Raw genomic sequence first — 95,626 nt, 5'->3', positions numbered from 1 at the left:
TTAACGCCATTTGATTACATTACTCATTGCCTTGAACAACTTAGCTATAATGAGGTTGATGTGGAAAAGTTACTACCTTGGAATGTAAAACTGCAACTTAACTAGGTGTGGTTCAGCAGACGCTTACGCACAAAGCCCTTACATTAACGAAAACAACCTGGGTATTAATCAAAATCGTGCTGAGCAGGAATAAATAAAGCTGTTTGCTATTAAATTAAAAGATTAGGTGTTTTCAAATACAGCAAAATGGGGAAATGCGAGCAGTATCGAGCAGTATGTTGTATCGGTAATTGAAGCCGCTATGGTGCATTATTTAATGCTGTCTGTTTTGATTGCCGCATTTTCTAAAAAATTCAGTTCAGATAGAGTAATTGTGCTATAGCAATGCTAATTTTTGTAGAAGTAAGGCAAACAGGGGGAAATCATCCATGACCAACACTCCCTGTTTCTCATACCCACTGCTGCATCCAAGCGACAGCGCTTTTATCCTTAAAGCTTGTTAACAAAACATCCTGTTTTGATTGACTAACGTCATCCAAATAATAGACGCTTTAATCAATAGTGCAAGTAATCTATTAAAAAAATTTTATATATGGTTGAGCAGAAGCATATAATTGGCTTAACTCCACGCTGCTTTTATCTCTTAATCTCTTCAGTAACGTCTAATGCAGTGAAGGGCTTGCTTTGAGTTTTTCCTGTTAGCATCAGTTTCACTCGGTTAGTATGCATTTTATGAATTTAGAACAAAGTAGCCTATGCTCTAAGGTAAGTAGCCTTTAGGGAATTATCTTACCTAGCTTTATGGTAACAGGTTATGATAATTTTATAATTCTAGTGGTAAGGCGTATCAAAAGTTGCAGCGTGTTTCTGCGAACTTATACAACCGTGGTTAAGGTACATATGCACATTAATGAAGAAACTAAATTAAGAATTGACCAGCATAGGCTTTTTTACCAGCAAATGCGAACTACAACCCCATTACAAGCCGTGGTTGCAACTTGTTGGTTTGGTGTGTTAATGCATCAAAACACTGCATTCTTTCCCAAATTTTGGCTTGGGCTTTTTTTAACGTTTTTAGCTTTTCGTTACTCAGTTTATTTGAAGATTAAAGCTTGGGATGATGACAAGGTAGCAAGACGGATCAGCGTGGTTAATCGGAATAGTTTGGTTGCTGCTGCCATGAATGGACTACTGTGGTCCGTTTTCTATGTTTATTCGTTTTATCATCTTTCTGAGCAATGGATGTTGCTTTTCGCTGCTTTTGTTGTTGTTCTCATGGCGTCTGGTTTTATTACGCTTGCGATTCATAAGCAATCATTTTACGCATTTTTTTGTTGCTTTATTATTCCAATAATAGTTTTTACATTGATGCATTACGAAGAGGAAAGTACATTATCTTTTATGGCTTTTATGTACGTTTTCTTCGGGTTTAATATCTTGCTACTATACAAAAATATCAACCGAATTATCATTAATAGCTTGAAGAACGCGATAGAAAATAAATACTTGGCAAGTCGTCTTGAAGAGCTCAGTAATACAGATAGCCTAACAAACTTGTCGAATCGTCGACATTTTGAGCAACAAAGTCAAAACATCTTAAAAGCAGCAGTTGAATTAGAGCAAAAAATTGCCATTTTGATGATAGATATCGACTTCTTTAAATTATATAACGATAACTATGGCCATTTACAAGGTGACAATGTGATTGAACAAGTTGCAAGCGGGTTAAAAGGCGCATTGTTCAAGAACTCTGATCTTATTGCTAGGTTTGGTGGGGAAGAGTTTATCGTGATGTTAACAAACACTGATGAAGTTGGTGCTGAAAGGGTAGCGAAGAAGCTGCTGAGGATTGTTGATGCGCTTGGGATCGAACATAAGTATTCAAACGTAAGTGATGTTGTGACCGTGAGTATCGGTGTTGCAATAGTTGTCCCAACAGCTAACCTTAAACTTATAGAAGTTATTGATAAAGCGGACCATGCGCTTTATCAAGCAAAATCTGATGGAAGAAACCGCTACTGTATTCACGCTTAAAAATTGAATAATTTGTTATTAATAGCAAATAATAAATAACACAAAGCATACATAGCTTCTTAGTAAGATTATGAAAGAGCCAGCTAGTTCCCATTTTTGAGTAATACAGGATATAACAAATCGTTTAGTTCACCAGTATTGTATATATAAATTGATATTTTATATCTGGAGTGTTAGGTTTTGTTAACGTTGTTATATCACAATAATATACAATTGGGATTTAAATAAGATGAAATTAAGAGCAGGTTGCTTATCCTTTATATTCTTTCTGATGGGGTGTGTAACACCTCAAATAAGTGAGGTTCAAAGTACTGAAAAAGAAAGTGGTCTAATAGTAGATGCAACGTCTTTTTTAAGCGCTACTACAGTATTAGATGGTGTTCGTGCAGACATGGCAGCGTTAGCAAATAGAGTTGCCCCTCCTAAAGTTTATGATGTTGTTACAAGAGCTAGTGGCATTACCGAATTATTCTTTGAAGGGCAACCCTATCAAGGTAAACCTACTAGGGTTTTTGCACTTTATGCCGCACCTAAAAAGCCATTTTTTACTAATAATGGAAAAATACCTGGTGTTGTATTGGTTCATGGTGGTGGTGGTAGTGTGTTTGAAAGCTGGGTTACTCATTGGAATGAAGCAGGTTTTGCAGCAATTAGTATTGCAGTAGAAGGACAAATAGACAAAAAAGATGCGAATAACAAATGGCAGAAACATGCGTTTTCGGGACCATCTCGAAGTGCAATTTACCAAGATAGCAATAAGCCTATAGCTGAGCAATGGATGTATCATGCCGTAAGTGCCACTATTCTAGCGCGTAAGTTTTTAGCATCTCAGGCTAGTATTAGTAAAAGTGATATTGGCCTCACAGGTATTTCATGGGGAGGGGTTATAACCTCTACCGTAATGGGTTTTGACCCATCGTTTAAATTTGCTATTCCAATTTATGGTAATGGCTTTCTCGATACAATGGCAAACCAATATGGGAAGAGCTTGATTAAAAATGAGTCTTATAAAAAGGTTTGGGAGCCTGGTTTAATTATTGAAAAATTCAAACAGCCTTCATTATGGCTAACATGGCGAGATGACAATCATTTTGCATTAGATGCGCAAGCAAAAACATATGGTTTATTAAGATCAGATGTCGCTAATTCAATTAAAGTAGGTATGAAACATAGTCACGTGGCCGGTTGGAAACAACCAGAGTCGTATTTTTTTGCTCAACAAGTGATTAGGAATAACGTTAGCTGGGTAGAAAGCAATCATGTTACGCTAAATGATAATATTGCTTCTGCTACTTTTCAAATAAAGCTCAGTCCTCAAATGTATACTGTGAAAAGTGCAAAGATTAATTTTGCTCAAGGGCAAGGGCATACAGGGGAAATGGACTGGCAAAGTATGCCAGCTAAATGGTATGTAAATGAAAATGGTAACGTTACTGCAGAGTTTAAAGGTTTACCTAAGGGAGTAGTACATTGGTTTCTGAATATGGAAGTAGTGGTGAATAGTGATACTGAAAAAGCTAAGGAACTTGTCATTGTAAGTAGTAACACATATTCTCTTAAACCTAGCTTAGATCAGATATCTACGTATTTCTGATAAACTTTTAGACAGCAAGCGCTATTGTCCGCCAGTTGATACTTGGCAGGTTTTTAGTATTGGAGTGCAGCAGCGTAAAAGGGGGCATATTCATGAGTAAATGTGTACGGCGATTGCTACTGATAAGTGTATTGTGCTTGTCGAGTCAATTACAAGCTAAAGATGTTATTGTTGAAATATATAAAAAGCAATTTATACCTCGCGAGGTTATTGTTGAAGTTGGTGATACGGTTATTTGGAAAAATATTGAAAAACGCCAATATCACAATGTTTGGTTTAAAAGCGATAGCGAGCTTGAGCCAGGATATTTTTTCCCGAGTGAAAGCTATCAACGTAAGTTTGATTTAGTTGGTGATTTTTCTTATGAGTGTGGACCACACCCTAAAATGAAAGGTAAGGTAATTGTGAAATCTAAAACTGATAAGCTTTAAGTTAATCTTGATGAATAATAAACACTGTATTACTTGAAAGTATGCAATTTTTTTAACTGGCTAGTGGTAATGGCACTGCTCTGTATCAAGGGCTGTAATATCTTTTCTCTAGGGAAGTAAGTTTAGATTACTACACTATGGGCTAAGATTAATAAAGGCTTAGATAAACAGTGCTAAAATTGAAATGTAGGTCGTAGAAAAGCTTTCTACCAGACAAAAAACACCAGCAATTAGCTGGTGTTTTTCCATAAGGTGAAGTTTACCCAGAGCTTGAAGCTAACGCTTTATGTTAACGAGTTGCTGCTTTCATCTCTGACACAAAAGTGCTTAACTCATCTAGCATATTACTAGTATTTTTTAAGTTACTTTCTATAATTTTTACTACTGCAGAGCCGCTAATAGCACCACTTGCACCGGCCGTTAAAGCATCTTTTACTTGCTGTGGGTTTGATATGCCAAAGCCTAGTACCGGTGGCGCAGCGTTATATTCATGTAACTTACTCACTAGGTCATGAGCGGGGGATTTTGCCTGATGTGTTGTATCAACGGCTGTGTCGACACCGGTTACGCCTGCACGGCTTAGTACATAGGTGTAACCTTTACTATAAGTGGATACGTCACGTAATGTATTATCATCGGCATTAGGTGGGGCGATAAAGATTGGTGCAATATTATATTTTAGTGCTACTTCTTGAAAAGGAAAGCTTTCACGAATAGGTATGTCGGCAATTAAAACAGAGTCAACACCCACTGCAGCAACATCATGGTAAAAACTATCAATGCCACGGGCAAATATTAGGTTACCATAAAGCAGTAATCCTATAGGAATATTAGGAGCATATTCTCGAATTTTAGCTAGTATCTCTAGACATACATCGGTATTAACACCAGATTTTAATGCGCGTAGTGCTGCCATCTGAATAGTAACACCGTCAGCACTAGGATCTGAAAAAGGTATACCTAATTCTAGTGCGTCAGCGCCAGCGTCAATTAATGTTTTTATTAATTCAAACGACTGTTCAGCATTAGGGTCACCAATCATAACAAAAGGGATAAAGGCTTTTTCATTTTTAGCTGATAATGCAGCAAAAGCTTGTTGGTAGCGATAGCCAACTTGTTGTTCTTGTACTTGTGTCATTATGCTTCTCCTCTGTGCTTAACGCTGCCAGTTTCACTTTGTTGCTCGTTAGGGTGTAAAACGGCATGAACATGGGCAAGATCTTTATCTCCACGGCCTGATAAGTTCACTAAGTAAATAGTTTCCGTGGTAGCGGTTTCTGCCATTTTAAGTGCTTGTGCTAAAGCATGTGACGATTCAAGGGCAGGAATAATACCTTCACTTTTCGCTAATGCTTGAAAGGCGTTTAGTGCTTCGTCATCGTTAATTGGCACGTATTGCGCTCGTCCAGTCTCTTTTAAAAAGGCATGTTGTGGTCCTACTGCAGGGTAATCAAGCCCTGCTGAAATAGAGTAAGACTCTTTTATTTGCCCGTGTGTATCTTGCATGATGTAAGTATAATTACCGTGTAACATACCTTTAGTGCCAGCGGCAAGGGTTGCGCCATGCTGGTTCGTTTCTATTCCTTTACCGCCAGCTTCAACACCAATTAATTTAACTTCTTCATGTTGAATAAAATCATTAAACATGCCGATAGCATTGGAGCCACCACCAACACAAGCAATAACATAATCAGGTAGGCGACCTTCTTCGGCTAAAAATTGCGCTTTAGCTTCTTCACCAATCATTTTTTGAAACTCTCTAACGATGGTTGGAAAAGGGTGCGGGCCTGCGGCTGTTCCTAATAAATAATGTGCATTGTCATAATTTGCAGACCAATCACGTAATGCTTCATTAACAGCATCTTTTAATGTGCCAGATCCTGCTGTAACAGGAATAACTTCCGCACCCATCAGTTTCATTCTAAAAACATTCGGTTGTTGACGTTGACAATCAACAGCACCCATATAAATCTTGCATTTAAGACCTAATAATGAACAAGCGATTGCCGTTGCTACGCCATGTTGTCCTGCGCCAGTTTCAGCAATGATTTCTGTTTTACCCATGCGTTTGGCCAATAATGCTTGCCCTAATACTTGATTGGTTTTATGCGCACCGCCGTGTAATAAGTCTTCACGTTTTAGATAAATTTTTGCTAATGGATTTTTAACGATATTTCGGCAACAGGTAAGTGGCGTTGGACGGCCAGCGTACTTAGTGAGTAAGTTATTAAATTCGTTTAAAAATGTTTCATCAGTTTGTGATTCTATAAAAGCTTGCTCTAATTGCTCTAAGGCTGGCACCAGTAATTCGCCAACGAACATACCACCAAATTCACCAAAATAGGCTGGTAAGGTTTCTTTAATAGTGCTTTTGTCGGTGTTTTCTATTGTGTTATGCATTTTTAATAATTCCTTATTTGCGTAAAAACTTGGTTAAGCTTTTCGCTCGATTTTATACCTGGGCTTGTCTCAACGCCTGAGTTGAGATCTAAGCCAAATAAATCTAAATCAGTTAACTTTGTTAGTGCTGAATGAATATTATCGGCATTGAGTCCACCGGCTAATAAACAGCTTGATAAGTCTTGTTCGCAGTTTGTTAGTATTTGCCAGTCAAAGGCTTCACCTGAACCAGGAGATTTACCATCGAGTATGTGTTGGGTTACGCTAGTGCTTAATGCGGGTACTTTATCGGTGACAGCGCTAGCTTGCCAAATTTGGCAGGTGGTATCACTTAACTGCGCTTTAAGTGAAGCAATATAGGTTTCATCTTCATTACCATGTAATTGTACCGCCGTTAACTTAAGGCTATTAACTAAATCAACTATCTCTTCTTTTTTATGGTCAACGAATACGCCAACATACTCTAATTGTGGCTGTGTTTTGATAATGTTTAAGGCGAGTTCTTTTGTGATTGACCGAGGTGATTTTTTAGCAAATATTAAGCCGCCAAATTGAGCACCAGATTTAGCCGCAGCAATGGCATGTTCAGGAGCGGTTAAACCACAGACTTTATTACTGCCAAAAATGAGTTTGCGACAGGCTAAATCTATGTCGTTATAGGCATTGTTATCCATGGCCATTAACGAGCTGCCCACAAGAAAGCCATCAACAGCCGGTGCTAGTTCACGCACTTGGGCATTATTGTATATGCCCGACTCAGAAATAATAATACTGTCATCAGGTAAAGTGGGGGCGAAATCAAAGGTACGGGAAATATCGGTACTTAAGTCGCGTAAATTACGATTGTTTATACCGATCATTTTCGCATTCAGTTGTATTGCGCGATCACGTTCTTCGGCTGTCGATATCTCAGTTAATATGGCTAAGTTGTATTGCTCTGCCACGGCAGCTAGTTCGAGATATTCGTCATCAGACAAAACACTGAGCATTAATAAAATAGCATCTGCGCCGTAATGTCTTGCTAAATATACTTGGTAGGTATCAATGAAGAAGTCTTTATTCAGTACAGGGCACTTCACTGTTTCTGTTACTACCTTTAAGTATTCAAACGTACCTTGAAAGTATTTATCATCGGTTAACACTGAAATAGCAGCGGCATACTTATCATAAATTTGGCAAATAGCTTTAACATTAAAGTCAGGGCGTATAAGCCCTTTTGATGGTGATGCCTTTTTACACTCTAAAATAAAGCCGGCTTCAGGTTTCTCTTCAGTACGCTTTAGCGCTGTATACATGTCTTTGGTTGTTGGAGTTAGCTCATCAATAAAACTTGCTAACGGTTTTGATTTTTTCAGGGCGTCTATTTCAATGCGCTTATTCGCAACAATTTGTTCTAATATATTAGCCATCTTTATTTATATTCCTCATTAGAAAGAACAACAAGTTGCTCTAACGTTTCTAAACCTTTACCACTTTTTAATACATCACTAGCAAGTTGGGCGGCTGCAGTTAAGTCATTCGCTTTACCATGCAAATAAAGCAATGCCGCACAATTAATGATGACTGCAGCATTATGGGCTTCTTGCCCCTTACCTGATAAAATTGCCTTAATAATGCTAGCGTTCTCTTGTGGTGTCCCACCTTTTATTTCTTCTAGTGTATAGTTTTTTAAGCCGAAATCTTGTGGAGAAATGGTACGTTCAGTTAATTCTCCATGCTTTAGTTCAATAACGTCAGTTGTGCCATGGAGTGCAATTTCATCTAAACCACTGCCATAAACAACAAAAGCGCGTTCCACACCTGTTAATTGCAAGGCTTCAGCCATAGGTTGTAATAAGTCAGGGGTGTACACACCCAGCAGCATTACTTTTGGATTGGCAGGGTTCGCTAACGGGCCTAAAATATTAAATAAAGTACGAACGCCCATTATTTTACGTACCGTTACTGCATATTTAAAACCGCTATGGTAAGCCGGTGCATATAAAAAGCATAAGTTGATTTGGTCTAAGCAATGACTCGCTGTGGCGGGCGACATGTTTAAATTAACACCAAAGGTTTCAAGTAAGTCCGCTGAGCCTGACATACTTGACACACTACGGTTACCATGTTTTGCCACTTTCAAACCGCAGGTTGCTGCTAAAATGGCTGCTGTGGTTGAAATATTAATTGTGTTTGCGCCATCGCCACCGGTACCTACGCAATCAGCAATACGGTTTGTTTGTGCAGGAAAGCCCGTTGCCGCGCTTTTTATCGCGATTGCTGCGCCTGATATTTCTTGTGGAGTTTCGCCTTTTATTTTTAAAGCGGTAAGCACACTAGCCAGCAAAATAGGGTCGGTTTCTCCTTTTAGCATTTGCTCAAAAAAAGCTTTAACAGTTTGTTGGTCGAGATCGTTGCCGTCAACCAAAGTTGATAAAATATTGGTCATGTTATGCTCCTTGTGCCTTAGTGTTTAATTGCTCACTTAAGGTCAGTAAATAGTCAAAGCTTTGTGCTAATAATGTGGCACCAAAAGTGGTTAAAATAGATTCAGGGTGAAATTGGTACGCTAAAACAGCGTCATGCTCTTGGCAGATAGCCATAGGCATATTATTATACTCGGCAATAATAGACAGAGTGTCAGGAACTTTTACTCCTACTAACGAATGATAGCGGGCAACCGGCAATGGGTTTTTAATATTAGCAAAAGCGCCGGTACCGCAATGGTTAATAGATGATGCTTTGCCATGAACAATTTCATTAGCACGGCCAACAGTGCCGCCATAATGTTCAATTAATGCTTGGTGGCCTAAACAAATACCTAGCATAGGTATTCTTCCTGCGCATCGTTTTATTAATGCCATTAAGCAGCCAGAGTTTTTGGGTTCACCCGGGCCAGGTGATAAAACTAAAATTACCTTTTCGCCGGTTTGCTCTGTATGCTCAAGCATTTTATTGTAAATAAAGTCACTGCTTAATGTGTTGCGATAAATGGTTGGTTCAAACCCTAAACATTTAAATTCATCAACGAGGTTATATGTAAAAGAGTCTAAATTGTCGAGCATAAATAGCTTGGTATTTTTAATGCTCTTACTGTGAGTTAACGTCATTATTTCGCTCCTTGCGCGAGCGCTTTGTTCGCTGTTAGCACGGCATTAATAACCGCTTGTGCTTTTTGTCTAGTTTCATCAGCCTCTGCTTGGGGAATTGAATCATACACAACACCTGCCCCAGCTTGTACATGAGCAATGTTGTTTTTAACAAATGCAGAGCGTATAACAATACAGGTATCCATTTCACCATCACCAGTAAAATAGCCTACTGCACCACCGTAACTACCACGGCGTTTACCTTCTATTTCTCTAATTAATGTAGTGGCTTTTACTTTTGGCGCACCAGATAAAGTTCCCATATTCATACAAGCTTGGTATGCATGCAAAGCGTCTAACTCTTCTAATAAAGTACCGCATACACGTGAAACTAGGTGCATCACATGGGAATACTTGTCTACTTGCAATAAATCAGCAACATAACGAGTACCAGCTTCACAAACTCTAGCAATGTCGTTACGTGCTAAATCAACTAGCATGATATGTTCGGCTGACTCTTTTTTATCTTGCCTTAATTCTAGCTCTATTCGAGAGTCTAAATCGAGCGAGATACTGCCATCAGCCTTAAAACCCCTTGGCCGAGTGCCTGCGATAGGATAAATTTCAACTTGTCGTTTTCCTTCAGGGGAATTTAGTTGATACTTTATTGCTGACTCAGGTGACGCGCCAAACATGCAAAAATCACTGTCTTTAAGGTAGAACATGTAAGGGCTTGGATTACTGATTTTTAATGCCTGATAAGCAGCAATACTGTCAAGACAAGGCAAAGAAAAAGTACGCGAAGGCACCACTTGAAAAATATCGCCAGCACGAATGTTTTCTTTTAATATTTCCACATTATGACAAAAATTTTCGTCACTAATATCAACAGAAATACTCTCTGTGCCAATGCTATGTTTAGTTAGGTTTTGTCCTGTATTTACTTGAATTAAAGGGCGAATGGATTCAGGCGTAATATCATTTGATAATAACTGTTTAATTTGGGCAACACGTTCAATTGACAGTTGTTGAGCTTTTTGCTTTATAAGTTTTTCGTTAGTGTGCGCTGTGTTTTTTTCACTATGTTGGCTTGATGAAAATAAGTTCGCAATAACTTCTGTGCTTTTTACTTCATGGTCAATAACAACCATAGTTTCTGCTAAATAGTAAACAAAGTCTGGACAAGTATTTTCGCCATCAGGCACATCGGGTAATGTTTCACTCATACTGATCATATCAAAAGCGAATGCACCGCCAAGAAAAATAGCAAAATGATGGTTATCGCTATTTTCTATACGTTTAAATAAACGCAAACTTTCAAAAGGGTTAACTGCCATTAGTCGTGTTTTTTCATCAAGTTCATTTGGGATATCTGAAAAAGTGGCGGTTAACGTTTGATTATTATCGTCAAGCATGAGGCTTGTATGTGATTGCAACTGAGCGGCGATAAATTGCAGTAGTTGTTGGCCATTGGCTGTTAAGGCATTAAAGCTAACAGTGTTACCATTGCAAACTATTTTTAAGGCTGCATCAACGAGCAGTAAACTCTTGAGTAAATGTTTTCGATCAATCTCTGCAGACTCTAGCAGTAAATTATTTTCTTGGTCATGGCAGAGTAATTGATAAACACTTAATGGGTCACTTTGATAGTTGGCATTATCGGTAATAGTACTTACGCTTGCGGTTGTTTGGCTATAAGCTTGTGGGGTATTTGTTGTCATCGTATTCTTCTTTTGTAAAGTGTCTTAATGGGGGCATCCGGCATAAATTGGTTGTAGCCACCAAAGAAACCATGTTCTTGTTTTGTTCATAATATTTACTCTTTATCAGTAGGTGTTAACGTTGGTTTTCTGTAAACTTTAGGTCTTTAAAAGCAGAAAACCCGCTAATTCTAGCGGGTTTTTGAAATTTTTGATCTACTTTAGCTTTATTTTGTTAGCTTATAGTAAGACACACGCAATTATCACAACCCACTTAGTGTAGAGTTATGCCACCACCAACGATGTTGATTTGGAAGTAAATTAAATTGCATTGTTGCTATCATTATTTTGCTCTTATTAGTAAACTTGCACTAGCTTGGTTGGTTTTTAGCGTTATTTTTTAAGTAAACGCCTAATTAAAGTGCTTCAGTAAACCACCTGTAAAAATATTTCCTATAGAAGACCTTATTATGGCGTTGCTGTCAACCACAGAATTCCCTTTAGTGATAAAAAAAAATGACAACTTTGTGCACGGGCGCATTGATTTACATTGTCATACCCATTGCTCTGATGGTAGCTTGTCGCCACAAACCTTGGTAGACAGGGCGGTTAATTATCAAATAGCTGTATTGGCTATTACTGATCACGATACCGTGGCAGGTTTTGATATAGCTCAAAAATATATAATGGAAAAAAATATTCCATTAAAATTAGTTTCGGGTATAGAAATTTCAACTATGTGGCAAGGTTTTGAAATTCACATTGTTGGCCTCAATTTTGATAAAAACAACCCAACCCTGCAGCAATTAATTACTTCACAACAACAAGCACGCGAACAAAGAGCAATAACAATAGGCGAAAAATTGGCTCAATGTGGCTTTCCTGATGCTTACCAAGATGCTAAAAATCTTGCAGGCCAAGGCACGATAACCCGTGCACACTTTGCTAAAGTATTACTTCAACAAGGTCACGTTAGCACGTTGCAAAAAGCCTTTGATAAATATTTAGGCAAAAAAGGGCGTAGTGTACAAAAGGCTTACGTTAAGCCGGAGTGGTGTTCTATAGAAGAGGCTATTGAAGCAATACATACTGCTGGTGGCAGTGCAGTCATGGCGCACCCAGTCCGTTATAATCTATCAGCAAAGTGGCTAAGGCGTTTAATCGTTTATTTTAAAGAAAACCAAGGAGATGGTTTAGAAGTGGTTTTACCGCAAATGAATCCACAACAGCGAAAAATAATGCTAAACTATTGTGTAGAATATAACTTGTATGCCTCCACTGGCTCTGATTTTCATCATCCTAATAAGTGGTCTGATTTAGGGCGCAATTTACTGTTACCAGATGGTGCAATACCTATTTGGGCAATGTGGAAATAATAGCTTGAAATTTATGCTTGGCTATAATTGCTATAAAAGGAAATCTTATGAGTCAATTTTTTTATGTACACCCAGACAACCCGCAAGGGCGCTTAATGAAACAAGCGGTGGCAATTATTAAGCAAAGTGGTGTGATTGTTTACCCTACGGATTCCGGTTATGCCTTAGGTTGTCATATTGGTGATAAAAAAGCGTTAGAGCGTATCTGTCAAATTAGAAATATTAGTAAAGCACACAACTTTACTTTAGTTTGCAAAGATTTATCACAATTATCCGAATATACTCGCGTAGATAATGAAGCGTATAGACTATTAAAAGCAAATACGCCTGGTGCCTATACTTTCATATTTAAAGGCAGTAAAGAGGTACCTAAGCGATTACTCAACCCGAAAAAGAAAACCATTGGCATTAGAGTGCCAAACAATACTATCTGCCAAGCCTTGTTGGCTGAACTAGCAGAGCCTATAATGTCTACTAGTTTGATCATGCCAGGCGAAACAATGGCTGAATGTGACCCCGAGCAAATTCGTGATTTATTAGAGCACCAAGTCGATTTAATAATTAACGGTGGTTATTTAGGCGAGCGTCCAACGACAGTGATCGACTTTTCAAACGATGATATTGAAGTTATACGTGTAGGAGAAGGTGACCCTTCTCCATTTGAGTAACGCTACTTAAGTCATCTTGACTCGTGATCTCAATTTTAAATAATGTAAATGAGCCAGAAGTATGTTTCTAGGGAACTGCTACTGACGTAACAGAGTAAACAAACATGTCTCAAGACAACAATAGGCCTAAGGCTAAAAGAACTGCAACCAACACCAATGCCATTAACAACAAGTATGGCAAACGTGGTGTTGGTAGTAAAGCCACAGTTAAAAAAGGACAGCGTAAAACCGAGCAAGGTAAAGCTAGCCAGGGGAAAAATAAAACCGAAAAACCAGCAGTAAACAAAGCCAAAGTTGACTTTCAAAAAGCGACAGTGAAAAACTCTGAAAAACTACAAAAAGTTTTAGCAAGAGCCGGGAAAGGTTCGCGCCGCGAAATGGAAGCAATCATTGGGCAAGGGCGGGTTAGTGTTGATGGTAAAACTGCTTTTTTAGGTGACAGGGTTGACGGTAGCGAGCAAATACGTGTTGATGGCCATCAAGTTAAGCTAACTACGCAAGCAGAAGATATTTGTCGCATTTTAATGTACAACAAACCTGAAGGTGAAATGTGTACCCGTAAAGATCCTGAAGGTAGGCCCACCGTGTTTGATCGCCTTCCGCCGTTAGAAACAGGACGCTGGGTGGCTGTTGGACGTTTAGATATTAATACATCAGGTATGTTACTTTTTACCACCGATGGTGAGTTAGCTAATCGACTTATGCACCCCTCTCAAAGAGTTGAGCGTGAATATGCGGTGCGAGTTTTTGGTGAAATTAATGAAGCTATGCTGCAAACACTTCGCACAGGGGTAAAATTAGAAGATGGCCTAGCACGTTTTGAAAAAATTACTTACCGGGGTGGTGAAGGGAGAAATCATTGGTTTCATGTTGTTCTTTCAGAAGGGCGCAACCGTGAAGTTAGGCGCTTATGGGAAAGCCAGGAAGTACAAGTCAGTCGTCTAATCCGTGTGCGTTATGGCGATATGGAGATGAAACGTCAATTACCTCTGGGCGGTTGGATAGAACTAGATTTAAAGGAAGTCAATTACTACCGTAAGCTAGTGCAATTAAAATCTGAAACACAATCCAAAGTTAAAGTTGACGAAAAGGCGATGGACAACGCTAAAAGTCGTCGAATTCGTCGCTCGGTGAAAAAGCACCAACAACGGCAACAGCAGGCAACACGCCGTAGAAGAAAATAACTAGCATAAAACTCAGGTAACATACTCTTTGCTAGTTACCTGATTTCTTAGGCGGCTTAAAAGCTTTCTCTAGTAGCTATTTATCCTGATGATGTCGTTCAATTTATTGGCGATATTCTTACGTCTTACGCAAATTTTTTGTTTGTCTGACGAACGACAGGTGAAAAACTTCTAGTGAGATCTAACAAATATAACAAGTCGTGTCAGGTAAGCTAACACCTGCAAAGTGAGTTTTAACCAGACAAAATAAGTTAACAAACACCAATAAGTTAAGCGACAAAAACGTAGGTATTATGCAGTATCAACTCATTGAAGATTTTACAAGTTTACAAACCCTTTGCCAGCAATACAGCCAAGCAGAATTTTTAGCCATAGATACAGAATTTGTTCGCACGCGTACTTATTACCCTAAATTAGGCTTGTTACAAGCATTTGACGGTAAAACCCTTGCATTAATTGACCCTGTTTTAATCCATGACTTATCACCTTTTTGGCAGTTATTAACCAATGCTAGCATTATAAAAGTGCTACACGCTTGCTCAGAAGATTTAGAAGTGTTTTTAACCAGTGCTCAATGTAAGCCGGTTAATCTCATGGATAGCCAAATAATGATGGCTTTTTTAGGGCATGGTATATCAATCGGCTATGCCGCTATGGTGAAACACTTTACCGGTGTTGAACTTGATAAGTCAGAGTCGAGAACCGACTGGACAAAAAGGCCTTTATCGTCAGAGCAGTTACGTTATGCAAGCGCAGATGTTGATTATTTATTTAATATTTACCCTAAGTTGGCAGCCTCTCTTGAACAAGCTGGGTGGTTAAATTATGCTCAACAGGAATCACAGTTGTTAGTGGAAAAAAAATTCACACCGGTTGATGAAAATCAATTGTATCGCCAAATGAAACTTGCTTGGCGCTTAAATGCTAAACAGTTAAATACTTTGCGGCATTTAGCTAAGTGGCGTTATCAAGAAGCAAAAGCACGTGATTTACCGTTAGGGTTTATTGTTAAAGAAAGCACCTTAATAGCAGTAGCGGCTAGTTCGCCGTTAACTTTGTCAGCAATGAATAAAGTTGAAGGCGCTGAAGTGCTTGATATTCGTCATAAAGGTAAAGCAATGTTAGCAATAGTGCAGCAGGCTGACCAAGACAATGAATTAAGCTACCCTAAAAAAATACAACGTTTAGATGAGTACCCAAATTATAAACAAGTATTTAAACAGGTAAAATCATTTATAAATGCTATCAGTGATAAACATGCGTTAGCCATTGAAAACTTAGCTTCAAAAAAGCAAATTAATCAGTTTTTAAGCTGGCACTTTGATCTAAATGACACTAGGGAGTTAATGGCCATTAGCGGAGTTTACCCTGATATTTTAACTGGTTGGCGCAAAGATTTATTTGGCCAACAGCTAAAAATTTTTGCTGAAAACGGTTTTAAATAACGGGATAAAGCGGGTTTACATGCCCGCTATAAACTCGGCTATCTCGTCTTTTAATTCTTGGTCGTCAATGCTTTCACTGGCAACTTGAGCTTGTTTCGCATAGTCGAGTGCTTTAGTTGACTCGTCAAATTCTTGCTGCCTTTGTGCCATTGCCAAGTAAATTGACGCAGTAAAAGAAGGGAGTTGTAACTTAGCAGCCGTATTTATGGCAATGTCATAAATATCCATAGCTAAATCACCTTCTTCGGTAAAATCACCTAACGCCTCCCATTGTAATGGGTGATCTTTAGGAGTTCCTTGGTTTGTCGCACAAAGCTTTTGTAAATCTTTACAGGCACTTTCTCTGTCTTCATCGTTACCTGCTGCTGAAGCATTAGCAATTTCTTGACAAATAGTGAGAATATCATTGTATAAAGGGGCTTTCATTGTATTACCTAAAGTGAGTGTATGTTTGCCATAAAGCGATATAATTTATTACCTATTATATCGCATATCGACACGAGTGCGTGATATATTATCTGTCCATTATTTATTAACTGTATATTTTACTTTTTATAGGTTTCCTTCATGCTATGTGCCATTTATAAAAGCGCTAAAAAAGAACACACTTATCTTTTTGTGAAAACCCGCGATGATTTTTCTTCAGTGCCCGAGGCTTTATTGCATACCTTTGGTACACCAACTTTAGTTACTTTAACGAATTTAGCGACCAAAAAAAAATTGGCTTTTGCTGACTTAGCCAAGGTGAAAACGAATTTAAATGAACTCGGTTATTATTTACAGTTACCGCCGCCTAAAGAAGATTTATTAAAACAACATAAAGCACAAATGGAGGCCGGTAATGACATTTAACTACATAGTTTCGACAATTTTAGCGGTTGGTTTACTCTTAATACCATATAAAACAACCCAAGCTAACACATTAACTGAAGAAGGCTTTTCAGAATATGTTGTTGAATTAAAAGCAGAAGCTTTAGCGCGAGGTTTTGAGCAAACGCTAATTGATGAAAGTTTTGCTAAGATAAAATTTCATAAAAGAGCGGTTGTTGCCGATAGAAAACAACCAGAAAAAGTTGAAACGTTAGACACTTACTTACCTAAACGTGTACCTGCTTGGAAAATAAAACAAGCGCGAGAGTTATTTAAAGAACATAAAGAGATACTAACAAAAATTGGTAATGAATATGGCGTACAGCCTCGCTTTATTGTCGCTTTATGGGGCTTAGAAACAAACTTTGGTAAATTTACTGGTGGCTATAATGTTATTTCTGCTTTATCTACTTTAGCCTATGAAGGACGCCGAGAAGCTTTTTTTAAAAAACAGTTATGGGCAGCACTGACAATTTTAGCACAAGGACATATTAAAATTGACGATATGAAAGGCTCATGGGCTGGTGCTATGGGGCAAAATCAATTTATGCCAACCTCTTTCTTAGGATATGCGGTTGATGGCGATGGTGATGGCAAAAAAGATATCTGGCAAAATCAAGTCGACATATTTGCATCCATGGCAAATTACTTGAAGAAAGAAGGCTGGAATAACGATTTAACTTGGGGCCGCCAGGTGAAATTACCAGAAAACTTTGATACATCATTAGCTATCCCAAAAAATACGGGCAGTCGTAAAAATTGGTTAAAAGCTTGGGCTGAAACCGAGAAGTCATTAGCACAGTGGCAAGCTTTAGGGGTTCGACGTACTGACGGCACTAACCTTCCCAATGTTAATATTAAGGCAGCATTGGTTTTTCCTGATGACGAGAATGGCCGTGCTTATTTAGCGTATGATAATTACAAAAGCTTAATGCATTGGAACTTATCTTACTACTTTGTTAGTTCAGTGGGACATTTATCAGATTCAATAAAATTTCCACCTATTCAATAAGCCATTATTAATTATGACTACTTCTCAAAAAGAAATTCCGTTTTGGCAAAGTAAAACATTAGCCGAGATGTCGCGTAGCGAATGGGAGTCGCTTTGTGATGGTTGTGCTAAGTGTTGTCTTAATAAGTTTATTGATGATGAAAGCACTGATGAATACAATGAATTGCAGCCTACCAGCCATATAGATGAAGGTGAACAAGTTGTTTATTCTAATATTGCTTGTTATTTGTTAAATGAAAAAACTTGTCAATGTAGCCAATATACTAAAAGAACAACGCTTGTGCCTGATTGTGTGCAATTAACCCAAGATAACTTGGCCGATGTTTTTTTTATGCCGCCAAGTTGTACTTACCGTCGTTTACAAGAAGGGCGAGGTATCCCTTCTTGGCATCCATTACTGCATCAAGGTAAAAAGACGGCCATGCATAAAGCGGGTATGTCAGTACGTGGCAAAATAGTAAAAGATGATGATGTAGCGCTTGAAGATTTTGAAGACTATATCGTTATGTGGCCGCTTAATGATATCGACTAACTGTAATTGACAGCTTTACTTATTAAAAACAGGGCGTTTACCTTAGGTGGCGCCTGTTAAACTATTGCTTATTCAAGCGATTAACCTACTTATTATAACTAACTACAGACTAAGTTTGCCTATGAAAGCACAACAGCAAAGCCTTTTGTTTTTGCATAGTGCAGTATTGCTTTTTGGCGGTACTGCATTATTTTCTAAACTCATTGGTTTACCTGCTTTAGATATCACTGTTTATCGTACTGCGGTTGCCGCAACAGTTTTATTTGTTTTGTTAACATTACAAAAGCAACAAATAACTTTGGCAACCCCAAAAGATTACAAAATTGCTGTACTGTTGGGTGTTGTGGTAGGAATTCATTGGGTTACTTACTTTGCTAGTATGCAAATGGCGGGCGTAACCATAGGCATTATTGCTTTTTTTACTTACCCAGTGCTGACTGTATTTTTAGAGCCACTGTTAAGCCAAACCAAAGCTAAGCCACAAGCAAAAGACGTGGTTATTGCGTTTGTTGTTTTAATCGGCATTTTTTTATTAATCCCAGAAATTAATTTAGGCAACCAAGTAACGCTAGGAATAATCACCGGTGTGATCTCTGCTTTTTTCTTTGCTTTAAGAAATGTGCTTCATAAAAACTATTTTAGCCATTATTCTGGGCCGCATACTATGCTTTATCAAACCTTAGTAGCTTTTTTAATGTTAGGGCTTTTTGTTGAAATACCGCCTACTGCGGTTACTCGCAATGATTGGTTGCTTATTCTGCTGGTAGGCGTTGTTTTTACCGCTATGCCTCATGCTTTATTTGCTTCATCATTACGACACCTGTCAGCTACTACAGCAGGGCTTATTTCTTGTTTACAACCATTATATGGCAGTATGTTAGCCTTTTTATTACTCAATGAAAGGGTCAATATGTTAACGATTATCGGAGGTATGTTAGTAATAAGTGCAGCGCTTTTTGAAACTTGGTCGGTTAGCCAAAGAAAGTAAGCGTTTGTATGAGAAATTAATTATTTTTAAATGGGTGTTTAATATTAACCCAATAAGTGGTAAAACATTAAACAGTTAGTCTTTTTTATCAACTGTTTAAGGTGTTTTATGATCATTGGCATTCCCAAAGAGTCGCTCAAGGGTGAAAACCGCGTTGCAGGCTCACCCAGCGCAACCAGCGCATTAGCTAAATTAGGTTTTACTGTACAGGTACAAAAGGGTGCGGGCGTTAAAGCGAGTTTTACTGATGAAGAGTTTACGCAAAGTAGTGCTGTAATAGTCGCCAAAAAAACCTGCTGGCAAAGCGATATTATTTTTAAAGTGAATGCACCTACCCTAGACGAAGTTGCTTTGATGAATGATGGTGCAACACTTATTAGCTTTATTGCACCCGCGCAAAGCCCAGACTTACTCGAAGCGCTACGGGCTAAATCAATCACCACACTTGCCATGGAAATGGTGCCTCGAATGACACGCTCTCAATCAATGGACGCTTTAAGCTCTATGGCTAACATCGCGGGGTATCGTGCGGTTATAGAAGCATCACACCATTTTGGTCGTTTTTTTACTGGGCAAATCACCGCCGCAGGTAAAATGCCGCCAGCAAAAATTATGATCATAGGTGCTGGTGTGGCTGGCCTTGCTGCAATAGGTACCGCCAGTAGTTTAGGCGCGATTGTTCGAGCATTCGATACTCGCCCTGAAGTAAAAGAGCAAATTGAAAGTATGGGGGCTGAATTTCTTGAGTTAGATTATGAAGAGGCTGAAGAAGCTGGCTCTGGTGATGGCTACGCTAAAGAAATGAGTAAAGCGTTTATTGATGCAGAAATGGCACTTTTTGCTGAGCAAGCGAAAGATGTTGACATTATTATTACTACCGCAATGATTCCTGGTAAGCCTGCACCTAAACTCATTACTGAAGCTATGGTAGAGTCAATGAAAGTAGGCAGCGTTATTGTTGATTTAGCCGCCGGTGGTGGCGGTAACTGTGAGTGCACGGTTGCCGGTAAAGTGATTAATGCGCACGGCGTGCAAATTATTGGTTATACGGATTTAGTTTCTCGCCTGCCAAACCAAGCATCACAGCTTTATGCTAATAATTTAGTGAACTTAGCTAAACTCCTCTGCAAAGACAAAAATGGTAGCTTCACTATTGATTTTGACGATGTTGTTGTTCGTAATATGACCGTGGTCAAAAATGATGAATTAACGTTTCCACCGCCACCAATTAAAGTGAGCGCCGCACCTGCTCCTGCCCAAAAAGCGAAAGTAGCACCAGTGGAGGCAACAGTAGAGGCGCCTGTATCGCGCGAAAAAAAATATGCTTTCATGGCTGCAGGTGTTGCCTTGTTTGGCTGGATAGCAAGTGTGGCCCCCGCTGATTTTCTAACACATTTTACTGTATTTGTATTAGCTTGTGTTATTGGTTACTACGTGGTGTGGAATGTAAGTCACTCACTCCACACCCCGTTAATGAGTGTTACCAATGCTATTTCAGGCATAATTATTGTTGGTGCGCTACTACAAATAAGTGCTGATAACATCTTAGTACAAGTACTTGCAGCAATCGCAACTTTGGTAGCTACAATCAATATTGTTGGTGGCTTTAAAGTGACTAGTCGCATGTTAAAAATGTTTAGTAAGTAGGAGGGCAGTATGGAATCTACACAAATAGCGTCTCATGGTTTTATCGGTGCTGCCTACGTGGTTGCAGCACTACTTTTTATTTTTAGCTTGGCGGGGCTCAGTAAGCAAGAAACAGCCAAACAAGGTAACTTGTACGGCATGATAGGGATGGCCATTGCCTTATTAGCAACTATTTTCAACCCCGAAGTAACCAGTATTTGGCTTATTGTTATTGCCATGGCAATTGGCGCTGTGATCGGTTTAAAGTTGGCCAACAAAGTGGAAATGACACAAATGCCTGAGCTAGTGGCAATATTGCACAGTTTTGTTGGTTTAGCGGCAGTATTGGTTGGTTTTAATAGTTACTTTGAAGCCGGGCACAGTACGATTCATACTGCTGCGCAACAAACAGCGGCGAATATTCATTTAACCGAAATTTTCTTAGGTGTTTTTATTGGCGCAGTAACCTTTACTGGCTCTATCGTTGCATTTGGTAAGTTAAGTGGCTCAATTAACTCAAGTGCTTTGACCTTGCCGCACCGTCATAAAATGAACCTTGCAGCGGGGGTGGTATCTTTTATTTTGATGGTGATGTTTGTTCAAGATGGTGGTTCAGATTTTACGCTCTTTTTAATGACGGCTATTGCTTTAGTCTTTGGTTGGCATTTGGTAGCTTCTATTGGAGGTGCGGACATGCCAGTGGTTGTCTCTATGTTAAATTCATATTCTGGCTGGGCTGCAGCCGCCGCTGGTTTTATGTTAACTAATGACTTACTGATAATTACGGGGGCTTTAGTTGGCTCATCAGGCGCTATTTTATCTTATATCATGTGTAAAGCGATGAACCGTTCGTTTATCAGTGTTATTGCAGGCGGCTTTGGTACCACAGTGGTTATTGATGAAGATAAAGATTACGGAGAACACAGAGAAATTCAAGCCGATGCTGTAGCAGATCTATTAGGGAGTGCTAAGTCGGTAATAATCGCACCTGGGTATGGTATGGCGGTAGCACAAGCACAATATCCGGTGTATGAGCTAACGCAGAAATTAATCAGTAAAGGAGTGGAAGTGCGTTTTGCTATTCACCCTGTTGCAGGGCGTTTACCCGGGCATATGAATGTGCTATTAGCAGAAGCCAAAGTACCTTATGATATTGTTTTAGGTATGGAAGAAATCAACGACGACTTCCCTGAAGCAGATGTGGTTCTGGTTATTGGTGCTAATGACACGGTTAACCCCGCGGCTAATGACGACCCTAATAGCCCTATTGCTGGTATGCCTGTACTTGAAGTATGGAATGCTAAAGAAGTGGTGGTATTTAAACGCTCAATGAACACAGGTTATGCTGGCGTACAAAACCCATTATTCTTTAAAGATAATAGCCAGATGTTGTTTGGTGATGCAAAAATAACCACTGAGCAAATTTCAAAGGCTTTGTAATTGTTGTAACACGCACTAAGTTAAGAGCGCTATTATTGTTACATAAGCGTTAGGTTGGTAGTTAATATGGTAAGTACAATAAACATAGTTGCAGGGAGGCAACGATGTTTATTGTGAAAAGTAGTGACAACAAGTCCCCTTAATTAGTGCGCAATAACTACTCGGTTATTCGCACAAAAATTAAAAAGAGCATTCAGCAAATAAATAGTAAGTATTACAGGTGAGCTCATCATCTCATTGTTTTTTTGCTTTACATTAGGGGCAATGACAGCTTAAATCATAAGAGTAATGCGCTAGGTCTACTTGAACTGCCTAAAGCATCACACTAAAGTATTATCGAGGAAAATTGATTATGCCTTGATTATAATCCTGTTTAGTTTACTGTAGTTTTTAGCCTAAGATAGTTTTAGACAATATGGCTTTAGTAAAATTAACTCGATAATTTTTCAGGTATTTTCAAACTTCATTCTTCCAATTAGGAGAGCGCCTTATGACAAGTAAAATCTCAATCCCCACTTCAGGTGACAAAATTACTGTATCTAATGGTAAATTAGTTGTACCTAATAACCCTATTGTGCCATTTATTGAAGGTGATGGTATTGGTATTGATGTAACCCCTCCTATGATTAAAGTTGTTGATGCTGCAGTGAAAAAAGCTTACGGCGGCAAGAAAAAAATCTCTTGGATGGAAGTGTACGCAGGTGAGAAAGCGACACAAGTGTACGATTCAGAAACCTGGTTGCCTGATGAAACTTTAGCAATGTTTAAAGAATATAAGGTGGGCATTAAAGGGCCATTAACGACTCCAGTAGGGGGAGGAATGCGCTCACTCAATGTTGCTTTACGTCAGGTTTTAGATTTATATGTGTGTCAGCGCCCAGTACAGTGGTTTACTGGGGTGCCAAGCCCTGTTAAAAAACCTTCGGAAGTTGACATGGTTATTTTTCGTGAAAATACTGAAGATATTTACGCGGGCATTGAATATCAAGCGGATAGTGAAGGTGCCAAAAAAGTTATTTCATTTTTAACAGAAGAAATGGGCGTCACTAAAATTCGTTTCACGGAAAACTGTGGGATTGGTATTAAGCCAGTGTCAAAAGAAGGCACACAACGTTTAGTGCGCAAAGCCATTCAATATGCGATTGATCATAATAGAGATTCAGTAACCTTAGTTCACAAAGGTAATATAATGAAGTTTACTGAAGGAGCTTTTAAAGATTGGGGCTATGAATTAGCCTGTGAAGAATTTGGCGCTGAATTAATTGACGGTGGTCCTTGGTGTCGTATTAAACACCCTAAAACCGGTAAGGAAATCATCATTAAAGATGTTATTGCTGATGCCATGTTACAACAAGTGTTGTTACGCCCAGCAGAATACAGTGTTATCGCCACGCTTAACCTAAATGGTGATTATTTATCTGATGCGCTTGCTGCACAAGTTGGCGGTATTGGTATCGCGCCAGGGGCTAACTTAAATGATGATGTTGCTATTTTTGAAGCAACACACGGCACAGCGCCTAAATATGCAGGTAAAAATAAAGTGAATCCAGGTTCGGTAATATTATCGGCCGAAATGATGTTGCGTCATATGGGCTGGGTAGAAGCAGCTGATCTCTTGTTAAAAGGCATGTCAGGAGCTATTGGTGCTAAAACAGTAACTTATGATTTTGAACGTCTAATGGATAACGCAACTTTAGTAACCTGTTCACAATTTGGTGATTGTATTATTGAACATATGTAAATAAGGATAGGTTCTAGGCATTAGCTAGATATTAAGTACCAGAAACAGAGTATTCACAGGTGAGTGAAACTCTGTTTTTTTTGACTCAATTTAATTCATCCAAACTAAACACAACTGCCAGAGTAAGCAAAACTGAGACAAATTAAACTAAACGCTTAAGCCATTGCACAAATAATCCCAAACTTTCATACCAAGCAGCTGTAGTTTGTCGTAAGCTTTTGCTGTTTGGCACGTAATATTGCCAACCTTTAGGGCTGTTGATATTTTTAACCCAAAAACCTGTGGGTGCAGGTGTTGGCTCAACACCATGCACCTGAAAATATTTCATAGCGCGTAACATGTGGCTGGCATTTGTAACTAAAACAACATGGCGGTTTTGTACTCGCAGACTTATTAATTCTGCCTCCTCCTCAGTGTCTTGTGGGAAATTTTCGGTAATGATTTTTTGTCCCGGTATGCCTAACAGTATTAAAGCCTGTTTCATTTGTTGTGCATGTGATATCTCACCTTCCAAATGGTGACCTGAAGTTATAATACGTGCTTCAGGATGTAAGTTATAAATTCTCAACACTTCAACTAACCTTTGTAATGCGTTGGTATTAAGCTGGCTTGTTACCGGTAGCGCATCATTATTGGTGTGCCAACCACCTAACACCACAATGTAATCAACGGGTGTAGTGGAGCGAGTAAAGGCGTCATAGTTATTTTCAATCGCAAGCATGAAGTGATCAGCAACTATTGGCATTGCAGATAATAGCAAGAGTAAGCCAGAAAAAAATAAACACTTAAAGCTTCTTTTAGGGCGATTTCTAAAGTAAAAAATAGCTAAAAGCAATAAAATTAATACGAGATTAATTGGCATAATAGCCGCTGAAATAATTTTTTTTAGTAAGAATAAATCCATTAGGTTCAATATATTATCAAGTAGAAACAAGGCTTATTTTAGACTATAGCAAAAGCTATACCAATTTCACTAACTTTCCCACCTTAGTGTTTCATTCGTGAGTGCAGAACAAGCTTAATTGATTCAACAGTATCACTCTATATTTCATCAATTAGTATGTTTAACGATGAGAAAAGCGTTATTTAATAATTTGGTGCTTTAAACTTTCACTCATTCGTTAATGAAATATTAAGCTTATGCTTTAACTATATAATAACAGGTATCTAAAATTGATGTTATAGACGTCTAAAAGTCTATTGCATTTTATCGGTATTTAAGGTTTAATATTGCCGTTGCGAAAATATGAGGGTTATAGCTATTTAAGCAACACCAGAAGAGGAGCGATAACTAGATAAGTAATGCTACACCCCCAGGTGTTAGGAACCACATTCCAATATGCATTATTGAAGGAGATTATCGCCGAGGGCATAAACACTGTGGCTGTTTATGTTCGGTCACTAGGGCTGAATCCTTAGGACTGTCACCTGAATTTAGTGTCTGGAAAGACTTAGGTGGAGAGCTTCTGGCTGAAAAGTTAACATGTTTGTGTCATTATTATCAATGCGTTAGCCATAAAACTCTTCAGTCATGCTCTTCCTGTTTTATTTAGTGAATGATCTTATTTGGTATTAATTTATGCACGCTTATTTTAGCTACATTAATAGTAAAGATCATGTTTAGGAAGATTATCCATGTTAAATCAAAATGTATCTCATGCAAACTCCGCACTTACCGTCGCTAAATTTGGCGGTACCAGTGTTGCTGACCATCAGGCAATGCTTCGCTGTGCTCATATTATTAAAAATGACACCAGCAATCGCTTAATCGTTGTTTCCGCAAGTGCAGGCGTTACCAATTTTTTAGTGCGCTTAAGCCAAGAAAATATCTCTGTTGATGAACAAACTGATATTATAGAAAAAATTAAAGCAATTCAGCTAAATATTACTCAGTATTTAGCCAAAGATGTAGCGCAAGCACTCAACAGTGAAATAGCCGGTTTACTAACAGAGCTATCATGTCACGCGTTGAAACAATCACAGCAGCACAGTGTAAAACAAGCCGATACTATTCTTGCCTTTGGTGAACAATTTAGCTCTCGCATTTTTGCAAAAGTATTGCAATCCGTTGGAGTGAATGCAGCTTACTTTAATGTACAACAAGTAATGAAAACCAATAGCTTATACGGTAAAGCGGTTGTCGATACTGAACAGCTGCACTTTGCATGTCATGAACTTCTAGCGCCTAAGCTAGCGCAACAAGTAGTGGTAACACAAGGCTTTATAGGGCAAGATGGTTTAGGCGAAACCACAACACTGGGACGTGGGGGATCTGACTTTAGTGCTGCTTTATTGGCAGAAGCCTTGAATGCCAGTAACTTGTCTGTTTGGACTGACGTGGTTGGTATTTTTACCACGGACCCACGTATTACAGAGCACGCGCGCGCGATTAAAGAGATTAGTTTTGGTGAAGCGGCAGAAATGGCAACATTTGGTGCTAAAATACTACATCCGGCAACATTAATTCCAGCTATGCGTCACAACATCCCTGTTTTTGTTGGTTCAAGCAAGGAGCCAGAAAAAGGCGGCACTAAAATAAAAAAATCGGTTGCCTCTAACCCAACCTATCGCTCAATAGCACTAAGACGAGAGCAAACATTGGTAACAGTAAAAAGCCCAGCTATGTTACATGCCAGTGGCTTTTTAGCTCAAGTATTCGGTATCTTAGCAAAACATGAACTCAGTGTTGACTTAATAACCACCAGTGAAATAAGCGTTGCACTAACATTTGACAACCCTAGCAGTTCTGCACAAGCCTTGATTACCTCAACGGTAGTGCAAGAACTCGAGCAACTTTGTGAAGTAACCGTAGAGCATGGTCTGTCATTGGTAGCTGTTATAGGTAATGGTTTAACTTGTGCTAAAGGGATAGGGCAAACAATTTTTCAAACCATTAACGACACGAATGTTCGTTTAATTTGCCATGGTGCTAGTGCCAATAACTTATGCTTTTTAGTGGATGAAAAAGATGCAAATAGTGTGGTTGAAAAGCTTCATCGAGAATTATTTATTTAGTTGGACTTATTATTATTTTAGATGACGTCAGCGGTATAATTTAATTGATCTTATTAAAGGAGTAACATTAAATCGGTTAAATTTACCCCATAAAATTAACGACATTCTAGAAAGGTGCTAACCTGCTGTTAGCACCGAATACTTATCACAGTGAAATGCTTACTTTTGCTTTAACCAAAGCACTAGTTATCTTTTAAAATACATGGTGTTCAATACCAGCTTGTGGTTAAATTTGCTTTATCAAGTTTTACACGACAGGTGCTCAATTGATTAACCTTTATCCTGCTAACAAAATGGAAAATTTGTTACTGCTGCTTAATAAAATCTCCCAACTATCTCCTTTAGGTGTATTCAATCAAGAAGTGATTGTGGTACAAAATCCAGGTATGCAGCACTGGTTAAACCTCAGTATTGCAAAAGAGCGTGGCATTAGCATGAATATGCGTTATGCGCTGCCTGCACAATACTTATGGAAGTTAATTAGAACACTCGCTAGCGATGAAGATGTGCCTGAACAGTCGCCTTATTCAAGAGAAGTATTAACTTGGCGCATTTATGCGCTATTAGCAACGCAAAAAATTGTTGAAGATAGTGACTTTAGCGCAGCAACAAGTTATTGGCATAAGTCATCTGTTGATAATACTGATGCTACTCAAGCGCAAAACTTTTCGAGCCAAGAAAACTTGAAACGTTACCAACTAGCTCAACAAATGGCTGACTTATACGAGCAGTATTTAATTTTTAGGCCAAACTGGTTAGATTCATGGCAAAACGGACTAGAAATTGAACTTTTGTCTCATGACAGCAAGTGGCAAGCAAAACTATGGCAACAGCTGATTAAGCAACTAGCTTATAACCCGGTCGAGCTATTAAATAATGCTATAGCCAATATCGACAGTAAACTGCAACTTGACCCATTGTTATTACCTAAACGCTTAAGTTTTTTTGGCATTAATAGTATGGCGCCTATGTGGTTAACTTTTATTAATGCATTAAGTGAATATATAGAAGTCGATTTTTATCACCTTAACCCCTGTTTTTCCTATTGGGGTGATATTATTAGTGAAAAACAAGCCATGAATAAACTATCCCATTGGTCAAAAGGTGTTGATGACGAACACCTTTTTGTAGGGAACCCTTTACTCGCTAACCTTGGGCAACAGGGGCGGGAATTTTTAGCTTTAGTGCAAGATTACAGCACAGTTAATGTTGAATTGTTTGTCAAAGCGAGTACCAAGCAGTCCAGTGACGTTGATGATGACAACATGAATAACGATAACGAAACGTTGGCACCCACTGAGCGTATTTTACACAAAGTACAAAATGATATTCTAACGCTAACTGACGCCACAAAAGCACCCGAGCAAGTAATAGATGATTCAATTACGCTCGTAAGCTGTCACAGTGCGTTACGAGAAGTGCAAGCATTACATGATTACTTACTTCATCAATTTAATCACTCAGCGAAGCAGGCTAAAAACGCAGCAGACAAGCTCACACCAAAAGATGTTTTGGTTATGTGCCCACAAATCGAGCAATATGCACCTTATGTCAATGCAGTTTTTACACGAGGATGGCAAGACTTAAATGATGAAGTACCACCATTACCTTGCTCTATTGCCGACCGTAGCGCCAAAGACAGTGACCCTTTAATTGCCGCATTTAGTGACTTATTAACCCTGCCTGACTCACGCTTTCAAGTATCCCATTTATTAAGTTTTATTCGCTTACCCGCGGTTGCCAATAAATTTGCAATTAATGAAGAAGACAGTGAAAAAATTAGTGCCTGGTTGCAACAAGCTACTATTCACTGGGGCTTAGATAAGTCACATAAAGCCAGATTACTCGGTGAACAAGTAAATAACAGCTTTACTTGGCAACAAGGCTTGTCGCGCTTACTCAGAGGTTTTGCTTTTTCAGATACCGATACTATTTACCAAAACCAACTCTTATTGGGCGTGGTAGAAGGTGACGATGCGGTATTACTTGGGCAATTAATGTTATTTATTGAACAGCTACAAACGTTGGCCCAACAATTAAATACACCAAGAACCGCGAAAGGATGGCAGAAATTTTTACTCAATCAATTGGATGAATTATTTGCCACCAATAGTTATTTTTCTGCTGAGGTAAAAAATAAAAATTCAGCTTATGGCGCCAATGCCCAGGTAAATAATGCTCAGATAAGTAATGCACAGATAAATAAGCAAATTGAAAATAGTTTAAGTATCATCGAACAAGCCGTGAGTGCCTTGGTTGAATATTGTTCAAATGCCCATTTTGATGAAGAGATTGATTTAGCCATCGTCGTCGACTTTCTTAATAACCACTTTAGTCAGGGGGATGCCAGTCGCCAATTTATGATTGGACAGGTAACCTTCTGCTCTATGCTGCCTATGCGGAGTATCCCCTTTAAGGTGATAGCGGTATTAGGCTTGAACGATGGAGAATTTCCAAGGCAACGTCAACCATTAGGTTTTGATTTAATGGCACAAAGCGCAGCCAAACTCGGCGATAGATCTCGCCGTGGTGATGATCGCTATTTATTTTTAGAAGCCATTATTTCGGCTAGAGACTCGCTGTATTTAAGCTATCAAGGCCGTAATATCAAAAACAATAATGAGCAACAGCCATCATTGGTACTAAAAGAATTAATGGATTACCTTGCCCAGGGCTATGGTTGGACATTTTCTCAAGATGATAACAACCAACAACAAAACAGCCAATTAAAACAAATAGCCATGCAACCCTTTAGTGAAGCAAATTACTTGGCAAATGAAAGCTTAAATGAATACGCTAGTGCTAGCACAGCAAGTTTTGACGCTAACTGGTTAAAGCTAGCGCAAGGCAAGGAGCAAACGGTGAATGAAACTAGCGCGAATGAGCATACCGCTAAAGGCCAAATAAACCAGGAAACCCCGTTAGTAATCGCCGATGAGAATATCCACTTAATATCAATAACGGCTGACAACTTAATCCGTTTTTTTCAACATCCAAGTAAAATGTTTGCCCAGCAGGCATTAAATTTATACTTAGACAATAATAACGTGCAATTAAATGATGTTGAGCCTTTTAGCGCTGATTATTTAGATCGTTATTTACTAAAAGAAGCGTTATTAAAACACGCGATGCTAAAGCCAGAATTACTAAAGCAAGAAACCACAATACCTACAGCAGAATTTTCCACACACAACACAGAGCAAGTATTACATACAGCGCGATTATCAGGAAAATTTCCAGACTTACCCAGCACACAAGTTAACTTTGAACATTGGCTTGATGAAATACAAAAATTTAGCCAAGCAATAATAGCGCAAGGCTGTGATAACCCCGAATTACTTGACTGCCAAATAACACTAAACAACCGACAAAATTTAAGCCAAGGGCAACCTATCACTTTAACGGCAAAAATGCCGGTGAAACTAACGCATAACGGTGTTCAATTGGTCTTTTATCGTAGCTCAGGTGCAAAAGTGAAAGATTTATTCACCTTATTTATACATCAGTTAATAGTACAACTTTGGCAACAACAAAATAAAGCAACGGCCGACTATGCCAACCACCCACTTAGCCAAGTAGAAAGCACCTGTGGCTTCTACTTTAATGCCAAAGCGCAAAGTGTAGAGCACTATAGCGTTACAGCGATTGACCATGCTGAAGCTGAAATGAATGGGTTGCTAAACACCTATGAACAAGGTCAAAAACAAGCCTTGCTACTTAACAGCGAATTAGCAGCGCACGTATTTAAACAAGTTCGTGGTAAAAAGGTTGAACTCACACAAGATACTTTTGAAAAACTCTGGCATGGCGATGACGCTACGCCAGGTTTTGGTGATGACCCCTATCTTCGTTACTTTTGGCCACAATGCCCCAATATAGCGAGTTATTTACCGCAATTGACTACGGTATACCAAAGCTTATATCAGCATGTAAATAAGCAAAAGGTGAAAGTGACAGGTGAAAACTCATGAGCCAAGCAGTAAATATCAAGTTAACTAATTTAGATGCAGCAACAATCCCGCTAACTGGGCGACATTTAATTGAAGCCAGTGCGGGTACAGGAAAAACCTACAATATAACTCGTATATACCTACGCTTACTGCTCGAGCGAGAGTTGAAAGTAGATGAAATTTTACTGATGACATTTACCAAAGATGCCACCCAAGAACTAAGAGGGCGAATTGATGCTTTTATCCGTGATGCGCTCAATAATTGGCACACCTTGTGTGAGCAAGACAATTATTTTAAAGCTATCGACGCACGTGTTAACCCCAATAATACTAATCCCAATAAAATTGAATTTTTATTAAAACGGGCTTTACTGTTTTTAGATGAAGCGGCTATTTTTACGATTCATGGCTTTTGTCAGCGGGCGTTAACACAACATGCTTTTACCAGTGGTCTAGCGTTTAATGCGAACATGTCAACTAATAGTAGTGAGTTAGTGCTTGAAGCAACGCAAGACTGGTACCGTCAACTCGCTAAACAAAATACTGAAAACTACCTCTTAGTAGAAGAATTTTGGCCAACCCCCAGTGCTTTTATCGCCAGTTTTGCCAAAGCAATTTCACATCGAAATAAACTGATGGTGATTGAGGTGCAAAGCTTGGTTAATCATTTCACCCAATTGGCTACCCAAGCCACTACTGCATTAAATGAAAACACAAGTTTACTTGCAGACGGTTTAGTTGCACATAAAAAGCCAGAAGAGCAAGCGAAAAGAGCAGACGAATTAGTTAAATTAACACAATGGTTACAGTGTATTGCGCAATGCCAAGACGAAAGCACTTTACTTGCAGCAATCGCGCAGCCAATGCCAGATTATTTACTCAATGGTAGTCGGCATCCTAAAGCATTTAAAGTGTTATTAGCACAGGTATTAGATAGCGCTAAAGAAATTAAAGCACAGGTTAAAAATTTAGCGAAAAACATTAATAAAGCTAAAGCTTACCAAATAGTTAGAAGTGCAATTTACCAAATAAGGCAGCAAGTAAAGCAAACAAAAGAGCAGCTTAATTGTTTAGATTTTGACGATCTTATAAATACACTAGCAGACTGTTTACAACAACCGACAGAAAACGCTTCGCTAGACACGCCACAAAAGGCTGAACAAGCACAAAATAACCCCTTGTCTAACCCCAGTAGTCATAATGCGTTAGCGCAAACCTTATTGGCACAATATCCCGTGGCATTAGTGGATGAATTTCAAGATACTGACCCACAGCAATTTGCTATTTTACAGGGTATTTACTATCAAAAAAATGCCTTACAGGGTAATTCAGCTATTGATAGCAACACTAACAAGAATGCGCTTTATTTAATTGGCGACCCCAAACAAGCTATTTATGGTTTCAGAGGCGGAGATATTTTTGCTTATTTACATGCGCGTAGTGACTGTGATTACCACTGGCTTATGGATACTAATTGGCGCTCAAGCCCTGATGTAGTTAATGCCTATAATCAAGTGTTTTTAGGTGCTAATACTGACAGTAACAGTAATCAATCTGTCTTTGGTTATGGCATTGAGTACCAAGCGGTTTTAGCTGGAAAAAAAGCACAAGAGACTATTGAGCCAGCAGGCGATACCGGCAGGGCATTACGCTTTGTGCATTTTACCGGTGAAAATGTTGGCGAAAAAGTACCGCAATCAGTTAGGCCATTAATGGCAACTTGGTGTGCTAATGAAATCGTTAGCTTACTCAATGACGTTAGTACTAAGACAAAAATAAACCCTAAAGATATTGCTATTTTAGTGCGTGATGGGCGTGAAGCCAGTGCAATTAAAGAAGCTTTACTGCAAGCAAACTTAGCCAGTGTTTTTTTGTCTGATCGCGCTAACTTATTTGACAGTGAGCAAGCTAAGCAACTAACTAAGCTATTAAAAGGGATACTAGCGCCAGAAGATGAACGCATTTATTTAAGCGCCATTACCTGTGGTTTACTGGGAATTAATGCCGCTTCATTATATAAACTGCAGCAGGACGAATCGGCCTATCAAACATTAAAATTTAGTTTTTTTGCTTATCGAGAACAATGGCAACGCCAAGGTTTTATTGCCATGGCAATTAGCCTAATGCATCAACATCTTGATTTTTCCAGTGTTGATAAAAACGGTAATAAGTTACGTGCATTAACCAACCTTTTACACCTATTTGAAGTATTACAGTCAGCGAGCCAAAAGTTTTTACAACCACAAGAATTACTTTATTGGTTTGAACAACAATGTAATGACGATGGCGCAAGAGCGGCCAATGATTTAGAAACGGAGCAGCGTCTTGAAAGTGACGGCGATCTTATTCGTATTGTTACCCAACATGGTGCTAAAGGTCTTGAGTATCCTATTGTTTTTATTCCCTTTGCCACGCGTCATAAAGATCCGCTTAAATTTGGCAATAAGTCGGTCAGTTATATTGAATACCACAATGAACAGGGACAATTATGTTTAAGCTTAGATGGTGATGCAAACGCTAAAATTGCCATGGCAAATGAAGCCTATGCTGAAAGTATTCGTCTGTTATATGTTGCGATAACGCGGGCAGAACGTCGTTGTTATATTTTAACTACAGCGTTTGAAAAGTATGCCTTATCGCCTTTAGGTCAAACCTTGCAATGGCAAGCTGAGCAAGACATTACACAAAGTCTGCAGCAGTTAGCGGCTAAATCACCTGAAACGATAAGCGTTCAAACAGAATTATTTGACGACATTGCCGATGCGATTGCTAGCAATGCTTATATGCAAAACCAATCTTATCAACAAAAAAATGAACTTAAGGCAAGTAAGTTTGTGGGTAAAATAGAAAGGGATTGGTGGTTAAGCTCTTTCTCAGCATTGAGTAAAAATTTGCGTCATGGAGGAATTTCCTCACCTGATAGAGATTCAGTAGAAACTATCGACCATAACGTCACAAACCATAAAAGCGATCAAGCGTTATTACGTTTTCAACTGGCTAAAGGGGCGCATAGTGGTAATTTATTACATGATATTTTGGAGCATAGTAACTTTAAACCGAGTACGGCCATTAACAGCAACATGTTGGACAGTATTCAACGACCGTTACTTAAATATGGTGAACTAACAACCGGTTTTACTCACGTTGATTTACTTGATTGGCTTGATGAAATAGTGCAAACGCCACTGTCAAATTCACTCACTAATACATTAACTAACACCACTTCAGCTCATTTTAGTTTAAGTGCTATTCCGCGAGAAAAAACCTTACGTGAAAGTGAGTTTTATTTTCCTATGAATGAGGCCAGTATTCGTGATTTAGAGATATTGCTAACCGATCATCGAAATACCAATAAAGAAACAGCCCAGCACAGTATTGCGCGGCTACCAAACTATCAATCGTTAAAAGGCATGATGCATGGTTTTATTGACTTAGTGTTTGAACAAGACGGTAAGTATTATGTGTGTGACTATAAATCTAGCCACTTAGGAGAGCGTTTTAATGACTATAACCCTGAGGCATTACGCGAAGATATAGAAAAAAATTATTATGACTTACAATACCTTATCTATAGCTTAGCGTTACACCGTTACCTTCAACAAAAACTCAGTAATTATAATGTAGAAGCGCATTTTGGTGGTATTTACTATTTATATTTACGCGGCATGAGCAATGATGAAGAGCACCAAGGTAAAGGCGTTTATTATCGTCAAATTACCCCAGCAGAACTAACACAATTAAATGAGATTTACTTAGGTAAAAAGCGAGATGCAAAACCGACTAAAAAACAGCACGAAGAGCTAAATACTAACCTAGCTAAGGAGCAACAATAATGACTCAAGCAGCATTTAGTTTTCACCAAGCTCAACAGCAGTTAGCCAATATAGAAGCCATAGATCATTTCTTTGCCAAAGAAATGACGCTTGCGTTAACCGCTACTACTGCTTTAGCGGATGACACAGCGGCAGGCGATAAAACAGGCATATCTGATGAGAAAAAACACATTTTATACCATTTATTTATTGCCTTAAGTGTTAGTTTACGGGCAGGGCATACTTGCTTACCCATTGCAGAAGTTGCCTCAATACATTGGGGGGTTGCCTTTGATGAACTAGGTGAATGTAGCCATCAAGGTTACCCTTTTCCTAGTATCGATATTTTAATTGCTTTACTTAACGCGCTTAATATTACTGCGAATGAACAACAACCAATAGTGTTTGCTGATAACAAACTATATATGCGTCGGTATTATCAATTTGAGTGGCAGCTTGCCCACGGTATTAATGAACGATTAACACAAGCACTAACAACATCCATTACTGACATAAGCGCTATTATCAATCATTTATTTCCGCGCGCACAAGAAGAGCAAAGCACAGAGCAGCAAGAAATTGATTGGCAAAAACTTGCGGTTGCTAATGCTATTAATAAAAACTTCACGGTTATTGCCGGTGGCCCTGGTACTGGCAAAACCTACACGGTAACTAAGTTACTGGCAGCGTTGTTGATGTTAGAGGAACAAAAGCAATTGCTTGCAGAAAACACACCAAATTCGGTGGCAAACAATCAGCTTGATAGTCATTGTACTCATCAGCCTAAAACATTAGAGATAGCGTTAGTTGCGCCCACAGGAAAAGCCGCACAACGTTTATCTGAATCTATTATCAAGGCAATTGCCGGCTTTAAAGGGTTAGTGGCTGACAGTATTTTAGCCACAATACCAACGCAAGCAAAAACGATTCACCGTTTGTTAGGTGTTATTCCTAACAGCCCAAACTTTAGGCATAATCAACATAATTTATTGTCTTGTGATGTTTTATTGATCGATGAAGTGTCTATGGTGGACTTACCCATGATGGCACGTATATTTCGCGCATTAAAACCAACAAGTAAAATTATACTTTTAGGTGATGCTGATCAACTCCCCTCTGTTGCTGTGGGGAGTGTACTAGCAGATATAGCCCCTAGACCACATCGCGGCTATAGCGAAGAAAATTTAGCTTATTTAGCCAAGGTCTGCCAATTACCCCCAGCGTTATTAGCCAAACAGTTTACGCAAGCTGGCGCTAATCTAGTTGGTGTTAGTCAAAGTGATTCAAAGCAAGCGGGTTTAGCTGTTAGCACGCACCATGATCACTTAAGCTTTTTAATGAAAAGTCGTCGTTTTGATGGCGAAGGTGGTATTGGAAAATTAGCCGCTTATGTTATTCAAGGTGAAACCAACTTAAGTTGGCAGTTGCTAGAGCCTTTGGCCAGCAAAGTATCTTTAGTAAACCAGCAAAACCAACTAAGCCTCACCGACAGCAATTTAAGCCATTGGTTACCCGCATTAATACAACAGTACTACCAAGGATTAGCGCGGGCTAGCGATGTTAGCCATGCGTTTGCACTGTTGGCAAAGTTTCGTGTACTGTGCGTTACTCGCCAAGGTGAACTAGGTGTTGATGCGTTAAACCAATGGATAAAGGCGCAATTATTTTCTCGCTTTAATACCAATGCCACCTACCATGGCATGCCAATTATGATCAGTGAAAACGACTACCGTCTAGGGTTATATAATGGTGATATTGGCCTACTTTGGCGCACTGATGAAGGTCAGTTAATGGCCTTTTTTGAAGACAGTGAAGACGGCTATAAAGTGTTTATGCCATCACGGTTGCCCAAATATGACAGCGTTTATGCCATGACCATTCATAAAACGCAAGGTAGTGAATTTGACCATGTCGTTATTGTGCTACCAAAACAAGCTGAACATCAATTACTTTCACGCGAGCTGCTTTACACTGGGATCACAAGAGCAAAATCAAAACTGACAATCGCCACTAATAAAGCAACTTGGCAACATGGCGTAAAAACAGCAATAAAACGTTACTCTGGGTTAATACTTTAACCAGCAAGGTTATATTTTATGATCAAGGAGACATTTCTTAACATTATCATTTACAATGGTTTTAAATAGCATACTTTATACTTTTTTTAAGGAATACGAACACAATGCAGTTAATTGAGATAGATAAAGCGCGTTATAGAAAACATTTAAATATTATTATTGGCAGCTTTATTGTGGCGTTATTACTACTAGCATTAATTTTTGGTCAATTACTTATTGCCGTTTTTGCGCAAGAAGGTGTCAGTAACTTTAAGTATAATTTACTGGGGGTTATTTTAGCGCTATCTGCCTGTGCGGCTGCTTTACACACGTTAAAGAGTAACGAGTTTTTTAAAGAAATATATTATGTTTGGCAAGTAAAACAATTACAAAACTTAATTTATCGCAAGTTAAAGAAAATAAAAGTAGGTGCAGCGAATGACGAGACTAATGCCTTAATTATATTGATTTTTTACTATCAAAGCCTAAAGCAAGTTTACCAGCTAGATGATAATACCTTAACAATAGCGAGCATAGAAACGAAGCTTAGTGATATTCAAACAACCATCGCCAACAAAAACTTAACGATTAACGCGACCCAGTTTAATAAAAAGTTGTTAGATGATTATCGTTAATTTACCTTGTAAACCTAGATACTGTGTGTAGAGCAAGTAACAAAGTATTGTATGGCTGTGGCTTCTTGTAGTAATGGCAGCAGCCCCGTTACAACAGTATTTTTTGTAAAATTGAACCTATATGATTCTCTTTCCTTGCCGTCCTCAGGGGGTTTCTATGTAAAGCCCATGTTTCATCCGTAAAGGCTTTTTTCTAGCAAGCACCAATATCAATATTGATTGAAGCAATGAATAAGCTGACTACCTAGCTTGATACAAACTTCTTATTAAAACGCGATACATATAAGTTGTGTTAAATCACAACGGTTTACTCTTCTACAGATAATTAATATGCTGCAGCCTCTACGGAGTGTGGGATTTAGTATTTATTTTAAAGCGTGATTTACCCCTTCTGGTTTGTTTTGCAACTGCAAGTAAAATATTTATAGCCTTGACAGATAATTATGATAAGGTTAAGTATGAATTATTATTTTACATATAAAATTTTATTAGGTTATGTGATGAGTAACAAGACGATGAAGGCAATATAATGACAATAAAAATATTAATTTTTTTAGGCGTTGTTTTAATGTTTGGCGGGACAGCTTGCAGCGGTGGCGATATTAAGACTAAACCAAGTCAAGGTGGCACCGAAAGGACAAATAAACCACTTAATGAAAATAATCGACCTAATGTTATTGTTATTTTGGCTGATGATATGCAAACAGGTATCACGGGTTACGAAGGTCACCCTGTCATTAAAACCCCTAATATTGATAAGTTAGCGGCAAACGGTACCGTGTTTACCAAAGGCTTCGCCACTAGCGCCGTTTGTATGCCTAGTCGTACTAGTTTATTAACGGGGTTATATGAAAGGCGCCACGGAGTTAATTTTAACTCTAACAGTAGTATGACAGAAAACGCATGGTCAAAAACCTACCCTATGCTATTAAAGTCTGCAGGTTATTTTGTTGGCTGGGTTGGTAAAAATCATACCCCTGTTGGAAAAAATGAGGCGGGGGAGTTGGGCTATAAAAGTGGAGTTATGGATAAAAGTTTTGATTATTGGTATGCCAGCCACGGTCATTTGAGTTTCTATCCAAAAAGTCGAAAAAAGCATGCCATCTTCAAAAATGCGCAAGCAGATACACAAATAGAAATTATTGAGGAAGGGGTAGAGAACTTCATGGAACCGAATGAAGCGTTCCAAGCGGGTTATGATTTTCTTGCTAGTCGCCCCAAAGACAAACCGTTTGCTTTATTAATTAATTTTAATGTACCTCATGCAAGCGGTACTGGCAGTATGCGATTACGCGATAGTGATTTAGCGCTTTACAAAACAGCCTATAGAGACAAATTAAGTGAGATAACAGTCCCTGAAACATACGTAGCAAGTAAAGACATAACAAAACCGAAACTACCGCTAGAAGTTTATAATGGTGAGTACCTTAAAAGTTATAATTATGTGAAAACACCCGATACCTTAAAGGAACGAAAAATCCGAGAAATACAAACGGTTTCTGGTATTGATAAATTATTAGGGAAGCTTGTTGGTAATTTAGAAAAACAAGGGATTGCAGATAATACCATTATTGTTTTTACGTCTGATCACGGTTTAATGCATGGGCAGTTTGGCTTAGGTGGTAAAGTACATTTATATGAACCATCTATTCGTATTCCTCTGGTAGTTTATGATCCTAGAATAAAGCATAAGAAAGTGGATAAAAGTCATGATCTTGTTGCACTTGTGGATATTGCACCGACATTACTGGATTTAACAAATACAGCAATACCTGACGACATGCAAGGGCACAGCTTAATGCCATTAATGCAAACTGATGAGGAAGGGCAAAGCCAGAATAAATGGCGTCAAGAAATATTTTTAGAAAATATGATGACAATCCAAAACTACCCTCGGATGGAAGGCATACGCACCCATAGGTGGAAATATATTCGCTACTTTGATAAGAAAAAGGATCAGTCCTACGCTGACATGAGTGTTGCATCGATTAATGGTGAACAGCCGATATATGAAGAATTATTTGATTTGGAAAATGATCCTCAAGAAATGAATAACCTAATAACAGAAAAGGCTCATGCTGACATTGCGCAATACTTGCGTGATAAAAATGCAGGGTTAGTTAAAAGATATCGCGGAGATAAGCCATTTAATACCTATATTGGCAAAGAAGAAATTGCAGCGAAGCCTCAATAAAGAGCAAACAATAAAACTCAATAATCAATCTTAGTAAAAGGAGAAAGTCTAACGTTATGCCCAGATATCGCAAAGTTAAGCTGTGGCTCAGTGGGTACTCACCTTTTGCCGCCAACACTACTTGTATAACAGGGTAATGCTGTGCAATTGATAATGAATCATCCGCTGCTTAGTTTTTCATTACTGAACTGAACTGAACTGAACTGAACTGAATTGAACTAAATAGTACAATAGTACAGAATAAAACTTTGGTTTAGTTAGATAAAGTACAAGTAGCATTTTGGCAAAATATAAAGCTACTTGTACCTGTTTAAATTAATTAAGATTAAAACAGCCCTTTAACGTTAAGAAACTCCACGGAAGGTTAGGAAGCGTCAATAATTTCTATGTTTTTTACGTCAATTAAGTTGGATGACGAGATATCAGCCCCGCCAAACTCTTGCTCTTTTGCAGCCGCAGTTCTATCAAGGGTTAAGGTTGAAAAGTCATATAAACTTGTGTCTGAAAGCTGTGAAAGGCTGACACTTTGCGTGCTTTTAAACACACTTTCTACACGACCCGGCGACTCTTGGTCCCAAGTAGTTAGCATTTGTTTAATCTTCTTTCTCTGTAGGTTTTCTTGTGTGCCACAAAGATTACAAGGAATAATAGGGTAGTTATTCATCTTGGCCAATTGTGCAATATCTTTTTCTCTACAGTAGGCAAGTGGTCGAATGATGATGTTGCGTTTATCATCACTGAGTAGCTTTGGTGGCATGGCTTTTAACTTTGCATTGTTGAACATGTTCATCATTAATGTTTCAACAATATCGTCCATATGATGACCCAGTGCTATTTTAGTAGCGCCAATTTTTTCTGCAAAACCATACAATGAGCCTCTTCTAAGCCGTGAACATAAAGAACAGGTAGTTTTGCCTTCAGGAATTTTTGCTTTAACAACTGAATAGGTGTCTTTATCAACGATGTAATAGGGAATATTTAAAGACTCAAAATAGGCAGGTAATATTTCTTCAGGGAACCCTGGCTGTTTTTGGTCTAAATTTACCGCAATAATGTCAAAGTTGATCGGTGCTGATTTTTGCAACATGAGCAATAAATCTAGCATAGCAAAAGAATCTTTACCGCCACTGATTGCCGCCATAATGACATCAGACTCTTCAATCATCTTATAATCAAATATGGCCTTGCCTATACGGTTACGTAATTTTTTTTCTAATTTTTTTTGCTCAAAGTCAACGGTTGATTCTTTTGTATTTGCCATTGTTAATACTTAATAAATTAATCTGCTCGTTCATCAAAGAACGAAAATAGTTTTGCTATATTATCATGCTAACCAGTATTGTTAATCAACTTTAATTATTCATGCAATTATAACAACACACTGTGAGCAAAACACGGCTGTACTAATGACGATAAAATAGCAATAAAAAGGCCAGTGATTTCACTGGCCTTTTTAGCCTTGAGAGTAAAGGCTTTAGGTTAGCTTAAGGTAAGTTAATAGTTACCGTAGTACCTTTACCTTTAACACTGTCTATTGTTATATCGCCCGCTAATTTTTTCTTAATTAAATCGTAGGTCGTGCTCATGCCTAAACCAACATAGCCTCGCTCACTCTGGGTGGTAAAAAACGGGTCGAAAACTTGTTTTAACGTGTCTTTACTCATTCCTTGTCCATCATCAGCGTAGGTTATTGTAGCCCCGCCTTTAGCCCCTTTTTCAACGTTTAAAGTTATTTTGCCATTACCGTCATTATTAAAACCATGTTTGAGTGAGTTATTAATGAGGTTTAACAATATTAAGGCGATATAACTAGGGACTGACTTAATCGAGAGTTCTTTTTCGCCTGTATAGCTATAAACAATATCGCTTTGGCTAAATTCGAAAGCATATAAGCTTGCCATTCTTTGTATGTATGCAATGACATCAAAGCTTTGCATTTTAGTTTCATCTTGATCAGCGGCAATAAGGTTAAGATTGTTTAATAAAGTTAAAACAGGCTTAAGTGTTGCTGCGGTTTTAGTATCACCTGTTGAAGAAAATTGTGTTTGTAATTCCGATAATGATAAACCAGCGGCGTAGGTTGTATCGGTTGCGATGTAACCTAATGCAGCTAAGTTTTCTGATTTCACTAATTGACGGTTTCTAATAGCTAACAACTTATCACTTGCTGGGTCTTTTGCTACAGGTGTAACTGAAGTTATTTCTTTAGATTTTTTCCATAATAAGAAGGCAAAAGCGGCAGCAATGATCGCAATGAGTGCAAAAAGATAAAACAGTATTTTAAAATGAGATAGGGCATCATTGTCTTTGGTAACACTTGCTAATTTTTCTGCTGTATTCTTTGTTATTACTTTTTGTTGTTTAAGGTTTTCACTTAAATCAGCAATTAATTTATCTTGTGCCAATTTCTGCTCTTCTATTGCCTGTACATTAGCAATAGCTTCATCTGAAGTACTTGCTCCTTGGTTATTTACCTCAATTTGAGCTTTTAATTGTTTCTCTAGTTGTGCTAATTTTTTATCTTTGGCTTTAATCGCAGCGCTTTGTTTTTTATTTTCTTGCTGTACTTGTTGTAAGCGAGCAATCTCTTTTTGTAAATTCAGTTTATCTTGATCTAAGTTTTTATTACTGGCATTAAGTTGTTCTTTGCTTAGCGCTAACTCTTGCGTTAACTGATTTAAAGCAATGTCTTGCTCAGCTAGAGTGTTTTGTAGGGCTAACAGTTGTTTTGATTGCTGACTTTCTTGGATAAAACTCGGGCTGAAGGGGAGCTTTTCGTTGTTTTCTTTCATATCTAATAAATAAGAAAGCTGAGGAATAACGAGTTGCTGTTTTAGAATACTATCATCATTGATAGTACAGACAATGCGAGATTGTTGTTTATTGAAGGCGATATCAATCATTGATTTATGAGGCTCTCTACTGTCTTCAGTAATGATGAGCACGCTTGTGTTGTTAACATAACTATTTGCAGTTGTTAATGAGTTACGTTGACTGGCGGATAAATACAGAATATTAATATCTTTGACTTCATTAAAACTGGTAATTAAACGCACAACCAGATCTTTGCCATGAACTCCTTTATTTTCAAAAAACTCTTGAAAGTACTGAAATTTTTCGGTGTCTTTGTATACCCCAATTATGAATTTGGTTTCTCTTGCATCAGCTGGCCAGTTAATATGTGTGGCAAATTTGCTGACCAGTTTTGCTTGTTCTTGTTTAAGCGTTGTCGTTTGCGTCCAAGCTTGACCACTGAACCCGATCATAGTTATTAATATAAAAATTGAACTTAATTGTTTGAACATTGTTTTCATAAAATACCTTAGAAAAATTAGCCTAATATTGTAATTATTTTTCATATTGTTATTATTTTTTGCAGTTATTGAGTTTTAATAAGATAAGGAATTGTTTAGTGTCCAATCAAATTAACATTTATCTTATAAAATACAACAACTTTTTAAATATTTTATAAACCAATGTATTGATGTTAGACCCATCCTTGGCGTACGTTTATTTTTTGTAATTAAATGTCCTGTTAGTTAATTGATGTTAAATCTGCTAGGTTAAATCCCGTATTATTTACTGTAATGGCGAAATATAACCATCGGGTTTTATTGCCAGTACATCACAGTTTAGTTGATCTAACACGTGCTCTGCGGTATTACCAATTAAAGTGGCAGAAATACCAGTTCTCCCTATAGTACCCAAAATAACAAGCTCAGCATCTATTTTTACTGCTACTTGTTCTATTACGGTTTCAGGCAATCCTTCATCAACATGCGTGTTTGTAACGTTAATGTCAAATTTACTTGCATGAGTGGTCATTGCTTGTTCATGGTGCTTGCGCATGGTGTCGTTATATTCAGTAGAGTTAAACTCTGGTATTTCAATAGCAATATTAACGGGGGTGCCAGGAAAAGAATTGACTAAATGAACATTTCCTTGGATAAGGTGTGCTAATTGCTTGGCAGTATGTGTAATTTTACTGTTTAAAGAGTGATGCTCAGGCTCATCACTGCCAACATTTAGTGCAGCAAGTATGTTGCCATTTTTAGGCCAGTTATGATCTTTTACTAATAAAACAGGGCAGGGGCATTTACGCAATATATGCCAATCAGTGGGGGTAAATACAACTGACTTCAATTTGTCGTGCTGGCGTGTTCCTTTTATTAAAAGATCGTGCTCATTATTAATAACTTGATCAATTATTGCTTCAAAAGGACGGTTGTGCCAAACGACTAATTTACTAATATCAATACTAGGGTTTAAGTCATCTATCAGGCTTGTTAACCAAAGCTCTTTATCTTTAATAACTGATTGCCTCATCACATCACGCTCACCGCTTGAGAGAATTGTGGTCATTTCATAAGAGAAGTCAAAGATACTCATGAAAGCATGAACTTTGACCTGATTACCACTTGCTTTTATGCTTGTTGCTAAATCAATTGCTCTTTTTAATGCTTTTTGTTCGTCGGTTGACGGATCGATAACGACTAGAATATTCTGATAAGTATTCATGATACCCCTCTCTGTTGCTATATAGTATACCATTTTGCATAAGTTTGTAGACAAGGAGCATGGGGTAGAGGGCGGTGTACACTTAGGTGTAAACCAATGTCAATAAGCCTTTAAATCCTTGCTCAGTGAATACTTTCTTATACTAGACGGTATTGAGTAAACTTTAGTAAAGTCTTGTTTATATATATAGCAAAAATGAGGAGTTAATGCTTGTTTTATATTAAATATTTGTGATGTAAGCGATAATAATTACTAGCGAAAAAGTGATGACAGTTGCTATAAGTGTTAGCCTTTGGCGCATTCAATCAGTTCATCAATTTTATTTATGATAATTAATTTACCATCAACGCTTATTAAGCCGCTTTTATGGAAACGATTGAGTAAACGGCTTATTGTTTCAACTGTAAGACCAATATAATTCCCAATATCACTACGGGTCATGGTAAGACGAAATTCAGAAGCTGATAAGCCTCTCGCATGATAACGGTCACTTAAAGTGACTAAAAAAGTTGCCACGCGCTGTTCCGCGTTTTTTCTATTTAATAATGTAAGCATTTCTTGGTCGGTACGGATTTCGTTGCTCATTAAGCGTAATACTTGTTTCTTCAACTTTGGCATAGTGTTAGAGAGTGTATCTAAATTCTCGTAAGGAATTTCACAAATCATTGAAGTTTCTAATGCTTGAGCAAAACTTTTGTGTTCGGCATTTGCGATAGCGTCAAAACCGAGTAGATCACCGGCTAAATGAAAACCAGTGATTTGTTCTTCACCTTGTTCATTGACGGTAAATGTTTTAAAAGTACCTGAGCGAATTGCATAGAGCGCATGCATTTCTTGGCCGTCAGTATAAAGTTTGTCACCTTTGTGAAAAGGACGTTTACGGTCAATTATATCATCAAGTGTTGTTAGCTCTTGATCATTTAACGTAAAAGGAAGGCAAAGTTCACTAATACTACAGTTTTGGCAATTAATATGTTGTGCACTCGTATTATTATTTGACATGCGTTACTCAGTTATTTAGATAGTAATAGATCAGAGCTGTTAGGCTTTTATACTATTTCTTAAGACAAGTCTATGGTATTAGAACAGTTGTTGATATGCAACAATAAAACTATAAATGCCAAAGGATATTAATAGCAAAGCCATCACTTTTTTAAATAAAGGCTTTACTAACATAGTTTTTATGCGTTGAAACCCAATAGATAGTGTTAATAACGCCGGTAAAGTGCCCAAGCCAAAGAAAAACATGATGCTTGCTCCGGTGAGTGTACTACCACTAGCTAGTGCCCAAGTTAACGTTGAATAAACTAAACCGCAGGGCAGCCAACCCCAAATAGCACCAAGGGTCAATGCTTTAAGTGGAGAGTTTACCGGAATAGCCTTGCTAGCAAGTGGTGAAATAAAACGCCACAAATGTTTGCCTAAAGCTTCTATCCGGTTTAACCACATGAGCCATTGGCCAAGATATAAACCAAGTAAAATCATAAAAGTAGCTGAAACTAAACGTAGGCCAACCAAGGGCATACCAATATTTTTTGCTGCAATCGACCCAGTAAAACCAACAATAGCACCAATAAAAGCGTAAGTGCTAATACGGCCAATGTTGTAAAGGATCACCAAAGTAGCTTGGTGATTAGCGATAGATGGAACGACCACAACTTGGTTATTAACGGGTATTTGCTGTTGGTTATATTTATCTTTAGATTGCGCTGATGGTGGTAGGGCAGAGGTTAGCATAGTAGTGATACCACCACACATTGCAATACAATGCCCGGAGCCAAGTAAACCTATGATAAAGGCAGAAAATAAATCTAAGGTCATTTATTTATCTGCTTGCTTTTTATGCTGCGCTACAGGCTGTTGTTCCGTATCATTTAATATGGCTTCACTAGGCTTATTTTCTTCAGCAGGATCTTGTACGTCTTTATCATCAAACAGAATACTCATGCCTTGCTTTTCAAGATCATCAAACTGTTCAGATTTCACAGCCCAAAAAAACAAATAAATCCCTAATGTAGTAAGTAATATAGCAATAGGAATTAAAATATAAATAATACTCACTTGGTTGCTCCAGTAGGTTGAGTGTTATTTTTCAGCAAGCGGAGCGAGTTAGTTATCACTAAAATAGAACTGACTGACATACCAATAACAGCCATGTAAGGTGTGATAAAACCAGCAACAGCTAAGGGTAATATAATAGCGTTATAGCCAAAAGCCCATAAGTAATTTTGAAATATAATACGTTTAGTTTTGATTGAAGTATAAATTAAGTTATTGATGCTGCTAAGTTTGTTGTTTAATAAAATAACATCAGCACCACTTTTAGCGATATCGGTACCACAGCCCATCGCCATAGAAACATGCGCCGCACCAAAAACAGGTGAGTCGTTTACCCCATCACCAACCATAGCAACGGTTATGTTATTTTTTTGTTTGTCTTTAATGGTGTTCATTTTGTCTGTCGCGCTTAAGTTGCCATAACATTGCGATATTGACAACACTTGCCCTACATCGTTACAGGCACTTTGGTTGTCGCCTGAAAGTATGAGTGTTTTATGGTTAATATTAAGGTGATTAATCAACTCACTTGCATCCTCTCTTAATTTATCTGCAAGAGAAAAAGCAGCGATTAATTGGTTGTCACAAACGAGTACGCAAGAAACGCTTAAAAGCGACTGATAAAGCTTGTCTGATACTGATACTGTCTGCGCATTAGTGTCCTTTGCTAAGGTTTGAGCTACTCGGTTATCTGATGTTAGCAACCAACTGGCTTTACCTATTTTATAAGGTTTACCATTAACGACGCCACTTACGCCTTGTCCAGATTGAACGGTTATCGCCTGTGTTGTTAAATCAAAGCGTCTGTGTTGCATAAAAGCTTTAGCTAAAGGGTGCTCAGAGTGTGACTCTAATGCAGCAGCGATAGCTAAAATTTGGCTTTCATTATAGTCACTATTATAAACAACAACCTTGTCTAGAGAAAACTCACCTGTGGTTAAGGTGCCTGTTTTGTCAAAGGCAAAACAATTAATGTTGGGCATAGTCTCCATTACGTGTGCTGACTTTATCATGATTCCATCACGATTTAACCGAGTGGTAGCACAGGTTAAAGCGGTTGGTGTCGCTAAGGATAAAGCACAAGGACAAGTAGCGACTAATACTGATAAGGTAATCCAAAAAGCCTCTTCTGGTAAATGTTGCTGCCAATAAATAGCAGTACCAATAGCGGTCATTAAAATAATAGCAACAAAATATTGTGCGACTTTGTCTGAAAAACGCGCCAGCTTCGGTTTATGCGCTTGAGATTGTTCACTCAGGCGAATTAATTGACTTAAAAACGAGTCATTACTTGGTTTTTTTACTTGTATGTTTAGGTTGCCATCACCATTAATGGTGCCTGCGAAAACAGCATCATTGGTATTTTTAGTAACAGGTTTTTGTTCCCCAGATAACATGGCTTCATTAATTTGACTGCTGCCGCTTATAATCATGCCGTCAGCAGGTATTACTTCACCTGGCTTAACTAGCACTATGTCACCTTTAACGAGTTGTTTGGCGGCAACAAGCGTTTCATTATTGGCGGTTGTTGATAGTTGTATGCCTGCGTGACCTATTTTTATTGCTGTCATTGGCATCAGCTTCAATAAATTTGCTGATACTTGTGCTGCATGAGAACGAGCACGAAACTCTAAAAATTTGCCAATAAGTAATAAGAAGGTAAACATCGATACCGCTTCGAAGTACACCTCGCCTTGTTCTGTGATGGTCGCCCACACGCTCGCACTAAACGCAAGAATTATAGCAATGGAAACAGGAACATCCATCGATAATCGTTTCACCTTTAAGGCATTTATGGCTCCAGTATAAAAAGGAAATGCGCCGTATAAAATAATGGGAGTCGCCAAAATAAAGCTAACCCAACGCATATACACCTTAATGTCTTCAGACATATCAGTGAAGGCACCAAAATATAACCCAACAGCGATCATCATCACTTGCATCATTAAAATGCCACTGATACCTAAACGTTTGATAAATACTTTACTGGTCGCTTTATTTCGTTGTTCTACTTCATTGGCTTTAAAGGGGAGGGCTTGATAGCCAATTTTTTCTATTGCGTTAAGTATTTCGCTAAGTTGCACGGTCTTATCATGCCATTTAACTGTGGCTCGCTGCGTAGTCGCGTTTACCGAGACGTTTTCAACACCTTTAATTTTAGTTAATTGCATTTCAATTAACCATGCACAAGCGGCGCAACTAATACCGTCAATAGTTAATATTGCTTCCTTTGACTCATTTTCATGATAAATAAATTCACTTTGGAGTATTTCTTCATCTAACAACTTGTGCTTTTGTTGTTGAATTATTTTGAGATCGTCAGGCACGAGCTCAGCGCCTCTTTGCGCAGGCTCAGTTCTAAATTGATAGTATTGAGTTAGATTGTTATCAACGATAGCTTGTGCTACAGCTTGGCAACCTATACAACACATCGGTTGTTGTTTTTTGTTAATAGTAACGTAAAGGCTGATACCCTGAGGAATCGCTTCGTTACAATGAAAACATGAAGTAGGCATGGTTTACTGTGCTTTAGTAGGGTCTGGGATGAGGTTAATAAAGTTAGCTTGTGGCAGGCTAATGGTGTCTTGTATTTTCCAAGAGTCTTCAAATGGGGTTATTGTTACTTTCCACTTCCCTGAGATATGAGTATCGAAGGTATGTCTGAAGTAGCCGTTGCCATCTGGCGTTAACGCTAAGTAAAAATCTTTGTTTTCAAGAGTCGGGTGGAAAAAATTAACATTGAGTAATGGAAATACTTTTTCAATGCCTGTTGGCTTAATGACGAGCTTGTTATCAGAAAGTTGTAGCGCAAAACGCATCCCTAGTTTTTGTGCTCGTTTAACTTTAGCAACTTGTAAGTTAATGGCTTTCCCTGTTTTATAATAATCACCCACAACAAGTGGGTCTGGGCTGGTATTAGCAATAATATAAGTGCCAATACCAGCAACAACGGCAGTAAACGGGAGGATAAAAACTAACCAAGCCCAAGGCTCACGATACCAAGATGTTTTCATAATAGGTGCTATTTTTTAATAAGGTAAAATTAGTACTATTATAGCGTTTTTATAGGCGTTCAGCCAGCTTTCTTTATTAGATGATAAGAATAAAAAACCCTAGTTAACAATGTGTTAGCTAGGGTTGATTATAATTCATATCGATTGTTACAAAGGTAACAACTCTCTTAGAGTATTTGTCTTTTAATCTTGCGAAAGAGAGAAGACATAAGCACTTATTACATGCACTTTCTCTTCACCTAAAATATCTTTCCAAGGAGGCATAACACCAGCACGGCCGTTACGAATTGATTCTTCAATAGCACGTTGTGAGCCGCCATATAGCCAGATGTTGTCAGCTAGGTTTGGCGCGCCCATGGGTAAACCTAAGGCTAAACTTCCTTGTCCTTCGCTACCATGACAGCTTGCACAAAGGGCATATTTTTCTTTACCCGCTTTGGCTAGATCAGGGTTAACTGAGCGACCACTTAAGCTAATAACATAAGCGGCAACTTCTTTAACACCTTGTTCGCCACCTAACGCACTTTCCCAAGCGATCATACCGGAAGCTATTCGGCCATCCATAATACTCTCTTTGATTTTTTCAGGTGTACCACCATACAACCAGTCTTTATCAGCTAGGTTAGGAAAGCCGGTTGTACCGTGCGCATCAGAGCCGTGACATTGTGCACAGTTTTGAATAAATAAACGTTGACCTACTTTCAATGCTTCAGCATCGGTTGATAAGTCTTCGATTGTACGGGCAGCGTAAGCTGAAAATATTGGGCCGTACTTAGCATCCGCTTGTGCCACTTCACGGTCATATTGTACTAATACCCCTGAATCTTTCTCTAAATATTTTAAGGTTTTAGCTTTTGATTCAGCAATGTTCAAAATGCCTTGGTTAGAGCTTTTCCAGCCCAATAAGCCGGTCCAATTACCTAAACCGTACATAGCAATATAAACAAAAGCCCAAGCAATCGTTAATAAGAAAAACGTACTCCACCATTTCGGTAAAGGGTTATTTAATTCTGTGATGCCATCGAAAGTGTGCCCCATGGCTTCACCTTCTTTAACACCTGTGAAGTTCTTTAAGCACCAACGTAGTAGTAAATAGTAACCTACTAGTGACCCTAGGGTTAGAACCCAAACCCAAATATTCCAGAAGCTAGACATTTTTATTCGTCTCCTGTTTGCTATCTGTATTAAGATGACTTGCTTTATTATCTTTGTTGCTTTGTTCTTCTGCAAAAATCGAATTTGCTACTTCATCAAATGAAGACTTACGTTTTTTAGAATATGACCAAGCAACAATAATAATAAATAACGCCAATATAAGAAGGGCAAATAACCCTCGAAGTGTTCCGTAATCCATAGCGTTTAGCCTACTTCAATGCGTGGCCAAGTGATTGCAAGTAAGCAACCAAGGCACTCATTTCAGTTTTACCTTTTACGGCATCAGCAGCACCATCAATTTCAGCTTGGCTATAAAGCGGAATAGCATTGCCATCTTCGTCTTTATGGCTACGGTTACGTGTTAACAAGTTAAACGTTTCAAGCTTCTTAGCCGTTAGCTTGCCATCGAGTATATTGGTATTTAACCAGTTATAAGCAGGCATATTTGACTCAGGCACTACAGAACGAGGATCTGTTAAATGGGCAATATGCCAATCATCACTGTAACGGCCACCAACACGAGCGAGATCAGGCCCTGTACGTTTTGAACCCCATAGGAAAGGGTGTTCCCATACTTGTTCGCCAGCAACACTGTAATGGCCATAACGCTCGGTTTCGGCTCTAAATGGGCGGATCATTTGGCTATGGCAATTGCTACAACCTTCACGTATGTAAATATCACGGCCTTCCATTTCTAATGCCGTGTAAGGTCTCAAGTTATCAACCGGTGTGTTTGTTTCTTTTTGGAAGAATAAAGGGGTTATTTCAACTAGTCCACCAATACTGATTACCAATACAGTGAAAAGAAAGAACAAACCAACATTTTTTTCAATTTTCTCATGGTTATTTTTCATGTTTATTCTCCTTAAACTGTTTCAACTGGCTTAAGACTTCCGTCTTTTGCGCCGATTGTTTTAAACATGTTGTACGCCATTAATACAAAACCAGCGACAACAAGTACGCCACCTAGGAAGCGAATAAAGTAGAAGGGATAAGAAGCTGTTAAGCTCTCAACAAAGCTATAAGTTAACGTACCATCAGTGTTAACAGCACGCCACATTAAGCCTTGCATAACGCCTGAAATCCACATGGCTACGATATACAATACTACGCCAGCAGTATGTAGCCAAAAATGAACATTAATAAGACGAATGCTATACATACGGCCTTGATTAAATAACACAGGAATTAAGTGATAAAGTGCACCAATTGAAACCATAGCAACCCAGCCTAACGCACCAGAGTGTACATGGCCAACAGTCCAGTCGGTGTAATGCGAGAGGGCATTGACCGATTTTATCGCCATCATTGGCCCTTCAAAGGTAGACATACCATAGAAAGAGAGAGAAACAATCAAGAAACGTAATATTGGGTCAGTACGTAATTTATGCCAAGCACCTGACAGTGTCATAATACCGTTGATCATCCCGCCCCATGAAGGAAGGAATAATACAATTGACATAACCATACCAACAGACTGAGCCCAGTCAGGTAATGCAGTGTAATGTAAGTGATGTGGACCAGCCCAAATATAAAGCGAGACTAATGCCCAAAAATGTACAATAGATAAGCGGTAAGAATAAACAGGACGGTCAGCTTGTTTAGGAACAAAGTAGTACATCATCCCTAAGAAACCAGCAGTTAATAAAAAACCTACGGCGTTATGTCCATACCACCACTGCATCATTGCATCAATAGCACCAGGGTAAAGAGAGTATGATTTCATTGCAGATATAGGAATCACCATTGAGTTACCAATGTGTAAAACTGCAAGTGTGATAATAAAGCCACCAAAGAACCAGTTAGCTACATAGATATGTGAGGTTTTACGTTTGATTAGCGTACCAAAGAAAACAATCGCGTAGGCAACCCACACCAGTGTAATAAGAATATCAATTGGCCATTCTAGCTCGGCATACTCTTTGGTAGAGGTGTAACCTAAAGGTAATGATATCACTGCGGACAAAATAACAGCTTGCCAACCCCAAAAGGTAAAAGCTGCTAATTTCCCACCAAACAATCGTGTTTGGCAAGTTCGCTGCACAACATAATAAGAAGTGGCGAATAGGGCACTTGTACCAAAGGCAAAAATTACCGCATTAGTATGTAGTGGACGAAGACGAGAGTAGGTTAACCAAGGAGTATCAAAGTTTAACGCAGGCCAAATTAATTGAGCCGCGATAAGTACCCCTATAAGAGTACCAACGATTCCCCAGATTACGGTCGTCACAGTAAACTGACGTACAACATCGAAATTGTAGTCTACTGCTGACGTATTACTTTGAGTCATGTTATGGATTCCGCAGTGTTATTATTAATGAGAATTGTTTTTATATAAGCTTGATTATTAAAATCGCGCGATAAAAACGAATGGTATTTGTACTATTGCTATTTGCATATTAAATGGTATTGATATATGTCACAAAACCGAGCTAAATAGGCTGTATGCAAAGTAATTTTAACTCTTGGTGGTGATATAAATCAACCATTGCCTTCGTTTAAATTTGACTTAGATCAAATTACTCAACTATTGGGTAACATTTGCTTACTAATTAATAATATCAAAAATCACCAAGGCACAGAAAGCCAACCAGTATAAAGGTAGATCATCATTTAAAAGTCAGCGAGTTTAATCAGCTTATCGCGTTCAATTAAATATATCATTTTTCCTTGTATTTGAATTAATTGCTCTTTTTGAAATTTAGAAAAAACACGACTTAGAGTTTCTCTGCGTAAACCTAAAAAGTTAGCGACCTCGTTTCTGCTAATAGGGAGCTCAATTGAGTTATCGCTACCAGTATAAGCAGCGTTTCTTTCGATAATATTTAACAGGAATGCCGCTAATAGGCTATCAGCAGATTTTTTCCCGATATAAGCCTGAAAATTTCTTTGTCTAACATAACTCTGTTGGCTAAGTAGGGCGATAAAGTTTTTTTGAAGTTCAGGGACTAATTGGCTACATGCAGTCATCTGCTCAATAGATACTTTGCAAGCAGAGCTGTTACCTACTGCAATTGCAGTATAGTTGTAATGCTTTAAATGTAAGGCATCTTCGCCAATCAACTCACCGGGAAAGCGTAACCCTATAATATTCTCTTTATTGTTATCTGTATTTTGGCATAATTTATAAGCGCCAGACGTAACCGCATAGATACTGGTTAGCGGCTCTGCTTGGCGACAAAGTATTTTACTAACGACTTTAGTTTGTAAAAAGTGTTCAGCGAGTTCGATGGATTGATTAGTGGTTGTTACGGGCTTGCAGATAAAGTTCATTGAACAACTCTCACATTCAACATGCGTAGACTGGTTCTTTTTATTTATGATAAACTGGGGCGTTGAGTTAGGCACTGTGTTCACTTTTTGGTAACATACCCACACCACCAGCATCCTGCATATTCAAATTTGGCGGGTATCTATTAACTATCAATTAACTTAGTTTAAGGGAGTCAAGTAGCAATAACAATTACTTGAACTTAAATATTATCCATGATTAAAGTGTTAAGTGTAATATTACTTTTATTTACTATTTTAGCTTGTGAGCCAACAACCGTGATTGAAAATAACCCAAAGGGGTATCAACAAGCGCCATTTGTATGTTTAGCGAGTCAAAGTCAATGCCAAGTCAGTGCTGAGTATGGTCACTTTACGGTGCAGTTTGCACAAACCGCTCAAACAGGCAAAATAAAAACGGAGCTCCCTTTTAACCTACAGGTAACTTTTGAGGGCTTAAAGGAAACTTATCAGTTAACAAGTGTTGCAAGTTACCTTGAAGGAAAAACCATGTTTATGGGGAGAGTGCCAGTATTTTTTACCGAGCATGAGCATAACAATATGACTGCTCAAAGCTTATTAGCAAGTTGCGCAGAAGAAGTGATGACATGGCAGTTGTGGGTTGAGGCAAAGCTGTTAATAGATGGTCAAGTACAGCATCAGACCTTTATGATAGATTTTGACAGCCAAAGGTTATAATACTTTCAACGTGATAATAACGCTGCTCAGAAAACCTACAAGCTCCTATGAAAGACGGGTATTAAGTTCAGCCCCATTAAATACCCGCCTTTTGCTTGTTTTTAGTGCTGACCGCTTTAAATGTTATTAGTAACATCAATAGCAAGCTTTAGCTTTTGCCCCGGTTGCAAATATTTATTTCGACTTAAGCTATTCCAACGTTCAATATCACTAATTCGGACATTAAACTTACTGGCGATACGAGCAAAGGAGTCACCACTTCTTACTTTATAAGTAATGTGTCGCATAATACCTTGCTCAACTCCAGCATTTATTGCTGCTACCTCATTACGTGTATTTGAGAAGGTGGGAGTTTTCCATATGACTAATTTTTGGCCTAACTTTAAGGTGTCTCGTGGGGCAAAACCGTTCCATTTAGCTATGTTACTACTCTTAACCTTATAATGTTGTCCCAGGTCCCAAAGAGTATCTCCAGCGACAACGGTATGTGTTACTTTTAAGCCTTTTTTCGGGGTAGCCTGTTTTTTCGCAATGCGTTGTTCTTGAGACAATATATAGCTATCAAGGGATTTAGCAGCCACAGGTATTAATAAATGTTTTCCCGCTCTTATTTGATTACCTTTAAGGTTATTTACTTGGCGAATTAAGTCGATACTTGTGTGGAATTTATTGGCGATGTGCCCTAGGTTATCACCACTTTGTATTTTGTAACGCTGCCAAGCTAAACGTTCCTTTTTGTTCAATTTCGCCAAACCTTGGGTAAAACCTGCAACCTTATGTTTAGGTAAAATTAAACGATGAGGGCCTGCTGGATCAGTTGACCAACGATTGAACCCAGGGTTTAATCGTTGTAATTCAGTCAGTGTTAGGCCGGCTAAAGTGGCAGCTTTTGCTAAGTCTATTTGAGAGCCAATATCCACTTGGCTAATAACTGCTTCATTCGCAATTTCATAAAGATTAATATTAAACTGTGCTGGGCGTTTAATTAAATCAGCCAGTGCTAATAACTTGGGGACATACGCTTTAGTTTCTTTAGGTAAGTCGAGCGACCAAAAGTCTGTCGCTTTACCTAAGCTTTTATTTTTTCGTACCGCTCGCTGAACGCGACCTTCACCAGAGTTATACGCAGCTAGCGCAAGCAACCAATCGTTATCAAAAAACTTATGTAAATAGAGCATGTACTTAATGGCGCCTTCTGTAGATGCAACAACATCACGGCGGCCGTCGTACCACCAGTTTTGTTTCATGCCAAAACGTTTGCCCGTTGCAGGAACAAATTGCCACATGCCAGAGGCACGACCGTGCGAATAAGCAAAGGGGTCGAATGCACTTTCAACAATAGGCAGTAGGGCTAGCTCAACGGGTACATTGTTTTTTTCCAACTCTTCAACAATATAGAATAAGAAAGGCTCAGCACGCTTGGCTACTCTGGTAAAGTAACTTGGGTGTTTCGCATACCAATTGCGTTGTGCTATAACACGGCTGTTTTCGGGCACATGAAAGGTAAATTGTGAGCGCATTCGCTGCCAAACATCATGTTTGTTTTGTTGTGATGGGTCTTTTACTGATAATGAAAAATCTACATCATCAACAGGGTGGATAACATCAATATTTTCATCAACAAGTAAAGCTTGGTTAATGTCTGTGGTAGAAGCAATAGCCTCGGCTTGGATCGCGCTCTTGTCGTGTGTTAATAAAGTGCTTTGACAGCCACTAAGTAAAATGAATGCAGGGAGTAAAATATATTTCATGAATGGCCAGTGATAATTTATAAAAGGAAAGCGTTACCTATATAATGCGGATTAGTGTGTATAGGTGGTATTTTTTTAAGATTACCATGTTAAAATTGGTCTTTCCAGCGCCTAATCGTTGTAAAAGTATTTAGGCTGTTAGTTTCTGTGCGTTTATCAAAAGCCATCGCACTTTTTTGTATGGCATTTTCGTGGCTTCTTAAAAAAGGGTTTATTTGTTTTTCTCTTTTTATAGTGGTAGGTATTGTTGCTTTATTCGCTAAGCGTAACATTTTAACGTGTTGATTATATTCTATTAATGCTTTGTTGTTAGGTTCAACTGCTAACGCAAAACGCAAATTAGCCTGGGTATATTCATGGGCGCAGTATACCTTGGTATTTTCAGGTAAGTTGGCAAGTTTTGTTAAGGATGCTAGCATTTGCTCAGCGCTACCTTCAAAGATCCGGCCACAACCCCCTGAGAACAAGGTGTCACCACAAAATAACACTGGCGGTAACTTATCATCACTAAAATAGGCAATATGTCCGGCAGTATGACCAGGTAAATCAATCACCGTAAAGCACAGAGCAAGCTCAGTTAAGTTAACCCGATCATTTTCAATTAATTTAACCTCACAGTACGGTATATTTTCGTTTGCAGGGCCATAAATAGTTAATGCATATTGTTTATGTAGGCAATAAGCGACGAGCTCTTTAATGCCACCGGTATGATCAGCATGGTGATGAGTAATTAAAATAGCATTTAATGCGAGGTTATTCTCCTCTAAAAAGCGGATACAAACATCAGCGTCACCGGGGTCAACTATTGCAGCCGAGCTACTATTAGCAATAGCCCATATGTAATTATCAGAAAAAGCGGGGATAGCGGTAATGGTTAAATTGGTTTTGTTAACTGAACCCATGTGAAATTTCCAACTTGCTTAAGAACTAGAGTTAATTATACTGACATTATCAGCAATACCAATACTAACAGCCACAGTAATTGAAACAACTGGAATTTATGAAACCTGCGTTAGCGTCCAAACAACCACTTTATCCCAATTCTTGGCAAGACTTACCTAATGGTGACATCATTTTGTCAGCTATTGACGAGATTTTACATCCTTGGTGGCAACGGTTTTTTGGTTATCACTTATTAAAAATAGGCGCATTAAGCCATGAATTATCTTGCAATAACAGCCCAATAAAACATCAGGTTAGTTGTCGCACAAACGCTTCAACTTTTGGTGAACATAAGGAACAGCACACTGATATAATAGGTGAGTTAGACGATTTACCCTTACTTGAACACAGTGTTGATGTTTGTTTGCTTAGCCATGCGTTAGAGTTTTCTAGTGATCCTCACCATGTAGTTCGTGAAGCGAATAGGGTGCTCATTCCTAACGGACATCTTATTGTTACTGGTTTTAATCCCCTGTCTTTAGCGGGGCTAAATAGTGTTATTCCGTATAGAAGGAATAAAAGCCCTTGGAACGAACATTTTTTTTCTCCACTGCGTGTCAAAGATTGGCTCGACTTAATGGGATATGAAATTCTAAGCGATGAACGTTGCTTGCACAGTAATTTAGCAGGAAAAATTAATGAGTATGGTATTACGCATTATTGGCGTAAATTTGCCAGTAATTATTTAACGCGCTTAGGCTCTGTTTATGTCATTATTGCTAAAAAGCGTGTATTACCCTTAACGCCAATAAAACCAAAGTGGCAAATCAAAACGGAATTTAACCCAGTTAAAGTACCCACAATGAAGACACATTCGACCACGAATAATCATCGAGTAAAAGTTAGTTGTTCAAAAAACAGAAGATAACTTACCGCTATTGCAGAATAAATTTACTGATATCGCGATTTATTTATACTTCAGTATGCCGTTGAATAAATACTATAATAGTCACTATATGCATGTTAACCCATGAAAAATTGTGAATGTTCAAGTATGATACTTTTATTATTGAGTACACTTAAAAAAGATTAAACACCATGAAGAGAAATAAACTTGAACACTATTTAGACCAGCTATTAACGCCTGCACGGATAAAAGATTATGCGCCCAATGGTTTACAAATTCAGGGTAAAGATGAAATAACTAAAATAATCACCGGGGTTACGGCATCACAGGCACTGATTAACCAAGCCATAGCTGAGCAAGCCGATGCAATTCTTGTACATCATGGTTACTTTTGGAAAAACGAGTCTTATGTTATCCGCGGTATGAAACATAAACGCATAAAAGCGTTACTTGATCATAATATAAATTTATTTGCTTATCATTTACCGCTCGATATTCATCCTACTTTAGGAAATAACGCCCAATTAGCCAAGTTATTAAATATTGAAGTAACTGGGCCACTTGAGTTAGGCAATGATTTAAGTGTCGCGCTACAAGGGCAACTACTTGAGGCTTATTCAGGGGTAGACTTTGCTAGTAAAATTACTTCAACACTTAATCGAACGTGTTTGCATATTGCTCCGCCATCAAATAAAACAATTAAAACAGTTGCTTGGTGCACAGGCGGTGGTCAACATTATATTGAACTAGCGGCAGAGCAGGGAATAGATGCTTTTGTGACCGGTGAAGTCTCAGAGCAAACGACACATATTGCCCATGAAATGGATATTCACTTTTTTGCGGCAGGGCATCACGCTACTGAGCGTTACGGCGTGAAAGCTTTAGGTGAGTATTTAGCCAAAGAACAAGATATTGACGTTGTTTTTCTTGATATAGACAACCCTGTATAATGTTGTCGTGGCTTTGTCCTCATTGCACAAGCCTCATTGCTCAAGACAACACTCGGTATGACAAATCACCGAGTGTTGTTGACGTTTTAATTTCTTTAACCCAAGTGTGTTGATTAATCGTTTTGGTTAGAAAAACTCATTTGATAACCAGTCGTAGACATTGTGTTTTTTTCTAAAAGCATGAACTGGTTTTTACTCTCTTCGTTTAATGTTAATTCGCTCGAGGCGAGAACAATATTACTACTTCCAATGCTGCCGATAACATAAACATCGTATGTGTTATTGAGTAATTGAATAGTATTTGGTGTGGCAAAGGCAGCGGTTAAGCTTTGATCTGCAGTTTCTATTATTTCATCATTTCTAACAAAAAAGACTTTAATGCTAGCATAGTTATCCACTATTTCATCTTGATCAATTAAATTAATAACAGTAATTGCATGGCTATAAATATTATCAGAGTTGCTATTGGTCACGACAATAGAGTTTAGCGTTACTTCTAATTCATCAATATAACCATCACCATTTTCATCTATGTCTCCATCACCATCTTCATCAACAGCCTCTTCTAGCAGGTAGAAAAATATAGTTTTATTAATATTTTCATTTAATGTTAATAAATGGTTGCTAATCAGCGTACTTTGGTCTTGTTCATCAAGTACATTCAGGCGGTAGTCACCGGAATCAATCACAGATAAAGCGCTAAACTCACCATAAGCAAGTGCCGAAGCTTCAGGTGATTCATCAATATCGTCTAGGTGAAAATCAATACTTCCGTGATAATTAGGGAGTAACTCGTTTTGTACAATACCATTGTATACACGATAACTTGCCTCAGAATTTGCATCTGAATATGTTTGGCTAGTTGATGTTGAAGTGATATCCATAATATAGGGGGAAGAGCCAACGCCAGTATTTTCACGAATAACAAAAATGTATTCAGAAGCATAAGGAAAAGAAATTTCTTCAGAAGTAAAAAGTACTTCGTTACTTCCTGCTAAAGTAATATAAAAAATATACTCGTCTTGGGCTATTTTTTGATTAGCAGAAAGTTCAGTGTAGGTAGTGCTATTTAGTAATTGTGCTTCAATAAATGTTTCATCAGACTCAGAGTAATAAAAATCTAATCCCGCCGACTCATTATGCATATTTAACACTTTCATATTAAATATCTCGTCATTGCTATCATCAGTTAATTGGTCTTCAGTTCTAACGGGAAGGTCGTAAGTTAATACTTGTGGTTCCTTAATATCTTCTGAAATAACAATAAACTTAACTACCTCACTCGTTACTTGTAAGCTGTTTTCATAAATAGTTTCTAAATCATATTGGTTGTTATACTCGCTCTGCCAAGCTAGCTCAATATCATAGTTATCAGGGTCGTATGCAAAGCGACTACTAATTTGTGTAAAGGCAATAGAAGAGTAAGTTTGTTCGCTGTAATCATCATTATCATATTGGTCTATTGTTAAATGTATCCCTGGTGAGTTTGAAGATAAGTTGTAGAGTTGAACGTAGCCAGTTGATGAGTCTGAGCTACTACCACAGCTAAACAATGTGATTGAAAAAAGTAAAACACAGCACAGTGTTATATGTTTCTTATAATGAGCAGTAAAACGAGTATTTTTTATCATCGGCTTTCCTTTAGTAAGTAAATATAAGCGGATCAAAACATCAAATTTAGGGTGATAAAACGCCTTGATATCTCTATCACCATGTAAATTTATAAATAAGAACGTTAAGATACGTAAGTTGCATTTATTGCCAGAAAATAGAGTATGAGGCTGTGAGTTAGTTCATCTGGAGCTGTCGTTTTTGGCTTTATTTACTTAACTTTACAAAAAAGAGTAAACAATAGGCAGAGGGGGGGAGTGAATAAAAACAAAGAGGTTAAATGGCATTAGAAATATCACCCCTTTCAAGTTAATTTTGGCAGTTAGCTGTTAAAACCTCTTTCAGCTTGAGTCTAATGCTCACCGACAATGTAGAGTGAGCATTAGCTGGTTTTGTATTGTAACTAACCCTCGTTTTGGTCAGCAAAGGTCATTTTGTAGCCAGTTGCAGTATTTGCATCTTTTTCTAACATAATAAATTGATTCTTAGTATCTTCATTAACAGTGAGCACAGTCGAGGTAAGAATTATTTTGCTAGAATCCAGTGTGCCAATGACATAAACGGTATAAGTATTGTTTAGTAATTGAACAGAAGCAGGTTGCGCAAAAGTAGCGTTAACACTTTTTGCAGCCGTTTCAATTATTTCATCACTACGAACAAAGTAAACTTTGATCGTGGAAAAGTTATCAACCAACTCGTTTTGATCTATTAAATTAATAACGGTCATTTGATGATTATAAATATTTTTAATAGTGCTGTTAGGCACAATAAGAGAGTTAATTTTTATGCTTAGTTCGTCTATTTGTCCATCACCATCTTCATCGACATTGCCATCATTGTCTTTATCTACCGCTTGCTCTAATAAGTAGAAAAATATAGTTTTATTGGTGTTTTTATCTAGTACTAATAAATGGTTGCTGATCATCGGGCTTTGCAGTTCAGAGGCAAGCAAACTCATATTATAATCACCAGAATTAATAATAGTTGAAGGGCTAAACTCACGAAAGCCCAGTGCTGAAACTTCCGCTGAATCGTCGATACCATTTAGGTGTAAGTCAATATGACTTTTATAATGAGGGAGTAACTCATGTTCTACAATACCATTATATACGCGATAACTCGCTTCTGAGCTAGCATCTGCATACTCCTTGCTTGTCGAAGAGGTAGTAACATCGATAATAAACGGTGAAGAGCCCACCCCAGTATTTTCACGGATAGCAATAATATATTCTGAGGCATAAGGAAAAGGTATGCTTTGTGAGGTATATAATACTTCATCACTACCTGCAGAGGTAATATAAAAAATATAAGAGTCTTGCGCTAATTTCTGATTGGCAGATAGCTCAGTATAAGCGGTGCTATTTAATAGTATCGCCTCGTTAAACGTTTGCTCTGCTTCAGAATAGTAAAGGTCTACGCCAGAAGAAGCATTATGCATATTAAGCACTTTAATATTAAATTCGTTATTATTATTATCTTTTTTTTGCTCGTCTTCGGCTCTAACAGGTAAGTCATAAACCAAAACGTGTGGGTTTTTAATACTTTCAGTCATAACAATAAACTTCACAGTATCACTGTTAACGTGTAATTTATCTTGGTGAATTGTTTCTAAGTTATAGCTACTGTTGCTGCCATTTTGCCATGCGAGTGCAAGATCATAGCTACCAGGATCAAATGAAAAACGCTGGCTGATGTTTGTAAAAGTAACGGGTGAATATGTTTGCTCGTTGTAATCGGCATTATCAAGCTGGTCAATCGTGAGGTGTATGCCAGGAGAGTTTGAAGATAAGTTGTACAGCTGAACGTAGCCTGTACTTTGTTCAGAGTCACTACCACAGCCAAATAAGGCGAATGAGAAAAACAACGCACACCATAAAGCGATATGCTTTTTGTACTGTGCCTGAAAAAAATTACGAATGTTCATTGGTTGTCCTTTTGTAAACTACCACTGTTTACGTGGCAAATTTAGGGTGAGTAAATCCCTTAGTTAAAATACTAATATTTAAAACATAAGGAGAGATGTAAGGTGATACAAAAAAATAACTATACGCGGCGGTGGAAGCCTTTGCATATGAAAATCACCTAATTTAGGCGTAAAATTACATATAACTACATGAAATCACATGTGATTACACTTGATGACAGCCAATGACATAAAGTTACATTTTTAGGTGAGGAGGGGGGCAATAACAGTATTTTAAAATGAACCCGCAAGATGACATACCACGCGCATTAATATACTTTTAAAAATATAACTTTTAAAAGATATTGACTAAGCGCCAATAAGGTTTAACCCGCAAACACGTAGTGTTTGGCCTGTAATAGCAAAAGTTGATTGTTGGCCTAAAAAAGCCACCGCTGCGGCAACATCAATAGGTAAACCTCCTTGACCTAAAGCGTTCATTCGTCGCCCCATTTCCCTGGTAAAAAAAGGTATTTGTCTAGTCATTTGTGTTTCGATAAACCCAGGAGCTACGGCGTTAATAGTAATGTTATCTAATGCGAGTTTGGCACTAATGCTGCTAACATAACCTATAATGCCAGCTTTAGAGCAAGCGTAGTTAGTTTGACCACCTTGCCCAGCAATACCATTCATTGAAGATAAGCAAACAATACTTGCGTGCTTGTTAATACACTGTTCTTTTAACAGTATTTTGTTTATGCGCATTACCGAGAGTAAGTTGATATTGAGCGTTTGTTGCCAAAAATGTTCGGGCATTTTTGCTAGGGTTTTATCTCGGGTAATCCCTGCATTATGTACGATTAAATCAAAACCATTATGTTTTTGAGCTAATGCCGCTAACTGTTCACCAGCAGTGTTTTCAGCTATATCTAAAATGAAAGCCTCACCCTGTAACGTGTTCATTGTATGAGTCAGTTGTGTTTTCATTGCCGCAATATCAATACCAATCACTTGGTAGCCGTCATGGCTTAACCTGTGCGCGATAGCAGCGCCAATACCTTGAGCGGCTCCTGTTACGATAGCGACTTTATTTCTTGTTGCTATGCCAACTTGGTGCTCGGGTTGCTGACTCTGACTGTCAATAACAAGCGCTTGGCCACTGACAAAAGCGGAGTCTGTCGAAAGAAAAAAATAAAGCGGCTCAATTAAGGCATTAGCGGTATTGTCCGTTTGCTCGTCAATTAAAATCACATTGGCGGTACTGCCTTTTCTACCCACTTCCTTTGCTACGCTCTTGCTAAAACCAATAACCGCTTGACTAAAAGCATTTTGCGCTTCGTTATGTTGTGCTGTGCTAGCACTAGTTATAATCACAATTCGTGCATTGGTGGTTAGGCATTGAAGTGAATTTTGTACGGTTGAAAATAAAGTGTGGTAGCTAGTTTCACCATCATAGTTGGTGGCATCAATAACTAACGCTTGTATCGTAGGAGAGCTTATATTGTTAAGTGAATTGATCACTTTGCCGGGTAATTGCGTTGTTGCCGAGTTAATATACTTATTGATTTGCTTGCTTAAGCTTAAACAATATATCGTGCTAGGCAATACCGAATTACTTGAACGCTTTAAAGGAGTAGGTTCAGCAAAACCCAGTAGTGAAAATAGTTTATTGGTGAGTGTCATGTAAAACGGTAGCTATCGTAATTGATTTTAATCAGTCTAACAAAAAAACTATTTAAACGTTACTGAGTAAAAAGGTTTTTTAGCTGTTTAGTGAGGTTTAATACAGTACTTTCTTTATTGAAAAGTCAGTAAAGTAAACTTTTTCTTCTTCAGCGCGTAAACTGTCGGTTTCAATAATAGAGCGATAAATACCCCATTTAGGTCGAACAAAGTCATTCGTCTCATTACCGCGCCACATATCAATGTTTACTTTATTAATGTTAATGATCACTTTATTATCGCGTAAACGTGTCATGACCAGCCTAAAAGTCCCTTGCTCTGCAAAGGTGGTTTCGACAAAAACGTCTACCCACTCATCGGTTATATCATCCCAAGCATTCGCATCCTGAAAAATATAGTCGGTTACGGTTGCGTTACCCTCGAGATCATGGCCTGTATTGTGGCGAATTTGCAAGGTGTTTCCAGTGGTTGATTTTTTTGCCCCAGAGAGTGTGATTATGGGTTGAGCGTCATTACCATTAGTGTATGCATCGCTCTTATTAACCGCTTTGAGTTGAAAGAAATGGGAAAACTTACTTGATAAAGTCATGCCTGAGAACAGCTTAAATTTCCAAGTATATTGCAGCGTTTCGTTTTCAAATGCTTTTAGAGCATTTACTGATTTATCATAAGCCTTAATTTCATTTCGTTGGCGGTCAATATAGTCTTTATCCCTGTCACCATCGAGGTCGCGGTGCGATAAAAAAATAAAGTAGTGGCCAACGTCTTTATCCGTGCCTTGAATAATATGTTGTCCACCATTTTGGTGATTGCCAGGATATAAATCGGGTGATTCTATTGAACCTACCGCTAAGACATTTTGAATAATATCGTATGTATTGGTTCCCGTATTATCACCATCTGCCGTTAATGTAACTTCAGACAATACGGTTGCTTCGCTAGCAGGTACTTCAATGTTTTTATCAATGGGGTTATCAACAGGACTATCATACGCACTGCCACCGCCACAAGAAATTAACATGACACAGGCTAAAATGGAGACAAAAGATTGGATCGGTTTGTTAATGAGTAAAAGGTGTAGCACAGCTTTCTCTTTATATAAAATAATGACTTATTTAAATTATACCTGAGTTATCGCAATGAATGGTATTCATTATTGACCAGAGCTGCTAGCGCTAAACATAGTATTGTATCAATATCGTTAAAGTGATTATTTCCCTAGTCACTACTTTTAAATTTGATTAAACTGACTAAATTTACAATACAAAGTAGCGTGTTATGGAAAAGCATCAAGTATTATTAATCGCCTTAAGAAAGGTGATCAGAGCAATAGACTTACATTCAAAACAGTTAAGCAAAACTTCTGGTATAACCAGTCCACAATTATTAATTATGCTTGAAGTCGATAAAGACGCGGGGATAAATTCAAGCCAAGTAGCGAAAAATGTAAATTTAAGTGCCGCAACGGTGACTAATATTCTTGATAGGTTAGAAGCTAAAGCCCTAGTTTTAAGAGTGCGAGATACACAAGACAAGCGCAAAGTTGGTTTGTTTTTAACTCAGGAAGGTAAAGCGCTATTGCAGAATGCCCCTCACGCGTTGCAAGCGCACTTTATTGAAAATTTTGATAATTTAGCGCAGTGGGAGCAGTCTCAACTGTTGTCGTCAATGGAGCGTATTGCCGAAATGATGGACGCCAATGAAATTGACGCCGCACCTTTATTAGAGCTTAATCCAATGAATGCCAGTATTGCTAGCAAAACTAGCGAACCAGAAAATTAACGCATTAAATGTAAAAAGTGTAGGTGTTTTTGGTACTGATCAATAATGTTATTAATGACAGCCGTTTTTGACCAGCCCATAATATTATAGTCTTGCCCGCCTTCACCAAGGTGTACTTCTGCGCGATAATAATCGAGCTCATTGTCTTCAACGTTAGTCTCATTATCAGCTTCAGTCACAAAGTCGGGTTGTGAATGTTTACGTGCGAGTACACGATAAATAAATTTTTGCTCTTCGCCATGGTCAACAACTAAAGTTAAGCCACCATTTAGGGACACCTCTACATTAATTTGGCTGTCTTTTAATTCTTTAGCAACTAAGTCAAATGCTGGCGCAACGACCTGATTAATAAACTTATTAACATTGGCTTTACTTGGAAAGTCGACAATGTTTTTTAGTCGAATTTGCCAATTATCATCATTACCACTATTAGAATGAGGTATGGCCGTGATCAGTTGGCATTCTTGTTTAATTGCTTCTACTCTTAATGCTTTAATTAACCCAATAATTGCTAACAACAACACAATAGCAAAGGGTAAAGCGCTCGCAATGGTCATGGTTTGCAACGCATTAAGGCCACCTACTAATAGTAATATAGCAGCCACTACTCCAATACCTAAAGCCCAATAGAGACGCTGCCACAAAGGGGTGTTATTACTGCCGTGTGAACAAAGCATATCGACAACCATAGCGCCAGAATCACATGAAGTGACAAAAAACACCACAATCATCAATACGCTGATAAATGAAAGTACCGTGGCTAATGGAAAGTTTTCAAGAAAAACAAACAAGGCGACCGATGAATCTTTACTGACCATATCACCTAAAGCAATAACTCCCTGATTATAAACTAAATCTATGGCGCTATTACCAAAAATAGTCATCCATAGTAGGGTAAACACGGTAGGTATTAACATCACACCTAAAATAAATTCTTTAATGGTGCGCCCGCGTGATATTCTGGCAATAAACAACCCCACAAAAGGTGCCCAAGCAAGCCACCAACCCCAGTAAAATATTGTCCAACCGCCTATCCAATTGGTTTTTTTATAGGCAAATAAATTAAAGGTGTTATGCACTATGTCGGTTAAATAATCCCCGACGTTTTGTAAGTATGCTTGCAATAAAAATACCGTTGGTCCCAATATAAAAATTAATAATAATAAGCAAACCGCTAAAATCATATTTGTTTGTGAAAGTATTTTAATGCCCTTGTCTAATCCTGTTGCCACCGATATCACCGCAAAGCCAGTTATACCGCACATAATAATGATTTGATTAGCGATTGAAATATCAAGACCAAATAAATAATTAAACCCAGAATTTACTTGTGAAGAGCCTAAACCTAAAGAGGTGGCAACCCCAAAAACCGTACTCACCACAGCAAAGATGTCAACTAAATGGCCAGGCCATTGGTAAATTCTCTCACCAATTAAAGGGTATAAGGCAGAACGTAACGTTAAGGGTAAGTGGTGGCGGTAACTAAAATACGCTAATACTAAAGCGACAATGGCATAAATTGCCCAAGCATGAAGCCCCCAATGAAAAAAAGTCATTTTCATTGCCTCTCTCACTGCCTCTACTGTGCCTGTTTCGGCTGTTGGTGGCGACAAATAATGCATTAGTGGCTCTGCAACACCAAAAAACATTAAACCAATACCCATACCAGCAGCAAAAAGCATCGAAAGCCAAGTGGCAACTGAGTAGTCAGGTGTGGCGTGATCTGGCCCTAAGCGAATATGACCATAGCGGGAAAAGCCCAGGAAAATAACAAAAAAGAAAATAAAGGCCACGGTTAGCACATAAAACCAACTGCCGTTATCGATAATGCTTGTTTGAACAAGCGTAAATAATGCCTGTGCTTGTTTTGGCATTACGGCTGTATAAAGTAACAGCGCAATAATAATAGATGAAGCGCCAACGAATACCGTTTTATTTAAATTATTTTTAGCTGGTAAAAACAAGCTTCTCTCCTAGATTTGATTTGTATTGATACTATCTACAAACAACATATACCGTAGTGATAAAGTATATAATAGCATATATATAAGTCGTAACAGGTAGATATACAGTGATAGTTGCTTTGTAAATAAATAAATATGTTGCTAAGCTGTTAACGTAATGAAAAATAGTTAGAGCTCTAATGATATTAATTTACTAAATATGAACACAAATAACAGCAAAAATAATAAGGGATAACATATATGAAGTTTACTAAGTTACATTGCGCTGTATTAGCAGCAATTACTGTATCAAGCTCAGTCTATGCTGAAGAAGTAGCAAAAAAAACGAAAGCAAAAATAGAAGTCATTGAAGTGACTGCCACCAAACGAGCTGAATCAATTTAAGATGTTCCAGTCACAGTTACCGCATTAACTGGGGATAGTTTAGAGAAACTTGGTGTTGCTAATTTTGATCAATATGTTGAATTTTTGCCTAATGTGGTGTTTCAAGGAACAGGTCCCGGGCAAAATGAAATATATATTCGTGGTGCTGCAACCACACAAACCAATATTTCAGTGTCTTCAGTACAAGCTCTACAACCTTCTGTCGCTTTTTATTTAGATGAACAACCTGTGTCAATGCAGGGGCGCAATTTAGACGTGTACGCAACTGATGTTCAACGTATAGAGGTGTTACCAGGGCCGCAAGGCACGCTTTATGGGGCTAGCTCGCAATCAGGTACTGTGCGTTTAATTACAAATAAACCTAGCCACGATGGCTTTGCTGCGGGTTTTGACACCAGCACCAGTTCAACGTCTGGTGGAGACTTAAGCAACTCAGTTGAAGCCTACTTTAATATGTCATTAACAGACTCTCTTGCTGTTCGAGTGGCGACTTATAACGATCATCAAGGTGGCTGGATAGACAATATCCTTAATGTACCAGGTGAAGGAGGTTATACTGGCAGTGCTGTTGTTATTGACAGGGTGTCAGGAAGTCCTTTAGCTAACCCAGAAAATACGCCTATTATTATCCCAAAAAATGCGGAATTAGTTGAAGATAATTTTAATACAGCAAATTATGCAGGAGCACGTTTTGGTTTATCTTATTTAATTAACAACGAATGGGAGTTGTTAGTTCAGCATACTCAGCAATCGCTCGATACCGAAGGGGTTTTTGCTTACGACCCAAACCTTGAAGGTGAAACATCGACTAACCGCTTCGTCCCCGAAAATAACAATGATGATTTTGGCTTAACAACCTGGACACTAGAAGGACGCCTTGAGCACCTTGATATTGTATATACCGGTGGTTATTTAGACAGAGACATTAACTCAACAATTGACTACACCGGTTACACTAATGGCGGTGCTTTTGCTGCTTATTATGTTTGTAACTATTCAGGGCTCCCAGAATCAGAACAAGAATGCCTTGATCCCACAAAATACTATAAAGAACAAACCAGTACCTCGCGCATCACCCATGAGCTTCGCGCCAGCACTTCTGCTGCTAACCGTTGGCGTGTTACCGCGGGTGTCTTTTACGACTCGCAAGACTTATCAACGGTGGGCGAATTTAATATTGCCAATATTGAAAAGTTTGATAATTTAACCACTACGCTCAAAGGGAGTGACGGAATTAATAGCGATGGTGGGCCATTCCCGCCTGAAGTAAGCTTTGTGAATGACATTACGCACACGATAGACCAAATAGCATTTTTTGGTCAATTAGAATATGCATTTACAGACACTGTTAGTGCCAGTTTTGGCGCCCGTTGGTATGAAATTGAAGACGCTTATAAAGGCTCTACGTCAACGGTTGATGTTAGTGGAAGATTACAAGCGTTTGGTAATGGGAGTGAAGCCGCGTTAACTGAGTTTTTTGGTGAAGATGAGGCTGCTTCAATACAAACGGCAATTGCTAATGGGCAATTAAAAACTAACTTACTTGACGATAATGGTGCATTAACCGTAAATGATACCATTATTAAAGCATCAATTGATTGGAAAGTAGCTGACGGAGTCATGGTGTTTGCTTCGTACTCTGAGGGTTTTAGGCCGCCAGTTACCAACCGTGTTGGCGGTGGGTTAGCGACAAATCAAGAAGGTGCATTTGACGGTTTTCGTATTCCTGTCTATTCCACTACCGATAGCCTAGATAATATTGAATTAGGCTTTAAATCTACCTTACTAGATCAAACCTTACGCTTTAACGCTACTGCGTATTATTCAAAAATTTCAGACTTACAAACTTCACGTTTTGATCCAACCAATATCAGCTTCTTAGTATTTACAGACAATGTAGGTGACGCTGAAATTAAAGGGATTGATGGTGATTTTAGTTGGGCTGCTACTGAAAATTTAATGATTAGTGGGGCATTTAGTTTTATTGATACTGAGCTAACCTCAATTAATGATGAACTGGCCGGTATAGCACCTTCAGTGGGGAGTAAATTACCTTACTCAGCTGATTTTTCAGCTAATTTACAAGCGCAATATTTTTACCCAATCGCAAAAGATATGACCGGTTATATTAATGGTTCAATCAGTTATACCGGTGACAGGCTTACTGGTATGAGTATGGATGCTTACGTAAATGAAGATGCCACGCACTTAATTTACGGTACAGGTACAGGTTTAAGTATTCAAAAAGAAGCTGAGGTATATTCAGGAGTTAATTACCTTGACAGTAATGGTCAAGTTTTTGAAGGGGGGCGCTATGTGCAAGATAGCTATGTTTTGGCAAATATCAGTTTTGGGGTCACAAACGACGAATGGAAAGCTGAATTGTTTATCGATAATTTAACAGATGAAAGTGCGGTTTTATATATAGACACTCAGCAGTTTACACCAAAAGTTGTTAGTAATAGGCCGCGCACCATTGGTTTTAGATTTTCGTATGACTTTTACTAAGTAATAGTAAATTACCGTATAATATAAAATAAAAGTGCCGTTTGTTAGTAGTATCAAACGGCTTTTTATTGATACAGTATCCTTTTAGTTTTTTGCCATTTAGGCATATTTCGGAGTTAACCCGTTGAATTCCACAGCCCCTATTTTATTTGAAAGACAATTAAAAACTATTCAACAATTAATTCGAACAGCAAAATTTAATGATGCGATTCATCAAAGCTCACAATTACTTAAGCAAACGCCAGATAAACAAGCACAAGTTCAGTTGTGGTATTTACTTGCAGTAGCACAGCGCTACGCAAAAAAAACTGCATTGGCGCTACAGAGTATTCAAACATTACTTAATATTGATAGCGCGCATAGCAGGGCAAACCAAGAACAAGGTTTTATTTATCTTGCTTTAGGAGAACGTGTGCAGGCTAAAGCTTCTTTTGAGTGTGCAGTTGACCTTAACCCAAGCTTGGTCGCATCTTGGCAAGAGCTCATTGAACTGTATCGGGGTTTAGGTGAACAAAACAATGTGCAAAAAGCAGCTAACCAACTAGAAAAATTAAAAAAACTGCCGCCAGCTTTGCTAGCAGTCACTGAATATATGCATGAAGGAAAATTATTAAAAGCAGAGCAAATTTGTCGACATTTCTTACAGAATAATAAGCGCAATATCGAGGGAATGTGTTTACTTGCTGAAATTGGCATTGAACTTAACGTCTATAACGATGCTGAGTTTCTTTTGGAAAGTGCCTTGGTTTTAGCGCCTGAGCATGTCAGAGCCCGCTCACAATACCTCAATTTACTGATGCGTTTGGGTAAGTATAAGCTGGCAGAGCAGCAAGTGGCTATTTTGCTTACAACACAACCTCATAACCGCAGTTTTAAAGTAGCAAAGGCCAATGTATTAACGGGGTTAGGTGAAATTGACCAAGCAATTAAATGGTATGATCAGGTTATCTTGGAAGATAATAATATTGCAGGGGTTCATTTGCAGCGAGGGCATGCGTTGAAAGCAAAAGGTGAGATAGAAAAAGCCATAGCAGCCTACCAAAAAGCCTATCAAATAATGCCAAGTTATGGTGATGCATACTGGAGCTTAGCGAACACCAAAACGTATCAGTTTAGTGATCACGAAATAGGCAACATGCAGAACCAGCAACACAAAAAAGACCTCGCTCTCGTTGATAAAGTACAGCTACACTTTGCTTTAGGTAAAGCCTTTGAAGACAGAAAAGATTACAGCAAAGCCTTTGCAGCTTACCAGCAAGGAAATGACTTACAGCATGCCCATAATGGTTTTGATATAAACAAAATAGAGCAACAAATTGATGAGCAAATAAAACACTGCACCGCAGAGCTATTTGAACTACGTGGCCAATTAGGTGCTCATTCGCCAGATCCTATTTTTATTGTGGGCTTACCACGAGCAGGCTCTACTTTACTTGAACAGATTTTGGCTTCACATAGCCAAGTAGACGGTACGATGGAACTGCATAATATTTTAGGTTTAGCGTCAAGGTTAAGAGGTAAAAATCAACATTTAGAGAACAGCGACCAGCAATACCCAAAAAACTTACAGACTATTCCTGCAGATTATTTTAAACGTTTTGGGCAACAGTATATTGACGAAACACGGGTCTACCGTGAGCAGGCGCCACTATTTATTGATAAAATGCCCAACAACTTTCTGCATATAGGTTTAATCCGACTTATTCTTCCTAAGGCAAAAATTATTGATGCTAGGCGAGCGCCGATGGCATGTTGCTTTAGTGGCTTTAAACAGTTATTTGCACAAGGGCAAGACTTTACTTACAACTTAGAAGACATAGGGCGTTACTATCAAGGCTATGTAAAAATAATGGCACATTGGCAAAAAGTACTACCTGGCTTTATTTTAACGGTACACCATGAAGACGTTGTAGATAATTTAGAAAAGCAAGTGCGCAGAATACTTGAGTTTTGCGGTTTAGCATTTGAACAATCATGCCTTGATTTTCATAAAACCAAACGCACGATTAAAACACCAAGTTCAGAGCAGGTACGACAACCCATTTACAAAAGTGCTACCGAGCAATGGAAACATTTTGAAGCACACTTAGGCCCGTTAAAAAAAGTGTTAAGTATCCACTAACTCACATCGATATTAATTTTTTAGCCGGTTACTTTTCGCATTAATGCTCTACCTACCATACGCGCTTTAGTTGGTAGTGGCATACGTGTTAGGTTGGTTTTAACCACGCCTTCGGTAAAAGCAGTGGCTTTACTGTAATCAATCTTGATATCAAGAATAACCGCCTTATTATTTAACGCTAAAGCACGTGCCTTGCCTATTCCCGCTTTTATTTCCTTGTTGTTTTCAATGCGAACATATTCTGCCCCGGTTGCCATGGCTAACCCTTTTAACTTAACCTGAGGTAGCACAGTACAAGTTTTACGATTATAGGGAATTTGCTGCGCTTGGGCTATTTGGGATAATTCACCATCATTAAACACAGCTATCACTAAGCCTAACTGCTGACTAACAGCAGTAGCAAGTTCGGTTGCGGTCATTATAAAAGCACCATCGCCCACAATGGCATGTACCTCTTGTTCTGGCTTTGCCATTTTTACCGCAATAGCTGCTGGAGTGGCATAGCCCATACAATTGAAATCAGTTGGTGAAATGAAACCATAAGCTTGATGAATTGGCATAAGCTCAGCAGTTAAAAATGTGTGATTTCCATCATCGACAACAATATAGGCGTCATCGTCAAGTTGCGCTCTAAGTTCGTCAAAATATAACACTGGGTTTACTTTATTTTTTGAGTCATGTTGATACCATGATTGGCGATACGACTTTTTATCAGCGGCAATTCTGTTTGTTTGTTCAGCATAATCTATTGCCAACGACTGTTTCTGTAAGGTGCTTAACAATACTTGACAAATTTGCTTAGCATCCCCTTCAATAGCAATGGCACTATTAAAATTTGCATCAAATACGGCTGGGTTAATATCAATATGAATTAAGTTGTCAGGTAGCTTTCCGCCAAAGCTGCCGGTCGCTATTTCACCAAAGCGCGTGCCTATCGCGAGTACACAATCCGCTTGGGCAAAAGCATTTTGCGCGGCAGGGGCGGCGGCAGGACCAAAACAAAAACCGGCATGGAGTGGGTGGTTTGCCGGAAAGGCACTTATTCCTTGCATAGTTGTCGCCACTGGGCTACCAATTTGTTCACTGATAGCAATTAAAATATCACTGGCATGCACTGCTCCCCAACCAGCAAATATAGCTGGCTTTTTAGCGCTAACCAGCATTTGTACAGCACTTTCAATTTGTTTTGATGTGTTTGCTGACAAAGGCATTGGTGTTGGTTTTGTGTAAGTAGGCAATGTGTTAACGGTTGCTTTGTCTAGTTGTAAATTGACAGGAAGCTCAATAAATACTGGGCCAGGCTCACCTGACATAGCTAGATTATAAGCGTTATAAATTGTCTCGATAACTTCATCGTGGCTATTGATTTTAAAGGCTGCTTTGGTAAACCCTGCCACGAGTTTGAGCTGATCCATTTCGTGCAGTTGATAATCGAACTGTGAGTCATTGCGAATACCACCGGTAATAATCAGCATAGGAATACCATCAAGATAGGCTTCAGCAATGCCACTAGCGGCATGCGTAACCCCAGCAGCAGGTACTATCACTAAGGTACCAATGGAATCTGTGACTCTACTAATAGCATCAGCCATAAAACCACCATGCGCTTCATGCATGACAAGCTTTGGTGTGATCTGTGCAGAGTTATTTAATTCATCATAAAGTTCAGTGTTGTGAACACCAGGGATACCAAAAGTGTATGTTACGCCAATTTGTTCTAACGCGTACCTTGTTAACCATGCCGCTGTTTTTTTCATTAGCTTTCCTATTATTTCATTGTAGGTTTTCGGTAGATAAAATGTAGTTAGACCAATTAACTGCGTTAAGATGGTATTACATAATGTTTGCTCTTTACCCTAATATGTTTGGCTGCCTGTTGCGCAGTGAGTAAACATCCCGCTAAAAAAGTGCCTTCTAATGACCCTTCACCATTAGCGCCACCCCCGCCAAAACCTGAGGCCTCACCAACGGCATATAAACCCTTTATAACGTCGGAGTCTGCATCAAGCACTTGCGAATTAAGGTTTGTTTGAATACCCCCTAAGCTTTTACGGCTAATAAGCGCAACGTTTATAGCAATCAAGGGGCCATGTTTCTCCTCTTGGATTGGATGAGGCTTACAGGTTCTTAATTTATCTGCTCGCCATTTTCTAGCATGTTCTATTCGCCGAATTTGATCATCATTCCACTGAGATTCAGGTCTTGCCAAAATAGTGTCATAATCATTTAAAGTTTGTTGTAGCACGTCTACTTTTATCGCGTTATTTTGCGTTAATGCATTCATTTTGCTTGTGAGTTCACTAACTGTATTAGCCACAATGAAATGGTCAGACGTTTTTTGCATCTGTTTTACCAATCTGTGATTCCCAAAAAAGGTTTCTTTTAACATGGCAAACAGTCGCTTATCGCGGATCATAGGATTATATTCAGCGCCCGATATGGCAAACTCTTTGCTGGCTATTTTCCAGTTAAGGACTTGCCAAGCGTAGCCGTCTTGTTGTTCGCTCATACGGCGGCATAGCTCATGGGTATTAAAACCAGTCACCAGTGGTTCAGGACCTATGCGGTTGCCCTTGCTGTTAAGCCAAAGTGCCGATTTACAAGGAATTAAACTCAACCCTTGTTGGTCAAAGGATGGAGTAGGGTGAGGAATGCCCGCGGCATAATTCCACATTTTGTCTAAATGAGTGACATTGCCCCCTATTTTAGTAACCTCGTCATGCAGTGCACCGTCGCAACTAGGGTGAGTACCATTTAATAAGTTATTTGGTGCAGGGGAAAAATGTTTAGGCCAATGTTGCTTTACTTTGGCTAAATTACCGGTAAAACCGCCCGAAGCGATAACAATACTCTGTGCAAAATACGCATGCTTATTATTATCTTGGCAACCCACAATGGTATCTTTAACCTTGAGGAGTTTGCTTATTTTGCAATTAAAAGCAAAGTGAACATTTTTATTTTTAAAAGGAGCAATAGCATCAAGTATTTTATTGACAAGCGCTAGTGAAGTACCCCACATGATATGGTAACGCGGTAGGGAATTACCGCCTGAATACAAACCACGCTCAACCCAGTTAACGGTGGGCAAAAACGTGATGCCAAGCTTTTTTACGTATTGGTAAACATCTTGATAGCTTCGTTCCACATAGTGTTTTGCCCATTGTTTAGGGTAAACATCATCTTGCGAGAAATTTGCTAAGGAATACCAGTCTTTTAGGGCAGTTTCTGGTGAGTCAATAACACCATTGCGGCGTTGCTCAGGTGTACCTATTAATGCCATACCGCCAAAGGCACTTCTGGCTAAACCGCCTACCTTGGTTTGATCTTGAGCATCAAGTATTAATACGTTTTTATTGGCTTTTGCTAGTTCAAGAGCGGTCGTTAAGCCAGCAATGCCTGCGCCTATGATAATGGTGTCGTAAGTGATCTTGTGCTTATTATCGATGAGATTATCCATGCTTTTATTATTGTCAGAAGACATATGCCTTGCATCCCTTTGGTTGCCGTTGCATTATCATAACTTGTCGATTTTTTAACGCTATGGTAAAAATTACCTAATCAACCGAGCAAGAAAAATATTACTCATTAGTACAAGGCCCTTTATTTGTGACCTCAATTATTGAACAAGAACAATTAAACCGGTTTATTAGTGAGCTTTACCTAGGAACCAGTAAAATAGATTTATCTGAATACCGTGACTGGGCTTTAGCACAATTGCAACACTTAATTGCTTTTGACGGGGCTATTTGGAGTAATGGCCACCAACAAACAGTACGTTTTCATAATCACACCTTGGTGAATGTACCGGAGTCATTGGCACAATGCTTACTTGATAACTTATCGATAAACCCTTTAGTAAATAATTTATTTGAAAACTTAGGGTCACCAATGGATATGCGTGACTTAATGGCCGATGATGATTTTTATCGCGCTGACATTTACTTGACTTGTTTTAAGCCACACAAAATAGAACGAGTTTTATCGTCAATCCATCTTGATGAACGCACAGGGTTGTTTACCTTATTAAGTCTCTATCGCTTTCAGCGCGATAAACCATTTTCTAGACAAGAGAAAAACATACAAAAACAAGCCTTGTACCACTTACTTACTGCAGCAAAACATGCACTATTTCTTCAACTCGAGCGTAGCAATAATAACCCGGTCGCCATCCCTAATAATAGGTTACATGCAAATAGCCATAAGGCAATTTGTGATAAACAAGGTTATTTTCATCAAGTGCAAACCAGCTTTATTGATTTACTAGAACAAACCTACGCTGACAAAACTGAATCAAACAACAGTGTATTGAAATTACCCTTTTCTTTAGATTTAAGCAGAAAAACTTATGCGATAGACGGACTGCAAGTTAAACTAAAAACTTTTAATGACTTAGTTATTGTAGAAATTTGGCCGCAGGGTCCTTTAGATACTTTATCGCTTCGGGAGCATCAAATTGTCCAAATACTCGCGCAAGGACTAACCTTTAAAGAGGCCGCTAAAGAGCTAGGGCTATCGCCTTCAACGGTTTCAAACCACCTTTACCGTATTTATCAAAAGTTAAATATTGGTAGTAAAAGTGAATTGCTAAAATTACTACCCTTGACATAAAAGCGCTTGGTGTACTTCGCAACTGTTCTGAATGAAGGTGCTAAGCAAGGCGCTTTGGCTGTACTGTCTACGATTAAAAATAACACAAAAATAGAATATAGCGTTAATTTCATGGTTTCTGTTACAATTGTTAATAGAGTATCAAAAAATTAACAACAATAAAAAGACCTAACTATGCGCTTTGACTATCGAATTGTTTTTATTATTACAGCATTACTTTTTACTTTGTCAGCAAGTCTCACGGTTATTAATTATGTTGAGTCTATGGACTCAACTCGTAAACAGTTGAAAAATAGTGCTTTGCCATTGACGGTTGATAATATTTATACACAAATTCAAAAACAGATCATTGAGCCTAATTTAATTGCCTCTGTAATGTCTAACGATACCTTTATGAAAGACTGGCTTACACATGAAGAGAGTGACGTAGGGAAAATAACTCAATATTTACAAACGATTAAAAACAAATATCAATTATTTACTGCCTTTCTTGTTTCAGAGCAGAGTCAAAATTACTATTCATCGAGTGGTTTATTAGAAACCCTGTCAGCGAGCAATAAACACAATGATTGGTATTTTAATTTTAAAAATAACCCTGACGAAAGTGAAGTGAATATTGATTATAATAAGTTTATGGGTCAATCACTAATTATGTTTATTAATCATAAGATAGTTGATGATGAGAATCGCATGATAGGGGCAACAGGTATAGGGCTTAAAACCTCCTATATCAATACAATGTTTAAATATTTTCGAGAGCGTTACCGCTTTAACGTGTTTTTTATTGATAATACAGGCGCGATTGTTCTTGCTGAGCAAAGTGAACATACACCTGAAAGAGTGCACCCAAATTTAAAAAAATTACTGCCAGAGATCACTAATAAAGACAAGCAACTGTTTGAGTATACGCAATTTGGTGACAATTATTTATTAACTAAGAAGTACATTGAAGAGTTAGATCTTTTTTTAATTGTTGAGGCCAAGGTTGATAACTTTACTCAATCGGTTAAGGAAGCGTTTTATTTTAACGTCATTATTTCTTTAATTATTACCTTTATTATTACTATTGTGACAGTTTTATATGTGCGAAAGATCCATAAAAAACTAAATAACTTGGCAAGTAACGATAGTTTAACTGCCTTACCCAATAGGCGAACTTTTTATAGCCAGCTTGAAAGACTTATTTTACTTCAGTCACGGACTGAGCAAAAGCTATCAATGATTTTTATCGACGTAGATAATTTTAAAAATATTAATGATCAGCAAGGACATGATGTCGGCGATAAAATTCTTATTAATATAGCAACTACGCTAAAATCAACTATTAGGCAAACTGACTTTCTTGCACGCTGGGGCGGTGAAGAATTTATTATTTTGTTAATTGATACACCAATTGAAAATGCCAACTTAATTGCTGAACAGATAAGGCATAAAGTTGAAAGTAACACGTATTTACAACAACAAGCTAACACTGAGGTTACGATCAGTTTAGGCGTCACTCAAGCAAGAGAAGGTGATGACGCGGATTCGTTGTTTAAACGCGCTGATAACGCCTTGTATCAAGGCAAAAACACAGGGAAAAACTGTGTTATTACAGTAGAGTAGACTTTATCATAGGCTTTATTTCAACAAACTAACTACCATGGCACCGTGACAGGACAGGGTAACAGCCAAGCTTTTTTGTTATGGTTAAGTTGATTTAACTTATGCTATTTAATGTGCTTATGGTGAATGATATGGGGTCATTCAAATACGCGAGCAAAGGGGGGTAAAGAATCTAGCAACTGTTTACCATAGCGTTTAGTCACTACACGCTTGTCCATTAAGGTGATCACCCCTTCATCCTTTTCATTTCGCAACAAACGGCCACAAGCTTGCACCAATTTTTTAGATGTGTCAGGTACCGATAATGACATAAATGGATTGCCGCCTTTCGTCGTTATATATTCTGCTTGTGCTTGTTCAACGGGAGACGTTGGCACAGAAAAAGGCAGTTTAGTAATAATTAAATTGTTTAAATACTTCCCTGGTAAATCTAAACCTTCAGAGAAGCTTTGCGTACCAAAGATAATACTGGTTTTATTGTTATCACATTGTTTTTTATGGTTTTCAATAATCTGTTGGCGAGCTTGCTCACCCTGTACACTGATATCAAGTTTATGCTTATCTCTTAAAGCTTGGGCTATTTTTTCCATTTGCCAATAAGATGAAAAGAGCACCAAACTAGCACTACCTTGTGCTAAATATTTGGGGAGTTTATCGATAAGCTCATCAGTAAATTGCAGCGCACTTGGCTCATTGGTCATTTTTGCGATCACTAATTGAGCATTGTTTTGGTAATCAAAAGGCGAGGTGACTTGTTGATATTGGCTACCGTCATCACTTTTTAAGCCTGCTTGAAAACAAAAATGGTCGAAAGAATTTAGCGCGAGTAATGTGGCAGAGCATAAAACAGCGCCTTCGCATTGGCTCCACAGTTTATCTTCTAATGTAAAGCCCACTTCTATTGGCGAAGCGCAGAGTAAATAGTCTTGACGGGCACTGACTTTCAAAGGTGCTTGAAGTTGGATCCACCTTGCCATAGGCGCTGCTTTATCGTTATCTGTTTTTGCGTACATTTGCCAAAGCGATTGCAGATTTTCTAGCCTTTGTAGCATAAAACCTGCTTCACCAAGTAATGGCTCTGCCAGATACATTTTACAATCACCGTCTTTTACAGCCTCAACTAACGCGTTATATAATTTGTTTAAATGACCTATAGATTTTTTACTCAGTTCGTTACAATCTTCTGCCCAATTTTTCAGAGCCTTGGGAATAATACCGTTGTCAAAACGATAGACTTTTTCATCTTTTTGCTTGAAATTCCCCGCCCTGTTATCAGCAGTTTGGCTTTCGACGAAGTAGGTTTTCGCGTTGTTATCAACAAAGGTCAGTACTTTCTGCATCTCTATGAGTAAATCTTGGCAATCATCACTGAGTTTTAAAGCAGGAGAAATAGCGCGTTGTGTTTTGATCAAATTTGACATTTTATCACCGGTTTCTCTTAGCTTAGTTAACCAGTCAATGGCGCCGCGTAAAGTGACACTGGCGCTTGAATGATCGCGCGTCACTTTAGGTAAATGGTGTGCTTCATCAATAATATAGAAAGTTTCATCAGGGGCAGACAATATTCTACCACCACCAAGTTCAAGATCAGCCAACAACAAGCTATGGTTTACCACCAATACATGGGCTTGCTCCATGGTTTCACGGGCTTTATGAAATGGACAATGGTGATGTTCAGCTAAGGTCTTTAAACAACTGTGTTTATCACTTTGTATTTGAGACCAAATATGGGGGGCAACCGGAATTTTCCATGAATCTATATCCCCCTGCCAAGTCCCGTCGGTTAAGGCTTTATGCATAGCATTGAGTGTCCGAGTGTCTGACGCGTTCGGTTTTTCGGCAAAAGTAAAGCCAGCTTGGGGGGAGTCGGTTGTTACAGCCTGCGCTAGTTTTTGGCGACAGACATAACGTTGCCTGCCTTTTGCTAATGCAAAATCAAATTTTAATCCTGCGTGTTTTTTTAGAAAAGGTAAGTCTTTATCAACTAGCTGCTCTTGTAATGCTACGGTGGCGGTAGAAATACACACCTTTTTGTCGCGTGCTAGGGCTAAGGGAATGGCGCCTAAGCTGTAAGCCAGTGATTTACCTGTACCTGTACCTGCTTCTATGGTAATAATCTTTCTGTCTTTACTGTATTCACCAGCTAAGGTTTTTGCTATTTCGGCTATTAGAAAAGTTTGCTGCTTTCGCGGATTAAAGTGGCTTAAATTCTCACCAATCGCTTTGTAAGATTGACGGATCAGTTGTTTTAACTTGTCAGTTAGCATGTAGCGCAGTTTCCAAAAGTTAGATTATAAAGTACACTGCTGTATATATTAACAGGCTTTGTTTTTTCTCTCTATTGAATTATTAAAAATATGCAAACTAATGTAGCGCAACAAGTTCAACACGGTTTTTTATTAAGCCGTCAAGTGCAAGATAAAGCGGATTCTTTACAAATCACCTTATGGTTGAAAACCCTAGAAGGTGCGAAAAAACTGGTAATAGAAAATGAGTTAGCCGTATTTTTTGTTGAAACGCAGCACGCGCCATTAGCACAAACCCTTTTACAACAACAGCATATCCACTTAATAAAACAGCATAAATTGGCGTTAAAAACCTTTGGTCAAGTTCTCGTTCATGGTTTTTATTTTGCCAGCTTGTCGCAGTTTTATCGTGCACGAGAATGCCTTAAAGCAAAACAAATAAAATGTTATGAAGATGATATACGCCCTGACGACCGTTATTTAATGGAACGCTTTATTACGGCTGATATTGACTATGTTTATGGTAACCCCGCCATGCAACCCAGTGCACCAATAGCACCTAAGGCTATGAACCCTAGCCACTCAACTCCAGTGCAAGTTAAATGTAAAAAGTCAGCAAAAAATATAGCAATTAAGCTCAGCATGTTGTCGCTTGATATTGAATGTTCAATGGCAGGTGAACTATATTCAGTGGGGCTGTATGCCAATAATAATGAGGAGTTTAACTGTGTTATAATGATTGGTGAATCACAAAGTGATGCGCAGCCTTATATTATTTGGGTTGCAAATGAAAAACAACTACTAAGCCAATTAATACAGCAAATAAATATTTTTGATGCCGATATTTTTATTGGCTGGAATGTTATTAATTTTGACTTTCGTCTATTGCAAAAGCGAATGGACTTTCACCAAATAAAGTTTGCTATTGGGCGTGATGGTAGTGCACCTCGCTGGCGAACTAATCACAACAACGCAGAGCAATTATTTATTGAAATTGCCGGCAGAGTGGTTCTCGATGGCATTGATTTACTTAAAAGCGCAACGTATAGTTTCCCCAGCTTTTCGTTAGATAACGTTGCGAATACTTTACTAGGCCTAGGGAAAAAAGTTGATGATGTTGAGAATAGAGTTGCTGAAATTAGCAAAAACTTTTTATACAACAAACCAGCCTTAGCGGCATACAACCTTGAAGACTGCCGGTTGGTATGGCTAATATTTGACAAAACACAGTTGTTAGAGTTTGCGCAACTGCGTGCCCAATTAACGGGCCTAGCGATTGACAGAATAGGTGGCTCAGTAGCGGCTTTTACTAACCTATATTTACCTAAATTGCACCGAAGTGGTTATGTAGCGCCTAATATGGGGGACGGTGTTTCTGATCTTATCTCTCCTGGTGGTTATGTCATGGACTCCATTCCAGGGCTTTATAGCAATGTGTTAGTACTGGATTTTAAATCACTGTATCCCAGTATAATACGAAATTTTAAAATAGATCCTATGGGGTTGGTTGAAGGAGCTTTAGCAGTAGCACAAGCAGGGGAAAGTGAAAAAGTTATTGCTGGTTTTGATGGCGCAGTCTTTTCAAGAGAGAAGCACTTCTTGCCCGATATAATCACGTCACTATGGTTAGAGCGAGACAAAGCAAAATTACAAAAAAATGCAGCTTTATCGCAAGCAATTAAAATTATTATGAATAGCTTTTATGGTATTTTAGGCTCTACCGGTTGCCGGTTTTTCGACCCGCGTTTATCAGGCTCTATTACTAAACGCAGCCATGAAATATTAAAAACCACCACACGCTGGATTGAAGAGAAAGGTTTTCGGGTTATTTATGGTGACACTGACTCTATTTTTGTGCACGTGGGGGATGATAAAGCAGTTAGTGAATGTAAGACTTTAGGGCGTGAGCTTCAAAATTTTATCAACAAAAAGTGGCAATGTTACCTTAAAGCTGAATTTGATTTACCCTGCGATTTAGAAATCGAGTTTGAAACACACTTTACTCGGTTTTTAATGCCAACAATACGCGGACAAGAAACGGTTAAAGGGCAAAAAACAGGGACAAAAAAAAGGTATGTTGGTTTAAGCAACGCAAAACTTGTTTTTAAAGGGCTAGAAACCGTTAGAAGTGACTGGACCCAAGCAAGTAAAATATTTCAGCAAACTCTTTATCGTTTGGTGTTTGACGGCCAACCTGTTGAAGCCTACATTTGTGCCTTCTTAAGTGATATTAGGGCAGGTAAGTACGATAACGAACTCATCTACATGAAAAAAATTAGGCGAGAGCTAAAAGATTATATTAATACCCCACCGCACGTTAAAGCATGTTTACTTGCTAATAACGCTTCAATAGAAGCAGGGCTTGCGCCTAAATATAGAAAAAGAAGTACAATTAAGTATGTAATGACGCTAAATGGGGTAATGCCAATAGAATTGTCAACAGGTAACTTAGACTACGAACACTATATTGATAAACAAATCAAACCCATTGCCGATGATGTATTACCTTTTTTGGGCAAATCATTCGATTTAATTGTAAGTAAACAAATTAACTTGTTTTAATTCGTATATAATACGCGATTTTAAAGACGTATTTAATTAATATTCATCTTGTATCAACGGGTTAGCCATATGTTTTTTACTCGTAAACTCAAGGTACTTTACTTGCTTGTCTATTTTAAAACTGGCAACATAATATAAGAGGCGTGAGCTAACTACAGTGGGTGCGCAACTTGTTGTATAGCCAGCTGGCTTTGAGAGCTTTAGTAGCGTGAAACTTATAAAACTGCTAACTAAAGCCTTACAGTAAGGTTAATAAAACATTATAAGTAATACGACTTGTATCAAAGATAAGTTAACTAAAAGACAAATGAATAAACTACTTACCTACAGTTTTAATATTATATTTTAAAGGGATTTTATGCTATCAAGTCAAACAAAAATGTTCTTATCTATTGTATTAAATTTAAAACCATCGTTTCACTTTTTTGTGTCATATATTGTTATTTGGTTTGTCTGGCATAATGAGTTTATTGTTTCATTTATAACCACCAAAGGGGACTTTGGCTTAAAGTTGCAAACAGCAGCTGCATCGGTGACGTCAAACCAATATCTCGTTGTTTTACTAATCACCATACTGTTTATTGTTATTCGTCATGGTTTTGAATACTTAACTCAAGCGTTAGCAAATGATGAAAATAAAGAAGAGTTTACCCTTTTACAAAATGGAAATTATGCCAAAAATGAACATGAAACGGACATTAAACAGCTCATAGCTACATTAGACATTACCCAAAATAAGCTTGCTGAGTTAGTAGAAAAAGAAAAACAAACTAAAAAGGAAAAAATGGAAGCGATATCTAACTTGTGTAAAGTACAAGCAGAGCTAGAAGAATCAATTGCAGATAATATGCTGTTAAGTAAAGAAAACAAAGAATTAAAAGCTAATATCATCGCCGAAGAGCAGGGCGCTGTTAAATAGTTGTTATGTTCAATAGCAGCGAAAAGTAAGCTGATAGATAAACAGTGCACTTTAATGTGCTCAATACTCTTTAGTGAAAATAGACAAATAGCGCTTTAAACTCTTTAACGCCAAAGGTTAAATTACATGAAACAAGATACTAAAATAATTACAGCAGGCCGAAAGGCAAAGTGGACAAAAGGCGTTGTTAACCCCAGTGTTACCCGCGCTTCAACGGTTGTATTTGAAACCGTTGCTGAAATGAATAATGCGTTAAAAAATACACATAAGCAAACCATGGTTTACGGTAGACGAGGCACAACAACAGCGTTTGCTTTTAGCGATGCCATGACAGCCCTTGAAGGCGGGGCGGGTTGCGCCCTTTATCCGTCGGGTACTGCAGCTATCACCAATGCAATTATTTCTTTTGTGCAAGCTGGCGACCATATTTTAATGGTTGATAGTGTTTATGAGCCTACTCGTGATTATTGTGACAAAATTTTAGCTAAAATGGGTGTTGAAACAACCTATTACGACCCGCTCATAGGCGCCGATATTGAGGCATTAATTCAGCCCAATACCCGTATTGTATTTTTAGAGTCTCCAGGCTCTATTACCATGGAAGTACAAGATGTACCTACCATTGCTAAAATAGCACATAAGCACGACTGTATTGTTATGCTTGACAATACATGGGGGGCAGGCGTTAACTTTAAAGCATTTGATTACGGTGTTGATATTAGCATACAGGCGGCAACAAAATACATTGTTGGACATTCAGATGTAATGTTAGGTACTGCAAGCGCAACAGAAAAGTATTGGCCACAATTGCGTGATAACAGTTACTTAATGGGGCAATGTACATCACCTGATGATCTCTACCTTGCATTACGGGGGATCCGCACCCTAGGCGTGCGTTTAAAACAGCACCAAACGAGTGCTTTAAAAGTAGCCAAGTGGTTACAAAGTAGGCCTGAAGTTGATACGGTTTTACACCCAGCTTTTGAGTCTTGCCCAGGGCATGAGTTTTTCAAACGTGACTTTACTGGTGCAAATGGCTTGTTCTCTTTTACCCTTAACTGTGGCAATAGAGCAGCACTGACCGCTTTTCTTGATGGTTTATCGTACTTTAAAATGGGCTATTCGTGGGGTGGTTTTGAATCGCTTATTCTAGGGATTACTGGGGTAGGCGCCATCAGAAGTGCCACGCAATGGACAGCTGAGTTTCCGTTAATTCGTTTACATATTGGTTTAGAAGATGTAGATGACCTTATCGCTGATTTAGCGCAAGGCTTTACCCGCTTTAATGAAAAGCTATAATTCTATGGTTTAAAAAATTGACTACTACCTGAAAAAAGAGCCTAGAACAAATATTGTTACGGGCTCTTTTTTGTTAGCAGGGCTCTTTGTGCGAGTAATGCCATAAAGGTTATTACAGCGATTAAGCTTCGACAAACTTAAAGCGCTGTATACTTTTGCCGTCACGTTCAATGGTTTCATTAAACATAGCTAAAGGCCGTACCCAAATATCATTTTCATTCGCTAAAGGGTGGTAAACCACTAAGTGCTCTTCGGTTTCGCTATGTTTTGCAAGATGCATGACTTGGTAGTAACTGCCCTTGAAGTGTTGGTATTTTCCTGGTTTGATCATAAGTACTCTTTTAATAAAAAACGCTAAGCCGATTAGTCACAGTTCATGTTTGTAAACAAAGTAGCTTTAAACAAGTAACGTTGCCAATGGTAGCTATAATATAGACAAATACAACGCTATCCTGCTTTTAATATCACTTTGTTACACTCGTAAAGCTTGCTCTCCGCGAGCCATACCTACACAACCAGATCGAGCTGACTCTATTATTTTAGTTTCATTACTTAATGCTTCAATAAAGGCATTAAGTTTACTGCTGTTGCCAGTTAACTCAACAGTATAAACCTGTTTACCAATATCGATAATAGAGCCTCTAAAGATATCAGTAATACGTTTTACTTCAGTACGTGTTTTATCACTGACCGCGGCCACTTTAACCAGCAGTAATTCACGTTCAACGTGTTTTCGCTCTGTTAATTCAGACACTTTAATAACATCAACAAGCTTGTTTACTTGCTTTACTATTTGCTCTAAAACCTTCTCATCACCAATAGTAGAAATAGTGATGCGCGATAAACTGTGATCGTCTGTCGGTGCTACGGTTAAGCTTTCAATGTTAAATGCGCGTTGTGAAAAAAGGCCAACGATACGCGATAAAGCTCCCGGTCCATTTTCCAGTAAAATAGCTAAAATATGTCGCATGATGCTTTGTCTCCTGAAATTGTTATATTAGCCCAGTGTTGTGCAGTTTTGTTCATAGGGCTGATGTGTGCTATCGGTGGGGTTATGAAGCGCTTCATTAGGCTTTAACTCCCTTAGACATCCACATGTCATCAATAGCACCTTGACGTATATGCATGGGGTAAACATGTTCTTTTTCATCCACTAATACATCAACAAAGACTAATTTGTCTTTAATGTTAAAGGCTTGCTCTAATTTTGAATCTAGCTCGTCTAAGGTGTCAATTTGAATACCAACATGCCCATAAGCTTCTGCAACTTTAATAAAGTCAGGTAGTGACTCCATATAAGATGAAGCGTGCCTACCATCATAAACCATGTCTTGCCATTGCCTAACCATCCCAAGAGAGCGATTATTTAACGTGATAATCACCACAGGTAAATTATATTGTTTACAAGTCGATAGCTCTTGAATATTCATTTGAATTGAACCATCGCCGGTAATACAGATTACATGTTTGTCTGGGAAAGCAAGTTTAGCGCCCATTGCAGCAGGCAAACCAAAGCCCATAGTGCCGGCACCGCCAGAGTTTATCCATTGGCGAGGCTTAGCGAAAGGGTAATGTTGTGCAGCAAACATTTGGTGTTGCCCAACATCAGACGCGACATAAGCTTCACCGTTGGTAATTCTATACATGGCCTCTACAACGCGTTGTGGCTTTATTTTTTCACCTTCAATTTGTTTGTAGCCAAAGCTTTTCATACCACGCCATAAATTAATGCGTTGCCACCAATCTTTTAATGCTTCTTCGTCAGGTTGGTATTTAATTATTTTAAGTTCATCCAATAATTGTTGCATTACAATGTCGACTAGGCCAACAACCGGGATGTGAGCATTGATAGTTTTGGAAATAGATGTTGGGTCAATGTCAACATGAATAATGTTAGCGTTAGGGCAAAACTTTTCTACGTTATTGGTAACTCTGTCATCAAAGCGAACACCAAGAGCAAGAATAACATCCGCATTGGCCATAGCTTTATTCGCTTCTAAGCTGCCATGCATCCCTAGCATGCCAATAAAGTTTTTGTGCGTGCCAGAAATACCACCAAGGCCCATTAACGTATTGGTTACAGGTGCTTTTAATGTTTCAACTAAAGTAGTTAATAACTCCGCAGCATCGGCTATTACAATACCGCCACCGGAGTATACAACTAACCTTTTTGCTTCGCTTATTGCTTGTGCCGCTTTACGAATTTGCTTTGGATGACCTTTAATATTAGGATTATATGAGCGCATTGTTACATTCGTTTCAATGTGAAAAGGCGCCTTCTTTTGTGGAATAAGTAAATCTTTTGGCAACTCAACAACGACTGGGCCTGGTCTGCCAGTGCTGGCAATATAAAAAGCTTTAGCGATGACGTTTGGAATGTCAGCTAAATCACGACAATTAAAACTGTGCTTAATAATTGGGCGAGTACAGCCAACAATATCTGTTTCTTGAAAGGCATCATTACCAATTAACGTGGTTGCAACTTGACCTGCTAAAACAACCATTGGTATTGAGTCCATATAGGCGGTGGCGATACCAGTAACACAGTTAGTTGCGCCAGGGCCTGATGTTGCCAAAACCACACCAACTTCACCTGTAGCACGTGTATAACCGTCGGCCATATGAGTTGCCGCTTGTTCATGGCGCACTAAAATATGTTCAATTTCATCTTGTTGAAAAATAGCATCGTAAAGATCTAAAACGGACCCACCCGGGTAGCCAAAAATATATTTAACCTTAAGTGCTGATAGTGCTTTAACTACCATTTCTGCACCAGTAAAAAGCTCTGTTGTCATATTGATACCTCTGATGAATAATACAAAAAAACCCTCGAACTATATTTAGCGCGAGGGTTTGGTTATTTGTTTGCTTACCTGATTTAACTTAAACTAACGTGTTAACAACCTAATCCGCGCAGTGATTTGACTATCACTACGACCAAGAGGACAAGGTTAATTTTATTTGTTGAGTTTACTAAACACATAGTTAATTATATTTTTATTTAAAGGTAATACTTACCTCTATTTTTAAAGGGTTTAGTAATCACTGTCAACCTTTAAATACATAATGAACAATATTTAGTAAATTTATTTTAGCTACAGCATGAAAGTGTTACAAAAGGTGTAGTATTGCGGCTAAACCTTTGCTTTTATAACTTTAGTGTTTCATTATGTTTTATAGTAAATATAATAGCTAAACACCTTAATTGAATAACAATTGAATAACGTTAATTACCAGTTACAAGCTTTAGATTTAAAATATGATTCAATTAGGTTTTAGTGAAATGAGTAGGAGAAAATAATATGAACACTATTAAAACACTCTTGATAACTGTCGCAATTTTATTTGTGTCAAGCTGTGCAAGTACTTATAAAGCAAAAGTTGGTTATGATAAAAACACTAATATAGACACTAAAGATTATAAAACCTTTGCTTGGTCAACACCAAGTAAAATAATGGCACCAGCAGAAGACTTTAACCCCGTAATGAAGTTTCGTGTTGATCAAGCAATAGAACAAGCGTTTATTGCTAAAGGATATACCTTAGTAACAGATACTGAACAGGCTGACTTTACGATTTCTTATACCGTGGGCAACCGTGATAAAGTGACAGTGAGTAGCGCTCCCTCGCTTTATCATACACGTTTTGGTTGGGGGTATTACGGTGGCTTGTTTTCTACTAGCTTGAGTACAGAAAATAGAGTTCGTCAATACACAGAGGGTAAGTTAGCAATAGATGTTTATGATGTTAAATTACGTCAACCTACGTGGCATGGTTGGGCAACGAAGCGAATCAGCTCAGCCGATGAAAACAGCCCAGCTAGAGTTATTAAAGAAATAGTTAATGAAGTGGTCACACAATTTCATTAACATATAATGATAGTGTACTGCTTTTTCGCTAAGTTTAACGCTGCTTTGGTTGCTACTATAAAGCAGCCTATAACAATACCAAGCCCAAGCTTAACAGCTAGCCTCTTAATAAATTTGCTATAGGAAAGGGGGGTAACTCCCACATAATGCTATGTTTCATCATAAAAAAGGGAGTTTTAGTGCATGGATGTTAAGGCTTAGAAAAATTATTCGTTGGCCCCTGATGACATCAAGAGAGCCAGAAACCTGTGCCCAACATTCCTTTGAGGTGGCATTAATTAGCCACCAAATTGCCTTAATTGGTAAGATAAAATTTGACCGACCCTACGAACCCTCAAATATTGCATTAGCTGCACTTTACCATGAGGCATCGGAGTCTGGTGGTGTTGGCGATATTCCTAGCCCACTGAAATATAACAACCCTGAATTAACGAAACAAATAAAAAAAATAGAGCGTGAAGTCGAGCGCTCTATGGTGTATGAAGGTTTGCCCGAGTATTTACACGAAGCAATGGCACCGTTAGTTATACAGGCAAAGGTAGATAAGCAAACAAAAGCCATTGTTAAAGCTGCTGATGACTTAGCTGCATACCATTATAGTTTATCAGAAGTTAATGTAGGCAATAGGGAGTTTATTGATGCCACTAAATTATTACAACAGCGCGTAAGTGCCCATTGCAAAAAGTGGCCAGAAGTGAATGAATATTTTGAGACTCAATTTCCTGCCTGCATGCAAACACTAGACGAATTATCTCGCCCAGACTAAAGAAGTTAGCCTATCGATGGCTAACTTCTTTAGGCAGAGGTAAGTGTCGGTTTATATTTGCTTGTAAGTTAAAAAGAAGTTTTTAAGCCTTTCTAAAGCGGGTACTAATTCATCAAGGTGAGGTAAAAATACCAGCCTAAAATAGTTATTGGCTTTAATATTGAAAGCACTCCCGTGTACTAATAAAATTTTCTCTTGCTTAAGCAGATCTAAAATCATTTTTTCATCATTGCTGATGTTGAACTTTTTAGCATCTACCTTGACAAATAAATATAAAGCGCCCATGGCAGGGTGACATGATAAACCATCAATGTCGTTAATCATTTTAGCTGCAATATTACGTTGCTTTAATAAACGCCCATCACCAGTGATTAATTCATTAATACTTTGATAACCACCTAAGGCAGTTTGAATAGCATGCTGACATGGGACATTGGCACATAATCGCATGGACGCTAAAATATCAAGACCTTCCAAATAGTCTTCAGCGTGTATTTTAGGGCCAGAAACCACCATCCAGCCTGCTCTAAACCCAGCTATGCGGTAGTTTTTAGATAACCCCCCCATGGTGATGATCAAGACATCTTGCGCAAGTGAGGCCGCTGGAATATGTTTTGCTTGGTCATATAATATTTTATCGTAAATCTCGTCACTGAAAATGATTAAGCTGTGTTTTCTAGCGAGCGCGATTATTCCCTGTAATATCTCTTCAGGGTAAACAGCACCTGTGGGGTTATTCGGGTTAATTAATACTATCGCCTTTGTTTTGTCGGTGATTTTACTTTCCATATCGACAAGGTCGGGATACCAGAAATTTTCGTCATCGCAAATGTAATGTTTAGCAGTACCGCCAGACAAGGCAACAGCTGCTGTCCATAAGGGGTAATCAGGCGCAGGAATTAACACTTCATCACCATTATTAAGCAATCCCTGCATAGCCATTACTATCAACTCGCTAACCCCATTACCGATAAAAATATCGTCAACCCCAACTTCTTTTATTCCTTGTTGTTGAAAATATTGCATAACAGCAACGCGAGCAGAGTAAATACCTTTTGATTCACTATAACCTTGTGAGCTAGGTAAATTATAAATAACGTCTTTTAAAATGTCTTCGGGCGCTTCAAACCCAAAGGGGGCGGGGTTACCAATATTCAGTTTAAGAATTTTATGCCCTTCATCTTCTAGTCGGCGTGCTTCGGCTGCTATTTGTCCTCTAATTTCGTAACAAACGTTGTTTAATTTAGATGACTTGATAATAGCTTTCATGATGCATTCACTTCTTTGTTGTTTGGGGGGTAATAGAATCCCTTATTGTTGCTAATAATAGTGCGTATTGAAATAGCTAACGGTAAGTTTTTAATGATAATTTGTAATTGTTTTACTTAAAAAAGTATAAAAAAACACTTTTAGTTGTTTAAAGTGCAAAAAAGGAGCGAAAGCTCCTTTTTATGACAATAAAATACAGTGCAGTAAATTATTGATAGCGGTGGGTTTTAATCAAAAAGACTGGGCACATCAGCAATAGCAATAAGTGACTTTTCACCCGTCACACGGTTTTTATACTCGACCTGTTGGGCATCTAGGTTACGCTCACCCACGATTATTAAGAAGGGAGTGCCCATTAATTCATGATCAGCAAACATAACACCGGGGCGCTCTTTTCTGTCGTCGAATAAAACCTCAATTCCTGCTTGTGAAAGCTGTTCATACAAGGCTTCTGCCGTTTCTTTGACACGAGCTGACTTTGCCATATTCATTGGCACAATAGCCGCTTGAAAGGGGGCAATGGCTTTTGGCCATTTGATACCGTACTCATCATTGTTTTGCTCTATAGCAGCCGCAACAATACGAGATACACCTATACCATAACAACCCATTGTTAATGTTTGGCTTTTACCTCCTTCGTTTAAAACAGAGCAGTTCATTGCTTCGGCATACTTAGTACCTAGCTGGAAAATATGGCCAACTTCTATACCACGTTTTATAACAATCTTGCCTTTACCACAAGGGCTTGGATCACCGTTAATAACGTTGCGTAAATCAGCTATTGTCATTGTTGAACAATCTCGTTGCCAATTAACACCGCTATAGTGGCTATTCTCTTCATTAGCCCCACAAACAAAGTCACTTAACTGAGCTGCGCTTCTGTCGACAATAACATCAATATTTAAGCCAACGGGACCTACAAAGCCAGCACTACAATTGGCTGCTGCTTGTATTTGTTCATCACTTGCAAAAGTTAATGGGGCGGCAACTTGTGGCAAGTACTCAGCTTTTATTTCGTTCAGTTGATGGTCGCCGCGTAGCACTAACGCAATTATAGGGGTTACACCTTGTTCATCTTCAACACCGCAAACCAATAATGTTTTAACTGTTTTTTTAATATCAATAGCTAAAAAGCTCGTGAGTTCGTCGATTGTGTTAATACCAGGTGTTGATACTTTTGTTAAAGTTTCACTTGGCTCAGCGCGTTTTTCAGTTGGTGCTAATGCCTCGGCTTTTTCTACATTCGCGGCAAAGTCGCTGGTATCACTAAAAGCAATATCATCTTCACCTGATTCAGCCAGTACATGAAACTCATGACTCGCATCACCACCAATAGAGCCCGTATCTGCGAGTACAGGGCGGTAGTCCAACCCTAAACGGTCAAATATACGACAATAAGCATCGAATATTTTTTGGTATGTTGCTTCTAAACATGCTTGTTCTAAATGAAAGGAATAAGCGTCCTTCATTAAAAACTCACGACTGCGCATTATCCCAAAACGGGGACGCATTTCGTCACGAAATTTAGTTTGTATTTGAAATAACGATAACGGCAACTGTTTATAGCTACTAAGCTCATTGGCAACAAGTTTTGTGATGACTTCTTCGTGGGTTGGACCTAAGACAAAAGGGCGTTTGTTACGGTCGTTTAAACGTAATAGCTCTGGGCCGTAATCATCCCAACGACCAGACTCTTGCCATAAATCAGCAGGCTGAACTAATGGCATTAATATTTCGTTAACACCTGCTCGTTGCATTTCTTCACGCACAATATTTTCAACTTTTTTCAATACACGTAAGCCAGTGGGTAACCATGTATATAAGCCAGAGGCAAGGTTTCTCACCAGGCCGGCACGCAGCATTAATTTGTGACTTATTACCTCTGCTGTTGCAGGGGTTTCTTTTAAGGTAGACAGTAAGTATTGACTAGTACGCATTACTAAATATTTCCGAAAAAATCATGTAAACAAAATTGTAGTGAGGCAACATGAAGGCAAATAAAAATTTCCGCTATTCTAGCAGGGAGATTAGCGATGAAACAGCAATAAATCACAATTTTATTTTAAATAAGAAGATGCGCTAGATAATAGGGAATTAGTCATTTATTTTTCGTCTCTATTTATCAAGAAAACGGGTGCTTATTCCATCATTAAGTTGTGATTTTTATTTAAGATATATTGGGGTTATGCCATGGTTGCATTATAACTAACAATACGATAATTTCGACACAAATTATGATAAGTAGTGATAAAAATATGAAAATAACCCTAATAGTGGCAGATTATAAGAATAAGCAGCATGCACAGGACTTAATTTACTTACTCAATGCCTATGCGCTTGATCCAATGGGCGGGGGAGAAGCGTTAGCTGATAATGTACAAAAAAATTTAGTTTCGACACTCGCAAAACGTAACGATGTTTTTACCGTGCTTTGTTATGTGGACGATACACCGGCAGGAATTATTAACTGTGTGGAAGGTTTTTCTACTTTTAAGTGCCAGCCGTTAATTAATATTCATGATTGTGGAGTGTTGACAAAATATCGTGGTTTGGGTCTTAGCGGGAGAATGTTTGCAGAAGTTGAAAAAATAGCGCGAAAGCGTGATTGTTGTAAATTAACTTTGGAGGTGTTGCAGGGGAATTCTGTGGCGCAAAAGGCTTATGAAAAACTAGGGTTTACAGGGTATGCACTTGAGCCAGCATTAGGCCATGCACTTTTTTGGGAAAAAAAGCTTTCATAAGTGCTATTGAAGGCTTTGTAGAGGGGTTTCTCCTTTATGTTTTTATACTATGGATTTTTATTCTTAAGCCTTTAATCTTAACAGCCTCATTTAATTTATTATTGTATTTAAAAAGCCAGTTGTTATTACTAACAACTGGCTTTTGTTTTGCTATCAAGTTTTATACTAAAACTTATAAAGTGGGTTTTGTTGCTGCCGCTGAGCTTCTACTGGTTACATCAGCAGCAATGGCAGTACGCCCTGAAACTTTATGTGCTACACGATCTTCGTTTGCCTTGAAACGAGTAGGAATATCGTTAATCGTGGTAATTGTTTCAGTTTTAGTCATTGGCGAAGAAGCGCGACCCGATAAACGATTAGATTTTTTCACTTGACGTGCTAATTTTTTATCTTTCTTCGGTGCTTTTTTAGTTGCTTTTGTTTCGACCTTTTTCACCTTGGGTTTAGCCACAGCTTTGGCATTAGTCTCACCTGTGGTGGCTACGGGGACTTCTGCCGTTACCTGGCTAGCAGTGTTAGTCGCTTCAGCTGTTGTTTCAGAGACAGCTTCTTGTTGTACGACAACTTCTTCAGTGGTTTCAGATACAGTCCCATCTTGCGCGACGGCTTCAGTTGCTGATGCTTCAGATGCAGCCTCATCTTGCGCGACAGCTTCAGTTGCTGATGCTTCAGTTGCTGATGCTTCAGATGCAGCCTCATCTTGCGCGACAGCTTCTGTTGCTGATGCTTCAGATGCAGTCTCATCTTGCGCGACAGCTTCTGTTGCTGATGCTTCAGATGCAGTCTCATCTTGCGCGACAGCTTCTGTT

General features: G+C 38.4%; 69 protein-coding genes, 2 pseudogenes and 1 riboswitch. Of the genes and pseudogenes, 34 read left to right on the top strand and 37 right to left on the bottom strand.

The features are described 5' to 3' along the window. The first annotated feature begins 900 nt into the window (after positions 1-900). The 3 genes from AC0UA9_RS10655 (at position 901) to AC0UA9_RS10645 (ending at position 4,059) form a co-directional block, all read left to right on the top strand. Positions 901-2,034 (top strand): GGDEF domain-containing protein, encoded by a 1,134-nt coding sequence (locus AC0UA9_RS10655; protein ID WP_475659880.1) that lies wholly within the window; start codon positions 901-903, stop codon positions 2,032-2,034. 229 nt (positions 2,035-2,263) lie between these two features. Continuing rightward, the gene (locus AC0UA9_RS10650) at positions 2,264-3,628 is read left to right on the top strand and encodes an alpha/beta hydrolase family protein (RefSeq protein WP_475659879.1); all 1,365 of its coding nucleotides are present in this window, start codon (positions 2,264-2,266) and stop codon (positions 3,626-3,628) included. 92 nt (positions 3,629-3,720) lie between these two features. Then, the gene (locus tag AC0UA9_RS10645; protein WP_475659878.1) at positions 3,721-4,059 is read left to right on the top strand and encodes a cupredoxin domain-containing protein; all 339 of its coding nucleotides are present in this window, start codon (positions 3,721-3,723) and stop codon (positions 4,057-4,059) included. Positions 4,060-4,348: 289 nt separating this feature from the next. On the opposite strand, the gene trpA is transcribed toward AC0UA9_RS10645, so the two are convergent. The 6 genes from trpA to AC0UA9_RS10615 are packed head-to-tail and all read right to left on the bottom strand — an operon-like array spanning position 4,349 to position 11,248. Continuing rightward, a complete protein-coding gene (gene trpA / locus AC0UA9_RS10640; RefSeq protein WP_475659876.1) occupies positions 4,349-5,197 on the bottom strand; it encodes a tryptophan synthase subunit alpha in 849 nt (282 codons plus the stop codon). After that, positions 5,197-6,459 (bottom strand): tryptophan synthase subunit beta, encoded by a 1,263-nt coding sequence (trpB, locus tag AC0UA9_RS10635; protein ID WP_475659873.1) that lies wholly within the window; start codon positions 6,457-6,459, stop codon positions 5,197-5,199. Before trpB ends, trpA begins: the two co-directional genes overlap by 1 nt. Before the next feature lie 2 nt (positions 6,460-6,461). Further along, complete coding sequence (trpCF, locus tag AC0UA9_RS10630; RefSeq protein ID WP_475659871.1) at positions 6,462-7,868, bottom strand: bifunctional indole-3-glycerol-phosphate synthase TrpC/phosphoribosylanthranilate isomerase TrpF; 1,407 nt, start codon at positions 7,866-7,868, stop codon at positions 6,462-6,464. Positions 7,869-7,870: 2 nt separating this feature from the next. Further along, positions 7,871-8,887 (bottom strand): anthranilate phosphoribosyltransferase, encoded by a 1,017-nt coding sequence (trpD, locus tag AC0UA9_RS10625; RefSeq protein ID WP_475659869.1) that lies wholly within the window; start codon positions 8,885-8,887, stop codon positions 7,871-7,873. A gap of 1 nt (position 8,888) precedes the next feature. After that, positions 8,889-9,548 carry an aminodeoxychorismate/anthranilate synthase component II gene (locus AC0UA9_RS10620; RefSeq protein WP_475659865.1) on the bottom strand — a complete coding sequence of 220 codons (660 nt, stop codon included), beginning with the start codon at positions 9,546-9,548 and terminating at the stop codon, positions 8,889-8,891. Continuing rightward, a complete protein-coding gene (locus AC0UA9_RS10615; RefSeq protein WP_475659860.1) occupies positions 9,548-11,248 on the bottom strand; it encodes an anthranilate synthase component 1 in 1,701 nt (566 codons plus the stop codon). Before AC0UA9_RS10615 ends, AC0UA9_RS10620 begins: the two co-directional genes overlap by 1 nt. Before the next feature lie 449 nt (positions 11,249-11,697). Between AC0UA9_RS10615 and rnm the strand changes: the two genes are divergently transcribed. The 4 genes from rnm (at position 11,698) to rnd (ending at position 15,900) form a co-directional block, all read left to right on the top strand. Beyond that, the gene (gene rnm, locus AC0UA9_RS10610) at positions 11,698-12,603 is read left to right on the top strand and encodes an RNase RNM (protein ID WP_475659856.1); all 906 of its coding nucleotides are present in this window, start codon (positions 11,698-11,700) and stop codon (positions 12,601-12,603) included. A gap of 47 nt (positions 12,604-12,650) precedes the next feature. Further along, on the top strand, positions 12,651-13,271 hold the full coding sequence (locus AC0UA9_RS10605) for an L-threonylcarbamoyladenylate synthase (protein WP_475659853.1): 621 nt from the start codon (positions 12,651-12,653) through the stop codon (positions 13,269-13,271). A 104-nt stretch (positions 13,272-13,375) separates the two neighbouring features. Beyond that, positions 13,376-14,455, top strand: a complete 1,080-nt coding sequence (gene rluB / locus AC0UA9_RS10600) for a 23S rRNA pseudouridine(2605) synthase RluB (protein ID WP_475659849.1) — start codon at positions 13,376-13,378, stop codon at positions 14,453-14,455. 293 nt (positions 14,456-14,748) lie between these two features. After that, a complete protein-coding gene (gene rnd, locus AC0UA9_RS10595) occupies positions 14,749-15,900 on the top strand; it encodes a ribonuclease D (RefSeq protein ID WP_475659845.1) in 1,152 nt (383 codons plus the stop codon). 15 nt (positions 15,901-15,915) lie between these two features. Here the strand turns inward: rnd and AC0UA9_RS10590 are convergent, their stop codons facing one another. After that, positions 15,916-16,326, bottom strand: a complete 411-nt coding sequence (locus AC0UA9_RS10590) for a hypothetical protein (RefSeq protein WP_475659844.1) — start codon at positions 16,324-16,326, stop codon at positions 15,916-15,918. Positions 16,327-16,467: 141 nt separating this feature from the next. Between AC0UA9_RS10590 and AC0UA9_RS10585 the strand changes: the two genes are divergently transcribed. From AC0UA9_RS10585 to icd, 7 genes are all read left to right on the top strand, one after another. Next, on the top strand, positions 16,468-16,752 hold the full coding sequence (locus tag AC0UA9_RS10585) for a YcgL domain-containing protein (protein ID WP_475659842.1): 285 nt from the start codon (positions 16,468-16,470) through the stop codon (positions 16,750-16,752). Further along, a complete protein-coding gene (locus AC0UA9_RS10580; protein ID WP_475659840.1) occupies positions 16,742-17,782 on the top strand; it encodes a lytic murein transglycosylase in 1,041 nt (346 codons plus the stop codon). Before AC0UA9_RS10585 ends, AC0UA9_RS10580 begins: the two co-directional genes overlap by 11 nt. Before the next feature lie 13 nt (positions 17,783-17,795). Continuing rightward, entirely contained in the window at positions 17,796-18,314 is a 519-nt protein-coding gene (locus AC0UA9_RS10575; RefSeq protein ID WP_475659839.1) for a YcgN family cysteine cluster protein, read from the top strand. 121 nt (positions 18,315-18,435) lie between these two features. Continuing rightward, complete coding sequence (locus AC0UA9_RS10570) at positions 18,436-19,302, top strand: DMT family transporter (protein ID WP_475659837.1); 867 nt, start codon at positions 18,436-18,438, stop codon at positions 19,300-19,302. A 108-nt stretch (positions 19,303-19,410) separates the two neighbouring features. Then, the gene (locus AC0UA9_RS10565) at positions 19,411-20,949 is read left to right on the top strand and encodes a Re/Si-specific NAD(P)(+) transhydrogenase subunit alpha (protein WP_475659836.1); all 1,539 of its coding nucleotides are present in this window, start codon (positions 19,411-19,413) and stop codon (positions 20,947-20,949) included. Positions 20,950-20,958: 9 nt separating this feature from the next. Further along, positions 20,959-22,368, top strand: a complete 1,410-nt coding sequence (gene pntB, locus AC0UA9_RS10560) for a Re/Si-specific NAD(P)(+) transhydrogenase subunit beta (protein ID WP_475659833.1) — start codon at positions 20,959-20,961, stop codon at positions 22,366-22,368. A gap of 490 nt (positions 22,369-22,858) precedes the next feature. Then, positions 22,859-24,109: an NADP-dependent isocitrate dehydrogenase gene (gene icd, locus AC0UA9_RS10555; protein WP_475659832.1), complete on the top strand. Its 1,251-nt coding sequence runs from the start codon at positions 22,859-22,861 to the stop codon at positions 24,107-24,109. A 142-nt stretch (positions 24,110-24,251) separates the two neighbouring features. Here icd and AC0UA9_RS10550 read toward each other — a convergent pair whose 3' ends face one another. After that, entirely contained in the window at positions 24,252-25,013 is a 762-nt protein-coding gene (locus AC0UA9_RS10550) for an ElyC/SanA/YdcF family protein (RefSeq protein ID WP_475659831.1), read from the bottom strand. Positions 25,014-25,378: 365 nt separating this feature from the next. Continuing rightward, positions 25,379-25,583, top strand: a riboswitch (Lysine riboswitch). Positions 25,584-25,744: 161 nt separating this feature from the next. Here AC0UA9_RS10550 and lysC point away from each other — a divergent pair. The 6 genes from lysC to AC0UA9_RS10520 all read left to right on the top strand — a co-directional run bounded on the left by lysC (position 25,745) and on the right by AC0UA9_RS10520 (position 39,772). Beyond that, on the top strand, positions 25,745-27,124 hold the full coding sequence (lysC, locus tag AC0UA9_RS10545) for a lysine-sensitive aspartokinase 3 (protein WP_475659829.1): 1,380 nt from the start codon (positions 25,745-25,747) through the stop codon (positions 27,122-27,124). Between the two features lie 266 nt (positions 27,125-27,390). Then, positions 27,391-31,095 carry an exodeoxyribonuclease V subunit gamma gene (gene recC, locus AC0UA9_RS10540; protein WP_475659828.1) on the top strand — a complete coding sequence of 1,235 codons (3,705 nt, stop codon included), beginning with the start codon at positions 27,391-27,393 and terminating at the stop codon, positions 31,093-31,095. Continuing rightward, entirely contained in the window at positions 31,092-34,907 is a 3,816-nt protein-coding gene (locus tag AC0UA9_RS10535) for a UvrD-helicase domain-containing protein (protein ID WP_475659826.1), read from the top strand. The genes recC and AC0UA9_RS10535 overlap by 4 nt, the downstream gene beginning before the upstream one ends. Then, positions 34,907-36,964, top strand: a complete 2,058-nt coding sequence (gene recD / locus AC0UA9_RS10530; protein WP_475659825.1) for an exodeoxyribonuclease V subunit alpha — start codon at positions 34,907-34,909, stop codon at positions 36,962-36,964. Before AC0UA9_RS10535 ends, recD begins: the two co-directional genes overlap by 1 nt. A 104-nt stretch (positions 36,965-37,068) precedes the next feature. Next, positions 37,069-37,578 (top strand): DUF3087 family protein, encoded by a 510-nt coding sequence (locus AC0UA9_RS10525; RefSeq protein WP_475659824.1) that lies wholly within the window; start codon positions 37,069-37,071, stop codon positions 37,576-37,578. A gap of 529 nt (positions 37,579-38,107) precedes the next feature. Continuing rightward, entirely contained in the window at positions 38,108-39,772 is a 1,665-nt protein-coding gene (locus AC0UA9_RS10520; protein WP_475659823.1) for a sulfatase-like hydrolase/transferase, read from the top strand. Between the two features lie 364 nt (positions 39,773-40,136). On the opposite strand, the gene ttcA is transcribed toward AC0UA9_RS10520, so the two are convergent. From ttcA to AC0UA9_RS10455, 13 genes are all read right to left on the bottom strand, one after another. After that, positions 40,137-41,033, bottom strand: a complete 897-nt coding sequence (gene ttcA / locus AC0UA9_RS10515) for a tRNA 2-thiocytidine(32) synthetase TtcA (protein WP_475659822.1) — start codon at positions 41,031-41,033, stop codon at positions 40,137-40,139. Between the two features lie 223 nt (positions 41,034-41,256). Next, positions 41,257-43,086, bottom strand: a complete 1,830-nt coding sequence (locus AC0UA9_RS10510; RefSeq protein WP_475659821.1) for a YfiR/HmsC family protein — start codon at positions 43,084-43,086, stop codon at positions 41,257-41,259. Positions 43,087-43,351: 265 nt separating this feature from the next. Then, positions 43,352-44,290, bottom strand: coding sequence for a universal stress protein UspE (gene uspE, locus AC0UA9_RS10505; RefSeq protein ID WP_475659820.1), 939 nt, complete (start codon positions 44,288-44,290; stop codon positions 43,352-43,354). A gap of 285 nt (positions 44,291-44,575) precedes the next feature. Continuing rightward, positions 44,576-45,292, bottom strand: a complete 717-nt coding sequence (fnr, locus tag AC0UA9_RS10500) for a fumarate/nitrate reduction transcriptional regulator Fnr (RefSeq protein WP_475659819.1) — start codon at positions 45,290-45,292, stop codon at positions 44,576-44,578. 78 nt (positions 45,293-45,370) lie between these two features. Then, entirely contained in the window at positions 45,371-46,111 is a 741-nt protein-coding gene (locus tag AC0UA9_RS10495; protein WP_475659818.1) for a sulfite exporter TauE/SafE family protein, read from the bottom strand. Continuing rightward, positions 46,112-46,351, bottom strand: a complete 240-nt coding sequence (gene ccoS, locus AC0UA9_RS10490; protein WP_475659817.1) for a cbb3-type cytochrome oxidase assembly protein CcoS — start codon at positions 46,349-46,351, stop codon at positions 46,112-46,114. Beyond that, a complete protein-coding gene (locus AC0UA9_RS10485) occupies positions 46,348-48,864 on the bottom strand; it encodes a heavy metal translocating P-type ATPase (RefSeq protein ID WP_475659816.1) in 2,517 nt (838 codons plus the stop codon). Before AC0UA9_RS10485 ends, ccoS begins: the two co-directional genes overlap by 4 nt. A gap of 3 nt (positions 48,865-48,867) precedes the next feature. Then, a complete protein-coding gene (locus tag AC0UA9_RS10480) occupies positions 48,868-49,362 on the bottom strand; it encodes a FixH family protein (protein ID WP_475659815.1) in 495 nt (164 codons plus the stop codon). 183 nt (positions 49,363-49,545) lie between these two features. Continuing rightward, the gene (ccoP, locus tag AC0UA9_RS10475) at positions 49,546-50,517 is read right to left on the bottom strand and encodes a cytochrome-c oxidase, cbb3-type subunit III (protein ID WP_475659813.1); all 972 of its coding nucleotides are present in this window, start codon (positions 50,515-50,517) and stop codon (positions 49,546-49,548) included. Then, positions 50,510-50,716: a cbb3-type cytochrome oxidase subunit 3 gene (locus AC0UA9_RS10470; RefSeq protein WP_475659812.1), complete on the bottom strand. Its 207-nt coding sequence runs from the start codon at positions 50,714-50,716 to the stop codon at positions 50,510-50,512. Before AC0UA9_RS10470 ends, ccoP begins: the two co-directional genes overlap by 8 nt. A 10-nt stretch (positions 50,717-50,726) precedes the next feature. After that, positions 50,727-51,371 carry a cytochrome-c oxidase, cbb3-type subunit II gene (gene ccoO, locus AC0UA9_RS10465; RefSeq protein ID WP_475659810.1) on the bottom strand — a complete coding sequence of 215 codons (645 nt, stop codon included), beginning with the start codon at positions 51,369-51,371 and terminating at the stop codon, positions 50,727-50,729. Positions 51,372-51,382: 11 nt separating this feature from the next. Beyond that, complete coding sequence (ccoN, locus tag AC0UA9_RS10460) at positions 51,383-52,807, bottom strand: cytochrome-c oxidase, cbb3-type subunit I (protein ID WP_475659809.1); 1,425 nt, start codon at positions 52,805-52,807, stop codon at positions 51,383-51,385. A gap of 323 nt (positions 52,808-53,130) precedes the next feature. Beyond that, positions 53,131-53,790 carry a Crp/Fnr family transcriptional regulator gene (locus AC0UA9_RS10455; protein ID WP_475659808.1) on the bottom strand — a complete coding sequence of 220 codons (660 nt, stop codon included), beginning with the start codon at positions 53,788-53,790 and terminating at the stop codon, positions 53,131-53,133. Between the two features lie 213 nt (positions 53,791-54,003). Between AC0UA9_RS10455 and AC0UA9_RS10450 the strand changes: the two genes are divergently transcribed. After that, the gene (locus tag AC0UA9_RS10450; RefSeq protein ID WP_475659806.1) at positions 54,004-54,486 is read left to right on the top strand and encodes a hypothetical protein; all 483 of its coding nucleotides are present in this window, start codon (positions 54,004-54,006) and stop codon (positions 54,484-54,486) included. A gap of 116 nt (positions 54,487-54,602) precedes the next feature. On the opposite strand, the gene AC0UA9_RS10445 is transcribed toward AC0UA9_RS10450, so the two are convergent. Both AC0UA9_RS10445 and gloB read right to left on the bottom strand, forming a co-directional pair. After that, positions 54,603-56,237, bottom strand: coding sequence for a lytic transglycosylase (locus tag AC0UA9_RS10445; protein ID WP_475659805.1), 1,635 nt, complete (start codon positions 56,235-56,237; stop codon positions 54,603-54,605). 89 nt (positions 56,238-56,326) lie between these two features. After that, a complete protein-coding gene (gene gloB / locus AC0UA9_RS10440) occupies positions 56,327-57,139 on the bottom strand; it encodes a hydroxyacylglutathione hydrolase (RefSeq protein ID WP_475659803.1) in 813 nt (270 codons plus the stop codon). Between the two features lie 98 nt (positions 57,140-57,237). On the opposite strand from gloB, the gene AC0UA9_RS10435 reads away from it, so the two are divergent. Together AC0UA9_RS10435 and AC0UA9_RS10430 are read left to right on the top strand one after the other, a co-directional pair. After that, entirely contained in the window at positions 57,238-58,047 is an 810-nt protein-coding gene (locus AC0UA9_RS10435) for a class I SAM-dependent methyltransferase (protein WP_475659801.1), read from the top strand. A 170-nt stretch (positions 58,048-58,217) separates the two neighbouring features. After that, on the top strand, positions 58,218-58,976 hold the full coding sequence (locus AC0UA9_RS10430) for a Nif3-like dinuclear metal center hexameric protein (protein WP_475659799.1): 759 nt from the start codon (positions 58,218-58,220) through the stop codon (positions 58,974-58,976). Between the two features lie 113 nt (positions 58,977-59,089). On the opposite strand, the gene AC0UA9_RS10425 is transcribed toward AC0UA9_RS10430, so the two are convergent. The 4 genes from AC0UA9_RS10425 to AC0UA9_RS10410 all read right to left on the bottom strand — a co-directional run bounded on the left by AC0UA9_RS10425 (position 59,090) and on the right by AC0UA9_RS10410 (position 65,257). After that, positions 59,090-60,607, bottom strand: a complete 1,518-nt coding sequence (locus tag AC0UA9_RS10425; protein ID WP_475659798.1) for a hypothetical protein — start codon at positions 60,605-60,607, stop codon at positions 59,090-59,092. Between the two features lie 383 nt (positions 60,608-60,990). Continuing rightward, a complete protein-coding gene (locus AC0UA9_RS10420) occupies positions 60,991-62,511 on the bottom strand; it encodes a hypothetical protein (RefSeq protein ID WP_475659797.1) in 1,521 nt (506 codons plus the stop codon). A 348-nt stretch (positions 62,512-62,859) separates the two neighbouring features. After that, complete coding sequence (locus AC0UA9_RS10415; RefSeq protein ID WP_475659795.1) at positions 62,860-64,173, bottom strand: 3-oxoacyl-ACP reductase; 1,314 nt, start codon at positions 64,171-64,173, stop codon at positions 62,860-62,862. Positions 64,174-64,270: 97 nt separating this feature from the next. Then, entirely contained in the window at positions 64,271-65,257 is a 987-nt protein-coding gene (locus tag AC0UA9_RS10410; RefSeq protein WP_475659794.1) for a heparin lyase I family protein, read from the bottom strand. 194 nt (positions 65,258-65,451) lie between these two features. Between AC0UA9_RS10410 and AC0UA9_RS10405 the strand changes: the two genes are divergently transcribed. Next, positions 65,452-65,955 (top strand): MarR family winged helix-turn-helix transcriptional regulator, encoded by a 504-nt coding sequence (locus AC0UA9_RS10405; protein ID WP_475659793.1) that lies wholly within the window; start codon positions 65,452-65,454, stop codon positions 65,953-65,955. Here AC0UA9_RS10405 and AC0UA9_RS10400 read toward each other — a convergent pair. Next, positions 65,952-67,919, bottom strand: coding sequence for a BCCT family transporter (locus tag AC0UA9_RS10400; protein WP_475659792.1), 1,968 nt, complete (start codon positions 67,917-67,919; stop codon positions 65,952-65,954). The two genes, AC0UA9_RS10405 and AC0UA9_RS10400, sit on opposite strands and share 4 nt — an antisense overlap. 240 nt (positions 67,920-68,159) lie before the next feature. On the opposite strand from AC0UA9_RS10400, the pseudogene AC0UA9_RS10395 reads away from it, so the two are divergent. After that, positions 68,160-70,811 (top strand): annotated as a pseudogene (locus tag AC0UA9_RS10395) (TonB-dependent receptor). Positions 70,812-70,935: 124 nt separating this feature from the next. After that, complete coding sequence (locus tag AC0UA9_RS10390) at positions 70,936-72,933, top strand: tetratricopeptide repeat-containing sulfotransferase family protein (RefSeq protein ID WP_475659791.1); 1,998 nt, start codon at positions 70,936-70,938, stop codon at positions 72,931-72,933. 20 nt (positions 72,934-72,953) lie between these two features. Here the strand turns inward: AC0UA9_RS10390 and AC0UA9_RS10385 are convergent, their stop codons facing one another. Both AC0UA9_RS10385 and AC0UA9_RS10380 read right to left on the bottom strand, forming a co-directional pair. Further along, positions 72,954-74,690 carry a thiamine pyrophosphate-binding protein gene (locus AC0UA9_RS10385; RefSeq protein ID WP_475659789.1) on the bottom strand — a complete coding sequence of 579 codons (1,737 nt, stop codon included), beginning with the start codon at positions 74,688-74,690 and terminating at the stop codon, positions 72,954-72,956. A 65-nt stretch (positions 74,691-74,755) separates the two neighbouring features. After that, on the bottom strand, positions 74,756-76,414 hold the full coding sequence (locus AC0UA9_RS10380; RefSeq protein ID WP_475659788.1) for an FAD-dependent oxidoreductase: 1,659 nt from the start codon (positions 76,412-76,414) through the stop codon (positions 74,756-74,758). A 125-nt stretch (positions 76,415-76,539) separates the two neighbouring features. Here AC0UA9_RS10380 and AC0UA9_RS10375 point away from each other — a divergent pair, with 125 nt between their 5' ends. Then, positions 76,540-77,541: a helix-turn-helix domain-containing protein gene (locus AC0UA9_RS10375; protein WP_475659787.1), complete on the top strand. Its 1,002-nt coding sequence runs from the start codon at positions 76,540-76,542 to the stop codon at positions 77,539-77,541. 174 nt (positions 77,542-77,715) lie between these two features. Then, positions 77,716-79,146 (top strand): sensor domain-containing diguanylate cyclase, encoded by a 1,431-nt coding sequence (locus AC0UA9_RS10370; RefSeq protein WP_475659785.1) that lies wholly within the window; start codon positions 77,716-77,718, stop codon positions 79,144-79,146. Positions 79,147-79,283: 137 nt separating this feature from the next. On the opposite strand, the gene dinG is transcribed toward AC0UA9_RS10370, so the two are convergent. After that, the gene (gene dinG, locus AC0UA9_RS10365; RefSeq protein ID WP_475659784.1) at positions 79,284-81,413 is read right to left on the bottom strand and encodes an ATP-dependent DNA helicase DinG; all 2,130 of its coding nucleotides are present in this window, start codon (positions 81,411-81,413) and stop codon (positions 79,284-79,286) included. Positions 81,414-81,503: 90 nt separating this feature from the next. Here dinG and AC0UA9_RS10360 point away from each other — a divergent pair, with 90 nt between their 5' ends. The 3 genes from AC0UA9_RS10360 (at position 81,504) to AC0UA9_RS10350 (ending at position 86,172) form a co-directional block, all read left to right on the top strand. Continuing rightward, entirely contained in the window at positions 81,504-83,954 is a 2,451-nt protein-coding gene (locus tag AC0UA9_RS10360) for a DNA polymerase II (protein WP_475659783.1), read from the top strand. A gap of 358 nt (positions 83,955-84,312) precedes the next feature. Continuing rightward, entirely contained in the window at positions 84,313-84,873 is a 561-nt protein-coding gene (locus AC0UA9_RS10355) for a hypothetical protein (RefSeq protein WP_475659782.1), read from the top strand. 126 nt (positions 84,874-84,999) lie between these two features. Then, a complete protein-coding gene (locus tag AC0UA9_RS10350; protein WP_475659781.1) occupies positions 85,000-86,172 on the top strand; it encodes a cystathionine beta-lyase in 1,173 nt (390 codons plus the stop codon). 121 nt (positions 86,173-86,293) lie between these two features. Here the strand turns inward: AC0UA9_RS10350 and AC0UA9_RS10345 are convergent, their stop codons facing one another. The 3 genes from AC0UA9_RS10345 to AC0UA9_RS10335 form a co-directional block, all read right to left on the bottom strand. Continuing rightward, entirely contained in the window at positions 86,294-86,503 is a 210-nt protein-coding gene (locus AC0UA9_RS10345; protein WP_475659779.1) for a DUF1653 domain-containing protein, read from the bottom strand. Positions 86,504-86,644: 141 nt separating this feature from the next. Further along, entirely contained in the window at positions 86,645-87,142 is a 498-nt protein-coding gene (ilvN, locus tag AC0UA9_RS10340; RefSeq protein WP_475659777.1) for an acetolactate synthase small subunit, read from the bottom strand. A 97-nt stretch (positions 87,143-87,239) separates the two neighbouring features. Next, positions 87,240-88,967: an acetolactate synthase 3 large subunit gene (locus AC0UA9_RS10335; RefSeq protein WP_475659776.1), complete on the bottom strand. Its 1,728-nt coding sequence runs from the start codon at positions 88,965-88,967 to the stop codon at positions 87,240-87,242. A 507-nt stretch (positions 88,968-89,474) separates the two neighbouring features. Between AC0UA9_RS10335 and AC0UA9_RS10330 the strand changes: the two genes are divergently transcribed. Further along, positions 89,475-90,041, top strand: a complete 567-nt coding sequence (locus AC0UA9_RS10330; protein ID WP_475659774.1) for a DUF4136 domain-containing protein — start codon at positions 89,475-89,477, stop codon at positions 90,039-90,041. Positions 90,042-90,192: 151 nt separating this feature from the next. Further along, complete coding sequence (gene yfbR, locus AC0UA9_RS10325) at positions 90,193-90,807, top strand: 5'-deoxynucleotidase (protein WP_475659773.1); 615 nt, start codon at positions 90,193-90,195, stop codon at positions 90,805-90,807. Between the two features lie 51 nt (positions 90,808-90,858). On the opposite strand, the gene AC0UA9_RS10320 is transcribed toward yfbR, so the two are convergent. Next, complete coding sequence (locus AC0UA9_RS10320; protein WP_475659771.1) at positions 90,859-92,076, bottom strand: pyridoxal phosphate-dependent aminotransferase; 1,218 nt, start codon at positions 92,074-92,076, stop codon at positions 90,859-90,861. Between the two features lie 227 nt (positions 92,077-92,303). Continuing rightward, the gene (locus AC0UA9_RS10315) at positions 92,304-94,013 is read right to left on the bottom strand and encodes a proline--tRNA ligase (RefSeq protein ID WP_475659770.1); all 1,710 of its coding nucleotides are present in this window, start codon (positions 94,011-94,013) and stop codon (positions 92,304-92,306) included. A 318-nt stretch (positions 94,014-94,331) separates the two neighbouring features. On the opposite strand from AC0UA9_RS10315, the gene AC0UA9_RS10310 reads away from it, so the two are divergent. After that, positions 94,332-94,817: a GNAT family N-acetyltransferase gene (locus AC0UA9_RS10310; protein ID WP_475659768.1), complete on the top strand. Its 486-nt coding sequence runs from the start codon at positions 94,332-94,334 to the stop codon at positions 94,815-94,817. A gap of 172 nt (positions 94,818-94,989) precedes the next feature. Here the strand turns inward: AC0UA9_RS10310 and AC0UA9_RS10305 are convergent. Beyond that, positions 94,990-95,626, bottom strand: a pseudogene (locus tag AC0UA9_RS10305) (ribonuclease E); the annotation flags it as partial.

The sequence above is a fragment of the Colwellia sp. F1 genome (assembly GCF_056238625.1).
The sequence above is the reverse complement of the archived record's forward strand: the minus strand, read 5'-3'. Positions and strand labels throughout refer to the sequence as shown.

Excerpts from the sequence above, each read along its gene's own strand:
- AC0UA9_RS10655 (WP_475659880.1), top strand. The coding sequence starts at position 901 with ATGCACATTAATGAAGAAACTAAATTAAGAATTGACCAGCATAGGCTT.
- AC0UA9_RS10650 (WP_475659879.1), top strand. The coding sequence starts at position 2,264 with ATGAAATTAAGAGCAGGTTGCTTATCCTTTATATTCTTTCTGATGGGG.
- AC0UA9_RS10645 (WP_475659878.1), top strand. The coding sequence starts at position 3,721 with ATGAGTAAATGTGTACGGCGATTGCTACTGATAAGTGTATTGTGCTTG.
- trpA (WP_475659876.1), bottom strand. The coding sequence starts at position 5,197 with ATGACACAAGTACAAGAACAACAAGTTGGCTATCGCTACCAACAAGCT.
- trpB (WP_475659873.1), bottom strand. The coding sequence starts at position 6,459 with ATGCATAACACAATAGAAAACACCGACAAAAGCACTATTAAAGAAACC.
- trpCF (WP_475659871.1), bottom strand. The coding sequence starts at position 7,868 with ATGGCTAATATATTAGAACAAATTGTTGCGAATAAGCGCATTGAAATA.
- trpD (WP_475659869.1), bottom strand. The coding sequence starts at position 8,887 with ATGACCAATATTTTATCAACTTTGGTTGACGGCAACGATCTCGACCAA.
- AC0UA9_RS10620 (WP_475659865.1), bottom strand. The coding sequence starts at position 9,548 with ATGACGTTAACTCACAGTAAGAGCATTAAAAATACCAAGCTATTTATG.
- AC0UA9_RS10615 (WP_475659860.1), bottom strand. The coding sequence starts at position 11,248 with ATGACAACAAATACCCCACAAGCTTATAGCCAAACAACCGCAAGCGTA.
- rnm (WP_475659856.1), top strand. The coding sequence starts at position 11,698 with ATGGCGTTGCTGTCAACCACAGAATTCCCTTTAGTGATAAAAAAAAAT.
- AC0UA9_RS10605 (WP_475659853.1), top strand. The coding sequence starts at position 12,651 with ATGAGTCAATTTTTTTATGTACACCCAGACAACCCGCAAGGGCGCTTA.
- rluB (WP_475659849.1), top strand. The coding sequence starts at position 13,376 with ATGTCTCAAGACAACAATAGGCCTAAGGCTAAAAGAACTGCAACCAAC.
- rnd (WP_475659845.1), top strand. The coding sequence starts at position 14,749 with ATGCAGTATCAACTCATTGAAGATTTTACAAGTTTACAAACCCTTTGC.
- AC0UA9_RS10590 (WP_475659844.1), bottom strand. The coding sequence starts at position 16,326 with ATGAAAGCCCCTTTATACAATGATATTCTCACTATTTGTCAAGAAATT.
- AC0UA9_RS10585 (WP_475659842.1), top strand. The coding sequence starts at position 16,468 with ATGCTATGTGCCATTTATAAAAGCGCTAAAAAAGAACACACTTATCTT.
- AC0UA9_RS10580 (WP_475659840.1), top strand. The coding sequence starts at position 16,742 with ATGACATTTAACTACATAGTTTCGACAATTTTAGCGGTTGGTTTACTC.
- AC0UA9_RS10575 (WP_475659839.1), top strand. The coding sequence starts at position 17,796 with ATGACTACTTCTCAAAAAGAAATTCCGTTTTGGCAAAGTAAAACATTA.
- AC0UA9_RS10570 (WP_475659837.1), top strand. The coding sequence starts at position 18,436 with ATGAAAGCACAACAGCAAAGCCTTTTGTTTTTGCATAGTGCAGTATTG.
- AC0UA9_RS10565 (WP_475659836.1), top strand. The coding sequence starts at position 19,411 with ATGATCATTGGCATTCCCAAAGAGTCGCTCAAGGGTGAAAACCGCGTT.
- pntB (WP_475659833.1), top strand. The coding sequence starts at position 20,959 with ATGGAATCTACACAAATAGCGTCTCATGGTTTTATCGGTGCTGCCTAC.
- icd (WP_475659832.1), top strand. The coding sequence starts at position 22,859 with ATGACAAGTAAAATCTCAATCCCCACTTCAGGTGACAAAATTACTGTA.
- AC0UA9_RS10550 (WP_475659831.1), bottom strand. The coding sequence starts at position 25,013 with ATGGATTTATTCTTACTAAAAAAAATTATTTCAGCGGCTATTATGCCA.
- lysC (WP_475659829.1), top strand. The coding sequence starts at position 25,745 with ATGTTAAATCAAAATGTATCTCATGCAAACTCCGCACTTACCGTCGCT.
- AC0UA9_RS10535 (WP_475659826.1), top strand. The coding sequence starts at position 31,092 with ATGAGCCAAGCAGTAAATATCAAGTTAACTAATTTAGATGCAGCAACA.
- recD (WP_475659825.1), top strand. The coding sequence starts at position 34,907 with ATGACTCAAGCAGCATTTAGTTTTCACCAAGCTCAACAGCAGTTAGCC.
- AC0UA9_RS10525 (WP_475659824.1), top strand. The coding sequence starts at position 37,069 with ATGCAGTTAATTGAGATAGATAAAGCGCGTTATAGAAAACATTTAAAT.
- AC0UA9_RS10520 (WP_475659823.1), top strand. The coding sequence starts at position 38,108 with ATGACAATAAAAATATTAATTTTTTTAGGCGTTGTTTTAATGTTTGGC.
- ttcA (WP_475659822.1), bottom strand. The coding sequence starts at position 41,033 with ATGGCAAATACAAAAGAATCAACCGTTGACTTTGAGCAAAAAAAATTA.
- AC0UA9_RS10510 (WP_475659821.1), bottom strand. The coding sequence starts at position 43,086 with ATGAAAACAATGTTCAAACAATTAAGTTCAATTTTTATATTAATAACT.
- uspE (WP_475659820.1), bottom strand. The coding sequence starts at position 44,290 with ATGAATACTTATCAGAATATTCTAGTCGTTATCGATCCGTCAACCGAC.
- fnr (WP_475659819.1), bottom strand. The coding sequence starts at position 45,292 with ATGTCAAATAATAATACGAGTGCACAACATATTAATTGCCAAAACTGT.
- AC0UA9_RS10495 (WP_475659818.1), bottom strand. The coding sequence starts at position 46,111 with ATGACCTTAGATTTATTTTCTGCCTTTATCATAGGTTTACTTGGCTCC.
- AC0UA9_RS10485 (WP_475659816.1), bottom strand. The coding sequence starts at position 48,864 with ATGCCTACTTCATGTTTTCATTGTAACGAAGCGATTCCTCAGGGTATC.
- AC0UA9_RS10480 (WP_475659815.1), bottom strand. The coding sequence starts at position 49,362 with ATGAAAACATCTTGGTATCGTGAGCCTTGGGCTTGGTTAGTTTTTATC.
- ccoP (WP_475659813.1), bottom strand. The coding sequence starts at position 50,517 with ATGTCTAGCTTCTGGAATATTTGGGTTTGGGTTCTAACCCTAGGGTCA.
- AC0UA9_RS10470 (WP_475659812.1), bottom strand. The coding sequence starts at position 50,716 with ATGGATTACGGAACACTTCGAGGGTTATTTGCCCTTCTTATATTGGCG.
- ccoO (WP_475659810.1), bottom strand. The coding sequence starts at position 51,371 with ATGAAAAATAACCATGAGAAAATTGAAAAAAATGTTGGTTTGTTCTTT.
- ccoN (WP_475659809.1), bottom strand. The coding sequence starts at position 52,807 with ATGACTCAAAGTAATACGTCAGCAGTAGACTACAATTTCGATGTTGTA.
- AC0UA9_RS10455 (WP_475659808.1), bottom strand. The coding sequence starts at position 53,790 with ATGAACTTTATCTGCAAGCCCGTAACAACCACTAATCAATCCATCGAA.
- AC0UA9_RS10450 (WP_475659806.1), top strand. The coding sequence starts at position 54,004 with ATGATTAAAGTGTTAAGTGTAATATTACTTTTATTTACTATTTTAGCT.
- AC0UA9_RS10445 (WP_475659805.1), bottom strand. The coding sequence starts at position 56,237 with ATGAAATATATTTTACTCCCTGCATTCATTTTACTTAGTGGCTGTCAA.
- gloB (WP_475659803.1), bottom strand. The coding sequence starts at position 57,139 with ATGGGTTCAGTTAACAAAACCAATTTAACCATTACCGCTATCCCCGCT.
- AC0UA9_RS10435 (WP_475659801.1), top strand. The coding sequence starts at position 57,238 with ATGAAACCTGCGTTAGCGTCCAAACAACCACTTTATCCCAATTCTTGG.
- AC0UA9_RS10430 (WP_475659799.1), top strand. The coding sequence starts at position 58,218 with ATGAAGAGAAATAAACTTGAACACTATTTAGACCAGCTATTAACGCCT.
- AC0UA9_RS10425 (WP_475659798.1), bottom strand. The coding sequence starts at position 60,607 with ATGATAAAAAATACTCGTTTTACTGCTCATTATAAGAAACATATAACA.
- AC0UA9_RS10420 (WP_475659797.1), bottom strand. The coding sequence starts at position 62,511 with ATGAACATTCGTAATTTTTTTCAGGCACAGTACAAAAAGCATATCGCT.
- AC0UA9_RS10415 (WP_475659795.1), bottom strand. The coding sequence starts at position 64,173 with ATGACACTCACCAATAAACTATTTTCACTACTGGGTTTTGCTGAACCT.
- AC0UA9_RS10405 (WP_475659793.1), top strand. The coding sequence starts at position 65,452 with ATGGAAAAGCATCAAGTATTATTAATCGCCTTAAGAAAGGTGATCAGA.
- AC0UA9_RS10385 (WP_475659789.1), bottom strand. The coding sequence starts at position 74,690 with ATGAAAAAAACAGCGGCATGGTTAACAAGGTACGCGTTAGAACAAATT.
- AC0UA9_RS10380 (WP_475659788.1), bottom strand. The coding sequence starts at position 76,414 with ATGTCTTCTGACAATAATAAAAGCATGGATAATCTCATCGATAATAAG.
- AC0UA9_RS10370 (WP_475659785.1), top strand. The coding sequence starts at position 77,716 with ATGCGCTTTGACTATCGAATTGTTTTTATTATTACAGCATTACTTTTT.
- dinG (WP_475659784.1), bottom strand. The coding sequence starts at position 81,413 with ATGCTAACTGACAAGTTAAAACAACTGATCCGTCAATCTTACAAAGCG.
- AC0UA9_RS10360 (WP_475659783.1), top strand. The coding sequence starts at position 81,504 with ATGCAAACTAATGTAGCGCAACAAGTTCAACACGGTTTTTTATTAAGC.
- AC0UA9_RS10355 (WP_475659782.1), top strand. The coding sequence starts at position 84,313 with ATGCTATCAAGTCAAACAAAAATGTTCTTATCTATTGTATTAAATTTA.
- AC0UA9_RS10350 (WP_475659781.1), top strand. The coding sequence starts at position 85,000 with ATGAAACAAGATACTAAAATAATTACAGCAGGCCGAAAGGCAAAGTGG.
- AC0UA9_RS10345 (WP_475659779.1), bottom strand. The coding sequence starts at position 86,503 with ATGATCAAACCAGGAAAATACCAACACTTCAAGGGCAGTTACTACCAA.
- ilvN (WP_475659777.1), bottom strand. The coding sequence starts at position 87,142 with ATGCGACATATTTTAGCTATTTTACTGGAAAATGGACCGGGAGCTTTA.
- AC0UA9_RS10335 (WP_475659776.1), bottom strand. The coding sequence starts at position 88,967 with ATGACAACAGAGCTTTTTACTGGTGCAGAAATGGTAGTTAAAGCACTA.
- AC0UA9_RS10330 (WP_475659774.1), top strand. The coding sequence starts at position 89,475 with ATGAACACTATTAAAACACTCTTGATAACTGTCGCAATTTTATTTGTG.
- yfbR (WP_475659773.1), top strand. The coding sequence starts at position 90,193 with ATGTTTCATCATAAAAAAGGGAGTTTTAGTGCATGGATGTTAAGGCTT.
- AC0UA9_RS10320 (WP_475659771.1), bottom strand. The coding sequence starts at position 92,076 with ATGAAAGCTATTATCAAGTCATCTAAATTAAACAACGTTTGTTACGAA.
- AC0UA9_RS10315 (WP_475659770.1), bottom strand. The coding sequence starts at position 94,013 with ATGCGTACTAGTCAATACTTACTGTCTACCTTAAAAGAAACCCCTGCA.
- AC0UA9_RS10310 (WP_475659768.1), top strand. The coding sequence starts at position 94,332 with ATGAAAATAACCCTAATAGTGGCAGATTATAAGAATAAGCAGCATGCA.